The following is a 115,343-nucleotide window of genomic DNA, read 5'->3' on the forward strand; positions in this document are numbered from 1 at the left end:
TTCAGCATCATTCTGCCCATGGGACTGTTTAATTTGGTGGGCAGTTTACAAAACCTGGAAAGTGCGGCGGCGGCGGGGGACGATTATCCCACAGCACCTTGCTTAGCAGTGAATGGTCTGGGCACCATTGTGGCGGCCCTATTTGGCTCCTGTTTTCCCACCACCATTTACATTGGCCATCCTGGTTGCAAAGATATGGGCGCAAGGATTGGTTACTCCTGGCTCAACGGTTTGGTAATGGCGATTTTATGTCTCACTGGCAGCCTTAGTTTATTGGTTTATCTCATTCCCATCGATAGTGCCATGGCGATCGTGCTCTGGATTGGCATCATCATTGTCAGCCAGAGTTTCAGTGCTACCCCGGTCAATCATTATCCCGCTGTAGTGGTCGGCCTATTGCCCGGCATTGCCGCCTGGGGTGCCTTAGTGGCCAAAAATTCTCTCCGGGTCGCAGGTCTAGGCACTCCGGATAACCCCATTACTCCCGAGTTAGTGCCCGCTTTTCAACAGGCAGATTTGTTTATTACCGGAGCCTTTGCTTTGGAACAGGGAGTAATTTTCTCGGCCATGATCCTCGCTGCTATGACCGTTTACATCATTGAACAAAAATTTGGTTTAGCCGCCCTTTGGGCGATCGCCGCTGGGGTCTTATCCTGGTTGGGATTAATGCATAGTTACCGATGGACTGGGGCCGACACAGTCATGGCCCTGGGTTGGGGCGCTGGAGCCAGTTGGGCAGTGAGCTACTTTTTGCTCGCTCTCTTATTGGTTTATGTGCAATGGACTAACCCTAAAGGGCAAAATTGATTTTCACTAAAGCCAAGGAAATTTCCTTTATTTATGAAACCATCTACCCCATAATCATGAAAGTGATTAGCCCTAATCCAATTTTATAAATCGCACAACATAAATTGCGACTTTTTTCCTGGGAAATTTTCATACAATTACGTTCCTAAATGTGATAGAAATTCGTCGATCACGGGGACGCTTTTGAGCATTCCATAGATCACTTTTTCGGCTAGGAATACCATGTTTCCATTTATATCTAGCGTCATCTTTTAAAACAATTAGACTTCGTGGAGTCAGTAAAACTGATTGGTTTTCTCCACTACTAATTGATTGAAAATTCATCATACAACTTGAATTCAAGCTAAGGGAAACAATTGTGTTTTCAAAGCATGACTGGCAATCAATGTGAGGTGTTATACCTTGCCCAGGGAGATATTCATTAACAATTGCTTGATTAGGTGCATGCTCTATGATTTTGTTGAAGATCAGTCTTTCAACAACAAAATCCATCCAATCTGGTAGTTCACCAAGATACATTGAATGATTTATCCTCCTAGATTTATAGTTATATTTATATCCATAGTGTTGGACTCGGCGTTTTAAGTCTTGCAGCCATTCATTCTTATCTATTACATGAACGAGAGACTTTTCTTCTTCAGGATTAATAAAATTTTTGATGTATTGAAATCCAGTTAGGTTAATACATGTTGCATTGGAGTCTGAAAATAAGCTTAATTGTTGGGATTCTTTTGTCAAATTCATATAATGTGTTTTGTGCTTTCTAACACCTAACTTTGATGTCAAATTGCGATTATTTCATAATACAAATTAATGTGCTTAGTCTTGTCAGGCTTGCTTTGCTCAAAAAATTGGTATTCATAGTAGGGTAATTGGATTTGGTGTCCGACAACATCAAAATCATAAGCCAAATTCTTTTTGAAATCAAACCATTTTCGATTGAGGCAAGAAAGTGGAGGATTTTGAAATAGAATAATAAAGTTTTTTTTATCGAAATATTCTAATGTATTGTTGACAACTTTAGCAAGCTGAAGTTGTTCAAGACTATCACTGGCAAATAGATAAGAGAAATTCAGAAATATGGGTGTTTTTTGATAACAAGCCTCTACTGATTTGATATATTTAATAAGCGTTTGAGGGTTATTACATTCAGTCAAAAACTGAAAATTAGAATTCCGTGAAAATAATTGCTGATTTTGGCTAAAGTTTTTAGCTAGCCGAAGCATAGCCGGGGCATGATCGATACCAATATAGTTAATATCAAGTTTTTTGTTATGTAGTTCTTTTGCGTGCCATGCTAGAGCTAAACCAGATGTCATGGGGCCACAGCCAAAGTCAATCATCGTTATTTGCTCAGGATTTAGAGGTGACTTTTGGCTGAATTGACTATCCGCATAAACATCAAAAAGATGCCGACTACTGGCTAAATGCATTTGAAGGTAATGGCGGCAGTATAGAAGCGCAGTTTGATCAGGGGTTAAGTCAGACTCACCAGTTATAAAATTAGCCTTCCCTCGGCGCAAAATAGATTTGCGTTGAAAGGATTCATCCTTTTGGACAACATTTTGTTTCCAGCGGGTGCAGTGTTTCTGTTGAAAGTAGGGCTTAGCAACAACTTCGTCAATAACAGCTTTCATTTCGTGGTTCAATTTCATGTTATTCACTTCTTCTAAATTCCGGACTCTTTAGACTATAAGAGCATCGAAAAGAAAAAAAGGGAATTTTATGCGAACGACAAAAGAGTTTTGGCCATTACTACTTTTTACGGACTTTGGGAGTAAACATAAGCAATCCGCTCTCCATGGGATCTGACAACTTCCATTAGTTGCTTGGGGCGAATTACTTTGGCCTGATCCCCGAAACCAATGAGCCAACGCCGAAAATCAACGTCGTTCAACATCCACTTGGGCAGAGTGACTTGAAAGCGATTCGGGAATCCTTCATCGCCTGTTTTGGGTAAGTTATATGGGACGGCAGTTCTGCGGTGTTGGCCTTGGTGTAATTTGGGAGACATCCGCATTTGTTTGAGAGGAAAGCGTTTGTTGCCTTCACTGACGAAGCGAAACATATAATCTGAAAACCATAGCTCAATCTCAATTTCAACAGATTTTTTGTGGGAGACTTTGTGGCTTAAGTAGTTTTTTTGGTCGGTGACGTTGTTTCCAAAAAAGATGCCACCACAGGAGTGACAAAGGGTTTCGAGTTTTTGCAGGGCTAGGTTTTGTTCTTCTGGTGATCGTGCGACGGGAATAACTTTGCTTAAAAATAATCGATCAATGCGCTCAAACTTCAATAGGCCAGATTGCTCAGCATTAACCATTTCAAAGCCTAAGTACCAGCCAATGTTATGAAAGACTAACTGAATTGGATAAATTATAAAAAAGTTATCAGACTCCTTGGTGAAACGTCCTACTCCCTTAAAATATTTAACTTCTAGTTGATAGGCGTTTTCAATGGCTTGCTCTACTTCATGGATTCTGCCAGCAAGGGAACTACGGGGTAAGCTATCTAAATCAACAATGTTGCGATTATAAATGGCACGGACGGGATAGGTGGATTTATCAAGTTTATAAGAATGGCTTAATCTTTCTTTAAATCGTTCATAAACTCCTAATGCAAGGGGATCATCTAGTCCATTTGCTTGGGCTTCTAGTAGTTTGAACACCCGCAATAAATCTGATTCAGAGAGAATGCTAGTTCCGGCAAAGTAGCCCCGTCGGAGGGCAATATTGGGGAGAATTTGGTAAGGTTTTAGAATTTTTTCAATATCCTTTCTGATACTGTTGCCACTGTTAAATTCGACAATATTTTGGGACTCTATTTCATTGATAAAGGTTTCCTGGGCAGTGGCTTCTGGATTGTGTAATTGTAATAAAGGATTGTGAAGAATGAAACGAATGGTTTTTATTAATCGACAGAAAGCATCTTTTTCTGAATAGGGATGGGTAATTAAATCAGGATCTTCTAGGGGACTTAATGTGATTTCTTTGGGGTTTTGGTTGATGCCAATAAGATTGTTAGTTTTCAGCCAGTCTAAATCACGCTTGATAGCGTCTTTATTTGCATAAATAGGATGGTAAATTTTGCTGATAATGGCACAGATTTCATCAATTTCAGTCTCAAATTTTTGTTCTGTTCCTAGAATTGCTTCTAATTGTTTTGGGTCAGTATATTGTAAGTTGCCAATGCCGGGATAGTGAATGAGCAGGCTAATCAGGTGCATTAGGCGATCAAAATCTAGTAACCTAGAATATTGATGGAGTTCAACTTTGCGATTCTGGGTGCGATTCCGACGGTTGATTTGACTACGGGATACTTTAGCTAGTTGATTTTCTAGTTTACTGAGGTCGAGACTACCATCTTTAAAGGGAATATCAATAACAGCAGTAAAGCCTTCAGCGGGAATGGGGGGAAATTGTTTTAAGGCTTGGAAATAGTCATCAATAACAAAGTCTGGGACTTGGCGATCGCGCTGTTGGTTCCATTGCTTACAAACCTCTAGCGGCGTTTTGAGATTAAGACCAATAATGTCAATCTCACCAAATTGTTTAAGTTTTTGGATTAGTTCCATCCGCCATGGTCTTTTGGCATTGGTGGCATCATAAATGATTGAATGACCTGAATTAAGGTGTTCTTTTAGCTGTCTAAATATTTGACTTTCGAGTTTTTGCCAGTTGCCCTGAATGGATTCATCTCCAAATAGTTGGGCACGGGCTTTGTCGGTAGAGACAATTTGATAATTAGAATTTTGTTTGACGAGGTTATCTGCAAGAGTAGATTTACCACTAGATGGACAACCAATCAAAATCAGAAGTTTATAAAACTCATTCATAGTAATATTTTTATTTATTTAGACAAGAATAAGCTATGTCATTCACAAACCATTCTAAAAAATTTTTTAGTTTTTGAATTTCAAATCTTTCGATATTAATTTGTTGTTCTGAATCATGTCCAGATTCACGACTCGCATTTCTATATCTATTGATTTCTATAAAATATAGATAATGTTCTTTCATGTCATTTCTTCTATCATAAAAATCACAGACAATATATTCGAGAATCAGGTAAAGATAAAAGGGGACATTATTTCTTTTGTACTGCTGTTTGTTGAGATAGTAGCCATTACAAAATTCACTGTATCCTTTTGCGCTATTTAAATTCCCTTGGCTTTTTAGAAGTATCAATGGGTAATCATCAAATTGTTTTGAGTCATAATATTCTTTTGTTTTAATAAAAGCACCTATTATTTTTTCATCTTTATCAGATAGTATTTTATCTAAAATTAATCTATTGGTTTTTTCTATTGTCAACCTACAATATTGACACACTAAAACTATATTGGTTTGATCGTAAGCGGACTTAATATCCATATTGTCTTTATTTATTTTTTCAAGCCAATTGTTATAATTAAATTTAATCATTTCACATGATTGAACTTTTGCATAATCACAAAGGGTATTATTTATGTTTCCTCTTGGGCGAGTTGGCCGCCTTAATTTTACTGAAGTTTGAGTTAATTGGTTATTTGTTGTTATCTTCTTTTTTTCAATATTTTGAATTGATTGACTGAGGGGAGTATCTTGTATTTTAAATTTCTCTAGCTCTTTCTCTACATCGGAGCTTAAGGAAAAATCATTGTAAGTCTTCAAATAATCAACGATTTCCTTGATGCTAAGAAAAATTGTTTTTACAATCAAATTAAAGTTGTCCGGAGACTCATCAGTCATTATGCAATCGAGGGTTAGTTTGTTACTGGTGCAGATTTTTTTAATTTCAAGTAAGATTTCAGCATTTTTTGATACAAATCATCATCTTTTCCTTTGATCATTCCTAGAAATTCAATTTTCCCTTTGACAACTTGAGAAAAACTTGCTTTTTTCTTAAGCGAAAATTTAACCTTTTCTTCGTATTTTTGATAATACTCTTTTTCCGCCGCCTCTAAGCCAAACTTAGCCCAAGCATGGAGCATCGCCCGAATTTGCCGCACATAGGTTCGTTTAACGTTAGGAAATTCATTGGTGGTTAAGCCCGTCACCTCCTGATGATTGCCTCTTACTTGAAGCCTTACCTTCTTCTCATTAATCTTAAATCCATTTTCCGTAATAATTCCCAAAAGGCGATCGCCAAGTAACAATTTGTCACCATCTTCTGTTTCAATGGCGTAGGCCAACGCTTCAGGAAACTCCTTAAGAGTTGTGGAAAACGTAATATCGTCCGCATAGCGGGTATAGGTTGCTCGACACTCCTTTGCCAAACGCTGTAACTGGCTATCCATCTTGGCACAGAGCATATTGGTGATGATCGGAGAAGTCGGTGCTCCCTGCGGTAACTTATCCTCATGACAACAAATTTGCGCCAACACCGTCGCGACCTTAGCAGGCAAATTATAGGGAGTCGCCATAAACAAACCCCGGACTCTCCCAAAATTAACTGACCCAAAAAAGTCTGCCAAATCCAAATTCAGCACAAAACGTTTACCCGCATGGGCTTTAGCATTGGTGACAATATTTTTACCCGGTACAAAACCGTGGGCAGATGGTTTTACCTCATAGACTGCCGTAAGTATCTGATTCAGCTTCCACTGAATAATCTTCAAAGCACTAATCGGTGTTGAAATTGTTCGTTCTCCCCCCATTTTTTTAGGCAGAGTAAATGTTTTATACTTTTTATCACTCGGTACACGATAAATGTGATGAGCTAAACGTGGATAAGTCAGATTTAATAGACTGGCCAAATCATCTGGAGTTTGCAGAGCCAAAAACTTTTGGCGTAACTCTTCTGGGGAACCTGGCAGAGTAAATCTTTCCTTGATCTGGGCTTGATGATCTAACGGATGAATATTTATTTTTTCTTGAACAGCACTATTTAACATCTTTTTCTTCCTTGCAAAAAACAAAAAAAATTGCTTGCGGCGTTATACCAACTTATTCCCTTTGTCTCGAAAACGATGTTTCCGACGGATTCATTAAGAATCTTGGGGTAAAGCTAACCGGGCAATACACCGTCGCAGGATCAACAACGGAAATCTATACTTATGCCGCAAGCTATGGGAGTTAAGAGTTTCACAATGGCTTTTTACGCCTGTGACTTAACTAAATTTCATCATACCTTAAGCAATCCTTTCTACAATAGATTTAGTTCGATTGACAAATCATCAGGAATCATTGCTCGTAACCCATAGGCGATCGCCTCATAAATAAAACAAAAAACACTCGCAGATGTACTCCAACTTTACTTTCATTTTCTTTTTCTCTGTTGTTGCTTCCGGTAGGAAGCATACTAGCCTCAGAATGGCTAACAGCGGATAAGGCAAGGAACATTTATAAAGCCGTCGCAGGATCAACAACGGAAATCAATACTTTATCTGCAAGTGATCTTTGTCATCGGAAGCATGGAATCACCGTAAACGAGACCCCATTTCCCTGACATTGCTATGGTAAGCCAGTTCAAGAGAGTTTTGATATATCTCATGCGAACGAGGAAAGAAGAAGGATCTGCTATGGTGGGCAAGGCAAAAATTGGCATAATTGAGTCTCATTCCCTATTAATTTCCGTTGTGCTTATCCTTTCTCCCCTTCCCTTTGAGGTTGCCAGATAACCTATGGCTGAACGTATTCAAAAATTGCTTTCCCAGTGGGGCATTGCCTCCCGTCGCCATGCGGAAGAAATGATTCTGGCGGGGCGGGTCAGCGTCAATGGCAAAGTGGCTAGCTTGGGAGACAAGGCCGATCCCCAGCGGGATTTTCTCTCGGTGGATGGGAAACAAATTAAGGCTGATAATCGGCCTCGGGACATTTATTTATTGGTTAATAAACCGAGGGATGTGCTCTCCACCTGTGAAGACCCCAGGGGCCGGAAAACAGTGCTAGATCTACTTCCCCAGGATTTGCAACGGGACAAAGGACTGCATCCCGTTGGTCGGTTAGACCGTAATTCCACCGGCGCTCTTCTGCTCACCAATGACGGTGAGTTGACCCTCCGTCTGACCCATCCCCGTTACCATTTGCCCAAAACCTATGATGTTTGGCTGGTTGGCAATCCCAGCGATGAAGATCTGGAAAAATGGCGATCGGGCATGATGTTAGATGGCAAAAAAACCCTACCGGCTACCCTAGAGGTAATTTCCGAAACTAAAGACCAAATTCACCTGTTAGTTACCCTGACGGAGGGGCGTAATCGTCAAATTCGTCGTTTGGCCGAAGAATTGGGATTGACAGTGTTAAAACTCCATCGCCGCACCATTGGCCCCCTCCAGTTGCACACCAGGGGAAAAGTGCTGGGTAGTGGCCAATTTCGCTTTCTTTCCCCAGCGGAAATTCGGCTGCTGAAAAAACAGGTTAATCTGCCATAGTGTTCGCACAATCGTATTATTGTTGTTGTTAAATTCCCTTATCTTCTTGCCCCACCATGACCCGCGCCAAATTACTGCAACCGGATTTAGTTTTGGGTAAAACCATTGTGGAGTTGTCCCCTGCCATTCTCGATCGCCATGGGGTTAGGGGTTTAGTGCTGGATGTGGACGAAACCCTGGTACCTTTTCGAGGGGATCAGGTGTCGGAGGAACTGCGGGAGTGGATTGATCCCGTCAAGGCCAAACTGCCCATTTGGTTGGTGAGCAACAATATGAGCGAGTCCCGCATCAGGGGAGTGGCCCAAACCCTAGATTTACCCTTCCTCTATGGAGCCGCCAAACCGTCCCGCCGTAAACTGCGCCAGGCCATTGCGGAAATGCAGTTGCCGGTGGAAGCCGTTGCCATGGTGGGCGATCGCCTCTTTACCGATGTGCTGGCGGGGAACCGTTTGGGGATGTTTACCATTTTGGTGGAGCCCATGGTATTACCAGGCAAGCCCCTCTATCCCTGGTCGATCAGAAACATGGAGGTTTGGCTTTCCCAAAAACTGGGGGTTACTCTCCAGGGGGCGCTTGAGTGATGTTCCCCCAAGTGACGACAACAGATTTAAATCCCCGGTCAGGGCCAAAGTCAATCCCCTTCGGTTATAATTTTGTTACAAAACTTAATAAGAAATGATTATGAGAATTATAAAGAGAATCTTAAAAAAAACGGCGATCGCCTGGGGATCAGCCATAATTGATCCAACGAAATAACACGGGGTCACCTTTATAAAGACCCTTAACATAATAAAAAACCCGGGGATCAGGTCATTTTGGCTTGATCCCTTTAAAATTGCGCGAATTTTTCCCCGTCCATAAGCCGAGAATTGAATGGTGTCCTCCGCTACAAAAATGTCAGCAAAAGCAGACATAAATTTGGGAACATGGGAACAATTGTCAGCCCCAGCCTATGTTGAGTTTCAACGGACGACCCCTTGGGTAACGGGGCGGATATCACTGCCATCAAAGGTGCCCGGGTTACCACTCCAGTTGAAATCGCTGATGCGTAGATTGATTGACCCTACCTGGAGTTGGGGGTTGTAGCGCAGTTGAATGTTGTAGGTGCGGCGGCTATATTCCAAAACGTAGTCTGTACTAATTTCTTCGTTAGCCGTGAGACTGTAGGCTCCCTGCACCCCAAGCCGCACTGGACCATAAATTTGTTGGGTCAAGCCAAAGCTGACCACTTGGGTATCGGCAAAACGATCAAAAAAGAACGGCGACGCATCCCCCCGAATGCCTTGGGAATAGGCAATATTAAAACCGGTGTAGTCAAAATAAGGTTTGGAAAAGTTACCGAACTGTCCAGAAAAACCGACGGTGCCAGTCAGGGACGGTTGGGTACTACCATCGCCGTAATAACTACCAACCCCAGTGACTCCAGTATTGAACACCACATAGGGCACAACTACGTTGGGGGTATAACGCAATCCTTCCTCGGCGGTGGGGGGCAGGGCTTCCCCAACCCAGAGCAAAAAATATTTGTTTAAAGTAGCGGCCCCTTGCAAGCGCATCAGAGTAACTAAGTTGTCGCCGGTGCTTGGGTTAATTAATTCCTGGCGATCGGTGGCGGCTTCCACACTTTGTAAAGAAGCTTGGTAGTTAAAGGACAAACTGGGATCATCATCCAACGGATAAATGGTTGGAGAAACAATGATCGCCCCCACACTACTTTGCACAGTTTGGAAACCTAAGGAACCGTTAAATAAACGTTCCCGGTAATTGTATTCAAACCTGAGATCGTAGGGATTATCTAAATCCCCCAGTCTATTCTGCAAAGCCAGTTTGGCCCGGAGGGAATCTTCAATAGCATCCAGATTGAGATTAGAAAAATTGAGGGTGTTGAGCAAATTCATCCGCTCGGTGAAATCAACATTTAGCTCTGTGATTAAACCGAAGGCCGCCGGACAAATGGCACAAACTTCCGCATCGCTCTGGTTAGCGGCGGGAAAAGCATCGGGGAAAGCTACTTTTTGGAGTAGATATTGGGGTTTGACTTGGAAACTGACTTTATCGGTGTCAATCGGGGTGAAATTTCCCTGGACATATAGTCCCCCCCGGTCTTCGCCGTCATAGCCAATGCTAATTAGTCCCGGTTGGCGATCGCGGCGATCAATGGTGAGACGGTCTTGAAAGGGCAAAGATGTTTTTTGATCTAACAATACCCTAGACCCGGTTAATTTCAACTCATCTACGTCTGGGCCAACGTTGTAGTAATCGGCAGTTTCTGCTTGTACTTCCAATTCCGGAGGGTTAAAGGGATCGTTGGTGATGCGGACTTTCTTGGCCCGCCAGCCGTCGGCGTCGAAGTCTACCTGCTCTGCTTGGAAACGGAGGCGATTGACTTGGCCACCGCTGTCTGTTTGGCTGGCGCTCTGGGCCCCTGGGGTACTGGCCCCAATGCCCGCCCGAAAACCTTCTTGCCCCACAACGTTGGTGACGGGCTGATTGATAGCTAGGCGATCGTTCAAACTTTGGTTGGACACAATGGGGTTGCCAAAGTCGGTGGGCACAGTTTGGGCAAAATCCCGGGCAGTGCTGGGCTGGTAAATTTCTCCGTTGGCATCGTAAATTACCCCCTGGTTGAGTACAAAAAAGTATTCAAATCTTTGCCCCTGGAGAATCTGTTCCCCCCGTTTGAGGGTGACGTTACCTTCAGCCACCGCAAACCGATCTGGCAAATTAACCCGTAGGCGATCGGCTAGCAGTAGCCCATTGGCAAAGCGCATGGTGACGTTACCGGTGGCGGTGACCACTTCCCGGTTGCTGTCAAATTCTTGGTGGTCGGAAATTAGTTCGATTACTTCCGGAGGAATGGCGACTTCATCTGCCTCCGTGGCCGGAATAGGGGAGCTATCAAGAAATTGGCTCGGCTCTGGGTTATTTTCTGTTTCTGTTTGGGAGGCTCCGGGGTCGATTTCCAAGACTTCACCGATCGCCTCTTGGCCTTTTTCTTCAACTGTGGGCTCAGCTTCCCTCGTGGGCCCTGTGATTACTTCTAGCTCCGACTCGCTCGGGACTGTGATCAAATATTCCTGAATTTCCCCGTCCCGGGATTGACTGATAATTTTCTTGGCCGTAGGAATGGGTACCTGTACGGGCCGATCGCCGATTTTAGAGTTTGGGGCAACGGGGGCACCCCCCAGGGATAAACCAGAGTTGGGGTTAAGGTACAGATCCTTGGCCGAAGCCTGGGCGACCGCCGGGTCCGCCGATGGAGGAGTGGACGAGGAAAGTGTTGCCCCGTCAGTTGCCAGCAGTTCTTCAGTCTCCCTCGGACTGATTACTTCAATGGGAACCGGAGGAGGGGGAGGGGAAACAATAGGGGGCATTTAAATCGACGAACTAAACGCCAACGCTAACATTTGCTTTGTTTGGACTGAAATATAAAGCTAAGGCTAACTGGGCTTGGTTAACAAGGGGGACGATCAATTGCCAGAAATCGTTTCGTCTGTGGCCCCAGCGACAAAAAACTCTCCGGTGGAGGAGAGCAATCAGGTTCTAATCTACTCTCCGCACAAAAATTAGTCTAGGGAGAGAGGGAAATTTTTTTGGCTAAATTTGGCTAAAGCTTATTCAAAGTCCTTGCGGCCAGGGTTCCGGGTGGGGTCACTGGAAAGGAAGCCGAAGATAAACAGGGAAATAAACAGGCCAACAACGATATAAACGGCGATTTTAAGGGTTAACATAAATTCTCCTTATTAAATTCAAAGACGTAGCCAAGCTGAATTGAGTAAAAATCCGGGCGCAGAAACCATTCTACCTTGCCTACTTTACCCCATTTCGGTCTAGGCTTTGGGGAGATGGCCGGGGAATTTCCACCGCCAAGGGAGGCACACCATGGGCTTAAACAATCTCGACCACTTACTGGGCCATCTCCGGCGATCGCCGGGGTGGGAACAACTGCGCCGTTACCAATTAGTCAAAGAAGCTTGGCAGAAGGTGATCGATCCCCGTTTACAGGACTGTACCAAACCCCTGGGCATTCAACGGAGTGTACTGACGGTGGCGGTCATTTCCCCGGCCCTGGCCCAAAATCTTCAACTGCAGCGCATTAATCTTTTGGCCAAACTAAATCGGGAGTTGACGGAGCCTTTGGAGGATCTACGCTTTTCTCCCCTCCACTGGCACCAACAGCATTCGGGTAAACTGCCGGAGGCCTCTGCCCCCATGCCCCGGCCTGCCCCTCCCCCCCCAGGCGATCGCCGTGAAAAAGTCACCAGTGCAGCAGAAGCCTTGGAAAAGTGGCTCACCACCCTGAAAGAACGGGCCCAAGTTTTCCAACCCTGTCCCCAATGCGGCAGTGCGGTTAATCCGGGGGAAATCGAGCGTTGGGGCCGCTGTAGTGTCTGTGCCACCAAGCCCTGGCGGGAAATTTTTTCCCAATCCCGGCCGGAAAAAGATGGATATCGCTAGTTGTCAGTAGAATGCCCGGTCTAAGTGTGATTACGAATTTATTGCCTCCAGCCCTCGGATATTGCTGGAGGGTTAGTTTTTTACCGGTAGTCGGGGAAACCCCATAACCCGACAAATTTGTATGGCAACCGTGAATACTTTTACGTTTTTTTGGGTAGGATGGTAGAAAATATCAGTAAACACGGAGAAAATTTGGGATGTTTTTTCATCTGTCCCCATTAATCAGGGAATTACGGCAATGTTAGAATCCTTTTCCCTAGATGTTTTCCCGTGTTGAATAGCCCTGTTGTTTCAACTTAAGTTAAACCGCCTACCTGAATCCTCTTGGTGTTAAAACCCCTCAGCAAATCTCCACTGTGTACACCGCCGCTTGAATCCTAAATAATTTTTCAACTTTTTCGAGTCTTTTAATCCTGAATATGCATAACTCGACCTTGTTTGTCCTCGACTCCCGGGTATTCCATGGGGGCCTGCTTCAGTCGGCTGTTCTGCCCAATGTTGCAGCAATAACCCTAGACCCTGACCAGGACGGTCTCCGGCAGATTACTGAAGCCCTGGGGAGACAAGGTGCTGTTCGTTCTCTGCATATTCTTTGCCATGGTTCCCCTGGTTGTCTGCACCTAGGTAATGGTCATCTGGGCCTGGATAATTTGGCCCTTCGCAGTCAGGAGTTAAAAGGCTGGTTTGCCGGAGTTGATTCCCCCCAACTATTTCTCTACGGTTGCAATGTGGCCGCCGGTGATGCCGGTGCGGAATTTGTCGAAAAGTTAGCTGGGTTAACTGAGGCTGGGGTCTCCGCTTCTACCACGGCGATCGGACATCAATCCCTAGGTGGTAATTGGGTTTTAGATTTTCAAACGGGTGATATTGTCGTGGAAAATATTTTTTCTGCTCCTGAATTAGCGGCCTATCCCGGCGTCTTGGATGGCAACGGAGAATGGTTTTTGTTCGACCTAGTAGATTCATCTGGTATCTACACCGAGCGGCTCGATGCCCTGCAATTGTTAGTACAGGAGCAACTTTCCGACTTTTTTGCCCAATCTGACTATCTCACTCAGTTAGCCATCCCTTTCAGCGCCACCGCTGGTACGGCTGGCTGGACAGGGAATGCCGAATCTTTGCGGTCTTCCATTTTGGATGGTAATTACCAAATCCGTTTGGAAGTACGTTCTAGCGCTGAATTACAGGGAGCTTTGGGGGCCTACAGTGCGACCGGAACCACTGGTACCCCGACTATTTATCTGAATGTCGATTGGTTTGCCACCGCTAGCCAAGAGCAAATTGTTGCTGTCTTGCTCGAAGAAATTGGCCATGATTTTGACCAAATCCTAAATGACGGGGCCGATAGCCAAGGCGACGAAGGAGAAATATTTGCGAATGTAGTTCGAGGTGGCGACTACAATCTGGATGCCCTAAAATCCCAAAATGATCACCAAGTCCTAGATATTGGAAATTATTCTGTAGCAGTCGAAAAAGCAGACTTAAATACTGGTTTTCAGTCATTTGATTTTACTTTTACCAATGGAAGCAATGGTGACACCGAGATAATCGACTCTGCCACCTCAACAACTCGTCGATACAGTAACGTTATTACTGTTAATGGAATTCAAGTAGATGCAATTGTAACGGCAACTCGTACAAATATAAGTAGCTTTACTTTTGATGCAAACGATAACCCTACAAGACTTGAACCGGGCATTGATCCGACTACTAATGGAAGGGCAACCTTTGTTATAAATTTCGTGGAGGGAGGTACCAGCACCCCTATCAGTCTTTTCAACTTTTCCCTTAGCGCAGTTGATATTGACGGAGGGGTTGAATTTTATGAGATACAAGGATACTCTTTTTATGAGGTTGATATTACCACTGGTCTTACGGTTACAGAGCCCTCACCAGGAATAATAAGAGTTGCTTCTATCTCTGGTAACTTGGATGGTCGTGATTTTGACAATTCAGCTTCCATCATTGCAGATTACCTGGTTCCAGTTTCTACGGTTACAGTCGTAGCCGAAGTTAGTAGTTCAGGCAATGAAAGGCTTTTTTCCTTTACTTTAGGCAATCGCCTAGGGGAATTCACCAATGCCCTGAGGTTCACAAGCCCTGGCCAACTTGCTGTCCCGCCATTACTAGATTTAAATTTTTCTGACGGAAGCCCTCAATCCCAAGTTACCAGAGTCACCTTTAGTCCTAGCTATGACGTTGGCGACATTGTCTCCATCACTGTTGATGGATTTACCTATAGCCATACGGTGGTATCTGGAAACACATCGGCGGAAGCTGTCTACGATGCGCTCAAAGCTGTAACCGTCGGGGGAATTACCCTAGCAAATCGTTTGATTTCCAAAGGCGTTAGCTGGCCAGCTAATTTAACTTCTAATGCGGTTATCCTAACTAGTAATCCCGGCGCCGCTAATGCCTTTACCCTGACAACGGCTATTACGAGCGGGCCAGCTCTGCCCTGGATTTATACTGTTGATTTTGCCGATGATATTACTGATTTTGCCAATTCTCCTAATGAGAACATAACCATTGTAATCAATGGAGTTTCCTATGTTGGGACGCAATCTACTAATGCTGGCAACAGCAATGGCCGCTTCGACAGGGCCGCTGATGATGTCGTCGCTGACATAGACGCCGCTTTAGGAGTAGGGACGGCTTCTTATGACTCCGGAAATAATACATTTACCATCACTTTAAGTGCCTCCGCTGCCATCACTGCAACTTCCACTGGGGTTAACGACGATAACGATCAAGTCGCCAACGGAACCGTAAATAATACACAGGCTGGCACTTCTCCAACTTCTCAACCAGCACCATCAGTTAATACGACCAGCACTGCTGCAAATGGCAACACTGGTTATCAAACAACCTTTTCCCTGGGTGGTGCCCCTGTGGCGATAGGAGATACTGATGTCAGTGTCACTGATGCCGATAGCCCGAACATGAACTCGGCCACAATCACCTTAACCAACGCCCAAGTAGGTGATTTATTAACTGTCGGTTCTTTGCCCAGTGGTGTCACTAGCACCATTAATACCAGCATCCCTGGCCAAATCATCGTCACCCTCAGCGGTAACTCCACCAGAGCTAACTATGAAACGGCGATCGAAGCCATTACCTTTAGCACAACAAGCACGAATACTACCGCCCGAACAATTAATGTCATTGTTAACGATGGGATAAATACCAGCAACACGGCGATCGCTATCGTCAATGTAATTTCCGCCGTCAACAATGCGCCAGTAAACACGCTACCGGCAACGTTCAGCGTCAATGAGGACACGAACTTAACCTTGAGTGGGCTATCCATCAGCGATGTAGATGCTGGGACGGGCAATGTAACTGTAACGCTTTCGGTCAATTCAGGAACTTTATCTGCATCATCAGGGGGAAATGTCACAGTAACTGACTCTGGCACTGGCTCTATCACCCTGACTGGTACAGTTGCCAACATCAATACATTCCTGGGTGGTGGCTCTGCCCCTGTTTTTTCTCCCAGCGCTAACTTCAACGGTGCTGTTACCCTCACCATGGTCACCAATGATGGTGGCAATACCGGTTCAGGGGGCCCACTATCCGATACTGATACTTCGACTATTACCGTATTAGATACCACAGCACCGATTATCAGCATCACCTTGGATGATGTGACCGCTGATAATGTGGTCAATGCCGCCGAAGCCGGAGGCAATGTCGCCATCACCGGCACCGTGGGTGGAGAGTTCAACACAGGGGATACCGTCACCCTAGTAATCAACAGCAATAACTACACCGGCACTGTAGATGGCAGTGGTAATTTCAGCATTGATGTGCCTGGGAGTGATTTAGTTGCGGATGGAGACCTGACCATTGATGCCAGTGTGGCGACCACTGATGCAGCAGGGAATCCTGGTAGTGCCAATGACACCCAGACCTATAGCGTTGATACCACAGCACCGATTATCAGCATCAATACCATTGCAAGTGATGACATCATCAACGCAGCAGAAGCCGGCAGTCCGGTGGCAGTGAGTGGAACGACCACGGGTGTAGAAAATGGTCAGACAGTAACGGTCACCATTGATGGCAACACGTACACCACAACGGTAAGTAACAACATCTGGACATTGAATGTGCCAGTGGCAGACATTGCCAACTTTGAAGGAAGTGAAACCGTCACCGCCGATGTGAGCAACTTAGCTGGTAATGCCGCTACTCAGGCTACCCGGAATATCACCATCGATACCACAGCGCCGATTATCAGCATCACCTTGGATGATGTGACCGCTGATAACGTGGTCAATGCCGCCGAAGCCGGAGGCAATGTCGCCATCACCGGCACCGTGGGTGGAGAGTTCAACACAGGGGATACCGTCACCCTAGTAATCAACAGCAATAACTACACCGGCACTGTAGATGGCAGTGGTAATTTCAGCATTGATGTGCCTGGGAGTGATTTAGTTGCGGATGGAGACCTGACCATTGATGCCAGTGTGGCGACCACTGATGCAGCAGGGAATCCTGGTAGTGCCAATGACACCCAGACCTATAGCGTTGATACCACAGCACCGATTATCAGCATCAATACCATTGCAAGTGATGACATCATCAACGCAGCAGAAGCCGGCAGTCCGGTGGCAGTGAGTGGAACGACCACGGGTGTAGAAAATGGTCAGACAGTAACGGTCACCATTGATGGCAACACGTACACCACAACGGTAAGTAACAACACCTGGACATTGAATGTACCAGTGGCAGACATTGCCAACTTTGAAGGAAGTGAAACCGTCACCGCCGATGTGAGCAACTTAGCTGGTAATGCCGCTACTCAGGCTACCCGGAATATCACCATCGATACCACAGCGCCGATTATCAGCATCACCTTGGATGATGTGACCGCTGATAATGTGGTCAATGCCGCCGAAGCCGGAGGCAATGTCGCCATCACCGGCACCGTGGGTGGAGAGTTCAACACAGGGGATACCGTCACCCTAGTAATCAACAGCAATAACTACACCGGCACTGTAGATGGCAGTGGTAATTTCAGCATTGATGTGCCTGGGAGTGATTTAGTTGCGGATGGAGACCTGACCATTGATGCCAGTGTGGCGACCACTGATGCAGCAGGGAATCCTGGTAGTGCCAATGACACCCAGACCTATAGCGTTGATACCACAGCACCGATTATCAGCATCAATACCATTGCAAGTGATGACATCATCAACGCAGCAGAAGCCGGCAGTCCGGTGGCAGTGAGTGGAACGACCACGGGTGTAGAAAATGGTCAGACAGTAACGGTCACCATTGATGGCAACACGTACACCACAACGGTAAGTAACAACACCTGGACATTGAATGTGCCAGTGGCAGACATTGCCAACTTTGAAGGAAGTGAAACCGTCACCGCCGATGTGAGCAACTTAGCTGGTAATGCCGCTACTCAGGCTACCCGGAATATCACCATCGATACCACAGCGCCGATTATCAGCATCACCTTGGATGATGTGACCGCTGATAATGTGGTCAATGCCGCCGAAGCCGGAGGCAATGTCGCCATCACCGGCACCGTGGGTGGAGAGTTCAACACAGGGGATACCGTCACCCTAGTAATCAACAGCAATAACTACACCGGCACTGTAGATGGCAGTGGTAATTTCAGCATTGATGTGCCTGGGAGTGATTTAGTTGCGGATGGAGACCTGACCATTGATGCCAGTGTGGCGACCACTGATGCAGCAGGGAATCCTGGTAGTGCCAATGACACCCAGACCTATAGCGTTGATACCACAGCACCGATTATCAGCATCAATACCATTGCAAGTGATGACATCATCAACGCAGCAGAAGCCGGCAGTCCGGTGGCAGTGAGTGGAACGACCACGGGTGTAGAAAATGGTCAGACAGTAACGGTCACCATTGATGGCAACACGTACACCACAACGGTAAGTAACAACACCTGGACATTGAATGTGCCAGTGGCAGACATTGCCAACTTTGAAGGAAGTGAAACCGTCACCGCCGATGTGAGCAACTTAGCTGGTAATGCCGCTACTCAGGCTACCCGGAATATCACCATCGATACCACAGCGCCGATTATCAGCATCACCTTGGATGATGTGACCGCTGATAATGTGGTCAATGCCGCCGAAGCCGGAGGCAATGTCGCCATCACCGGCACCGTGGGTGGAGAGTTCAACACAGGGGATACCGTCACCCTAGTAATCAACAGCAATAACTACACCGGCACTGTAGATGGCAGTGGTAATTTCAGCATTGATGTGCCTGGGAGTGATTTAGTTGCGGATGGAGACCTGACCATTGATGCCAGTGTGGCGACCACTGATGCAGCAGGGAATCCTGGTAGTGCCAATGACACCCAGACCTATAGCGTTGATACCACAGCACCGATTATCAGCATCACCTTGGATGATGTGACCGCTGATAACGTGGTCAATGCCGCCGAAGCCGGAGGCAATGTCGCCATCACCGGCACCGTGGGTGGAGAGTTCAACACAGGGGATACCGTCACCCTAGTAATCAACAGCAATAACTACACCGGCACTGTAGATGGCAGTGGTAATTTCAGCATTGATGTGCCTGGGAGTGATTTAGTTGCGGATGGAGACCTGACCATTGATGCCAGTGTGGCGACCACTGATGCAGCAGGGAATCCTGGTAGTGCCAATGACACCCAGACCTATAGCGTTGATACCACAGCACCGATTATCAGCATCACCTTGGATGATGTGACCGCTGATAACGTGGTCAATGCCGCCGAAGCCGGAGGCAATGTCGCCATCACCGGCACCGTGGGTGGAGAGTTCAACACAGGGGATACCGTTACCCTAGTAATCAACAGCAATAACTACACCGGCACTGTAGATGGCAGTGGTAATTTCAGCATTGATGTGCCTGGGAGTGATTTAGTTGCGGATGGAGACCTGACCATTGATGCCAGTGTGGCGACCACTGATGCAGCAGGGAATCCTGGTAGTGCCAATGACACCCAGACCTATAGCGTTGATACCACAGCACCGATTATCAGCATCAATACCATTGCAAGTGATGACATCATCAACGCAGCAGAAGCCGGCAGTCCGGTGGCAGTGAGTGGAACGACCACGGGTGTAGAAAATGGTCAGACAGTAACGGTCACCATTGATGGCAACACGTACACCACAACGGTAAGTAACAACATCTGGACATTGAATGTGCCAGTGGCAGACATTGCCAACTTTGAAGGAAGTGAAACCGTCACCGCCGATGTGAGCAACTTAGCTGGTAATGCCGCTACTCAGGCTACCCGGAATATCACCATCGATACCACAGCGCCGATTATCAGCATCACCTTGGATGATGTGACCGCTGATAACGTGGTCAATGCCGCCGAAGCCGGAGGCAATGTCGCCATCACCGGCACCGTGGGTGGAGAGTTCAACACAGGGGATACCGTCACCCTAGTAATCAACAGCAATAACTACACCGGCACTGTAGATGGCAGTGGTAATTTCAGCATTGATGTGCCTGGGAGTGATTTAGTTGCGGATGGAGACCTGACCATTGATGCCAGTGTGGCGACCACTGATGCAGCAGGGAATCCTGGTAGTGCCAATGACACCCAGACCTATAGCGTTGATACCACAGCACCGATTATCAGCATCAATACCATTGCAAGTGATGACATCATCAACGCAGCAGAAGCCGGCAGTCCGGTGGCAGTGAGTGGAACGACCACGGGTGTAGAAAATGGTCAGACAGTAACGGTCACCATTGATGGCAACACGTACACCACAACGGTAAGTAACAACACCTGGACATTGAATGTACCAGTGGCAGACATTGCCAACTTTGAAGGAAGTGAAACCGTCACCGCCGATGTGAGCAACTTAGCTGGTAATGCCGCTACTCAGGCTACCCGGAATATCACCATCGATACCACAGCGCCGATTATCAGCATCACCTTGGATGATGTGACCGCTGATAATGTGGTCAATGCCGCCGAAGCCGGAGGCAATGTCGCCATCACCGGCACCGTGGGTGGAGAGTTCAACACAGGGGATACCGTCACCCTAGTAATCAACAGCAATAACTACACCGGCACTGTAGATGGCAGTGGTAATTTCAGCATTGATGTGCCTGGGAGTGATTTAGTTGCGGATGGAGACCTGACCATTGATGCCAGTGTGGCGACCACTGATGCAGCAGGGAATCCTGGTAGTGCCAATGACACCCAGACCTATAGCGTTGATACCACAGCACCGATTATCAGCATCAATACCATTGCAAGTGATGACATCATCAACGCAGCAGAAGCCGGCAGTCCGGTGGCAGTGAGTGGAACGACCACGGGTGTAGAAAATGGTCAGACAGTAACGGTCACCATTGATGGCAACACGTACACCACAACGGTAAGTAACAACACCTGGACATTGAATGTGCCAGTGGCAGACATTGCCAACTTTGAAGGAAGTGAAACCGTCACCGCCGATGTGAGCAACTTAGCTGGTAATGCCGCTACTCAGGCTACCCGGAATATCACCATCGATACCACAGCGCCGATTATCAGCATCACCTTGGATGATGTGACCGCTGATAATGTGGTCAATGCCGCCGAAGCCGGAGGCAATGTCGCCATCACCGGCACCGTGGGTGGAGAGTTCAACACAGGGGATACCGTCACCCTAGTAATCAACAGCAATAACTACACCGGCACTGTAGATGGCAGTGGTAATTTCAGCATTGATGTGCCTGGGAGTGATTTAGTTGCGGATGGAGACCTGACCATTGATGCCAGTGTGGCGACCACTGATGCAGCAGGGAATCCTGGTAGTGCCAATGACACCCAGACCTATAGCGTTGATACCACAGCACCGATTATCAGCATCAATACCATTGCAAGTGATGACATCATCAACGCAGCAGAAGCCGGCAGTCCGGTGGCAGTGAGTGGAACGACCACGGGTGTAGAAAATGGTCAGACAGTAACGGTCACCATTGATGGCAACACGTACACCACAACGGTAAGTAACAACATCTGGACATTGAATGTGCCAGTGGCAGACATTGCCAACTTTGAAGGAAGTGAAACCGTCACCGCCGATGTGAGCAACTTAGCTGGTAATGCCGCTACTCAGGCTACCCGGAATATCACCATCGATACCACAGCGCCGATTATCAGCATCACCTTGGATGATGTGACCGCTGATAACGTGGTCAATGCCGCCGAAGCCGGAGGCAATGTCGCCATCACCGGCACCGTGGGTGGAGAGTTCAACACAGGGGATACCGTCACCCTAGTAATCAACAGCAATAACTACACCGGCACTGTAGATGGCAGTGGTAATTTCAGCATTGATGTGCCTGGGAGTGATTTAGTTGCGGATGGAGACCTGACCATTGATGCCAGTGTGGCGACCACTGATGCAGCAGGGAATCCTGGTAGTGCCAATGACACCCAGACCTATAGCGTTGATACCACAGCACCGATTATCAGCATCAATACCATTGCAAGTGATGACATCATCAACGCAGCAGAAGCCGGCAGTCCGGTGGCAGTGAGTGGAACGACCACGGGTGTAGAAAATGGTCAGACAGTAACGGTCACCATTGATGGCAACACGTACACCACAACGGTAAGTAACAACACCTGGACATTGAATGTGCCAGTGGCAGACATTGCCAACTTTGAAGGAAGTGAAACCGTCACCGCCGATGTGAGCAACTTAGCTGGTAATGCCGCTACTCAGGCTACCCGGAATATCACCATCGATACCACAGCGCCGATTATCAGCATCACCTTGGATGATGTGACCGCTGATAATGTGGTCAATGCCGCCGAAGCCGGAGGCAATGTCGCCATCACCGGCACCGTGGGTGGAGAGTTCAACACAGGGGATACCGTCACCCTAGTAATCAACAGCAATAACTACACCGGCACTGTAGATGGCAGTGGTAATTTCAGCATTGATGTGCCTGGGAGTGATTTAGTTGCGGATGGAGACCTGACCATTGATGCCAGTGTGGCGACCACTGATGCAGCAGGGAATCCTGGTAGTGCCAATGACACCCAGACCTATAGCGTTGATACCACAGCACCGATTATCAGCATCAATACCATTGCAAGTGATGACATCATCAACGCAGCAGAAGCCGGCAGTCCGGTGGCAGTGAGTGGAACGACCACGGGTGTAGAAAATGGTCAGACAGTAACGGTCACCATTGATGGCAACACGTACACCACAACGGTAAGTAACAACATCTGGACATTGAATGTGCCAGTGGCAGACATTGCCAACTTTGAAGGAAGTGAAACCGTCACCGCCGATGTGAGCAACTTAGCTGGTAATGCCGCTACTCAGGCTACCCGGAATATCACCATCGATACCACAGCGCCGATTATCAGCATCACCTTGGATGATGTGACCGCTGATAATGTGGTCAATGCCGCCGAAGCCGGAGGCAATGTCGCCATCACCGGCACCGTGGGTGGAGAGTTCAACACAGGGGATACCGTCACCCTAGTAATCAACAGCAATAACTACACCGGCACTGTAGATGGCAGTGGTAATTTCAGCATTGATGTGCCTGGGAGTGATTTAGTTGCGGATGGAGACCTGACCATTGATGCCAGTGTGGCGACCACTGATGCAGCAGGGAATCCTGGTAGTGCCAATGACACCCAGACCTATAGCGTTGATACCACAGCACCGATTATCAGCATCAATACCATTGCAAGTGATGACATCATCAACGCAGCAGAAGCCGGCAGTCCGGTGGCAGTGAGTGGAACGACCACGGGTGTAGAAAATGGTCAGACAGTAACGGTCACCATTGATGGCAACACGTACACCACAACGGTAAGTAACAACACCTGGACATTGAATGTGCCAGTGGCAGACATTGCCAACTTTGAAGGAAGTGAAACCGTCACCGCCGATGTGAGCAACTTAGCTGGTAATGCCGCTACTCAGGCTACCCGGAATATCACCATCGATACCACAGCGCCGATTATCAGCATCACCTTGGATGATGTGACCGCTGATAATGTGGTCAATGCCGCCGAAGCCGGAGGCAATGTCGCCATCACCGGCACCGTGGGTGGAGAGTTCAACACAGGGGATACCGTCACCCTAGTAATCAACAGCAATAACTACACCGGCACTGTAGATGGCAGTGGTAATTTCAGCATTGATGTGCCTGGGAGTGATTTAGTTGCGGATGGAGACCTGACCATTGATGCCAGTGTGGCGACCACTGATGCAGCAGGGAATCCTGGTAGTGCCAATGACACCCAGACCTATAGCGTTGATACCACAGCACCGATTATCAGCATCAATACCATTGCAAGTGATGACATCATCAACGCAGCAGAAGCCGGCAGTCCGGTGGCAGTGAGTGGAACGACCACGGGTGTAGAAAATGGTCAGACAGTAACGGTCACCATTGATGGCAACACGTACACCACAACGGTAAGTAACAACATCTGGACATTGAATGTGCCAGTGGCAGACATTGCCAACTTTGAAGGAAGTGAAACCGTCACCGCCGATGTGAGCAACTTAGCTGGTAATGCCGCTACTCAGGCTACCCGGAATATCACCATCGATACCACAGCGCCGATTATCAGCATCACCTTGGATGATGTGACCGCTGATAATGTGGTCAATGCCGCCGAAGCCGGAGGCAATGTCGCCATCACCGGCACCGTGGGTGGAGAGTTCAACACAGGGGATACCGTCACCCTAGTAATCAACAGCAATAACTACACCGGCACTGTAGATGGCAGTGGTAATTTCAGCATTGATGTGCCTGGGAGTGATTTAGTTGCGGATGGAGACCTGACCATTGATGCCAGTGTGGCGACCACTGATGCAGCAGGGAATCCTGGTAGTGCCAATGACACCCAGACCTATAGCGTTGATACCACAGCACCGATTATCAGCATCAATACCATTGCAAGTGATGACATCATCAACGCAGCAGAAGCCGGCAGTCCGGTGGCAGTGAGTGGAACGACCACGGGTGTAGAAAATGGTCAGACAGTAACGGTCACCATTGATGGCAACACGTACACCACAACGGTAAGTAACAACATCTGGACATTGAATGTGCCAGTGGCAGACATTGCCAACTTTGAAGGAAGTGAAACCGTCACCGCCGATGTGAGCAACTTAGCTGGTAATGCCGCTACTCAGGCTACCCGGAATATCACCATCGATACCACAGCGCCGATTATCAGCATCACCTTGGATGATGTGACCGCTGATAATGTGGTCAATGCCGCCGAAGCCGGAGGCAATGTCGCCATCACCGGCACCGTGGGTGGAGAGTTCAACACAGGGGATACCGTCACCCTAGTAATCAACAGCAATAACTACACCGGCACTGTAGATGGCAGTGGTAATTTCAGCATTGATGTGCCTGGGAGTGATTTAGTTGCGGATGGAGACCTGACCATTGATGCCAGTGTGGCGACCACTGATGCAGCAGGGAATCCTGGTAGTGCCAATGACACCCAGACCTATAGCGTTGATACCACAGCACCGATTATCAGCATCACCTTGGATGATGTGACCGCTGATAATGTGGTCAATGCCGCCGAAGCCGGAGGCAATGTCGCCATCACCGGCACCGTGGGTGGAGAGTTCAACACAGGGGATACCGTCACCCTAGTAATCAACAGCAATAACTACACCGGCACTGTAGATGGCAGTGGTAATTTCAGCATTGATGTGCCTGGGAGTGATTTAGTTGCGGATGGAGACCTGACCATTGATGCCAGTGTGGCGACCACTGATGCAGCAGGGAATCCTGGTAGTGCCAATGACACCCAGACCTATAGCGTTGATACCACAGCACCGATTATCAGCATCAATACCATTGCAAGTGATGACATCATCAACGCAGCAGAAGCCGGCAGTCCGGTGGCAGTGAGTGGAACGACCACGGGCGTAGAAAATGGTCAGACAGTAACGGTCACCATTGATGGCAACACGTACACCACAACGGTAAGTAATAACACCTGGACATTGAATGTGCCAGTGGCAGACATTGCCAACTTTGAAGGAAGTGAAACCGTCACCGCCGATGTGAGCAACTTAGCTGGTAATGCCGCTACTCAGGCTACCCGGAATATCACCATCGATACCACAGCACCGATTATCAGCATCACGAGTATTAGCAATGACACTGGAATCGTAGGAGACTTCATTACCAGTGACCAAACACTGGTCTATGGCGGTACTGCCGATACAGGTGCAACGGTGACAGTTACCCTAAGGGACAACAATAATAATGTTGTTTTCAGCACTACTACTAATGCGGACGGCAACGGCGACTGGAATCTTGACCGTACCACTAATGAAATCCTGGCCGGAGGTAACTACACCTTAACAGTTAGCACAACGGATTTGGCAGGTAATACCGCCACAGATACCCAGGCCATTACCATCGACACCAACGCACCAGGCATTACGATTACCGCCATTAGCATTGATAGTGGGACAGCCGGTGATTTTGCTACCAACGATCAAACCTTAGTCATCACTGGGACTTGGACTAATCTGCCTACGAATACCCTGGCGGTTATTTTCAATGGCACTACCTATACGCTGGGCATAGACTCTGAATTAATCGTTAATGGTAACAATTGGACTTTAGACCTCAGTGCTATAACCACACCTCCAGGCGACTACACTTTAACTGCCACAGCAACTGATCTTGCCAATAACATTGCCCAGGCTAATCAGAATATTACAATCGATACCACGGCCCCTGGAGCACCGGTGGTCACAATTACGGAAGATGCCAATAACGATGGAACTATCAGTGCGGGAGAATTGAATGGCTTAGTGGATGTATTGATCGCCTTGCCCACTGGGTTGGTTGCTGGAGACACCCTGACCATTAGCGATGGCAACACTCCCCAGGCCATTGTCCTCACCACCGCCCAAATCAATGCCGGAGTGGTAACCACCCAGGTAGCAGTACCTGCCCCAAGTACCACCCTGACCGTCACCGCTTTTGTCACAGATAGTGCGGGTAACCAAAGTACCAGTGGCAGTGATAGTGCCGTATTAGATACCATCGTGCCGCCCCCACCGCCCGATCTTGGAGTCCCGGTGGTCACGATCACGGAAGATGCCAATAACGATGGAACTATCAGTGCGGGGGAATTGAATGGCTTAGTGGATGTATCGATCGCCTTGCCCACTGGGTTGGTTGCTGGAGACACCCTGACCATTAGCGATGGCAACACTCCCCAGGCCATTGTCCTCACCACCGCCCAAATCAATGCCGGAGTGGTAACCACCCAGGTAGCAGTACCCAACCCAGGTGCCAGTTTAACAGTGAGTGCATTCATAACGGATAATGCTGGGAACCAAGGTCCTGATGGCAGCGATAGTGCCGTATTAAACACCACAGCGCCTAATGTTGGCCCCCTGGACATCAGTGACGCAACCGATACCGGCGCCGATGACTTGTTGAGCAGTGATGGCAACCCCGAACTAACTTTTACTGGTGAGCCAGGATTAGAGATTGGATTGCTTGGACCTGACGGCAACCCGGTTGACGCCGATGCCTACGAAGTAGTGGAAACCCCCGGTGCCAACCCCGGTGAACCTTCCACCTACACAATCAAATTAATTGACGCTGACCCATCTGACCCAGATAGCGATCCGTTTGGAGACTTCTTCAATGGAGTTGTCACAGGTAATGGAGCCAATACCGGCGATGGCATTTACATCATTACAGCAACGGATAATGCAGGCAATACCAACGATGTAGGTCAATTTGAGATTGATACGACTTCTCCCGGTACTCCCAACAATGGCAATTCTCCTTTCAGCCCCCTAGACATCAGTGACGCAACCGATACCGGCGCCGATGACTTGTTGAGCAGTGATGGCAACCCCGAACTAACTTTCACTGGTGAGCCAGGATTAGAGATTGGTTTGCTTGGGCCTGACGGTAACCCCGTTGACCCCGGTGCTTATGAAGTGGTAGAAACCCCCGGTGCTAACCCTGGTGACCCTTCCACCTACACAATTAAATTAATTGACGCTGACCCATCTGACCCGGATAGCGATCCGTTTGGAGACTTCTTCAATGGAGTTGTCACAGGTAATGGAGCCAATACCGGCGATGGCATTTACATCATTACAGCAACGGATAATGCAGGCAATACCAACGATGTAGGTCAATTTGAGATTGATACGACTTCTCCCGGTACTCCCAACAATGGCAATTCTCCTTTCAGCCCCCTAGACATCAGTGACGCAACCGATACCGGCGCCGATGACTTGTTGAGCAGTGATGGCAACCCCGAACTAACTTTCACTGGTGAGCCAGGATTAGAGATTGGTTTGCTTGGGCCTGACGGTAACCCCGTTGACCCCGGTGCTTATGAAGTGGTAGAAACCCCCGGTGCTAACCCTGGTGAACCTTCCACCTACACAATTAAATTAATTGACGCTGACCCATCTGACCCGGATAGCGATCCGTTTGGAGACTTCTTCAATGGAGTTGTCACAGGTAATGGAGCCAATACCGGCGATGGCATTTACATCATTACAGCAACGGATAATGCAGGCAATACCAACGATGTAGGTCAATTTGAGATTGATACGACTTCTCCCGGTACTCCCAACAATGGCAATTCTCCTTTCAGCCCCCTAGACATCAGTGACTCAACCGATACCGGTGCTGATGACTTGTTGAGCAGTAATGGTAACCCCGAACTGACTTTCACTGGTGAGCCAGGATTAGAGATTGGGTTGCTTGGGCCTGACGGTAACCCCGTTGACCCCGGTGCTTATAAAGTGGTGGAAACCCCCGGTGCTAACCCTGGTGACCCTTCCACCTACACAATTAAATTAATTGACGCTGACCCATCTGACCCGGATAGCGATCCGCTTGGAGACTTCTTCAATGGAGTTGTCACAGGGAACCCTGCCAACACTGGGGATGGAACCTACACCATCACAGCAACAGATAATGCAGGCAATACCAACGATGTAGGCCAATTTGAAATTAAGACTAGTTCTCTAATTTCTATCAACGATGATCGAGGTACCGTAGTCATTGGCGATCTGGGCTTTGGCTCCGTCAATGTCGATGTCTTAGCCAACGATCAGGGCTTGGGCATTCAGATCGCCAGCCTGACCCAACCCTTTAAAGGCACGGCGGTGCTGCGGGATAACGACACCCCCAACAACTTCAGTGATGATTTTTTGACCTATCACATCCATGAAGAGCTATTGGATTTACGCCCAGCCACTGGTCTCGTCCGCGTAGATCTCAGTAATATCACCAGCCGTGCCAGTTACAACAACTCCGTTGGGTTCTATCAAGTGCTGGATCATTTTGGCACCATCATTGACCCGACATCTGGACGACTTTTAACCCCAGCGGATCCGGAATACAGGAATATCGCGTTAGCCAGTGCGATTGCTGGGTTACAAATCAGTGTCAATAATCCTGTTCAGTCCATTGAACTACCCGGAGGCGGCATCTATGCTCCGTTCCTAACGTCTGACCAGGGTAACGGGCAAGTGAATCACTTCTTCGCCCTCATTGACGCCAATCCAGGTCAAGTGGACTATGTTCGTTTTGCTAATAACGTCTATAGCTTTGAAGACACGACCTTTGGCGATCGGGATTTCAATGATCTGCGATTTGGCATTAATATTTTGCCCCAGGGAGATTTCGTTCCCCAAGCCATTGGTCTCACCACTAACACGGGAGTTTTCACTGCCAATGGGCTAGTCGATCAGTTTACCTACACGATTACCGATGTTAATGGGGATAATCGGACGGCTACCGTTGCCATTGATAATCAGGAACATCTCAAATTCACCATAGTGGAAGTAGACGGAGATTTCAAAAATGAGGTGGCAATTTTCAGGGTGGATGATACCCAGGGAACTATCAATGGCATTGCCCCAGGACAGGCAGGCTACCTGGAAGCAGCCTTAAGCAATAGCCAGGTGATATTTACTGGCATCAGTGGCCAGACCCAGCTTTTCGGTGAGTCCCTAACTCGGACTATGGATCAATTCCAAGGTGGTGATAGTTTTGGCTTTTTGTTAATCCAAAATAATTCCCTGGATATGGTACTCAGGGAGCAAGCCTCCGGGGGCATATCTACTCCGATTTTCTTCAGCCAGGCGATCGCCAATGGTAATCAAATCCAGCAAATTTCGAATGGTGATGACGAGGGAATGGTAGTTGCTTGGGAGGATATTGCCCAGGGAGGGGACGGAGACTTTAATGACTTTGTCTTCCGGGTGGCAATGACAAGTCAACCAGCCCCCTTGGGGACGTTCTACCAGGGGCAAGCTCAACAGGAAATCTTTGCTAATACGAGCAATCAAAACGCCCAAATTGGGATTCAGATTACCACTAATTCTTTCTATGACAATACCGTTGGTTTCTACCTAGTTGAGAATGCGGGGGGCACTGTGCTGGATTATACCAGCGGCCAACTGGTCAACCCCGGCGATGCCAACTATGCCGAAGTGGCGGTGCGGCAACGTCTTTCCCTCGGCTCCAACGGCCAACCCATTGGAGGGGAACTTAGCCCAGGGCAAATCATTGCTCCGTTCCTAATTTCCAATGGCACCGAAAATCAATTCCTGACGGTTAACCCTGCCAACCAGGCGATCGCCGTTGGCCCTGTGGCCTTCTTTAATTATGTAGAAGCTAACCCGGACAAAATTGACCATTTCCGGTTAATTGCAGACAACACTTTTGCGATAGAAGATACCCTCGGCGGCGGAGACTTTTCTTTTGATGACATCATCGTGAAATTGATTCAAACTGCCGTTAACCCGGAATTGTTGGATCTCCGCTCCCTCGATGGCCCAGTAAATCTTGGTATAAACGAAATTACCAGTGATGCTTCCTTTGGGCTCTCCGTTGGTTTTTACCGAGTGGAAAATCAGTTTGGTGCCATTACGGATCCGCTGACAGGTCAAATCCTAAATCCTGGCCATGGTAACTATCAAAGCGTGGCGCTGCAAAATACCGCCGCCCAATTTACCGTTAATGCTGGGACCAGCTCCCAGGTATTGCAACTGGCCGGGGGGAGCTTGTTTGCCCCTTACCTCACCGTTAGTCAGTCCGATGGCAGTGTCTTTAACTACTTCTCCTATCTGGGGGCTAACCCTGATCAGGCAGATCACATTCGGGTTTGGGGGGATACCTTCCAATTTGAGGATGGCTTCTGGGGGGAGATATGGACTTCAATGACCTCCAGTTCCGGATTAACATCCAATAGGGGCGCTGATCAGGGTAAGAAATGGCTCTGGATTTCCCCGGCCGGCGGGTCTAGGGCCGGGCAAATTTAAAGAAACTCTGGGGATTGGCTACATTCTCCAGAAAAACCTTTAAGATGGGTGGGATCTTTGCGCTCTGGACGTGCCCATCTCCGGCGATCGCCATGGGTGGGGGAAGCTTTTTCCCCCTTTTGCCGTCAATGGATTCCGTGAGTCCGGTTTGCCCTTCCGTCGTCCCCCAGGTTTATGTTGCTGAGTATCTCCAACGTTTTCATTAAAAACCCCGTGCTGACTACGGTGTGTACCATCGTTATCATCCTGCTCGGGGCGATCGCCTTACCCCTACTGCCTCTGGCCAAATTACCAGACATGGCCCCCAAACAGGTGCAGGTGACCACCAACTATGTGGGTTCCGATGCCCAAACGGCGGTGGATAACGTCACCACCGTGCTAGAGCGGCAGATTAACGGTACGGAGCAAATGATTTACATGAACTCCTACACCGATAACACCGGCACTAGCACCATCAACGTCTATTTTCCGGTGGAAATGGACCGCAACATTGCCCAGGTATTGGTGCAAAATAACGTGGCGATCGCCTCCTCCAGCTTGCCGGAAGCCGTTAACCGCCAAGGGGTAACCACCCAGACCCAGTCCCCCTCCGTTACCATCGCCTATGGGGTTTATTCAGAAAACAATGACCAGGGCAAACCCATCTATGACGACGTTTTTGTCAGTAACTTCGTTGACCGGATTCTACTGGATGAAATTAAAAGGATTGATGGGGTAGGTTCCGCCGCCATCATTGGGGCATCCCAATACGCCATGAGGTTTTGGTTAGACCCCGATGCCCTCGCCGCCAGGGATTTAAGCGCCTCCGATGTGCTCGATGCCATCCGCACTCAGAACGTCCAAGTGGGGGTAGGGGGAGTTAACCTGCCGCCGGTAACCGATCAACAGCGTTTCCAAATTAACGCCCGGGCCCTGAGTCGTTTTACCACCCCGGAGGAAGCCGAACAAATTGTTGTCAAAGTAGGGGAAGACGGTAGTCTAATCCGTATTAAGGATGTGGGGCGGGCCGCCATTGGCACCCAAAACTATATTCAAACGGCCCTTTTTAACAATGCGCCGGCTGTGGCATTTGTGATCTATCAGTTGCCTGGCACCAATGCTTTGGACACGGCCAACATGGTCAAGGAAAAAATGGCCGAGTTGAAACCCATGTTTCCGCCGGGGCTAAACGCAGAAGTGGCGCTGGATAATACTTTGTTTGTAACTGCGTCCCTAGAAGAGGCAGTGATGACCCTGGTGGAGGCGATTTTACTGGTAATTCTAGTAATCTTTATCTTTTTGCAGAATTGGCGCACCACCCTCATTCCAGCCCTGGCCATTCCAGTCTCCCTCATTGGGGCCATGGCTTTTGCCCTTGCCTTTGGTTTTAGCTTGAATCAATTAACCCTGTTTGGAGTCATCCTGGCCACCGGTCTGGTGGTGGACGATGGCATTCTAGTGGTGGAGGCAATCGAGGTTAAATTAGACCAGGGCATGAAACCGTTTCAAGCAGCCCTGGACGCCATGGGGGAGCTGACAGGGGCGGTAATTTCCACTTCTTTGGTGTTGATGGCGGTGTTTATTCCAGTTACCTTTTTCCCTGGCACCACCGGCATTGTTTACAAGCAATTTGCGGTAATTATGGCTTCAGCGGTGGCCGTTTCCACCTTTAATGCCATTAGCTTCTCCCCCAGTATGTCGGCCATTCTAATGCGCCGTACCCAGCAGACCCATGGGCCGTTAGCTTGGTTTTTTGGATTGTTTAACCGTAGTTTTGATTGGATCAAGGAACGGTACGGCAATATTATTACCATGCTACTGAAGGTGAGATTGCTGGCTATCCCCGTCTACATTGCCAGCATTGCCCTCACTGCCTTTGTCTATAACATGACTCCCACTGGTTTTATTCCAGAGGAAGACCAGGGCTATTTCTTCATGCTGGGCAACTCCCCCGCCGGGGTTTCCATTGAATACACCAAAGACATTATTTCCCAAGCCACAGAAATCGTCGCCGCCCGGGAGGAAGTGGAGCACGTCTTGGGCATGGGGGGATTCAGCTTTTTGGGTAATGACAGCAGCAAATCCCTCTTTTTCGTCAAGCTGAAAAACTGGGACGAACGCCCCGGACAAAAAGGGTCAGTGTTCGGTCTGTTGGCGCAAATTAACCGAGAGTTGGCTCAAAAAATTCCCGATGCCCAGGTTTTTGCCGTCAATGCTCCCCCAGTGGATGGACTGAGTAGTACTGGGGGACTGGATTTTTACGTACAAAATCGTGGTGGTATTCCCCTGGATAGTTTTTTAAATTACGTCCAAGAATTTATGGGGAAATTACGGCAGGAGCCAGCCCTAGACCCCCGCACCGTTTTTACCCAGTTCACGTTTAATGCTCCCCTGTTGGAAATTAGTGTGGACCGAGAAAAGGCCAATGCCCAAAATGTTGATATTTCTGAAGTATTCAGCACCATTGGCACCTATATGGGCTCCAACTATATCAACCAGTTTGTTTTAGAAGGACGACTCTATCAGGTTTATGCCATGGCCGACGGAGAATTTCGTTCCAATCCCCGGGATATTGGCCGACTCTATGTCCGTTCCCGCACGGGGGCTTTAGTGCAGTTAAGCAATCTGGTGGAGGTGAAACAAACTACCCACCCACCGATTTTGACCCACTTTAATATTTACCCCGCTGTGGACGTCCAAGCATCCCCCGCCGCTGGTTATAGTACTGGTCAAGCCATGGAGGCAATGGAGAGGCTGTCGAAGGAATTATTCCCTGAATCCATTGGCTATGCCTGGTATGGTACTGGCTATGAAGAATTGCAATCCGCCGGGGCGGCACCGATCATTTTTGGTTTGGCTTTCATCATGGTTTTCTTAGTGCTGTCTGCCCAATATGAAAGCTATGTGGACCCGGCCATCATTATGATGACTGTGCCCCTAGCAATTTTGGGCGCTATGGGGGCGATTCTTTTGCGGGCCAATTTCATGGTGGCCACCAATATGGTTTGGCCAGCGGTGAACAATAACGTCTATGCCCAGGTGGCGTTGGTGATGTTGATCGGTCTAGCTAGTAAAAACGCCATTTTGATTGTGGAGTTTGGTAACCAGGCCATGGATTTGGGCATGAAGATTCCCCAAGCGGCGGCCTTTGCGGCCAAAGAAAGGATGCGGCCAATTTTAATGACGGCTATTTCCGGTTTGGTGGGCTTCTGGCCCTTGGTGATTGCTTCCGGGGCGGGGGCCATGAGCCGTTGGTCTTTGGGGACAGCTATTTTTGGTGGTTATCTAATTTCCACCGTTCTTAGTTTGTTCTTGGTGCCGGTGCTTTACACCATTGTCAAAGAAGCTGAAGCTCGCTTTTTGAAGGGGGAGAAAGGGGAAGATGGCTCCAATCCCCCTCCTCCACCGGAGGAAGACAACGGAGATCCTCTCACCAACCCAAGCTAGCGGGATCCACTGGGGGCAACCTAGACTGGTAAGTAAAGCCCATGGCTTTTGAGGGAACTTAAACTGCGGGAGGGATTAACCCATGGCGATCGCCACTATCAATCCGGCCAATGGCCAAACAGTGCAAACTTTCACCCCCCACAGTGCGGCGGCGGTGGATGCCAAACTGGATTTGGCCCAGGAAACATTCCGAAGTTTTCGAGCTTTACCGTTTACTCAACGGGGACAATGGTTGCGACGGGCAGCGGATATTCTGGAACAACGGCGGGAGGAATGGGCCCACCTCATGACCCTGGAAATGGGTAAACCGATCCAACAGGCGATCGCCGAAGTTAATAAATGTGCGCTGGTTTGTCGTTTTTATGCCGATCAGGCCGAGGAATTTCTGGCCGATGAAATGGTGGCCACCGATGCCAGCCAGAGTTTTATTGCCTACCAACCCCTGGGGGTGATTTTGGCGGTGATGCCCTGGAATTTTCCTTTTTGGCAGGTGTTTCGTTTTGCGGCCCCGGCCTTGATGGCGGGTAATGTGGGCCTGCTCAAGCATGCTTCCAACGTACCCCAATGTGCCCTGGCGATCGCCGAAATTTTCCACACAGCCGGGTTTCCCGAGGGCGCTTTTCAAACCCTATTGATTGGGGGCAAAGCGGCCAGCGACTTAATGACCGACGACCGTATCCAAGCAGGAACCTTGACGGGCAGTGAACCCGCTGGGGCTAGTTTCGCCAGCGCCGCCGCCCAACAAATTAAAAAAACCGTGTTGGAATTGGGCGGTTCTGACCCCTTCATCGTTTTGGAAGATGCGGACTTAGACCAAGCCATCCAAACAGCGGTGCCGGCCCGGATGCAAAACAACGGCCAATCCTGCATTGCTGCCAAAAGATTTATTGTCCAAGCCAGCATTGCCGAGGAATTTTTCCAACGTTTAACCAAAGAATTCCAAGCCCTTAAAGTAGGGGATCCCAGTGAACCGGATACGAACATTGGCCCCCTGGCCACCCCCGATATTTTGGCCGATATTGTTGACCAAGTGGAGCAAACTATTGCCGCTGGGGCCCAGTGTCGTTGTGGTGGCAAAGCCTTAGACCAACCGGGCAACTACTACCCCCCCACCCTGCTCACTGATGTGCCCCCCACTGCCCCCACCTATCGCCAGGAATTTTTTGGCCCCGTTGCCCTGGGATTTACCGTCAATAATTTAGAGGAGGCGATCGCCCTAGCCAATGACATTCCCTTTGGTTTGGGGGCCAGTGCGTGGACAAGTAACCGGGAAAATCAACAAAAACTAATCCGGGGCATAGAAGCCGGGGCCGTATTCATCAATGGCATGACCAAATCCGATCCCCGCATTCCCTTTGGGGGCATTAAACGATCCGGCTTTGGGCGGGAACTAGGACGCATGGGCATTCTAGAATTTGTCAATGCTAAAACCGTTTGGATTGGTTGATTCTTATCCTTTCTCATTCCCACTGAAAAGCTGCCATGGATAATGTGCCATAGGTAAATCCGTGGTGAATTCTTTTCCCCGGGGATTGGGTAGCGGCTCCCATCGCTACAAATAGGGGCAACAGATGTTCCGCAGTGGGGTGATTGCGTTGGGCTTCCGGAGCAGTTTGTTTGTAATTAAGCAGAGCTTGGTGATTGCCGTTTTCAATGGCATCCACTAACCATTGGTCAAAACTGAGAGCATAATCCAAGGGGTCTGCATCCTTGGGGTAATGGCGAAATCCCTGTAAATCGTGGGTGGCACTACCACTGGCCAGGATGAGAATACCTTTTTGTCTTAAATCTTGCAGAGCCTGGCCCATTTTCCAGTGATACTCTGCATTTTGATTGGGTTGAAGCGATAACTGAATCACCGGAATATTAGCTTCTGGATACATTAACTTTAGGGGAACCCAAACTCCATGATCAAAACCTCGAAGGGGATGTAATTTGGCCGCAAAGCCAGCAAATTTTAAAGCGGCGATCGCCTGATTAGCAAAAACCTCAGAGCCAGTGGCAGAATATTGAAGCTGATAAAGAGCTTCAGGAAACCCCAAGAAATCATGAATTGTCTGACATTGGGGATTAAAGGCCACCAAAGGCTCCGGACTTTCCCAGTGGGCGGAGATACAGATAATACCCTCAGGTTGGGAAATTTTCCTGCCCAATTCAGCAAAAAACTCTGTGGTCTGATCTTTTTCTAGAATCAAACTTGGTGCCCCATGGGAGATGAATATAGTTGGCAGATGAATATAGTTGGCAGTCGAGTCATAAAAACATCTGGAGATCTGGGACAAACTACGGACAAGGTTATGGAGACAGTGGGGGAAAATCTTGTTCTCCTTTCCAACATTTTACTGCCGGCATCCTGGGCCGTAGGAGACAATCTCCCCAGGGTAAAAAATTTTTGTATAATTCCCGGAACGGTATTATTCCCTTGCCTTGCCTGAATGGTTAAGTCCGCCCCTCCTCCTCTCCTCTCCATTGCAATTCGTGTGGCCACCGTGGAAGATATTCCGCCCCTGGCCAACCTTTTGCTCAAAAGTTTCCACCCTCCCCAAAACTGGCTGATGTGGAGCTATCCCTTTTTGCGCTTAGGTATCACAGAAGACCTACGGCTACGTATGCGCCATGGCGACAACGCCTACCATTGTCTCATTGCTGTTAATTCAGACGATGGAGAAATTCTTGGCACCGCTGAAGTTTCCCTCAAACACTGGTTCACTCGCCCCAAGACCACTGCCTACATTTCAAACTTGGCCGTGAGCCCTCAACATCGCCGCCTGGGGATCGCCAAGCAATTAATCCAAAAATGTGAAGCCATTGCCGATCAGTGGCAGTGCCGTCGCCTTAGCCTCCATGTGATGGAAAATAATCTGGGGGCCCAAAACCTCTACCAAGCCCTAGGATTTATTTATCAAGAAGCGGAATGGAGTTGGCGGGCGTGGCTATGGCAAAAACCCCGACGGTTACTATGGGAGAAGATCCTGACCACGGAAATTCTTTGTTCCACCCCAGCCCACCAAAGCCCCTAATGACCTGCGCCGAAGCCCTATTGGAGCATCTCCAAAATAAACAATCCCTAGTGATCAACCCCCGCCGCCGCAATGGGGTGATTTTAGTTAAGCCCTATCACGCCGAATTTGCCGGGCCAGGCGCGTTTGTGGGGGGAGATTTAGACCAGGATGTGACCCTTTGTTATGCGGTGGGTAATCTTGATTGGTTAACGCCCCCGTCCTCCGCAGAACAAATTAAAGCTTATTTAATTCGTCGACAGTGGACAGTGTTAATCAAACAAATTGTTGATAATCCCATTGCCATGGAAAGGGCCCAGGTGATTTTAAATCAGTTAGAAAATTGGTTTGATGATGCCACAGTGGCGCTTTTGCCAGATTCCGCCGTGGCAACTTTAGTGGGGGTTTTGCCTTCTACTGTACGGAGTGCCCGCACCAATACGACGGTGTTTTAGTTTTAGTTGCCTTTCAGCCTAAGTTAGTTTATTTGATTGTCTGGCAATGGAAATGATTATTGTTATCTCAGATGATAGGATTAAGCTTCTCCCTAGCGTCCAGTCAGTTAGCAAAACCCTTGATCTATAAATCTTAATCAATCAATTGGGTAACTTTTTCCGAAAAGAAAATATAGTTTGCTAACAAATACTTTTTGGTTAACGACTAAAAGTTAAGTAGAGGTTAAGGCTCCATTAAGCCAAGTTTAATGAGCTGGAGCACTTATAAAAATATTTTATTAATAATGCTATGGCAGATATGGCATCGCCCAACTTGGGGCAGAAGTCTACGTAAGGCAATGGGCCCAAATCAGGTAGATTGAGCAGCCAAAGGCTCTCTCTATGGAGGTTATACGTTTTTTGCATAACTTTCAGCCGGTGCCCTTGGAATTGTTCAAAATAGATGCTAGAATCCCTATCGAGGAATTTCTTGGTCTTCGCTGATCAAGAATCAGGTCAATAAACCAAGTTTCAACTGCTATTCAATATGTCGGTTGTGCCTGGCTTGATTAATGTAATCGGTGTGAGGATCCCCTTGTTATGAATAAGTTGACCAGTAATTTACTGAAGTTATTTCCGTTGGCTCTGGGTAGTTCTTTGGCAGTGGCCCCTGGCGCGATGGCGGAACCCGTAGCTCAGTTAGCCACCCCCGCAGATTTTCCCCAAATTAACTACCGGGGTGACAGTCTAGAACTGATGCGTCGTCGTCAGAATGCCGGCACCTTCAATGCGACCACCCCAGATATCACTGATATGTCCCAGGTGACCAGTGTGTCTGAGTTACGGGACGTGCAGCCTACTGCCTGGGCTTATGAGGCACTAAAAAGTTTAGTTGAGCGCTACGGTTGTATTGTTGGTTACCCTGACCGGACTTTTCGCGGCGATCGGGCCTTGTCCCGTTGGGAATTTGCCGCCGGTTTAAACGCCTGTATGAACGTGATGGAGCGTTTAATTCAGGAGAACGTAGCGGTTTTGCGGGAAGATATTGATAAGCTCAAACGTTTAATGCAAGAGTTTGAAGCAGAATTGGCAGCTCTAGGAGCTCGCATTGATAATCTAGAAGTCCGCACTTCTTTCCTGGAAGACCATCAATTCTCCACCACCACCAAACTGAACGGGATTGCTGTTTTTGCCCTGGTTGACCAGTGGGGCGGTGATAAGGCGGTGGATTGGCGGCAACAGGACAACATTGATAACTTCGGCGCGGCTGCTCCAGCTCCGGTAGAGGAGAATGCTACACTCTCCAGTCGGGTTCGTTTAAACTTTGATACTAGCTTTACCGGTAAAGACTTACTACGTACTCGTTTGCAGGCTGGCAGTGTACCCAACTTGTCTGGCCCCACCGGCACCAACATGGCTCGCCTTGCCTTTGATGGTTCTAGCCCTGATAACAACGTTGACGTTAATAAGTTGTTCTACCGTTTCCCGATGGGTAACTTGACCACCTGGGTTGGGGCTAAGGGACTTGCATTGGATGATGTATTTGAAACCTATAATCCTTACCTGGCTAGTGGCGACAACGGTGCCCTTAGTCGCTTTAGCCGTTACAGTCCCTTCGTGAATCGTGGTCCTGAAGGCACAGGTGCCGCCGTTCGTTACAAGTTCAACGATATGTTTTCCTTGGCCGCCACCTATTTGGCTAGTGACAGCCAGGCGAACGATCCTTCTAACGACGTATTTACCAGTGGAGGCAATACTTTCGTAAGTGGAAACGGCCTCTTTAATGGTAGCTACAGCACAGGTGCTCAGTTCAACATTAAGCCGACTAAAGACTTCAGCTTTGGTATTTCCTATCTGCATAAGTACTTCAGCCAAGGGGATGTTAACTTGACCGGTAGCACTGGTAGCCGCATCGCCAGTAACCCCTTCTACCAAGCGGCCACGACCATGGATACCTACAACATCCAAACGTCTTGGCAAATTACCGAGAAGTTTAATCTCTCCGGTTGGTTTGGTTATGCCAATGCCACTGCCCAGGGCTTCAACACCGGCAGTAATCCCCAAAATCGTAATGGTTTGGGGGCTGACCTATGGACCTGGAATGCGGCTTTGTCCGTCATTGATGTGTTCAAAGAGGGAGCGGTATTGTCCTTGAGTGGTGGTTTGATGCCCTATGCTCCCTATGTTGCCAGTCTGAATGGCGATCGGATCAGCAATGACCGCAACTCTCCCTACATCATTGAGGCTCAGTACCAGTTCCCCGTGAACAAAAACATCCAGATTACCCCTGGTGCTTACGTAATTCTTAACCCGGAAGCCAACAGCAATAACAGTGCTATCTGGGTTGGGGTACTCCGCACCACCTTCAAGTTCTAGAAACTTTGTTGGGGTAAAACCAACACTCACACCAAAACTTCCAGATATTTAGCCCCCACTTCATTGCTGGGGGTTTTTTATCAACTTTGGTGCGATTGAGTCTCCCTCAGCCATATCTAGACTTTCCAGACTTGGGCAATCAAAACTATTCTAGGGATTGTGTTTAATTTTGCTTTCACTTGACCAATGTTGGCGATAGCCGTAGAAACCAGAGAAAGCCCATATCTGGCAAAACTATTTTGACGGTACGGTTAGTCGGTTAGGATTATTTAGGGATGATGCTAATCGGAAAAATTCTTAGATAAGCCCTAGTTTTGCCCCCGATCGCCAAGGTCACCCTGGTTAACCTGCAAGAATTAATCGCCATGAGCCAATCCAAGGAAAATTACCATCTATTGTTGGTGGACGACGATCCCAACTTACTCCTTTTGGTCAAGGATTATTTGGAATATCAGGGTTACCAAGTCACCACCGCCGGTAACGGTCGTGAAGCCCTGGCTGCGTTGGCAAACATGGTGCCCGATATGATTATTTGTGACATTATGATGCCGGAAATGGATGGCTACGCATTCATCGAGCAGGTGCGCCAAAATCCCAGTATTAGTTGGATTCCGGTGATGTTTCTTTCTGCCAAGGGCCAAAGCCACAATCGGGTGAAGGGACTCAATTTGGGGGCGGATATTTATATGGCCAAACCCTTTGAACCGGAAGAACTGGCCGCCCAAGTACAATCTTGTCTTCGTCAAGCCGATCGCCTATTGCAACACAATAACCATCCCCTGGAGGAAAACTCCCGGGTGCAGGTAGCGAGGGATGTGGAACTCACCCCCACGGAAACTAAGGTAATTCAATTGGTGGCCCAGGGATTGGCCAATCGAGAAATTGCCGACCACTTAAAAGTCAGTCAGCGCACCGTCGAAAGTCATGTCTCGAATATGTTAAACAAGACAGGACTACATAATCGCACCGAGTTAGCCCGTTGGGCCATCCAAAAAAGTATTGCTTGAGGCTTTTCACCACTGGTTTTTTAGTGAGCCAGCACCAATCAGAAAAATAACATATTCATGAACTATTTTTCCTGTTCCCTGCGAAAAAGTCTGGGCCTAATTTGTGCCAGCCTGCTGAGCTTACCGACCCTGGCCCCACCGGTCTGGGCTGGCTCTTTGGAATATTGGAAATTTGACCTGCGGGATAGTCGCCTCGACATCATTACGGATCAAGATGTCAGACCACAGGTAAACGTACTGCGAAATCCCACCAGAGTGGTAGTGGATTTACCGGGCATTGAACACCGGGGTCCCACCATTTATAAACCCCTGACCCAGTACGTTAAAGAGGCGAGGGTTGGTCGGTGGAATAATAATTCAACTCGCATTGTCTTGGAATTGACGGAACCTTTTACTGTCAAGCCCTGGGAAGTGCAGGTGCGGGGGTTAGCGCCCAATCGATGGTATGCCCGCCTACCCACCATTCTCCAGCCTGCGGAATATAGCTTGCCCCAGGAAACGGTGGCGGTTAATGTGCCGGCCCCAGCCCCCAGACCCCTGCGACGCTTTACGGTGGTTTTGGATGCAGGGCATGGCGGTAGGGACCCAGGGGCGATCGGGCAACGGGGCATGCGGGAAAAGGATGTGGTGTTGGCCATTACTAGGGGGGTAGCCAGGGAGTTAGAACAACAAGGCATTGGGGTGGTAATGACTCGCAACAGTGATGTGTTTATTTCCCTGCAGGGTCGGGTGCAAAGGGCGGCGGCAGCCCGGGCGGATATCTTTGTGAGCATCCATGCCAACTCCATCGGTTTGGGACGACCGGAAGTTAACGGGGTGGAAACCTATTATTTCCAAACGGGGCGTTCCTTGGCTCAAACCATCCATCGCAGTATTTTACAGCGGCTTAATGTGCGTGATCGCCGGGTAAAGCAAGCTAGATTTTATGTTTTGCGCCGTACTTCCATGCCTTCCACTTTAGTGGAGGTGGGTTTTGTCACGGGTAGTCAAGACAGTCGCAACCTCAGTAATCCCCGCTTTCAACAGCAAATGGCCGAGGCGATCGCCGCTGGTATCGTACAGTATTTGAAGTAAGTTCACCCACGACTGCAGTCGAATGTTTTCCCCCGACCCCGTGCTCCCCGACGATGGCCAACATCCCTGGCGTTACCGACTAGACCAATTCACCAAAGAAGAACAGACCGCCCTAGCGGCCCTAGCCTGGGCCTTTTACCAGCAATGGCCGGCTAAAGAACAGTATTTGGGGTTAGACCTCCATCCCCAAGCCCATTTCATTAGCTGTGCCCCCCAGGCGATCGCCAAACTAAATGACCAGGTAAACGGGCGCATCCAGGAAATGGTGGGTATTTTGCACGGCTATGATCCGGTAACGGAAGTGGCCATTTTTGTCATTGGCCCCACCCAGTTCAAACTGCTCTTTTTCCAGCCCACCCCTGATCCCGCTGGCTGTTTTGCTGAATTGGGGCTGACCATCGAAGAACTCAAGCACAGGCTGGAACAGATCCTCCAGGAAAAACTGACCTAGCGACTAGGGGACTTAATGAGCTCTGGATTAGCGCCTGGGTTAATAAATATTTGATTATTGCCCCCAGCATTGCGGCACACAGAACCACTGTCCGATTGGAATACGGTGAAACGGTCATTAACTTGGCATAGTTTGATGGACTCACTGCCCGCCATCTCAGCAATGGCTTTGCGGTTCGGTGCCACCCCATCGCTAATTTTGAAGTAGGTAAAAGCATTGTCGGAGTAGACCACGCACTCCCCCGGTTCCACCACCCACCAACCTTCACTCACCCAGATCCCATTGGGATTTTCGTAGCCCTGGGCCATGGATAGATTAGTGTTGAGATAGTTGCAACTTTTTCCGGCGATCGCCGGGGCTGGGGCCAAAACACTCCCCACCAGAGCGGATCCCAGTACCATCACTGCCGCAGACCATAACCCTTTATTAACCATAAAAACTCCTCAAACCACAGAAATTGTTAACGCCAATCTTACTAGAACTAGGCTGGCTTTGCCCACGGCCATGGACGGGGCTTTCCAGGGATAAATAGTTTTTCGGTATTAAATTGAACAGGGCGTAACGGACAATACGGAAATTGTCGCCCCCAAAACACAAAATGGTCAGCACATCGACATAATTGACGGCGATCGCCTAAATTACTAGAGTTGGGGCCGGTTTTGCCGTTGCCGTTTTTTCTTTTGTGTGAGGAGTCAGGATTATGCCATTTAACCCCCAGGTTGTGACGAGGGATATTTTCTATCCTCAGGGCACCTTGAGTGCCGCCGTCACCCAAGCTTTTCAAGCTGATTTAGCCAGTTGGTTAGTCACTACCTCCAGTCCGGCGGTGGTGATTGACTTTAGTCAGGTGGATTTCCTCGATAGCGCTATTTTGATGGTGCTGGTTAACGCCTACAAAGAACTCCAAAGTCAAAAGAGAACATTGCTCTTAAGTGGAGTTTCCCCGGAACTGAAAATCATTTTTGAGTTGACCCAACTAAATCGGGTTTTTCCCATTTATAGCAATCCAGAAGCGGCCTTGGCTAATGGGGAAAAGCCCGCCATGGCTGCTTAGAACTTAAGAACTAGCAAGGGAAGCCAAATTCACCTCCCTGGTCAATTTTTATCAGGAGTCGATGGGGTTGAATGGACTTTGGGGACTAAAATCTAGGTAATCTGCCCGGTTCATCGTTATTTTTTGCCATCGTGTCTTCCCCGAAAAGCAAAGCCATCACTGTTCGTCCCACTCCCCCCCTGTCCCCTAGATTGGCCGCAGAGGAAAAGTTCAAGCAAGAAAAACTCCACGATACGGAGCTACTGTTGCAGGATATGTTTATCCGAGAGGAGGCCACCGTTAAATTGATTTTTGATTCCCTCTACGACATTGGCGTCATCAATATAATCAATAAAAAGTTTCCCTTTCCCCCCCTAAATCGCCTGCTCAAATCTATTGTCGGAGTGCCAAAGCCCATTGCCAAAATATTGTTATTTCGCTGGTTTGTGGCCAATTGCCCTGGCTTGCTCACCAATTGGCTCCATAGTAAAGTCCGCTTCAAGTAGGGGGTCAGTCTAGTTATGGCGGCTTCAGGTCGATGTAAACAACCGAGGAATCAATGGCAACCAAGGCATTGGGCTCCTTGGTTTGGTTTGTGGACTGCCAGCCTCACTATTTTGCCCCTGGCCCCCAGTTTGGCCCAGTCTCCGGCCCTACCTCCCCCGGATGACATTCCCGAAGAAATTTTACGCACAGAAATTATCCTCGAAGGGCGATCGCCGGTGGATGGGGAACCGTTAACGGCAACGGAATACGCAGAGTTAATGGAAGCCCTAGCCGAAAATCCTAACCCCCCCCAACTCAGTCCCCGAATTCGCCATCTGGTCTTTTTGTTAAGGGTGAGGAAATTTTTTCGGACTTTCCTACCGTTTCTTTGATGGTTCTCCCCATAGCACAAGTATAGCTAATTCAATTAATAATGAAGTCATATAGCCAGCCAAAATGTTCTTAATAGAAGTTTTTCAGAAAATACCCCTATCATAATTTTGTATTTCATTTCGGGTAACTATACCACTACTCCAAAATCAAAGTATCTTTGGTTTTTTGTCGACGTTGCCTCTCCTTATCTTGATATTCTTGGATGCAACCATCCTGTTCCACCATTACACAACTGAGGTAATCGGTAATCTCGACTAATCCAGCCCTTAAGGCCTTGCCCACGGGAGCCCTGGTGGTGCTTTGGTTATCCTGTCCCGTATTAACAATGCCTAAAATACTGACGTTATTGGCAGAGTTGGCGGCGGTATCCGCGGCACGGCCTTCCACTGTTCTGGCATAAACCACTTCCCCTGTACTGCTATCAACCACCCGCAAATCTATGGCAACATAGGCTTCCTGTTTAGCCTGCCGCTCACTGTTGCCAATGCTAAAAAGGCCTAGGTTAAGTCCAAAATTGTTACCTCCAGATTCCGAGCTCACCCCTTCCTCATAGGCGGTAATTCTACCCAAAACAATATACTGGGCCCCCGTCAACTGTCCCCTTTGGGCAGAGGTTTCTGGTCTAGTTAATCCTAGTTCTGCCAATTCCTGTTCGGACAGAACACTACCAAGATTTTGTCTTTCTACTACCTGAAAGTTACCGGTGGAAGTAAGTTCATTACTGAGGGCATCGGCTAGTTCCCGAGAAGTATTACCACTCCACCACCACCAACTCATATTAGTGTCATTTTTAAACTCCGGCACGGAAATAGTGGGTTTGCCTTGGGCTTCGACCGCGAGACTTCCCGAGAACATTCCCGCCAATACCAGGAAGAATGGTAGGGCCTTCGACGTCAAGGAAGAAGCGACTCTGTCTAGGTTCTGAGTGGCCATGGTATTTCCAGCAATTTTTTTAACCAAGGCTACAGTAGTGATGAGACAACAGTCAATAGATATTTGATTTTCGATTAACTTTGACTTCGCAGGCTCAACGAGATAGGTATTTTGCTGCGATATTTAACCTAACAATTGCCGCCGTTTTTGTTCAAACTCGTATTCTGTTAGCAGTCCCTCTAGGCGTAACTGTTCTAACTCTCGCATGGCTTCGGCCATGGTAATGACCTGTTGGGATGGCTCCAGGCGATCGCCATTCTGGTACCAGTCCCCCTCAATGTTGTTGAACTGACGGTTAAAATCCTCTTCCCCCTGGACAAAATACCACACCGCATCAATGGCGCAGGCAATTCTGGGTATGGGAGTGTTCCACAGTAACCAATAGACTCCCGCCCACACCGGTTGCCCCAAGTAAAGTTTATGGAGACCTGCTATGGGCCAGGGCAGCACCGCCGATGTCATCGCCAAGGCGATCGCCCAGTAGCGACGTTTTGGCAGAGATAACAGGGGACTTAAAAAAGACATAATTTCAATGCTGAACAAGTTCTAAATCAGTAGTAATTTTAGCCTTAGCTAGGAGGGATGGAAGTGGGTAAACACTATTCCATGGCGTTGTTTCAAGGCTAGTCTGACCACCATAACCCTGGCGATCGCCGTCAAATTCGGGAAACCGTATTTTACTAAGCAAAAATAAGCTTTTACAATGGGAAAGACTCCATGGTACGGGAGCCCCCGTAAATACAGAGGGTCTTTGCTCTCCTTTGGTTCCCCTGTGGGTTAAGCATGACTTCCTTCAGAAACTCACTTAAATTCCCAAGAAACTTCAATTTCTAATTCATTTTTTGCCCTTATTATTTTAGATTTTTACATAGATTTTTACAAATTTTAACTAAATTTTATTGCTGATCGAGTTAAATTTTATTAAATTTTTATTGATTGTTGAACTGGTCTAAACATGGCCCATTTATCCATCTAATCACTTTAATCACATTGCACTCGATTGCACCATTTACCCTAGAGGCCATAACTATGAGCTTTTTTGATTCAGATATCATTCAACAAGAAGCCAAACAATTGTTTGAAGACTATCAATCCCTGACCAAACTGGGGGGGGACTATGGCAAATTTGATCGGGATGGCAAAGTGATTTTCATCGAGCAGATGGAAGCTTTGATGGAACGGTATAAAATCTTTATGAAGCGTTTCGAGCTTTCCGATGACTTTATGGCCAAAATGACCGTCGAGCAAATGAAAACCCAACTAGGCCAGTTTGGTATGTCTCCTCAACAAATGTTCGACCAGATGAATCTCACCTTGGAAAGAATGAAAGCCGAAATTAAGTAAATTCCCTGATGTCAAAATTGCCTAGCCAGACGTTCCCCCCAATGTCAGAATGGTGAAAGTAGGTTCCCCGTAGCAACCGCGAGAACTATGCCCACCCTGGATCTTTTGGGTTTTCCTCATCACTATCAACAGTCTGGCCCTAGTCAAGAGGGGCCTGCCCCCAGCTTGATTTTTGTCCATGGTTGGCTCCTTAGTCACCACTATTGGTTGCCCTTGATGGAACTTTTATCCGGGCAATATTCCTGTGTGGGCTATGACCTGAGGGGGTTTGGTGAGTCCCAGAGTCTAGATCATGCCCCTTCAAACTATGACCTAGAAGCCTACGGTCGAGATTTGGTTACTCTGCTGGAAAAATTGAATATTGAACAAGCTTGGTTAGTGGGCCACTCCTTAGGGGGAAGTGTGGCCATCTGGGCAGCTCACCTGTGTCCGGAGCGAGTTAAGGGGGTAATTTGTGTTAATGCTGGCGGCGGAATTTATCTCAAGGAAGAATTTGAAAAGTTTCGTTCCGCTGGGGAAAAATTATTAAATTTTCGTCCCCTTTGGTTGGAAAAATTACCGTTGCTGGATTTGGCCTTCAGTCGGCTAATGGTGCAAAAACCCTTGGCTAGAAAGTGGGGCAGGCAAAGGTTGCTGGATTTTTTGCGAGCGGACCAGCAGGCCGCCCGGGGGTCTTTGCTGGAAAGTACGACGGAAGCGGCGGTGCATTTACTGCCCAAATTGGTGGCAGAACTCCCCCAGCCGATGTATTTTCTGGCAGGACAAAATGACCGGGTAATGGAATTGCAATATGTTAAATATTTAGCCAGCTTCCATAGTTTATTTGCCCAGTTGGGGACAAATGTGGTGGAAATAGAGGACTGCGGCCATTTTGCCATGCTGGAACAGTTGCCGGTGGTGGCAGATAAACTCCAACAAATTCTCGCCACCGATCACTGAGTAGGGACAATTGTTGGTCGTTGACAATGCTTTTATCGGAAAATTCGGTCACCATAGAAATCAATGCTTCACCCTTGATTCAGCCTCGCTATGGTATCCCTAGAATCTTCCCTCCCAGCCCTGTCTCCCCACACGCCTCCCCTATTTTGGCAATGGCGTGACCAGGCGATCGCCTATCAACACAGGGGCGATCGGGGACCAGCGGTGTTGTTAATCCACGGCTTTGGGGCCTCCTGGGGCCATTGGCGCAAAAATATCCCTGTTCTGGGGGAACATTGTCGTTGCTACGCCATCGATCTGTTGGGATTTGGTGCTTCGGCCAAACCTATCCCTAGTCAGACATTGGGTTACACTTTCACAACCTGGGCGGCCCTGGTGGCGGACTTTTGCCGGGAAGTAATTGGTGGCCCAGCTGTGCTCATTGGTAATTCCATCGGCTGTGTGGTGGCCATGCAAACTGCCACAGATCATCCAGAATTGGTTACTGGTTTAATTGCCCTTAACTGTTCTCTGCGGTTACTCCATGACCGCAAACGGTCAGCTTTGCCCTGGTATCGTCGGGTGGGGGCGGGGGTATTGCAAGCGATGCTGGGCTATCCCCAGATTGGCAAACTGTTCTTCCGACAGGTGGCCCGGGCTAAAACCGTTCGTCAGGCCCTCTGTCAAGCCTACGGGGATAAAAATGCTGTCACCGATGAGTTGGTGGCTATGCTTCTGCGCCCAGCCCAGGATAAAGGGGCGGCGGAGGTGTTTTTAGCTTTCACCGGCTATTCCCAGGGGCCTTTGCCGGAGGATTTGTTACCCAGCATCCATTGCCCAACGGTGCTGATCTGGGGGGAGGCCGATCCCTGGGAACCGATCTCCTTGGGGAGAGCGTTACAAAACTACGACTGTGTGGAGCAATTCATCAGTTTGTCGGGGTTGGGCCACTGCCCCCAGGATGAAGCTCCGGAGGTAATTAATCCAATTTTGCGACAATGGATCATGGAGTGGAGTTAAACCGACCATGGTCATCATTGATCGGGGACGGGCAACGGCTTTTCTAACTAGGGAGGCGAGGATGTCAATGGTAAGATCTTTGGGCATACTGGATGTCAGCACTCCCAATCAAGCACTCAAGGAAATTCAACCAGAGGAGGTTTAGGACAATGGGTGAACAAACTCCCTATCAGACGTTGGGCATATCAGAGGAGGCTACTTTTGAAGATATCCAAGCCGTCAAAACTCGCCTGTTTCGGGAACATGAGGGGAACACCCAGTTGTTGGAGGAGGTGGAGGCCGCCTACGACGCCATTATTATGGAACGACTGCGTCTACGCCAGGAAGGAAAAATTAAGGTGCCGGAAAAAATTCGCTTCCCTGAACGCCAGGCAGAAAGCGCCGGCAATGGCTTCCCCTCCCTTGCAGCCCCCACGGCCCCCAGTTGGCTGGCCAATTCCCTGGATACTCCTTCCCAAAACGATATTCTTTGGCCCGCTGGCTTTTTCGCTGGCTTGATCTTGATCAGTTGGTTTACCCAAGGAGCGGGGGGATCAATCCAATCGTTGCTGTTGGTAGTGGGAGTGTTTGGCAATATTTTCTTCCTCAATCGCAAACAACGCAAATTTGGTAAAGCCCTACTGCTCAGTTTGGGAGCTCTGTTGGTAGGAATCATTTTGGGCACCGTCTTGGGTCAGTTGCTGTTGGGGGCCAATGTGGCGATCGGCACCAACTTAGAACAAATTTCCGCCACCATCACCTTTGTCATCCTCTGGCTGATTAGCAGTTTTGTCCGCTAACAGACGGCCCCATTGATCCCCGGTGTCCCTGGGGTAACTCCGTCGGAGCTAAATTATTGCGGTTGGGAGGGGGGAATGCCCTTGATGGCAATCAGGGCCTCCATGACATTTTTAACTACCGGGGCGGCCACGGTGCCCCCGTACGCGTTAGCTCCCTTAGGTTCATCGATAATGGCTACCACCACATAGCGGGGATTATCCACTGGCAAAATCGACACAAAGCTAGTAATTTTGGCGTTGGCTAAATAACCTCCCCTGGGGCCAGCTTTTTGGGCTGTGCCGGTTTTTCCCCCCACCCGATAGCCGGGAATCTGGGCCGCCTTGCCGGTGCCTCCATCGCCGCTGACCACTGATTCCATCATTTGCACCACGGAATGGGCCACTTCCGGCTTTACTACTTGTTTAACGGGGTGATCTGGTTGCCAGTGGAGATGATTGCGAGCATCCACCAGACCCTTGACCACATGGGGAGTAACTAATTTGCCACCGTTGGCCAACATGGCGTTGAGTTGGAGTAGTTTGATGGGGGTAAGGGACAAACCCTGGCCAAAGGAAGTGGTGGCCTGTTCAATGGGATCATCCATAAAACTTTGTCTGGGTTTGAGATAGCTGGCCGCTTCTCCGGGTAAGTCAATGCCTGTACGACTGTCTAGCCCTACCCCCTGCAGTAATTCATAGTAGCGTTCCGGTTTAAGGCGACGGGCGATCGCCACCATGACCACGTTACTGGAATAGCGAATGGCCTGAGTAACAGTAATCAAACCGGCGCCGCTTTTACTGGCATTGGAAATAGTCCAAGGCCCTACTCGTATCGAACCACTATCGTTGAGCCGATCTTCTGGTTTGATCACCCCTTCACTCATGGCCAAAGCCACAATCACCGGCTTAAAGGTTGATCCTGGTTCGTACAGATCGCTTACGGACCAGTTTTTGAAATACTCCACCTTGGCTTTGTAGTATTCGTTGGGGTTGAAGGTGGGCTCATTGACCATGGCCAGAATGGCACCGTCCTGGGCATCCATCACCAAAACAGTACCCCGCTTAGCCTTTTGCTGGGCGACCTGGGCCTTGAGTAATTCGCGGGCAGCCCGTTGCAAACGCATATCAATGGTTAACTGCATTTGCCAATCGTTGGATTGCAACAGGTTGTCCGGCAAGGAATCCGGTAAGACAATGCCCTTACCAGTGCGACGAATGGCGTAGGTTTCCACATCCCGCTCGAGGATTTCCCTCTGGCTCAGTTCTAATCCCGCTTGCCCTTGGTGCTCCCCGTCCACATAGCCAACGATGTCGGCGGCCATTTCATCTTGGGGATAGTAGCGACTGTATTGTTTTTCTAGATCCACCCCTCCCATTCTCAAGGAACCAATGCGGACAGCCTGGGACTCGTTGAGGCCGGTGGCCAGTTTTATGCCCGATTCCTTGGCTTTGAATTTCTCTTTTAGTTGGGCCGGGGTAATATCCCCCAAAATCGCCGACAGTTCCCGGGCAATGTAGTCGGTCGGATCGGTAATTTCCTTGGTGGCTTCAAAGTAACGGGGATGGACAAATAGGGTGTAAGTAAGGTGATCGGTGGCTAAAACATTACCCTGGCTGTCCACAATGGAGCGACGGGGCACATAGGGCTGCATACTAGTGCTCTGTTGAGCCTTGGCCATACGTTGCAGTTGATTAGCTTCCACCACCTGGAGCCGATAAAGACGATAGCCCAGTCCCCCCATGGCTAGCAATAAAAATCCCCAGACTAACAGCAAACGCACCACCGGCACCCCCTGTTGTTGGGCCTTTTGTCTTTGCCTTTCCTGACGGGAAATATGCTTATTGAAGGGGGATGAATTGGCAGTTGAGGAATTTAGTTTGGGGTGGGAGGAGTCCATGGCTCGAATTATTTAGTAGGCAACGGGCCTAGTAGTGATGTTGAAATTGGTGGCCGAGGCAACGGTGGCATTATCGGCGGAGGCAGGGGGAGCACTAGCTTGGGCAGGCAGAAAAATATTCTGGTTGGGGTTAGCTTTGACCAAACCAGAGCTTGGTTGATCCGCTTCCCGGGCCAGTTGATGTTTGATAGCTTCAGTGTTAGTGATCAGTTGACGTTCCGTTTGTTGGAGCGCTTTAAGCTGTTGATATTCCTTGCTCCAGAGAGTAGGGGTGTACACAGTCCAACCATAAACTCCTAAAACCGTCGCCACTACACCTAAGGTAAGGCAAGAAGTAGCCTGTTGAAACCGCAACAAGACCTGCAGAGAAGTGGGCAAAGATTCCCGGGGAGAGGTGATGAGGGGCGTAGGTTGGGAAGCAGCTACGGTGGTACGGCGGGAAGAAAAAGCCGGTTTAGGTAAGGCAGACATATAAAAGTTAATTAGGACTACAAACGTGTGGTTGGTGAATTGTCTTCACTTTAACGGCAATGGGACAGAATTGGTGCTTTGGGGGGAAACTTTTAGAAGAATGTCGATAAAAACGACTTTTTGGTTTCCATGCCCTGTTAGTTAATTGCTTTGCATGGGGTTGGAGATGGACAGTTTTGCTAGTGCAAATTTCACAGCACAAGTGAACGTTTGGGGAACAACAAATTGGGGATCACTTACTATGACTAGATTTCGTCCCAGTGTTTCCACGGTTGACCCTATCTTGCTGTGGTGGTAGCGATGCCTATCCGCGCCCCCAAGAGTGGGTTCGCTCAGGCATTTCGATCCCTCCATTTTTTGGTAAACTCCCCTGCCCAGGCCATTGTTAGACCCTGAAAAACCAGGATTAGGCCGCGGTCAACCAGCTCTGGTCACTAAAATCAGAGATTGGTTAACTTTTCTCCCCGCAGAGATAAGTCCAGCAATTGAATGGGATGGATGACCCCGAGGCTTTGGCCTTGTTTCTGCAAGTGTTTTTGGATTTGTAATGAGCAACCAGGGTTGGCGGAAATGATTAATTTGGCGCCAGTTTGACAGAGATTGCTGACTTTTTGCTGTCCCAACTCTTCGGCGATCGCCGGTTGGAGCATGTTATAGACCCCGGCACTGCCACAACAGAGGGCCGCATCCAAAGGTTCTCGCAATTGTAAATGGGGAATTTGGGCAATTAACTGTCGGGGTTGGAGACTAATTTTTTGACCATGGATCAGATGGCAGGCATCTTGATAAACCACAGGGGTTAATTCCTCGGTGACGGGGTGGAGGGTTTGGCTTAACCCTATCTGCATCAGGAACTCATTAATGTCTCGTACTTTACTAACAAAGGCTTGGGCTTTGGTTAAATATTCCGGGTCGTCGGCCAGGATATGGTGGTATTCCTTCAGCGTGTGACCACAACCGGCGGCATTAATAATAATGTAATCCACCTCTGTGTCGGCAAAGCTGTCGATCATCTGCCTGGCGATCGCCTGGGCTTGGGCGGTTTGGCCTTGGTGGGCGGGGAGGGCAGCGCAACACCCCTGGGATTTCGGGATCACTACTTCACAACCATTGGCAGTTAGAACCCGGACAGTGGCTTCATTAACAGGGGAAAAAAATAATCTTTGTACACAACCAAGAATTACGCCCACTCGGTAGCGCTTTTCCCTCTGAGCGGGAATTTCAGTTGGATAATTATCCCGTAATGAAGCGGCAGTGACCCGGGGCAAAATGCTTTCCATGGCCGCTAAACGGGGAAAGAATCTGGTCAATAGTCCCGTTACTTGCACTAATTTTTGCAACCCACAATTTTGATAAATCCAGAGCAGGGGCAGTAACAACCGCAACCGCCAGGGATAGGGAAACAAATTAAAAATCATCCCCCGCAAAAGGCGATCGCCAAAGGGACGGTCATAGTTACGTTCCACCTGGGGCCTGGTGGCGGAGATCAACTGGTCATACTGCACCCCAGAAGGACAGGCACTGACACAGGCTAAACAACCTAAACAACTGTCAAAATGCTGGATGGTGGTGGCGTCTAAACTGGCTTGCCCCTGGTTAATGCCATTCATTAAATAGATGCGGCCCCGGGGAGAATCGGTTTCCTTGCCAATGACCCGGTAGCTGGGGCAGGTATTCAAACAAAAGCCGCAGTGGACACAACTATCCAACACGGCCTGGGGCGGGGGATTTTGGGAATCAAAACCAATTTCGGGATTGTTGACGGCCTGGGCCAAGGCGGTGAAGGAGGGAGGAGCCGACATAGGAACAAGGGGAAAAACACTGTCCCCTATGATCACACTTTTTCCCAGTCTGAAACCGTCAACCTCCCCCTAACTTAATCAATGGCATCAGTAGCGTAAAACCAAAGCAATGCGTTGATGTTGGGTTAGACTACCATCTTCGACTAAAGCTACTTCTCCACCATTTGCCAGCACTACCTCGATGATTTCGTCCACGGCATCGTCCATTATTTCCGTGCCGCCGGGTTTCGCCACTAATTCAATGCCTCCGTTAGCGGAGAGAATGGCGGGCTCGTGATAGCCCTTTTCAACTACCAGCAATTTACCCCGACCTTCCTGGGCTAAACGCCAAGCTTCCCCCACAGTGGAAACGAATTTTTGGGCACTAACTGCTTCATCCAACGCAGTCAAAGCTTCATTTTGCTTGGCGTCCCTAACCGTTTGCATAATTTCCCAAACTTGGGGAGTAAGTTCGCTGATGCTGGCCCGGTCAAAATTGCCCAGTAACGTACCGGCGATCGCCGTTGTATGGGAAGAAACTTCCTGGAAAAAGGACACTAAACGATCCACCCCGCTCACCACTAAAGGTAAATTTTCCCCAGCGTTATAGTTGCTAAAAGCCCGGTCCACTTCCTGAATAAAACGACGTTGGCGATCGTCCCGATAACTGGAATCAGTGTCTGCCGGTAAAGCTTCTGTTCCCCCAGGCCCCGTCATGGCGAAGGTGAAGTAATCATCTTCCACTTCCTCCAAAATGTCCCCGGTGCCGGCCAGTAAACGACTTGATCCTCGGCTTAATAACAGTACCCAATATTGCAATTGCCGATGCAAACCATAGACTAAATCCCTGGTAGCAAAGGTTTTATCAATCACCACCCTAGGCTGAACCGGAAAAGGCAAGTAGTACAATTTGGCGAAATCATGGCTCACATACAAAGCCAAACCACAAAGACCATAGCTGTAATCAATGGTCTCCACCAAACTATCTAAATTCTTTAGCAGAGGCTCTAATTCGCGCTGGGAATACTCTTCCCCCAGCCTTGTCTTGGCTTCGCTGACCAAATTCTTCACCACAATGGGGTCTTGCTTATTATCCGGGGAAGTGCGATGGGTGGATAACAGAATCGAGAGAGCAGGAACCGGAGTTAGGGACTGCAAATGCTTCAGGTCTTGGCGGTTTATCATTATTTGAATTGGTAGTGCCGATTTCCTAAGGCTACTATCAGGAAAAGCAATGCTAACATTAAGAAAAATGTCGCAGTTTTTACATTTCTTAAGTTTCCCCTAATTGAAGATTTTAGTTCGAAGTCCATAAATCTCCGTCCCCATCCCGTGCCTAATCCCAAACCCCTGCCCCCCCAATCGGAACTCGATAATATTCGTCGCTACGACGTTAAGGCGATCGCCAATTATTACCGTCGTCGTCCCTGGAAAGTGTTATGGCGGGCTTTGGAAGTAGTCTGGTCTTTCGGTTTTTTCCTCACCTGTTTGCTCTGGGATCAATGGACTGGGCAAGTGGAATACTACAAACGGCGACGGGCAGAGGATTTAAGGGAATTACTGACCAAATTGGGTCCGACTTTCATCAAAGTTGGCCAGGCCCTCTCCACCCGCCCCGATCTGGTGCGGCGAGACTTTTTAGAAGAATTAATCAAACTGCAGGATCAATTACCTCCCTTCGACAATGACCTTGCCTTTCAACTCATGGAAGAGCAATTGGGCATGAAAGTAGACGAAGCTTACCGGGAAATTTCTGCCCATCCCGTGGCCGCCGCCAGCTTAGGACAAGTGTACCGTGCCATGCTTTTCAGCGGTGAAGAAGTGGCAGTGAAAGTGCAACGGCCGAACCTGCGCCCTCGGCTTAGCTTAGATCTATACCTGATGCGTTTGGGAGCGGAAAAGTTTGGGAGATTTCTACCCCTCAACCTTGGCCACGACTTAACTTTGATTGTGGATGAGTTTGGTATTAAGCTGTTTGAAGAAATTGATTATTTAAACGAAGGTCGCAACGCCGAAAAATTTGCCGAAAATTTCCATGGTGATGCCGAAGTTAAAGTGCCGTGTATTTATTGGCAATACAGCAATCAAAAAGTCCTTACCCTCGAATGGATTCAGGGCTTTAAATTAACCGACATAGATAAAATTCGAGCGGCAGGCCTCGATCCCAGCAACATCATCAAAATTGGGGTTACTTCCGGGCTCCGGCAACTCCTAGAACATGGCTTTTTCCATGCCGACCCCCACCCCGGTAACCTATTTGCCACCTTAGACGGTCGCATGGCCTACATCGACTTTGGCATGATGGATCAACTAGAACCAGGCACCAAGGAAACCATCGCCAGCTCCATTGTCCAGTTAATTAATAAGGATTACCTAGCCCTCACCGAAGACTTTATTGCCCTCGGTTTTCTCGCTCCTAACACTGACATTACCCCGATTATTCCTGCCCTAGAAAATGTTTTTGGCAGTGCCATTGGCCAAAGCGTCCAAGACTTTAATTTTAAAACCATCACCGACGATTTTTCTGAGTTGATGTATGACTACCCTTTCCGAGTACCGGCCAAGTTTGCTCTGATTATTCGTTCCTTGGTGACCCAAGAGGGTTTAGCTTTGAGTTTGGATCCCAATTTTAAAATTGTCGAAGTGGCCTATCCTTACGTAGCCCGTCGTTTATTAACCGGGGAATCTCCCCAACTGCGCCGCCAACTCATTGATGTGTTGTTTAAAAATGGCAAATTCCAATGGCAACGGTTGGAAAATATGCTCAGCATTGCCCGTTCTGATACCAAGTTTGACCTTTTGCCCACAGCCCAATTGGGTTTACAGTTTCTCTTTTCCGAGGAAGGTCTATATCTACGGCGGCAAATTCTCCTGGCTTTAACCGAGGATGATCGCCTGCATACCGATGAAGTGCAAAGAATTTGGGGTCTGGTGAAGGATGACTTCAGGCCCCAGGAGTTGGTCAATGTAGCTTGGAATGCAGTGCGGGAATTTTCTCTTGCCGGGGTGAGCACCATTCTGCCCCAACGGTAAATTTTGCCCAATCTACCAGTTTAAACAATTAATCCCAATCGTAACCGGAATCAAGTTCTTTGCCTTGGGGTCGGTTGACCTTGACCTATCTAAGTTTAGGTAACCGAATCGATTTCAATGCTCCCTTTGCCGTCCTTGCCATCCCCTTGGCGATCGCCGTTATTGTTGCTGTAGGGATTAGCGAATAACCTTTCTGGGTCGAGGGCATCAGGGTGGGTGGAAAATTGGGGCAATATTTCCCTAATGAAAGCGGCGGAAGCCTTGGAACGGTAACGGTTAGGGTTAATGATCACCGAAAGAACCCGGCGAATTTCCACATTTTTAATTGGAGCGATGTGGAGCACATTCATCTCCAACTCCTTTTCGATCGCCGTGGTGGACACAAAGGCCGCCCCCAAACCGGACTGCACCGCATTTTTAATCGCTTCGATGGAATTGAGTTCCATTTCAACTTTGAGGCGCTTAGGGTCAATTTCCCCCTGGCTCAACACCTTATCAATTACTTTGCGGATAGTGGATTGGGAATCAAGACTAATAAATTTAAGCTTGTATAGATCTTCTTTTTGGATTGTCTCTGCCTGGGCCAAGGGATGGAACACTGGCAAGATCAGAGCCAATTCATCCTCCGCGTAAGGTAATACTGTCAAAGTTTCCTGCAATTCCGCCGGTACCTCGCCGCCAATAATGGCCAAATCCACCTGCCCATTGGCCACGCCCCAGGCCGTCCTGCGGGTGGAATGGACCTGTAATTGCACCGTTACATCGGGATACTTCTGCCGGAACATACCAATCATCCTGGGCAGGAGGTAGGTACCTGTGGTTTGAGAAGCCCCCACAATTAGGGTTCCCCCCTGTAAATTCTGTAAATCCTCGATCGCCCGACAGGTTTCTTGACAGAGGGTAATAATTTTTTCGCCGTAATTGAGCAGTAAATGCCCCGCCTCCGTCAACTGGGCCTTGCGCCCTCCCCGGTCAAATAAAGGTACACTCAACTGCTTTTCCAGGTTTTGCACCTGCAAACTAACTGCCGGTTGGGAAACGTACAATGTATCTGCCGCCCGTTTAAAACTGCCTTCCGAGGCGATCGCCTTGAGGATGCGAAGTTGATCCAACGTGAACGGGATATCCGACATAGATCCAGCCAAACGATGAACAAGACAGGGACAGCCCTATTGCACTGACAGTACCACAATTAGAGCCTTTACAACGCCATAGCCCAGGGTCTAATTCCCCGATGGGAGCCTATTTACCATCAAGACCAATCCCACTCAAAAAAATTAATTTACTATGAACGACGCAAAAAAGAGGGCAGTTAATTTACTCCCCCCCTTTGCAAAATCCACAAAATGGTGGTTATGAGCTTATCTTTGCTACTCCGCTGACCCAAATCCGGTGCTAAAGCATTCCACATTGAATACCTTAGTCACCTCCAAACTAACTCAGGGAAGCATTGCTACGGTCATAAGTTGTGCGGAAACTGGATTGGGGTTTGCCCTGTACAGTGGTCCAAAAATCTTTTTCGGCTTCCACACCAATCTCAGCGGCAGCCCTGGACAACATGGACTGTTGGCGGTTTTTAATAAATTGGTGGTGGCGCATCATGAGAGCGCGGGCCTGTTGTTGAGTAGACATAGTGAATACCTCTTGACGATTGCTGAAAAAAGTTTTGGTTAATTACCCTCTTTAATACTTATAACACACAATTCTGTAACATTTTATACAGAAACAAAAATTTACATCCCTTTTTTCGGTTCTCAATTCCCCGATTAGTTCTATGCGCTATCGCTTTTATACCCTTGACGTGTTCACCGACCAGCTTTTTGGCGGTAATCCCCTGGCGGTTTTTCCCGATGCCCAGGCTTTGACCGATGGGCAAATGCAGAAAATTGCCACGGAAATCAATTATTCCGAAACGGTGTTTGTTTTGCCTCCAGCGACGGCAACGGGGAATTTTCGCTTGAGAATTTTTACCCCCAAAACAGAATTGGATTTTGCGGGGCATCCCACCATTGGGGCCGCCTATCTGTTGGGTTTACTCCAGCCTCCCAGCCCTTTAGTCACGACCACTTGGCAGTTGGAAGAGCCAGTGGGTCTAGTGCCTGTCACCCTCTACTACGATCAAGGACAGTTGATCCAAACAGAATTAACCGTGGCCCAGCTTCCCCAAACCCAGCGTTCGACTCCATCTGGGCAGGATTTGGCCCTTCTTTTAGGACTATCTATGGATCAACTACAGCAAGGGGAGTATGAAGCAAAAGCCTATTCCTGTGGGTTGCCCTTTTTATTTATTCCCTTAGTGAATGAGGCGGCGTTAAACGAGATTAGTTTTAGTCCATCGGTTTGGCAAGACCTATTGGCGGATCAATGGGCCCATTGTGTTTATTGTCTGGCCCCAGCGGATACTGCCCTAGGTTTATTAGATAACAAGTTGATCCACGGGCGGATGTTTGCCCCCGGTTTGGGCATTGCCGAAGATCCGGCCACGGGCTCCGGGGTGGCGGCGTTAGGTGGTTACTTAGGCGATCGCCTGGGAGCGTCAGGCCAATACCACTGGCAAATTGAACAGGGCCAAGCTTTAGGAAGACCCAGCCAATTACAGTTAACCGTGGTAAAGGAAAATCAGGCGATTACGGGGGTGAAAGTGGCCGGGCGATCAGTTTTAGTATCGGAAGGTTTGATGAACTTAGGGAATTAGAAAGGAATTAGGGAAGTGTCACGTCTGGGGACAGAAATTTTTCTTCTTCCCTGGCCCCAACCCAACTCTAGTGAAGACAGGATTTACCCATTACTTGTCTGGACAACTGGGAAAAAATCGAGGGGATTGTGATAGGATGGTTGGCCGGACGCGGACGTGGCGGAATTGGTAGACGCGCTAGATTTAGGTTCTAGTGTCTTTGGCGTGGGAGTTCGAGTCTCCCCGTCCGCATTAAAAAAATGAAGTTAATGTTCCACCCTAGGAGTGAACATCAAGTGAACCTATCTAGGGTGCGGTATTGGATTGCTTCCGCCAGATGGGATGCTTGGATATGCTCCGATTGGCCCAGATCAGCAATGGTGCGGGATACCTTTAAAATTCGGTCCATGGCCCGGGCAGAGAGTCCCAGCTTTTTAATCGCTCCTTCCAGTAATTGACGGCAGTTTTCATCTAACTGGCAAAATTGACGCAATTGTCCCGCCTGCATTTCGGCATTACAGCTAAGTTTTGCATCTTTGCTAAATCTGGCGATCGCCATTGCCCTGGCCCTGGCCACCCTTTGTCGCACTGGTTCTGAACTTTCTCCCTGGCCTTGGCTGGTCATTTCCTCTGGCTTAAGACGATTAACTGCCACCTGTAAATCAATGCGGTCCATCAGGGGGCCAGAAAGCTTGGACCAATACATTTCCCTCTGGCGGGGAGAACAGGAACAGGCTTGAATTGGATCGCCAAAATAACCGCAGGGACAGGGATTGGTGCTGGCAATGAGGGTAAATTGGGCGGGAAACATGATGGTTTGCTTCGTGCGGGAAATGGTAACTTGCCCGTCCTCCAAGGGTTGCCGCAAAAATTCCAACACATTGCGTTTAAATTCTGTTAATTCATCTAAAAACAAGACCCCCCGATGGGCCAAGGAAATTTCTCCCGGCCGAGGAAAACTCCCACCTCCTACCAGGGAAGGGCCAGAAGCGGAATGGTGGGGACTGCGAAAAGGGCGCTGACGAATTAACTGTCCCCGTTCCTTCAGTAACCCTGCTACAGAATGGATTTGGGACACTTCCAAGGCTTCTTCAAAATGGAGTGGCGGCAGAATGCCCGGTAAACGCCTAGCCAACATGGTTTTTCCACTGCCCGGTGGCCCAACAAAAATCAAGTTATGGCCCCCCGCGGCAGCAATTTCCAATGCTCTCCGGCCATGGGATTGCCCTTTTACATCTTTTAAATCCAGGCAAGGTAAAGGCATGCTCCACTGTTGTTTGGCATCCTGGGCATTAACTGGGACGAATTTTTCTGGTGCCCCAAGAAAGTCCACCACGTCTTTAATGTGGTCGAAGCCGTAGACTTTTAAGCCCTGCACCACGGAAGCTTCCAATGCATTACCGGACGGTACCACTATGCCCGCTAGCCCCATTTTTTGCGCTGTGGCCGCAATGGGAAGAACACCGGCGATCGCCCGTAAACTCCCGTCCAGGGACATTTCTCCTAAAAACAAATAATCCCCCAACAGTTGGGCATCCACCTGTTCCGATGCGGCGAGGATGCCAATGCTAATGGGGAGGTCAAAACTGGGGCCTTCTTTACGTAAATCCGCCGGGGTGAGGTTAATGACAATACGCCTTACCGGAAAAGCAAAGCCTGCATTTTTTAAGGCCGCCTTAACCCGTTCCCTCGATTCCTGCACTGCCGTATCTGGTAGTCCCACCACGGCGATCGCCGGTAGCCCAGCAGAAACGTCCACTTCCACCCCGACTTTAATGGCATCAATGCCCAACAGGGAAGCACTCCAAACCCTTGCTAACATAGTCGACCCACAAACTCAGTTCACTTAGCCTGATTTTATCTATTAAGATAGCATGGGAAAATTTTCACTAAAGCTCCCTCACCCTGGAGGGCGGCAATGGTTTAATGGGTTCTAAGTCTAGCCAGCCAGGGAGATAACTACTCTGCTTAAAGGCAACCTAAAATTACTTAGCGCCATAGAAAAAAGCAATTTCCTTCTCCTTGAGGGGGGCAAAGCCAGCGTCAATTAATTTCTGATCCAGTTCTGCCTGGGCAATGTGCTTGGCTCCAATACGGACAATGCGGGAGCGCATGGTATTGCTGACTCCACTGCGTTGCCGCCCCGCTTCCAAGCCCATCACTTGATGATAGAGTTCCAGTTTGAGTGGGGGAATGGCACTGCCATCAAAATCAATGCCAGCGGCGATCGCCTGGTCAATGGCATCGGCTCCTTTGGTTGTATTAGCCATAATCAATATTACCCTCGAGTTATTTTACTTTAATTATCCTAGCGAAAAAAGGTCACTAAAATCACCAATGTCCACCGGATAACTACCGCGATTAAATTAAATTAGAGCCATTAATTAACGTTATTAATCTCCACCTGGTTAGATGATTAATAATCTAGTAACTGTGGTGATGGGAGCAATAAACCCATGCGGCCGGATGATTGAGATAATGCTCCTTTTTCCAAATCGGTAATCTCAGTTTAATTTGGTCAATAACATACTGAGTGCCTTGAAAAGCGGCTTGGCGATGGCTAGCCACTGTCCCCACCCACACCGCAGTTTCCCCTATTTTTAAATGGCCACTCCGATGGACGGCGATCGCCTGGTGAAGATCATATTTTTCCTTAGCTTCAGTAATAATTTTAAAGCCCTCGTTAATGGCTAACTCCTGATAAACCTGGTATTCCAAAGAGTTAACTTGTTTGCCGTCATTGTGATTTCTGACCCAACCGGCAAAAGTTACCAAGGCTCCAGCCTGATCACATTCTAAACCCGCAATTAAAGGTTGGGTATTGATCGATTGGTCACTAATGTCAAATAAAGCTAAAGCCATGGAAATCAACCCCCAGCAACGGGGGGAATAAAAACGATAGTGGACTGGTCTAAAATTATATTTTCCATGGTAGTAAATTCATCATTAACTGCAACTTTTACCTGGGTAGAAGACAAATTAAAGCCATGACGCTCCGACAATAAATCATAAAGTTCTCGGTAGGTATTTAGATCAGTTATTAAATTTTCCTCCGCAACTTTGGCCTGTTCCTGGAGAGAAGCAAAATACCTTAACTTAATTGATTTGGACATAATCTTCTGGGCTATTAACGTTGGCAATATCAAGTAAATTGTCAGGCTTGATCAATTGGTAATTCGCCATTTGTAAAATTTTAACTGGACAATGTAAGCCGACATTTTTTGCTTTATTAAATAATTTGAGGGCAAGGGGAGTGTAAATACCACACAACGCTTCGGGAAAACCTTGATCAGCATTTTCGTAGCAAGTTGCCACCAAATCTTGGCGGGTATGGGCAATTAACTTCTCCACCATTGTACTATTGATATAGGCCAAATCACAGGCAATAATTAGCCAATTAACCTGGGAATAACTCTGCAACGCCGTTAAAATTCCCGACATTGGACCCATACTATCTCCCCCATCCACTAAGGTAGGTAAATTTTCCAATGGAGTTCCATGCCACTGACCGGGGCGGGCGGAGAGGAAAACTTGTTCACAATATTTTGATAATAAATTATAGATATATTGCCCATGGGGTTGTCCTTGATAATTAATTAACGCCTTGTCTTTACCCATACGTTTACTTTTTCCGCCGGTCAACACCAAACCGTAGAGAGGAGTTTGCTTAACATCGGCTTTACCACCAGTTTTTTCTATTAATTGAGTATTTTTGATAATAATTTCTGAGCTGATGGATTTACACATATCATAAATTGTTAATGCCGCTACGGAGACTCCACAAAGGGCTTCCATTTCTACTCCAGTTTTGTAATTAGTATTAACAGCACATTGCAAAATTATCTCCAAATAATCTTGTCCTTGATCAATAATATTGACATCAAATTTACAGCCATGGATTGGTAAGGTGTGGCAAAAGGGAATCAGATCCGCTGTTTTTTTTGCTGCCATGGTGCCAGCAATAATGGCTGTTTGAATAACCGGCCCCTTCTTAAGAACAATTTCTTGCCCTGTTAGATAATCTTTGACAGCCTTGGGTAATTGAACTATACACTGGGCCACTGCCCGGCGATCGCCAGCTACTTTTTGACTAATATCCACCATACGAGGCTGTTGATTTTCGTCAAGATGGGTAAACATTTATCCTCCAATTTGATGCATGGCGTGGCTAACTTCAGGGGGGCGTAAATAGGGTTTCATTCCCAACAATTGCTGATAAGTGTGTTGACGTTCCGACGGTAGAAAATGACGAATATTAATTCCCTCATTTTTAAGCAAACAGGCCCGCAGAGTGCCATCTACCGACAATCGCCAACGGGAACAATGTCCGCAAAATGGCTGGGATTCGGAAGCAATAAAGCCGATTATCCCTCCACAGCTAGTGCTATAGCGAAAAGCCGTAGCATCTAAGGCCGATTGGACTGGTTTTAAACTATATTTTTGTTGAATTCTTGTCAATAATTCTTGGGCAGCAATAAATGTTTTTTCCTGTTGTTTACAGGCATATCCAATGCGCATAATTTCCAAAAATCTAATCTCCATCGCCCACTGCTTTGCATATTCAATCAAGTCAAAAATTTCTTGGTCATTAATCCCTCTCATTACCACCGTATTGAGTTTGATTCTGAATCCTTGATGATGGGCTAATTCGAGATTACGAAGAATTGTTTTAAGGTAATTGCCATGGGTAATTGCTCGGAAAGTTTTAGCATTTAAACTATCGAGACTAACGTTTAAATCCAGAATATTATTTTCCTTTAAGGTATCCAAATGCCGGTCTAAAATAATACCATTAGTGGTCAAACCAATTTTTTTAAGTTTTAATTGAGCAATGGCTCGGACAATTTCAGCGAAGTTACTTCTCAGCAAAGGTTCTCCCCCGGTTAGGCGGACTTCCTCCAAGCCAAATTCAATTAATTCTCCAACAATTTCCCCATATTCTTGACAAGATAAATAAGTCGATTGATTAAGAAATGTTGCGTCCACTGGCATACAATAATGGCAACGCAAATTACACTGATCCGTGAGGGAAACTCTCAATTTACGAATGCGGCGGCCATAACTATCAACTAAGGTCTGGGACATGGGCAATGCTAATTCTACCAGGCATAAAAAGGAAAACATTCTCCAGCCTGAAAATATGCTTGGTGCTGAGGTAGTTCCAAAAAGCCATCACTGTTAGCTAGGGCAATAAATTCCCCGGAGTTTTTGACGGGCAGCGGCTCAGCTGTAATCACCGCCTGGGGAGTATAACTTCGCTTAACAGGTAAAAAATAGGTCAAATCTTTTTTAAAAGTAAAATCCCTAGTTAACTGGGCGTAGATTGGAGGATTATCCAAAAAGTAGCGATGTAAACAAACAAGGCTAGAAATAGGATTTCCAGGCAGACCAATAATAACAGTTTTAGCCTGATGATCAACACCAAAATACATCGGCTTACCGGGCTTTTGGGCCACGCCATGGATATATTTAGTTACGCCTAGCTCAGACCAGACCTTTGGTAAATAGTCAAATTTACCTTTAGAAATGCCACCGGAATAAATTAGAATGTCATACTCCAGTTTAGCCCGTTGATAATGGCTAATAATTACCTCTTGATCATCAGCTAAGTGATTCAAGTTTAGATTCTGAAACCCTCGACTTTGTAGGGATACTTGGAGTCCATAAAGATTAGAACGACGTAGCTGATGAGCTTCTGGTTTTTGAGTAACTTCCACCAATTCATCCCCGGTGGAAATAATTTGGATGCGGGGCGTTTGCTTAACTTTGACTTTAGTTTTCCCAAAGGAAGTGATGATGTTCCAAGCAGGGCCGTTTAACTTTGAGGCAGATTCTAAAATAACTGTTCCTGATCGGCAATCACTAGCTTTTGAGTGAATAAATTCCCCTGGTTTTCTTGACCGAGGATCAATGATTTCTACCTGATAATCGGCGATCGCCACTTCTTCGTAGGGAATAACCAAATCACAATTCTGGGGTAGTAGGGCCCCCGTCATTACCTCTAAGCAACCGGTCTGGTCTGGCAAATCGCATTGGTGATCGCCCGCCGCCACCGTCCCTAAAAGCTTGAACTGACGACGGCCCTGGTTATACTCTGACCAAGCTAAAGCAATACCATCCATCATTACCCGATCGCCAGGGGGATAATCCCGGTCGGCCTCAATGGATTCCGCGAGAACAGCGCCATAGCTATCATCAACATCCATGACAGTGTCACCAAAATTCGGCCAATGGGCTTGGATAATTTCAACAGCGGCAGCAACGGAAATCATTTCGGGTGCCCCCCATTACCATTTCTTGTAGGGTAGGAACTTACCATTCATCGTCACCTTAACCCGATCGCCCTTGGGATCTAATTCTTTCTCAACATCTAGGGTAAAGTCAATGGCACTCATGATACCATCCCCAAACTTTTCATGGATCACCTCCTTCATGGGCATGCCATAGACCTGCATAATCTCATAAAAGCGATAAATGAGAGGATCCGTGGGCACAACTGGCCCCAGCCCCTTAACCGAAGGAGCAGTAAGTTCTGGCACAAGATCATCATTTAAACCCAGGCATTGAAGGAGTTTCTTGGCCTCATCAACGGAAGCACTGGCCTGTCGATAAATCACAGCAGCAATCCAGACCTCATCCCGTCCGAGCAATTGCTCTAAATTGGCGAAGGTAACTCCCTTGGCTTTTTTTGCTTCCAGAAGTTTTGTCGTGATAGCAGAAATTTCAGTGCTCGACATGGATTTCTCCTTATTCATTAAATAATTTCAGTAATTTCAATTTAACGAGATTAATTTTTAGACTACAGATTGACCCACCTATCCAAGGACCATTGCCGTCCAAGAAAATTTACCGCCATGGGGTTCTGACGGGAAAATCCCAAAGAGTACTACTACAGATAAATCTGGAGATGTTACCGATGGAAGAGTTGACCAGAACGAAAGCTCTAAAATCAACGCCGCACTGCGCCAAATTGTTCAATTAAAATCTGGGCCAGCAAAGGCTGAAGCTCATCACAGGGAATGCTCTTATGAACACAGATCCCCAAATGGGCATCTTTACCCACTTTCCCCCCTAGATAAACGTCCACCCCATCCACCGTTTTGCCATCTTTACGCACCTTTGTGCCCATCAAGCCAATGTCCGCCACCTGGGGTTGGCCACAGGAATTGGGACATCCAGTCCAATGGATTCGCACTGGACTCCGCACAGTAAGTTCCTTTTCTAACGCCTCTACCATGGCCAAAGCTCGATTTTTTGTTTCAATCAGAGCAAACTTGCAAAATTGTGCCCCCGTACAGGAAACTACCGACCGTTGTAGATTATGGGGATCAACCTTGAACTTGGTTAACAGGGGTTCTGCCAACAGAGCTTCCAACTTATCATCGGGGACATTGACCAAAATTAAATTTTGTTCCACGGTCAGTCGCACTTCCCCATTGCCATAGCTATCTGCCAAACGGGAGAGTTCAAAAAAGTCATTGGCATAGAGACGGCCCACCGGCACATGGAGACCCACATAATTCAAACCCGCCTGTTTCTGGGGATGAACTCCCAAATGATCCCGCTTATCCCAGTCCAACTCATCCTTGGGAGCCGCTGTCAACAAAGGAAAAGGTAACTTGGCGGCCACTTCCTCCCGAAATTTGGTCACCCCCCACTCATCAATTAGCCACATTAGGCGGGACTTTTGGCGGTTAGCCCGCAGGCCATGATCCCGATAGACTTCCAGAATAGAGCGGCACAAATCCACCACCTGCTGATCCGGTTGCACCCAAGCATCCAAGGGAATAGCCGCCTCACAACGACGGGAGGAGAAAAAGCCCCCCACCACTACGTTAAAACCTAAAATTCCTTCCCGATAGGCCGGCACAAAGGCCACGTCGTTAATTTCTGCGTGGACAGAATTGTCCCGACTCCCTTCAATGGCAATGTTAAACTTCCTGGGCAAGTTGGTAAATTCGGGATTACCCTGACCACTATTGGTGATCATGTCCTGTACCCGTTGCACCAGGTCTCTGGTATCAATCAATTCATCCTTTTCCAACCCTGCCACCGGGGAACCGGTAATGTTACGCACATTATCCATACCGGACTGGACGGAGGTCAGGCCACAGCTTTCTAGCTTGCTAAAAATATCGGGAATATCTTCGATTTTGATGCCCCGAATTTGCAAGTTTTGCCTGGTGGTGATGTCCCCATTGCCCCGATCGCCGTAGCGGTCAATAATGTCGCCGATAACCTGCAACTGCTGACTGGTGAGCAGGCCGTGGGGAATACGAAAACGGAGCATGAACTCCCCGGGGGTGACAGGGCGAAAAAAAATGCCTAACCACTTCAAGCGTAGATCCCGGTCCTCTTCGGGGATGTTTTCCCAACCAATCTGGGCAAAATGCTCCAACTCAGCCCGGACAGCCAAACCATCTTTGGTTGCCTTAACGGTCTCAAATTTATTAGCCACAACGCTTCAAGCCAGATAACAGTAGATATCACTATAGGGTTCCCATTTCGTTAAATTTTGTAACGTAAATTACACTCAGCCCACCTATATGCGGTTTGCGCATTTAGCTTATGCGTTAAATTTTATGGGAATATCGGGTCGATAATTGGGGATTGAGGTGGCTCCCTAGAAACTGGGCCAGAAATGAAGAGACGAAAGCTCTGTGGACAAATTGACATGGCTGGAGGGCTTGAATTTCAATACTTTGAGCTTAACCTTCAGTCTTTTTTCCCGCACTTCTTTCCTCTAGAACTCAGATTTGATTAACTTGACCAACCTCAAAATCTGGTGGTGGAAGGGCTAGTTACCTGTACATCCAACGCTGCCTTGGGATAGGCAATCCTTTGGTGGTGGAACTGTTGCCACACCCGCACAAACACGTCGGCAATAATAGGCAATTCTTCGTATTTCAAGCCGCTATCCTGCAGTTGGTTGTCCCGCCAGCGGGCCTTAAAAATACGGTTAACCATAGCCATAGCGGTTTCTGGATTAGCTTCCCTGAGGGAACGCAATGCCGCCTCACAACTGTCCGCCAGCATGACAATGCCCGTCTCCCTCGACTGGGGAATGGGCCCCGGATAGCGAAATTCTTCCTCATTGATTGGCAGTTCACCGGCCTTTTCCGCCGCTTCTTTGGCTTGAATATAAAAATAAGAAATCAACATTTGTCCCTGATGTTCCGGAATAAAGTCCCGCACCACCTGGGGTAAACCGTAGCGGCGGGCCATAACTAAGCCTTCGGAAACATGTTTTTTGATAATGTCCACACTGATGTAGGGATCATTGATTTCATCGTGTTTATTGGGACCCCCCATTTGATTTTCGATAAATCCCAGGGGGTCGTGCATTTTACCGATGTCATGGTACAAAGTTCCGGTTCTGACCAGCTCCACATTACAGCGCAATTCCCTCGCTGCCGATTCCGCCAAACAAGCCACAAATAGGGTGTGTTGGAAAGTACCGGGGGCCTCCTTGGCCAACCTTTGCAGTAGAGGGCAGTTGGGATTGCTCAATTCCACCAGCCTTGTGGGGGTCACTACGTCGAACAATCTTTCTAGGTAAGGGGAAACGCCGATCGCCATGGCGCTCCAGGCCAAACCAAGCAGGCCGTAGACAATAGCACTGGGCAGGGCCGTGTACCAAATAATGGTGACTGCTGAAGCGTTAATGATTAAATATGTGAATAAATAAACTATGCCCTGGGTGGCACCTACCCCCACCCCCAACAGGGCCAACTCATCCCGAGAACGAAGCTTGCTGGCAATCATCCCCGCTAGCAAAGCGGCCGCTCCGCTGCCCAGCAAATATTCCCAAACAATCGATTCCATCGCAAAGGCGGACAATCCCCCCACTAATACCACTTGGGTGATGGCTAAGGTAGGGCCGTAAAAGCTGCTAGCGAGTAAACTAATGGCCGGTAGGTTGTTGTAAATCGGATCCAGTAAAAATAAAACTGGTGTGCTAATGCTGAGCAGACAAAGAAGAATGTGATCCCGCCGTCGTAGGGGCCGATGGATGCGCCGACTCACCCCACAAAAAATGATTAAGGCTCCCCCCACTAACCCCGCTGTCAGCAATAGGCCTTGCCAATTGATCTGTCGTTGACTCAGACCGTAGCCATCCAGCAAAACAAATTGCTCCTGGCTAATGGCTTCCCCAGCCCGCACAATTACACTGTTTTTCTCGGCGGATACCTTGACAGTTTCCATGGCCAATACGGCTTTTTCTGCTAGGTTTTTGGTGGCTTCCTTGTCAACGGTGAGATTATATTTATCCCTGAGTAAATTATTTAAGCTGCCTTCCGCTACTTGGTGGGCTTGGGGGGGCAAAATGTTGCGCAAATGGAGTTGTACCGTTTCCCCCAACAGAGGGGCTGTGATACCCGCCGGAAGCCCTTGGGTAAGAATTCGGTCATGGACTTGGATAATAGTCTGTTGGGTAGTTTGCCAGGTGGGGGCGTCTAACTTCAACGCCCCTATTTGGTTATTTGTAATCTGGCGATCGGCTTTAACCTCCGCTAAACGGGCTGTCACCCGACTGTATCTATCTTGGGCTTCTCTGATGCTGGTGAGCAAACCGGCCATGGTCTCGGGGGAAGTGGTGGCTTTTTGTTGGTCAAATAACTGTTGCAGTTTGGCCAACTGGGGAGACGCCATGGGCAGAGGCTGGCCATTGTTAAGATAATTTTCTAACTGCTGCCATTCCCTTGGCCCCAGACTGCGGAGTAAATGTTGCTGCTCCAGGGTAAAAATATTGGTGTCTATGTAGGGAAAAGTGCCGGCCAGATAACGGAGCTGATTGATGGCATCTAGATATTGGCTTCTTTGCTGCTTCAGTTGGGCGGTTAGCTCATTGTCCCGTTGTAAGCGGGGGATAGTTCCAGCCCGCACTTCTTTCCGCTTTTCTTCTGTGGTTCTTTCGTCCACAAAACTGCCATCTTCCGGCGCGTAGATGGTGTAGGGAGATTCGGTACCAACACTGAGCTGGGGTTGGTTATAAAAACGGTAACCCACTACCCCTGTGAGGGAAACCACGGTAATCCCCAACATAACTGGTGGGTGGGCAATGCGGACAAACTTAGAGCGATGGATTTTTTGCCAAATGGTTTCGTCCTGGGACGGGGGCACCGTTGTCCTGGGGGAGGGGGGGCTGGGCGAAGTGGACTTTTTTAGTTGGGAAACCACTGCTTGGCGGAGGGCAAAGATTGCTTTCATAGCACCAATGGGTGGGCAACAGCTGGAAAATGTTGGGCTATCCAGTTAGTTGCCGTGGGTGGGGAGGATTTGTCCATATTCCTGTTGAGAGACTAATTTTAGACTAGATCGACGTTGCATTCCCAACGGGGGGCCACGGCCAAGGGAAGGTGTTCCTGGCCGGAACCAGCACGAAGCCGACCAGACCATCTTTGCCAAAGCCGTTGCCCCAAGGGCAAAAAGTTGGCGCGCACTGCGGAGCGATGGTCTTTTGTTAAGGCTTGTTGGCTAATCTCCATACCATTATAAGCTCCCACTAGGGCGAGGGTTAAGGGGGGTAAAATTCCGGGGTCAGGATTCAGGTCGGGGTCATTCGCTTGATTTTCGTTGGGAAGTGAGTCGGCGATCGCCTTGGGGTGGGGTTGGTTCATGCTCTGCAATTGGCGAATAATCAAGCGGGGTTGGGCAGGGTTTTTACCCCAGAGATAAATGGCGGTACCCACTACATCGATCCAGGGGTCTGGGCTTTGGCCGATGGTCTGGGGGGCATAATTTTGCAAACATTCGGCGATCGCCGTTAGCTGATTGAGGAAAATCGGGGAGAATGCTGGGGCCGGGCCAACGGGCCACCATCTCTCCGGTTGCCTCAGCAGGGCGGGCAACTGGGGGACAGTAAATCTCTCCGACAGGATGAGGGTCAATAGCCTTTGCCACAGCAATAGTGCTGGCTGGGACTGATCGCCACCGTTCCATTCAGGGCAATGATTCTGACAAAGATGGCACCAGTGGGATAAATCCTGCCTAAAGCCCAGGGGATTTTCGTGGTGGTACAGGGCCAAAACAATTAACCAATTCACCAACTGGGGCGGAGTCAAGGCCGGTTGGCGAGACAAGACCTTTTGCCAAAATGTTTGCGGTAAAGGGGTTTGGTAGGGGGCGGCCAAAACATGGCCCCAGGCTTCGTGCCATGGATACCCACTGGCTTGGTTTGATTGACACTGCCTTTGGTCTTTTCCTCCCAGGGCTAGGAGTAAACAAGCTTGGAAACGGGAAAGGTAAGAAAGGGCCATGGTGGAGCGGTAATCTAAGACAGTGTTAAGTGTGGGAAGTTTGTAGTTTGTCCATTGTTGATGATTTTGCCCATCCCCAAAGGGCCGCCATCTCTGCTCTGCGATCGCCATGGTTGAAAATGTTGCGACAGTACCGGGCGATCGCCGTTATTCGTACCGATTCCCTCAACCTAAGTGTGCAATTGGCCAAGGTGGCCATCGAAGCGGGTATGGGGTTAGTGGAAATTACCTGGAACAGTGACCGACCAGGGGACACCATTGCCCATCTGCGCCATCAATTTCCCCATTGTGCCATTGGTACGGGTACGGTGCTCCGTCAGGAAGATTTGCTCCAAGCCATTGCCAGTGGGGCCCAATTCTGTTTTACCCCCCACAGTGAGCCGGAGTTAATTACCAGCGCCGTTGCCCATGGCATACCGATTATTCCCGGTGCTTTTTCCCCCACAGAGATTGTCCAAGCCTGGCAGAGGGGCGCCACCGCCGTCAAAGTTTTCCCCATTAAAACCTTGGGGGGAGTGGACTACATTCAAGCTCTCCAGGGGCCCCTCGGCCAAATCCCCCTCATTCCCACTGGAGGGGTAACCTTGGAAAATGCTCAAGCTTTCCTGGCCTGCGGGGCGATCGCTGTGGGTCTATCCGGCCAGCTATTCCCTCCCCATTTAGTAAAAACCAAAGCCTGGACAGAAATTGGCGATCGGATCCGCACCTTGCTGGAGCAAATCCAGACCGCAAGGGTTTAATAGTACAAAAAGACGATTGACCCCATGGCAAAAAGCAGCCCAGTCGTCAAAGTCCGCAGGTTTACACCGAATTTTCCATTTGAAAAGTAGTAAATCATACAGAAAACAATCATGTAAAAATTGAATACTCTAATGGTTTGATGTCCGAAAAAGTCTAGTTTCTTCTATTCTTCGACCAAATCTATGGCAAAGCACTATCACAGAGCTGGCTTAATAATTTGGGAGAAATGAGTGGCGGAGGACTTTCGTAGAACAATGTAGATTAAAGTACAAAATGTCTAATTCGATATTGTCTAAACTAAATGTGGGTGAGAGGAGTCCTGTTAATCGGACACATTCCTCGCGTGCTGGGGCAGAAGAATCCTCTCTTTTTCGCTTTGTACGTCGTAAAATTAATTCCCCTTGGCTAGCCTGTATTCCCCTTACCGCTCTGATTGTGGTGCTGTGGAACGCTGCGGCGATCGCCCAAGATGTGCAGATACTCGACATCACGGTGGTTAACGAAAATGTTGCTACCCTCCAGGGTTACCTGAACACCATCTGGATTTTGATAGCCGCCATTTTGGTTATCTTCATGAATGCTGGTTTCGGTATGTTGGAAACCGGCCTTTGTCGCCAAAAAAATGCCGTTAACATTCTGACCAAAAACCTGATCGTTTTTGCCCTGGCTACCTTAGCCTACTGGGCGCTCGGGTTTTCTTTTATGTTTGGTAGCACCGAAAATTCCTTCATCGGTTTTGGAGGATTTTTCCTGAGCGGCGACCACTCCAACTACGGTTTAGACCCCTTTCCTGGGGGCCTGCCGGTGACAGTGTTTTTCCTTTTCCAGGTTGCGTTCTCCGCCACCGCTGCCACCATTGTTTCCGGTGCTGTTGCTGAACGGATCAAATTTAACGAGTTTCTGATTTTCAGCGTTCTGCTAGTGGGCGTCGCCTACCCCATCACCGGTCACTGGACCTGGGGCGGAGGCTGGCTAAGCTCTATTTCCATCATGGGGGCAGAAGGCTTTTCCGATTTTGCCGGTTCCACAGTGGTGCACTCCGTTGGAGGCTGGGCTGCTCTGGTGGGGGCTTGGATGTTGGGTCCGCGGCTGGGCAAATTTGTTGATGGCCGACCCGGTGCTATTCCTGGCCACAACATGGGTTTTGCCATGCTCGGTTGCCTGATTCTCTGGATTGGCTGGTTTGGGTTTAACCCTGGTTCTGAATTGGCCGCTAATGAAAATTGCGCCTACATTGCCGTAACCACTAACCTCGCCGCCTCGGCTGGGGGAGTCACCGCCACCTTCACCTCTTGGATTAAGGATGGTAAACCCGATTTAACCATGGTAATTAACGGTGTATTGGCCGGTCTGGTGGGCATCACTGCCGGTTGTGCTGGGGTTTCTTTCTGGGGCGCCGTTATTATCGGCGGCATTGCCGGTATTTTGGTTGTTTACTCCGTTGCCTTCTTCGACAAAATTAAAATTGATGACCCTGTAGGTGCCATTTCCGTTCACTTGGTCAACGGTATGTGGGGCACCCTCGCAGTGGGCTTTTTTGCCAAAGAAGGTGGATTGCTTTATGGCGGCGGCATTGGTCAACTGATTATCCAAATCATTGGTATTGCTGCCACCGGTGCTTTCACCGTCATCTTCAGCTTTGTAGTCTGGACGATCCTGAAGCAAACCATGGGTATCCGAGTCTCCGGCGAAGAAGAAATGATTGGTTTGGACATCGGCGAACACGGCATGGAGGCCTACACTGGCTTTGTTAAAGAAACCGACTCCTTTGGGGGCGCTGTTTCCAGTGCCGCTGTGTCTGAATAGTTGACTTTGGGTGGAAGGATAAATTTTATCCCTTCACCTACCGAAGACAAATTAATTTTCATCAAACTGGCAAAAAATAATAACTATCTCCAAGGGGGTCGGGTTTTTACCGCTCCCTTTTTACTATTTTTTGCGAGTAATGGATAATTAGTGAAAAAATCTCACCATCCAATTCTGCCAAGGCTACCAACAGACAGCACAACAAGGAATCTTCATAAAGGAATCTTCATAGTCAATTCAAGTGACAAAGAGTTACCGAATGCGCCTGGCGCAAACCCGAAGTTAAATCCCGTCTTTCAAGTGTAAATTCTTTGTCGATAACAGGTGAGAATTGCCATTAGCTGAGGGCTGGGTATCATCAAAAACCACAAATAGATCCCCGTTGCGCTTGGCTTCATACATGGCAGTATCGGCATAATCGATTAAACGCTCATAATCGAAGTGGTCGTAATTGCTGATTACAATACCGATACTAGTGCTAACAAGTAATTGAATCCCCTCCACCGTTAACGGACGGGAGAATAATCGGTGAATGCGGTCTGCACATTTTTTCGCATCGTCACCTGACTGGGTTGACTTCAACACAATTATAAATTCATCTCCACTCAGTCGAGCAACCTGGTCACCTTCTCGCACACACTCCAGGAGGACTTCTGCTACCCGTTGTAGCACTTTATCTCCAAACAAATGCCCGAATCGATCATTAATGCTCTTAAATTTATTCAAGTCCAGCATCAGCAGTGCAAACACCTGGTCGTCATAGTTCCCCCCCACATGGACATTCTGGTGTAGGTTTTCTAAAAAAAGAGCCAGGGAACGACGGTTAGGTAAACAAGTCAGGCTGTCATGGTGAGATTCATAATAAAGTTGGTCGTTAATGTTTGCGAGGGACGTTATGTCATTTAATAGCCAATAAAAACCATTGATTTCACCATTGTCATTTCTTTTTTGAGTGGCTTGAATATCCACACTGATGGAAATACTACTTAGGGATTGGAGTTGCATTGACCAACAATAGGGCACCTGCCATTCACTTTGATCTTTAACTATATTTTCCAGATGGTTTTCGAGTAACGAAATTTGTTGTTGCGGTGCATAGTAAATAAAAGGTTTTCCCATTAGGGATTCTCTATCGGTTTTAAGTAAACGACAGGCATTTTGGTTCGAATCTTGAATTTTTCCATTGCAATCAACAATTAAGTAATTTCCAGGTAACAATTCTAATAGATTGTGGTATGATTTTTCGAGAGTTGACTTTTGTCGATAAATTTTTTTATAAATTTTCCATAATCGTTGCTGATCCTGTTTCAGATCCGCTGGTGAATCAACAACGGTTAAGTTACGGGGGCAGTCCTGTTTAATATCAGCGAAAATACCGATGGCCTTTTCTGCCCTCAAATCTTCGAGATAACCAGGATAAGCTGTGCTAGCTTCTTTCTGATCAGTAAAAGGGCCAAAGTAATAGGTTACACAGGGAATAATTGTGTGCACCCTCACCCACCAATCCGTATCCAGACAGGGTGAATTTATTTGGGTATATTGGTCAATAATTTCCCCCGAATCTTCTTGATGTACACGATATCTTAAGTCATCAATCATGGCTGGCATTGCCCGAAGAATGCTTTCTTCAATGACTAATTTTTCTTCAATTAGGCCGGTGTAGTCATGGACAGAAGTAAATTCTAAATCTTCGTCTGTCCTAACTTTGTAACGGTTAGGAATTGTACTCAAAATCTTAGCTTTGAGTTGTTGGCGGAAAGAAGGCAGTGACAGGGCCATAACATAGGGGTGATCACGGGGAAAGTCTATCAGAAACTGAGCAATCTCCTGTTCCACCACCGCTAGAGTTTCGTTGACAAGATAGGAGGACATTGCATTGCACCTGTTGAACTGGCAATAGTTGTATAGTCGAATGACGGGAAGTTCTGGGAAAATCGACGATTATGGTCAGATCTACTTCTCCGAGATGCTTGAAGATTTGGCGTCGGCGCAAGGCTTCTAGGCAGTTAGGCAATTGCTGAAAATATTGAATCCAGAATTAATCCAGAATTCTTCACCCGGTAATGGTGTGCCTATGGGTTAGAAACCTCTGCTTTTTACTTATTATTCCCCACATCCAATCTAGAAAAAATATTGCTTTTTGTCTGTACGATCATGCTCTTATCTTTAGCTTAACCCCGACGAAAACCAAGCAAACGAATATATTCATTTTGTACTAATTGATAGCATTCACAGCTAGTTTTTTTAAGGGCATCGTAGTCTAACAGAGTTATTCTTCCCCGACGATAAGTGATCATGCCGGACTGTTGTAGAGAGTTGGCAGCAATGGTTACCCCCGATCGCCGGACCCCGAGCATATTAGCGACAAATTCTTGGGTAAGGGGGATTTCGTCCACTTGAAGACAGTCATGGACAGACATTAACCAGCGGGCCAGACGTTCTTCAATTTTATGTTGACGATTACAGGCCGCACTCTGGGAAACCTGGGTGAGTCTGGCTTGGGTATAGAGCAACAAAATTTTCTGCAGTTGGGGAGACTGCTCAAACTCGCGTAAAAGTATATGGGCACTTAGTTTCCAAGCTTCCCCTGGCACCTGAACGATGACCTGGCTTGTGGTTTGTCTTCCCCCCAGAATAATGGGCAATCCCACCATTCCTTCATTGCCAATTAAACCAATTTCTGTGGTGGAGCCATCATCCATAATTGAAACAACGGAAATCATGACTGTATTGGGAAAATAGGCAAATTCCATCACCTCATTGGGCTCGTATAGTACTGTGCCGGTCTTGTAGACAACTTTTTTGAGATGGGGCGCTAAACGTTTATAAACTTCGACGGGGAGGAGCCCTAATAACTGATTTAATTTTATGGGGGGATTATTGGTCATTGGCAATGCAATTAATTAAAAATGCCATCTCAATTCACTAATAATCATAAGGGTTGTATGTTAAAATCCCTTAGATTCATTTGAATTAAAATACTTATGGCTCCTTGTCTCCCAAAGCTTGGAAAAATTTACTCTGCACGATAAGCTGATTTCTGTATAGAGTAAGGATTGCGCGCAAACGGGACGCCGGACAGGCCCAAACCAAGAGTCTATCTTCAGAACTACATTCTTATCTGTACGAAACAGGACTTTAGGAGAATTTATTAATAGAAAACTTTCCGGCCATAGTCAATATCAAGATAATTTAGTCTCGACTTCAATTTTTTTACTCTGTAATTCATAAATCCTCTAATCCGATTTAGTGAAAACAATCAATTGTCTATGGCCTTGATGATGGCGATCGCCAAAAGTTGATGGGTTATACCGCTTTTATTTTTTCGGTAAATAAGTATCTCTATTAGACTTGACACACAACAAAATTCTACAGTGAGAAATATTGAATTTATTAACGTTTTTTCTGTCTGTGTTGTGTCCGATTTCACTGTGGGGGTGGCGTTTTTAGTACGGGCTTAGACCGGCGATCGGTTGCTTAAAAATAACAGGGTGACGGAGTTCTTCCGCTGGATATGTTTACCGTAGGAGGACAATTGCTCAGAGTAGTTGACGCCACCACTGCAAAACCTTAATTAGGTAATTAGATTTTAAAATCGCATAAACTCATAATTTCTATTTGATCGTACCTGCGCCAATGATCATAGTGTTAATGCATCACAAAAATGATTGAGGAATTAATGTAGTTTTGCCCTGGTCAAGACGGAGAGCGGTATAGGTTTGTCATCCCTTCTTCGTGCCTTTGCCTCCATCCGTCTGATCTTGTTCGGTTTTACGCCTAAGGGAGAAAGGAAAATGGGCTTACCATCAGGGAGAGAGGCCACGCCAAGACTGCTGAGTCTGTTAAATTGCAGTGGCAAAAAGTTTGGTATTTCCTATTCCCTTTCAGAACATCGTCCCCCGTTGTTACCGCTGTTAACTTTCCCACCCTAAAAATCTGGTTCCCGTGAATGAAGTTTGCCTAAAGTTGAGTGATTTGTTTGTGTCTTCCGGTTGGGGAGGATATGACCGGGGGCGGGCTCCCCAATGGGCCCATCCGAAGGCCCAGCAACAATGGTTTGGGGCGATCGCCGCTTTGGAGCCATTTTTAAGGCAGGCTTTACCCAATGTGGGGGGGGAATTACCGGGAATCTGTTTGGCCGGCCCTGCTCCAGTGCTCAAAGATGCAGTGCTGGTGCGAAATTTTTACCAAGGCATTGCCACTTCCTGGGATGAATTTTCCCCCTGGCCTTGTTTAACTGGTGGGGAATCTGAATGGAGTCCAATCCCCCCCATGCGGGAAATTCCCCTATTTCCCCAGGATCCCTTGGCGGAAGAGCAATTTTGCTGGCTGATGACCCCCCAATTTGGCTTGCTATTGCTGTTGGGTAAAAATGAGCAGGGTTTAGCCCAGTTTTACTGGAGTTTTGACCCGGAGATTTTGCAACAAGCTTGGTTTAGTCTCCAGACCCGTCTCAAGTACGGCCTAGGTTCTGACCTGCCCCTGTTGCAAAAAACCATAGCGGCTTTTAATTTTCCCCAGCCCGATTTCCGTTTGGTGACCTACTTCGGGCAGTTAATGTTGGACTATCAGCCCAATCTCCATAATCTTCCCCCACTGCAGGAACAGGAATCTGCGGAACCATCCCCAGACGTGGAACTGCTCCAAGCTTTGACCCATGAGGTGCGGACTCCCCTGACTAGCATTCGCACCCTGACCAAGTTGTTGTTGCGTCGCAAAGACCTTTCCCCGGAAGTGCTCAAACGGATTGAATCCATTGACCGGGAGTGTAGTGATCAAATCAGCCGCATGGATCTGATTTTCCGAGCCACGGAATTGGAATCCACCCCCCTGCCGGAATTGGTGGTGCCCCTGACAGTCACGTCCCTAGAAGCGGTATTTCAAGCCGGGATTCCCCGCTGGCAAAAACAGGCCCAACGCTACAACGTCAATTTACAAGCGCAGATTCCCCATTCTTTGCCCCAGGTGTGGAGTAACCCCAGTTTGTTGGACCAGGTGTTGGGGGGCATGATTGAAAAATTTGTGCGAAATTTTAACGGAGGTGGAGAAATTCATTTAAAAATCACTACCGCCGGGGATCAATTAAAGGTGCAGTTCCATACCCAGTCGGTGCACCAAGCTAATCCCGTCAAGGCCCTCGGGGAATTGCTCATGTTCCAGCCGGAAACGGGTTGTCTGAGTTTAAATTGGGACGTGACCAAAAACCTCTTTCAACTACTGGGGGGTAAGTTGACCGTGCGACGGCGATCGCCATCGGAGGAGGTGCTAACCATCTACCTTAAATGTGAACAAAGGACTGTGCCTGTGGCCAATTATGATAAGCGGTTCACCATGGTATAACTCCTAAACTTAGAGTTTCAATGCTCTGAAATTCGTCGGCGTAAACCCTGGGAAATAAAGGTCAAAATGCCAATGGCGATCGCCCCGGCCCCAACCGCTATCAATGCTGGTACAAAACGGGATTGCCAAAATCGTTCCCTGCCCGCCATCGTCAACTTACCTGTTTCCCAATAAACCCAATCATCTCCTAGATAACTAGCTAGATTACGGTTCCCCGATAGCAGCAGCACAATGCCATTACCTGTTTCTGGATTGACCCGCAAAGTGTGGTTCAGGGCTGGCATATTGCCACCGTCATGGCCGATCACATGACCCCCATTAGTGGTGGTTTGATACAGCATCATGCCTAAACCCCAGGTGCTATCGGTGCCCGGTTGGGCAGTTGCCATGCTATGCAAGGTATCAGCTCTCAAAACTGGGTTCGGTCGAAGCTGGGCCTGGGCAAATTTAACCATGTCATCCAAGCTGGCATAGAGAGACGCCGCCCCGGTGGCAGTGAAATGACGAGGAGGACTGGGTTGTAAATCTTCCGTAAAACTGGTGGCTAAATCGTCTGCCCTTCCCTGGTCAACAATGGTTTGCCAATCAAAATTGGCCCCGGTCATACCCAGCGGGTTAAGAATTTGCTCCCGCATAAATTCGGCAAAGGATTGTCCTGCTACTTCCTCCACCAACAGTTGCAGAACGGTATAGCCTCCCCCAGAATAACGCCATTCCTGCCCCGGTGGATAAACTGCCTCCACCCCCCTTGGTTCCCCAAAGGCCACATCTTTCGTCAGGGTTAAGGACTGTTCTAGGGTTTGCAATGGTTGCCCCGGCAAAAATCCCCCATAGCCAAAATGGTCATTCTGTCCACCGGTATGGCTCAACAGTTGGGCAATGGTTACCTCTCTTCGGTAAGGGCTATCAGCAGGAAACTGCCAACGCCGGAGATGGGACAAAACTGGATCGTCCAAATTAATCTGTCCCATTTCCACCAATTTCATTACCCCCCAGGCGGTGACCAGTTTACTTACGGAAGCCATTTGGTAGAGGGTATTTTCTGGATCAACGGGAGAACCGGAATCAACATTCTCCACTCTCACCGTATGTACAGTTTCCACTTTGCCATTCTGGATTAGGGCTAGGGCCGCACTGCCTAATTCCTTACCCTTCCCTTGGTTAAGGCGATCAATCAAATATTGGTTGAGGGAGGCTCGATCACCAGGGCGTAGGGGAGGATGGGAAAACCAAATACTTTCCCCCCATAACACTGTCCCCACTAATAAACCCCAGATTAGGAGGGCAATAATGCCAGTTAAAACCTTTTTCAAGCTTTTGTTTCGCCCAGGTTATCTTTGTGGTCAGTTTTGAATTTTAGCGGAAAATTCCTGGGGTTTTGCTAAGATCCAATCAGGGTTCCCTTTCTCTAGCCCCATACATTAGCCCAATCAACCATGACGACCCATTTCATCACTGCGGAAATTGACCTCCAGGAAAATCCTCTAGAACTGCAACGGGAAATTGAAGCAGAGTTGGCCAAACGGGGTGATCCCCTGCGGTGGGCGGTGACAGCAGTAGATAAGGAGCAACAAAAAGCCCAGGTGGAGGCGGTGGTAACAGTGACGGCGGTGCAGGAAGTCTAGCAGTTTGAATTTCACCGGTTAGTTCCAGTTTTTTACAGTCACTTTGAGTTATAACGTCGCTTTAATTATCCCCACCGGGGTGGGGGCGGCCATTGGTGGTTACGCTGGGGACGCCTTGCCGATCGCCAGGGCCATGGCCCAAGGGTGCGATCGCCTCATTACCCATCCCAATGTGTTAAACGGGGCCCAGCTTTATTACCCCATACCTAACGCTCTCTACGTGGAAGGTTATGCCCTAGACCGCTTTGCTCAGGGGGATTGGGGTCTCACACCAGTGCGTCAGAATGCCATTGGACTAATTTTGGACCAGGGCATTGAAGGAGATTTGCGCTGGCGACATTTGCAGGTAGCGGACGGGGCCAGGGCAACCCTTGGTTTAACCCTAACGGATTACGTTGTTACCGATGAACCCCTGGGGGTGGAGTTGCGGCTGTCGGCTTCCGGGACTAGTTGGGGCACCATTGCCAACCCAGAAAGTTTGTTGCGGGCGGCGGATAAGTTATTGACCCAGACCAAAGCCCAGGCGATCGCCGTTGTGGCCCGCTTTCCCGATGACGTGGGTAGTCAGGTGCTAGAAAATTACCGCCATGGTTGCGGAGTGGATCCCTTGGCAGGAGCCGAAGCAGTCATTTCCCATTTGGTGGTGCGCCAGTTTCAGGTACCCTGTGCCCATGCCCCAGCGTTGAGTCCTTTGCCCCTAGACCCAAATATTTCTCCCCGGTCGGCGGCGGAGGAATTGGGTTACACATTTTTACCCTGTGTGTTGATGGGGCTGAGTCGGGCTCCCCACTACCAAAGATTTCCCAGCACCGATGGCCAAACCCTCTGGAGTCGGGACGTAAATGCGGTGGTTGTGCCCGCCAGTGCCTGCGGTGGTTCGGCCCTGATGAGTTTTAGTCACACTTCTACCCGCATCATTGCAGTGGAAAATAACTCCACCCAGCTAGAAGTCTATGCCGAAGACCTAGGCATTTCTGTGGTTAGGGTAAACTCTTATTTAGAGGCGATCGGTGTGCTGTGTGCAGACCGTGCAGGCATTAACCTTGATTGTTTCCAACCGGATTTACCCCTTCTTCACCGCCTACCCTGAGTATCTGTGTCTTCATCTAATAGTCCTTCCGAAATGGAACCCCTGAACCGTACCCAAATTCTCGGGGTGATGGGATTCACAGCGGTGCTACTGCTGATCATTGCTAAACTCTGGCAATGGTGGGGGGATGTCACCCTGCTGAGGATAAGTTTAAATGCTCCGGATGCCTTGATAGGGGTCGGTTTAGCGGCGGCAATTATCTTGGCCAGTGGATTAATTTACCGACTTTGGCCTGCCTATCGAGCCAGTGCCGATGTCTATCTCGCCTTTGTGATTAAACCCTTGGTGTGGGCTGACCTACTCTGGTTAGGACTATTACCCGGTCTAAGCGAAGAACTACTATTCCGGGGAGTCATGTTATCAGCCCTGGGGGCTGGGGGCCTGGCAGTGGTGGTTTCCAGTTTAGTTTTTGGCGTATTGCACCTGAGCAGTGTTGAGCAGTGGCCCTATGTGGTTTGGGCGACAGTGGTGGGTTTGGTGCTGGGCTACGGGGCGATCGCCAGCGGTAATTTACTGGTGCCCATTGTGGCTCACATTCTCACCAACTGGGTTTCCAGTGCCCTCTGGAAATTTAACCACCGCCAAGGGTAATTTATCTGGCCCAGGTTGATTCCATGGGTTTGATCCGAGTCCCCCAATGAACAGGATTGCTACCCTGATTGAACGTCCCTGGTCGGACGCCAGTCCCATTCCCGATCGCCGAGGGATTAGGGTTATAATGACAGGGAAGTAACTACCGCGTTGGTGACTGCCAACAACGTTTTTTGATCTATGCTTGAAAAATAAGGGTGTCTCTGTGCATTCTGCGTTGCAGTAGACCGGGCTCGTACCCGGAAACGAAAACGGGAATTGATGACTCCCCCCTGGTTACACCAGGTCATAAACTGAGGTAAAACGGCGTGGTGGTACTTCTTTCTCAGCTTTTCAGGTTTTGCTCTCTCTTACATCGGGTTTAACTCGGTTGTCTTAGTTTTTTTGTACCCCACATAGGTTCTCCCGCCACCCTAAGCAAGGGATTCTGGCATTGTCTCTGGCGGCTCCTGGGGCTCAGGCTGACTGAGATCAGTTTTTCCAGACCGCACATCATCAACCACTTTCTTGATCACACTGGCGATCGGGACTGCGAGCAGCACTCCCAGCAAACCGGCTATTTCTGCCCCGACAAAGATTGAAATCAAGATCCATACCGGATTTAAGCCAATTTTATCCCCCATTAATTTGGGTGCCACACCGTTGTCGGTGATTTGATCAATGACAATGGCACTGACGAAAAATTTCACTGCCACCACCCAACCATTTAAAACTAAAACCACAGTGCCAATAAAGGTTACTACCGCCCCAGCAAAGGGAATCAAACTGGCCAAACCCAAACTAAAGGCGAAAAGAATACTGTAGGGAATGCCTAAAGCGGCAAAAACCACCAAGCGAGCTAGACTAGACCCCGACGCCAGAATTAGACGACTAATAAAATAATCCCGGAAAATTTCACTGGCATATTGGGGAATTTTTTTCTCCCAGGGAGAGGGTAACCAACTCAGAATTCCTTGCCAAAAACCATCCCCCCCCACTAATAAAAAAATAGTTAACACCAAGATCACTAGGGTATCCACCACACCCCCAATGGTTTCAGTCAATACTTTCAGACTAATTTGCCCAATGCGGTCCAATTCTTTACTCAAAGCAACGTAGGTCTTTTGCAATAGGTCATCAATATTGATCCCCATGCCATCAAGGGTTAAGGCGAAAGTAGAGTTTCGTAAATCATTTAAATGGTCTTTACTGCCACTGAGCCAACGGGGGATATCCTGGGAAAGATTACTCAATTGACTAGCCATCAAGGGAATTATGGTAATTCCCCCCAGGGCGATCAGGGCAAAACTGATGGTAATGACCGCAAAAATTGCCAACCTTTTACCGATGCCCTTACTAACTAAAAAACCAATGGTTAACTTGAGCAAGAAAGTCACTAGGGTCGCAATAATGATGTAGTCAAAGAGGTCACGGAAACGATCAATGATCAGAGTTAACAAAACCCCATTCAAAAAGAGGATGGGGAAAATGATCGTAATCTTGAGCCAACTTGGTAAGGATTTAATTAACTCTGTCATTATCAGAAATCAACAAGGGGAAAGATTAGGATAACAATTACACAACAGCAATAGTCGAACAAAATTAATTAATCAAACTTAACTATCTGGTTAAAAATGCTGTTCCGCTTCGGCCCTGTTTTTGCACTATTTTTCACCTATTTACATTTCCATGGCTTGATAGGTATAAAACTGTTTCATTACCCCAATGGTTTGAAACTCGTAGGTGGGGAAAGGATCCGGCAGAGCTAGAGTGGTTTCATAAATGCTAAACAACAGAAAATTTTGCTGATTAGTGGTTTGGGCGATGACTTGCTTAATTTGCGGTTGCCCCGCATCAACTAAGGTTTTGCAATAATTCTGCACGAAGCCACCAAAATCCGAGGGCGCTTTAGGACAAATCTCGGTTTTCAGATAGGTGCTGAGGGTCTCTACGGCGTAGTCCTCGTAGTCCGGCTTACCCGGATTACCGATCGCCATCAGGGCTCCACCAGCTAATACCATCACCCCCCCGATTAACCCAAAAACCGAAAACACTCTCATTAGGGATGCACGCTCCCATCCGGCATAATTGTTTTCGCTAAGTTTATACTGCTGATGTGACTATTTTGAAAACTGACATTACGCAAATCGGCCCCCTGCAAACAGGCATCGACTAGATTGGCTCCCCGCAGTATTGCCCCCGCTAACAGAGTCTTGCGCAGGGAAGCATAGTCAAAATTGGCATTTTGGAAATTAGTCCCTTGAAAAACAGCGCTCCGCAGAGCACACCCCGTAAAGTTAATCTGATCACCGGCCAAGTTAGCTTTGAGACTGATTTCCGATAGGTTAATTAAACTAAGGTTAACTTCCTTCATCAATGCCCTCGCCAAATTTGCTCCCTTCAAGTTAGCTTGACTAAGGTCGGCTCTCTGCAAAAAAGCTTCCTCCACTTTACCGTGACGTAATTGGGCTTGACTTAGATCTGCTTTATAGAAGCTGGCGTGGTCAAAGTTGGCTTTGCGAAAATCTCCCCCTTCTAAATCTGCCCGGCTAAAATTTGCCTGCGCTAAGTCGACACGGCTGAGATCCGCCCCACTCAAATCCGCCCTTGCAAAGTTCACCCCCTCAAGGACCGCCCCCTGGAAATTAGTTTCCACTAGGTTAGCCCCCTCCAAGTTAGTGCGAATCAGTTTAGCTTGTTTGAGTTTGGCATAGGCTAAATTGGCCCCCCTGAGGTTGCAGTCGGTGAAGTCTACCCAACTGAGGTCTGAGTGGCTCAAATCTATGCCCGTTAAGTCTGCTCGACAGAATTTCACCCCCATCAGGCGGGCATGACTGAGGTCCGTGCGGCGCAGTTGGGCTCGGGAAAAGTTACTACCACTTAAATTGCCGTACTCCAACAGGGCCTGGTTGAGAATGATATCGGGTAAATCGGACTGGATTAGGTCGGCGTGGTGTAGGGTAATGCAACTAAAGTCCCTGGTGCCTTGGCCATATTGCCAAAGAAGTTGCTCGGTTTCCATTGTTTCCTAGCGTGTGGTGGGAGTTGTCAACCCGTTCTAGGCGGCACCGGTGGTCCACTGGAGATAGGGGAGTTTCTGGCTGGTGGCGACAATTTGATTGCGATTTTGCACCAGTTGTCCACAGGTGTCCCATTGGCCATCCAGTAGCATTTGCTGAGCTCCGTCGGAAAGAACTACGGCAAAACTTTGATCGCCGTAAGCAACGGAGGAACTGGTTAAGTCGAGATCAACCATTAAATTCGGATCTTCAGCAATGGCCCCTTGTAAGGCTTGTACTTGATCATGGGAAGCCGTCACACAGGGCACCCCATTGGCCAAACAATTCCCTAAAAAGATTTCGGCAAAACTCTCTCCGATAATGGCTTTGATGCCCCATTTGATGATCGCTTGGGGGGCGTGTTCCCGGCTAGATCCACAACCAAAGTTACGGTTCACTACCAAAATGGTTGCCTGTTGATATTGCGGCAGGTCAAAGGGATGATTTCCCCCCTGCTGTTGGCGATCATCGGCAAAGACATGTTCCCCCAGGCCGTCGAAGGTGACGCACCTTAAAAAACGGGCGGGGATAATGCGGTCGGTATCGATGTCGTTCCCCACTAGGGGCAAAGCTTGGCCTTGGATTCCTTTAACTTGGCTCATGGTCTTCGGTAACGGTGTGGCAATTAAACGCTATCTTAGCAGGGGCATTACGATGTTTTAAGACGGCATTAATAAAGCCACCAAAAAGGGGATGGGCTTGGTTGGGACGGGAATGAAATTCGGGGTGAAATTGACAGGCAATGAAAAAGGAATGGTGGGGATATTCGATAATCTCCACTAGGCGGCCGTCGGGGGAGGTGCCACTCACCACAAAGCCAGTATCAATGAATTGATTACGGTAGGAGTTATTAAATTCATAACGGTGGCGGTGGCGTTCATACACCACTTCCCTTTGGTAGAGGGAAAAGGCGAGGGTGTCTGGGGCAATGCGACAGGGGTAAAGACCTAAACGCATGGTTCCCCCCAAGTCCACCACGTCCTGTTGTTCGGGCAAGAGGTTAATGACCGGATTGGGGGTTTCCGTTTCAAATTCAGCGCTGTTGGCTTCCGGCAATTTAGCCACGTTCCTAGCCCACTCGATGACGGAGCACTGCATACCCAAACATAGTCCTAAAAAGGGTAGTTGATTTTCCCGGGCATACTCGATCGCCTGAACTTTGCCATCCACGCCTCGAATGCCAAAACCGCCGGGCACCAATACTCCGTCGACTTCTTTCAGGAAGGTGGCTGCTCCCTGGGCTTCAATTTCCTCCGCACTAACCCAGCGTAAATGGAGTTTGCTGTCACTGGCGATCGCCGCATGGCCCAGGGCTTCCACTACAGATAGATAAGCATCGCTGAGTTGAACATACTTACCCACCAACGCCACAGTAATTTCATGGTGAGGGGACTGCATTTTTTCCACCAGGGATTGCCATTGGGAAAGATCGGGCGATCGATTTTCCATTTTCAGCAACTCTAGGGTCTGGTGGGCTAATCCTTCTTTTTCCAGGATTAACGGCACCTCATAGATACTGCTGGCATCTTGACAAGTGATTACAGACTCCACCGGCACATCACAGAATTCCGATAACTTTTCCTTCATGCCCGGATGTAAGGGGCGATCGCAACGGCACACGAGGATATCCGGCTGAATCCCAATGGAGCGTAACTCCTTAACCGAGTGTTGGGTGGGCTTGGTTTTCATTTCCTTGGCGGCAGGAATCCAGGGAATGAGCGTAACGTGCATATAGATAACGTTATGGCGACCCACCTCCTTGCGGAACTGACGGATAGCTTCTAAAAAGGGGAGGGATTCAATGTCCCCCACGGTGCCGCCAATTTCCGTGATCACCACATCGGGGTTCGTGTTCTGGGCTACCCGGAGAATTCTTTCTTTAATCTCATTGGTAATATGGGGAATAACCTGCACCGTGCCCCCCATGTAGGCTCCCCGCCGTTCCTTGTTGATCACCGCCTGGTAAATAGAACCGGTGGTAACACTATTGAGGCGAGACATGGAAGTATCGGTAAAACGCTCGTAATGTCCCAGGTCTAAATCCGTTTCTGCCCCGTCTTCGGTGACGAACACCTCCCCGTGTTGAAAGGGACTCATGGTGCCGGGGTCAACGTTGATGTAAGGGTCAAGCTTGAGGATGGAAACGGAATAATGGCGGGACTTGAGTAACCGTCCCAGACTAGCGGCCACAATGCCTTTACCAATGCTGGAGACCACTCCCCCAGTCACAAAAACAAACTTCGACATTGGCCAAACTCCCTCAAATTGCGCTTAAATCCCCGCCCATTTTACCGGAGATACCAGCCAATAACTAAACCTAACGTCCAATTGAGTACCGCTTAACTTGCTAGCAAGATTGGTTGATCGTGTAAAGCCATTAATTTTTCTCTGGGAACCGCTAACATGGCGTAAGCCTGACCATCTCCATCGGCAAACTCGACTTCAAAAGCTTCTCCTTCCCCCAGAATTTCAATAATTGTCCCAACTTGTCCTTGACGCAATAGAATTGGCTGGTTTGTCAGAAAAAGCTTGGAAGTAATATCTTCTCTTAACGCCACAAGATTATGTAGTTGAAGATTGTCCATAAGTGTAATTTCCTTAGTACTAATTGCGGATGGGATAAACGCTGGTTAGTCGAGAATAGGTCTCTCCGGGGCGGATTATCCAAGCACTAAGTATTTGCGCTGTTCCGGTGGTGGTAGTCATGAAAAAGACAGCTACATAACGCTCTCCGTACTGATCAGAATTTTTCAATTCAAAACTTTGGTAATAAGAAAATCTTGGTTATTTATTGTTATACCCAATTTAGCTCGGAAAAGTCTAGCTTTATGTTTGCCATTAGGATGGCTCAGACTGAGGGAATATGTCTGTAGTTTATCAGTTATTTGCTTCACATCAGTTTGGTCTCCGTAGGGCAATTTCATAACTTAGATTAAAAATATTCCAGAACTTGACTCAGGATAGAGGTTACAGCATCGATTAGTATGATCATAGGGTTTTCCTCGGAGATTTTGCCATGACCGATCGCCTTTCCCATTTGCTTTCCTGGCTCCGACAACGGACGGAATTAGGCCAGCTTGCCCCGGAGATTCTGGAGGCGATCGCCAGCCAATTAATTGAATTTTCCTTAACCAAAGGGGAAAGTCTACCGAAGGATAGGGATAAGGGAACGGATTTGTACATTCTTGGCCAAGGACAGTTGGAGTCCGGTGCCAGAAAATTTTGTTTATTACCGGGGGCAATCATTAATCTAGAGGCATTCATGATTGATACTCCCCTAGAACAGGATTTAGTTGCCCTTACTGACTGTCAATTATGGTATTTACCGGGGCAAAAAATGCGGCAATTGCTCCAGGATTATCCCCAGATAACCCAGGCGTTTTCCCAGCAGTTAGTGCAAGAACTCAGGGAACTGAATGCCCAATTATTCTTTGAGCAGGAAAAACAGAAGATTTTGCGCCCCTACCTCGTCCCCGCCGCTAAGCGGGCCATTATGGGCAAAAGTCGCTACGCCCAAAAGCTCCGGGAGCAAATTAAAACAGTATCAACAGATCAAAAGCCAGTGTTGCTATTCGGGGAGCCAGGGCTGGAAAAGGATAACACCGCCGCCCTCATTCATTTTGGCTCAGCCCAAGCCCAACGGTCAGCAATGGTGAAAGTCAACTGTGCCTTGCTATCCGCCAGTGGCCAAGAGCTTTTTGGCACTAATCAGGGTAAATCTGGAATTTTAGAAGCCTTGGGTCAGGGCACCTTGCTGTTGAACAATATCCAGGAATTGCACCCCCAACTTTTACCGGCGATCGCCAATTTAATTTGTGAAGGTATTTACCAGCCTGTGGCCACCGTGGGGGAAGCAGAACCAACTTTTCGCCATAGTCAAGCCAAGGTAATAGCCATTGCTGAAAACATTATTCCTAAGCTTACGCCCCTCTTTGCCAACACCATTAAAATCCCTCCTTTACGGGTAAGAAAAGCAGATATTGAAGATTATGTTGACTATTATCTAAGTATAATTTGTCGCTCCAAAGGCATCAAAGTTCCCACCTTAGCACCAGAGGCTCTGCGCCGCCTACAGGCCTATGATTTTCCTAATAATGTTCGGGAATTAAATAATCTGGTGGAGCGGGCGGTGACTCAGTTACAAGGGGAAAAAGTAATTACCGAAGAAATTATTTGGCCCTCCCAAAGTAAGAAGCAATTATTTCGCCTTAATTTACTCAATCGTTACCCTAAGTTTAGACAATTTTTACGTAGTGCTTGGTGGCCAGATCGCCTTAATTATGGATTTACCATCTTTGCTTTTCCCCTTATTGTTGCCATTTTATTTCTAGGGCCCCAAACGAGGGATCAAAATTTTGCTTTGAATTTATTTTGGGCTTGGTGGTGGCCTCTGGTGTTATTGGGATTTCTCTTTGTCGGTAGGCTTTGGTGTGCTGTTTGTCCCTTTATGATTTATGGAGAAATTACCCAAAAATTATCCCTGTGGCTCTGGCCTAGAAAACTAAAAAAATGGCCAAGACAGACGGCGGAAAATTGGGGTGGTTGGTTTCTTTTTGCCCTTTTTGCCCTAATTTTACTCTGGGAAGAACTTTGGGATTTGGAAAATACTGCTTACCTTTCTGCTTGGTTATTGCTTTTAATTACCGGAGGGGCCATGGTTTGCTCCGTGATTTTTGAGCAAAGATTTTGGTGTCGTTACCTCTGTCCCATTGGCGGCATGAACGGCATGTTTGCCAAATTGGCTATTACGGAATTGCGAGCCCAACAGGGAACTTGCTCGGCGGAATGTACTACCTACCAATGCTATAAAGGAGGCCCTGCCAAAGGAGAAGGGCAAGCTACTGAAGGCTGTCCCTTGGGCACCCACCCGGCCCAACTAACGGACAATCGGGATTGTGTACTATGTATGACTTGCTTAAAAGCCTGCCCCCATCGTTCAGTGGAATTTAATTTACGTCCTCCGGCGATCGCCATTGTTACAACCCATACTGTGCGTCCCTACGAAGTTGCATTGTTGTTATTACTGCTTAATAGCGTTTTACTGAGGAGATTACCAGAATTTATCCAGGTATGGAATTTGCCACCAGTGGGTACATTTATCAACCACGGTTTGCTCTCCCTCGGCTTGCTATTTTTACCAGCTTTACTGCCACTGATAGCTTACTTTTTGATTCCCACTCCTAAAGTTGGGCAAAAAATTCCCTTCATTAACTTAGCCTACGGTTTATTGCCCCTCACTTTAACGGCCAACTTAGCCCATTATCTCAACCTGGGTTTGGGAGAAGCAGGGCAGGTGTTGACCCTAGTACCAAAAACTTTCCACTGGTCTTTGCCCTTTGACTTACCAATGTTGGTAGCGGATCCGGCGGCGATCGCCTTTTTGCAAGGTATGCTTCTTTTAGCGGGGGTGCTTTGGTCAATTTTTCTCAGTCAACAATTGAGCAAACAATCCTTTTTTAGCCTTCTTCCCCACCACGGCACCGTTGTCGGTTTAATGCTGATCTTTTGGACTGTTATTGTTTGAATAGTTTAAAAGTTTTTGAACTTGATACGCATCGTTAATGGGGTGATCGGGGGAAATAATACCATCTGATATTGCTTTCCCTACCGATGTCAGTTTTATTCAATTAGGATTTTTTTTGATATCCTCCATTCGATGGCGATTGGTAATAAACCCCTGAACCTTGATTGGGCACAAAATGACAGGCCCAATAGGATTTAAAAAAGGCTTTCCAGATTGATTCATTGGAATAGCGATAATACTCCCCTAAAATGGGCTTGATGGCTTCAGTCGCCCGGCGTAATTTGTAGTGGGGCATGTTCAAGAAAATATGGTGGGCAACGTGGGTGCCGATGTCATGGTGAATGGAGTTAATGAAACCGTAGTCCCGGTCAATGGTGGAGAGGGCACCTTTGAGAAAATACCAATCATCACCACGATACCAGGGGATATCGTCTTCGGTGTGATGCAAAAATGTGACCAGATCTAGCCACACCACAAATACGATGTACGGGGCAACATAAAATTTCAGCAAAAATAGCCAGCCAAATTGGAAGGTTAAAAAGCCGAGGAAGCCGACAAAAGTTGCGAGCAAAAGACTACTGGTGAGAACAGCCCATTTTTCTCCGGGACGGAATAGGGGACTGTTGGGCATGAAATGGGAGCCTTCCCGATCTGGCGATCGCCGAAATAGGTAGATGGGATAGGCAATCAAGGGCAAGTAGAAACGTAACAGCTTTTCATACCAGGCCATTTGGTTATACTTTTGCTCCGACACTGGATACCAACTTTCGTCGGTGTCTACGTTCCCAGTGTTGGCATGATGAGTACGATGACTAATGCGCCAGCCGTGGTAAGGCACCAAAATTGGCGTGTGGCTGAGGTGGCCAATCCAACTATTGAGGGTTTTGGATTTGGAAAAGGAACCATGGCCACAATCATGACCCACCACAAACAGAGACCAGAAAAGGGTCCCCTGGATCAGCCAAAAAATGGGATAGAAGAACCAGGAATCAAGATAGGCCGCTAGGGCATAAAATCCGACAATTAAACCAACATCCAAAAAAAAGTAGCCCAGGGAGCGGACCACTGATGGCTCGAAACAATCCACTGGGATGGCGCTTCTGAGCTCTTGGAGGGTGAAGGGTAATTCTTCAGTTTTGAGGAAAGGAAGTTTTGTTTGAGGCGAGGTAATTTCTAGACGCACGTATTTATCTTAAGGGCCGTGATGGCAAAACAATCCTATGATTCTAGCCTAAATGTTAAAAAATGTTAAAAAATGCTCCCCCACTAGAGACGCAGATTTAGGGGCGAGATCAATCTTGACCACCACAAAAGGCAAAGTAAGGAAAACATCCGACTCAAATTTGCGTAGGGATAAGGAGGCTAAAGCATCTAAACGTACACAAATACGTAAGCTCGATAATTTTTATTAACCACAGTGTCGAAGTTTTAAGTCAGCGGTGGCATGGGAGCAGGACTAACTTCTACGGCGCTAATCTCTCTTTTTGCCATTGGCCATCAACTAAATTAAATTGCAAGCGGTCATGGAGGCGACTAGGACGACCTTGCCAAAATTCGATGCGATGGGGAATGACACGAAATCCTCCCCAGTGCGGTGGTCGGGGGATGGATTGGCCAGCATAATGCTTTTCCCAGCGGGCTAAATTGTCTTCCAAAACCTGGCGATCGCCGACGATTTGACTTTGGGGAGAAGCCCAGGCCCCCAATTGGGACGACCGGGGACGAGACTGGAAATAGGTATCGGATTCCGCTGGATCAATTTTTTCCACCCGGCCATCCACCCGCACCTGTCTCTCCAGGGCCGCCCACCAAAATACTAATCCGGCCCAGGGATGGGCTGTTAATTGTTGCCCCTTCGCACTCTGATAGTTGGTGTAAAAAACGAAACCCCGTTCATCCAAACCCTTGAGCAACACCATACGTCCCACCGGATGGCATTCCTCGGACAGGGTACTCAGGGACATAGCATTGGGTTCTGGCAACTCAGCGGCGATCGCCTGTTGCAGCCAGGTATGGAATTGGGTAAAGGGATGGTCTGCTACCTCGGCCTCCGTTAAACCTCCCTGGGTATAGTTCAAGCGCAAATCCGCGAGGGAAACACCATCCATAAAGCCTGCGTCCTCCAACTGGTGATCTTCACAGCGGGCAGTTAACATAGGGAATTATGACACCATCTGCGGCGAGTCATGCCATTGATACCCTGATCGAAATGGCCCACCAAGGGGAGATTAATCCCTGGGATGTGTCAGTGATCGACGTAATTGATCGCTTTTTGCAGGATCTAGGCATTCTCAACAGCCTCGACCTAAGTTTTCAACAGCAAAATTTGCCCCGTTCTGGCCAGGCCTTTCTTTGGGCCTCCATGTTAGTGCGCTACAAGGCCGATAGCCTCCACAACTTGGAGCAGGAACCGGAAGAAGTTATACCCGAAGCAGATCTAGAAGAATGGAGCGAGGAGCAAATAGCTCGGTTACCAAGGGATTTAGAAAATCGTCTGCGTCGGCGCACTGCTGTCCCCCCTCTGCAACGTCGTCGAGTTACCTTAGCGGAATTAATTGATCAAATTGAGGCGATCGCCGTCGAGATCGAAAAAAGTGAACAAAAACCTAAACGGGTTAAACGAGCCCGACCCCAATCCCGGCGGGAAGCCCTACAAATTATCACCGAATTAGCCCACCAGGAAAATTTAACGGAGTTAGCTAGTCAATTGGAACAATTTTTGCAAACTCGTCTGCCAGAAATTTTGCCCGATTTACCCCATCGTTCCTGGGTAGATTTAGACACACTACTCCGTTGTTGGCATCACCATCTAGATCCAGATAAATTACCAGACAAAAAAGATAAAGTTGGCGTATTTTGGGCTTTACTACTATTAAGTTCCCAGTCGAAAGTATCTTTGACTCAGGAAGAATTTTACCAAGATTTACAAGTTCAAATTATTGATCCTGAAGAAAATATACAGTTAACTTTAGATCGAGAAAATGAAACAGTAAATTTAGCTTAGTGTATAAATAATTGCTCTTAAATGCTAAATATTTCTTAGTTGCAAGTCTAAAGATTCATATGAAGAGTTAGATGTCAATCGAGTTGCATATAGGTTCATTAAATCTTGGATGGAAATCAATTTAACTTCTATGGAATTAATTACTTGAATTTTTCGAGAGCATTGACGACTGATTATCCAAACTTGCTTATGATCTTCGTGAAATTCTTCAACTATTTTATCTGAAAACTCTATTCTGCCTTGCTTCAATTGACTACAGTAATTAACAATTTGTTGATTTTTAAGACTTTCAATGTCTCCCTTCGCCAAGGTACAGTCATAAATGACTGAAAGATTAGTAGTGCGAAAAAATCCATCCGCCTTACCAGCTTGTTTTTCTCCAAGAAAACTTTTGATAGTTACAATTCCTAGTGATTTTAATAATAAAAAGGTATATTTTTCAAACTCTTGCCAGTCATTAGTGGTAGCTAATATTCGAAAAAAGCTAGGGCAGATATCTGAATTATTTTCCCACGAGAGGTCTTTGAAGTCTACTTCTATAGGGCTTGCTTGAGACAAGTTATCGGTAGAAATATGCATTTGTCCAGAGGCAATACCTATAAGTTGATGTAATACACGCTCAAACTCCAACATCTCATCTTCAAAAATTCTTATTTTTGATCCTACAAACTTTTCTCCAACCTTCTTGCGTTGATCAATAACAATATACTTTGACCCGTTTTTGGCTACCTTTAACTCAAAAAAATAATTATGGGAACCTGAGAAATAGCGAGCTTTATGCAATAGCTCTCTTTCTTCTCTTGTGTACCATTGCTCTGAATTATCCATTTTTTAACAATGATTAAGGATAACTTGATTATAATCAACACCATGATTAATGTTAATGACAATTAAAACTTCCTACATAGATTAGTTTGATGTCTAAAAACGTAGAAAGATTAATTGGGTGACAAACCACGTAGGAAATCTAGCACAGAACAGAAATCTTGATAAGATGTTAACTTAAGATCAATTGAGCTTTGCAGATCTTTAAACTGGAGTCAGAATCCTAACCATGGCTAGGCAAAGTGAAGAGTAGGGTTATCTGTCCAGGGCAACCCTTTGCTACAGTTGAATTGGTTACAAATCGTAAAAGTTCCGTCCCGCCGTTAAAAGTCTATGTTTGATGCCTTAGCCGATCGCCTTGAAGATGCCTGGAAAAAACTCCGGGGCCAGGACAAAATTAGTGAGAGCAACATTAAAGAGGCGCTCCAGGAAGTCAGAAGGGCCCTGTTGGCGGCGGATGTCAATCTCCAGGTGGTCAAGGGCTTCATCAAAGACGTGGAGCAGAAAGCCCTTGGGGCGGACGTAATCACCGGCGTTAATCCAGGGCAACAGTTTATCAAAATCGTTTACGACGAATTGGTCAACCTGATGGGGGAAAGCAACGTGCCCCTCGCCCAGGCCGATCAAGCTCCCACCGTCATCCTCATGGCTGGATTACAGGGGACCGGGAAAACCACCGCCACAGCGAAATTAGCCCTCTATCTCCGCAAAGAAAACCGCAGTGCCCTGATGGTGGCTACAGACGTTTATCGTCCCGCCGCCATTGACCAGCTCAAAACCCTGGGGCAACAAATTGATGTGCCCGTATTTGACCTTGGCAGTGATGCCAACCCGGTGGAAATTGCTCGCCAAGGGGTGGAAAAAGCGAAAGAACTGGGAGTAGATACGGTTCTGATCGATACCGCCGGTCGTTTGCAGATCGATCCCCAAATGATGGCGGAATTAGTCCAGATTAAACAGGTGGTTAAGCCCGACGATACCCTGCTGGTGGTGGATGCCATGACCGGGCAGGAAGCGGCGAACCTAACCCACACCTTCCACGAACAAATTGGCATTACGGGGGCAATTCTCACCAAACTAGATGGGGATACCAGGGGCGGGGCGGCCCTATCAGTGCGGCAAATTTCCGGCCAGCCGATCAAGTTTGTCGGGGTGGGGGAAAAGGTGGAGGCTCTACAACCCTTCTACCCCGATCGCCTAGCTAGTAGGATTCTAAACATGGGGGATGTGCTCACCCTGGTGGAAAAAGCCCAAGAGGCGATCGATGTGGGGGACGTGGAAAAGCTCCAGAACAAGATTCTGGAAGCCACCTTCGACTTCGACGATTTTCTTAAGCAAATGCGCTTCATGAAAAATATGGGCTCCCTTGGGGGCCTGCTGAAAATGATTCCTGGCATGAACAAACTCAGCAGTGGCGACATTGAAAAAGGCGAAAAAGAACTCAAGCGTACCGAAGCCATGATTAGTTCCATGACCACGGAGGAAAGGAAAAATCCCGATTTACTAGCCAAATCCCCCGGTCGCCGTCGTCGCATTGCCCAAGGATCGGGCCATAGTGAAACTGATGTGTCTAAATTAATCACCAATTTCACCAAAATGCGGACCATGATGCAACAAATGGGTATGGGGGGAATGCCGGGAATGGGAGCAATGCCAGGGATGGGCGGAGGTATGTTGGGCAGTCAGCCGGGCCCTGGTTTCCGGGGCTACAAAGGCAAAGGCGGCAAAGTTAAAAAGAAAAAGAAGAAAAAAGGTTTTGGTCAGCTTTAACGCTTCATTAGTCAATTCCTCTGCTGTTCCTTAAATTAATCTTTGACTAGGTAATATGGGGCGGTTTTGGCTTGACTTGCGCTCCAAATCAAGGGTGGTTTTAAAATTTATTTCTCCGAGTTTATCTGCAAATACTTTTTTGCAAGTGCTTTCTATTGTTTCAATCCCTTAGTCAAGACATTGATAAAAATCATTAATTGCAATCATTTTGAGCTCAATCTCATTTAGATTTGGATTACTTTACCCTATAAAAAAAGAAATTAAAGCCTCTTCAACGGCGGGCATTGTCTGGAAGTTTTCCCAAAACAAGTAAAATCATTTACACTGAAATTGTTTTATTTAATTTTTTAGGGATTATTCCTGGTGCTCACTGCTCAATCTGAATACGTTAAAAAACTCCGTCCTCTCTTGCCACCGGAAGCCTTCCAAGCCGATCCCCATAAATTAATTGTTTTAGGGTTAAATTTGGGTATTTATGTTGCTGGATTAACCATTGCCCGTAATCTCAATCATTGGCCTTTAGAGTGGCTTTGGCTATTTTTGCCTATGGCGGTCTTGATGGGGAATAGCGTCACTGTATTTTTATTTGGTAGTCACGACTTGATGCACGGCAGTGTGCTGAAAAAACGTTCCCAAATTTCCTACCTGATTAGTTTCCTTGGCCTTGCCCTTTGGTGGATGCCCCCTAGTCAATGGCGATCGCTCCATAACCAAGTCCACCATAACAATACGAATAGCGTGCGAGATCCGGATCGAAACTATTTACATGAACAGCCCAAAACCTGGGGGAAATGGATTCATCACCTATTTGCGCCTTCAGGAGAAGTTAATCCTCTGTGGCTGATTTTTGGCATGGGTACTGCCTGGGGAGTACATAATTTTCGTAATTTAATTTCCGTGCTTTTCTTCACTGGGGGAAGCGCCGACTTTGTCCCCGCCGCTTTTACTGTTAAACCACAGGATCGTCAGAAAATTTTGTTGGAATTGGTCACTATCATAGCAGTGCATTTAAGCATTTTATTTTACTTACAATTTCAGTTAATTCCAGTTATTTTAGGCTATTTTTTGCCAATTTTTCTCGGCCATGCTATGGGAATGTTTTATATTTATACTAACCATTTGGCCTGCCCAATGACGGAGGTTAATGATCCACTAGTTAATAGTGTTTCTTTGCGGATGCCCAGGCTATTTGATTGCTTGCATTTTAATTTTTCTTACCATACAGAGCACCATTTATTTCCCGACGTAAATTCGGATTATTATCCTTTGGTGCAGGATTTATTACAAGCCCACTACCCTGGCCAAATGAATTTATTAACAGCAAAGCAAGCCTGGCAAATGTTACTGGAAACGCCCCGACATTACCAAGGAGAAACAACGCTGGTGGGCTACGACGGCACTGGGGCGATCGCCTGTCCGTTACCCAGACAATCGAGTCAATGCCCTGGCAATGCGGCGACGGAAAAGGTAAAAACTTCAGCGGTGTAAGGTAAAGCTTTGATATTTTGGGGGTTTGATGGTTAATCATTGACCCCCTTTGATAAATTTCCATGAACATTGACACGTTACTAGAACCCTATAGAACTTCTGGGGTTAACTTAGGTCTAGACCGTATTCACAATTTGCTACAAAAACTAGGCAATCCCCAAGCAAAAGTGCCCTATGTCCATGTAGGAGGTACCAATGGCAAGGGATCGGTGTGTGCCTATCTGTCCAGTGTGTTGGCGGAAGCAGGCTATAAAGTGGGTCGCCACACTTCTCCCCATTTAATTGATTGGACAGAAAGGGTCTGCGTCAATAACGTTGCCATTGATAACGATACTTTGACAGATGTGTTGCAACAGGTAACGACGATCGCCAAAGCTGATAGTACTGACCAACCCACTTTGTTTGAGGTGTTTACAGCGGCAGTCTGGCTCTATTTTGCCCAGGCAGAGGTGGACATTGCGGTGATGGAAGTGGGTTTGGGGGGAAGGTTGGATGCCACCAACGTCCCAGAACCTTGTTTGCTCAGCATTATCACTTCCCTCAGTCGAGAACATTGGCAGGTGTTGGGACCCACCGTAGTACATATTGCACGGGAAAAAGCTGGCATTCTCAAAGCCCAGAGGCCGGTATTTTTGGGCAACATTCCCGTGGAGGCCCAAGGGGTTTTTCAAGAACGCATTGCCGAATTACATTGCCCTGACTATTGGATTGCCCCCGCCATTGCCACGGAAAAAAATGGTCAGCCCTGGGCTAGTTGGCAAGGTTTTGAGTATCTCCTGGCCCTATTGGGAGATTTTCAGTTACAAAATTCGGCTTTGGCGATCGCCGCTTTACAAGAATTACAGCAACAGGGTTGGGACAAATTAACGCCGGAAATTATCCAACAGGGTATGGCTAAAGCAGTCTGGCCTGGTCGATTGCAATGGGTGGATTACAACAGGCAAAAAATCCTTTTAGATGGGGCTCACAATCCAGCGGCGGCGGCGGCTTTAGCAGATTACACCCACTATTTAGTTGATCATTCAGATCACTATTTACCAACTATTACCTGGGTAATGGGCATGCTCAGCACCAAAGAACATGACCAAATTTTCCGTCATCTGCTCCGTCCCGGCGACCGCCTGTTATTGGTACCAGTGCCCGACCATGACAGTGGGGATTTGCCAGGGTTGGAGCGGTTAGCATGGCAGATCATGCCGGAGTTAAGGGAGGTTAAAGTGTTTGATGATTGTTTTACAGCCCTGGAAAATTCAGAAAAAATTGACGAACATTCTCAAAAATTGACTGTTCTCTGCGGCTCCCTTTATTTAGTAGGTCATTTCTTAAAACAATTGCAATTTTCTCAGTAGTTATTTCTAGAAATTCTGCCCGGACTTAATTTTGATTGATATGATTGTTAGCATCGGCTCGTTTCTCCTAGTTTTACTATAGCTATTCCACCAAACCGTGTTCAACGCTAACATTTGGGGCAATGCAGAAAAACTAATTCTAACCAGACTTTCATTAATTTGTAGGATAAATAAATTGATTAAACTACTTATTTATTTTGTTATTCTTCCCATCATTATTTTTCTCCTGGGCAACTCACCCACCATGGCAGTCTCAAATTCTACCTCCCAGGAGCAAAACCCTGCGATTTTAGTTTGTTTTTCCGGGGGACAAGAAATTTTTCGTAAAAATGTAGTTGATGGTCCCTTTGCTGATGAGTATAAATTCGCCCATGAAATAAAAGTTATCGACAGCGAAGGAGAACACTGGGTTAATTTTGGTGGAGGCATGTGCCTGATTGATCAAGGGGAAGCTTTCAACAGAAGACAGCTAGAACTAACAGATAATTTAAGTTGTTATTCAGGGGCAAAAAAAGTAGTCACCTTTGATGTTTATGGAGAAGAAACAACCATTGATGAATATGTTGAAGGTAGAACATTTCTAGCCAACGCTAATGGTAGTGGACTTTCTTCCGAAGCAATTCATCGATATCTATTGTTTGGTAGTGGAACGTGTATTGGCGAAGAAATAGGGGAAGATTGATAAAAGTTTTAATCAAATAAATTTCACAAGTAAGACATAGAAAATGATTCAAGAAATGAACCTAGCCTATTTTTAGCGAACCTTAAATTTGCCAGAGTTGATAGTTGACTTTGGATATAGTGGCGATCGCCTATTGTTAGTGCCGGTGCCCAAACTCTGACAGTGTTTTTTGTTTTCTCTACCTAGCGGGGTATTTTTTATGGAGTAATTTTGATTCTTTTTGGTTCAGTTGATACCATAGGGGCGTTTCACTCTACCGCCAAATGAGTATGGATTTCCCCGCCCTAAGTTCTTACCTCCATCACCATCGACCAGGGGAAGACATTCTCGCAGATTTGCGGACAGATCAAGGTTTAGGGCTAACAGCGGAGGCCGTAGCCCAGCGTTACGAACAATATGGCCGCAACGAACTGAAATTTAAACCAGGTAAACCGGCTTGGTTGCGTTTTCTTTTGCAATTTCACCAGCCCCTGCTCTACATTCTTCTCATTGCCGGTACAGTTAAAGCCGTTCTCGGTTCTTGGACCAATGCTTGGGTGATTTGGGGAGTCACCCTAGTCAACGCCATCATTGGTTACATTCAAGAAGCGAAAGCGGAAGGGGCGATCGCCTCTTTGGCCAAGGCCGTGACCACGGAAGCCACGGTGCTGAGGGAAGGACAAACCCTCCGTATTCCCTCCCAAGAATTGGTCATCGGTGACATTGTTTCCCTGGCTTCGGGGGATAAGGTGCCAGCGGATCTGAGATTGTTAAAAGTGCGGAATCTCCAAGTGGATGAATCGGCCTTAACGGGGGAAGCGGTGCCGGTGGAAAAAGCTGTGGAAGTGTTACCAGAGGAAACGCCCCTCGCCGAAAGGTTAAATATGGCCTATGCAGGCAGTTTCGTCACCTTTGGCCAGGGCACCGGGGTAGTGGTGGCCACAGCTAATGCTACGGAAATGGGACAAATTTCCCAGTCCATGGAAAAGCAAGTCAGCCTCATGACTCCTTTGACCCGCAAGTTTGCCAAATTCAGCCATACATTGCTCTATGTAATTGTTACCCTGGCAGCCTTTACCTTTGCGGTGGGTTGGGGGCGGGGGGGCACTCCCCTGGAAATGTTTGAAGCGGCGGTGGCCCTGGCAGTGAGTGCTATTCCCGAAGGTCTGCCCGCTGTGGTTACCGTTACCCTGGCGATCGGGGTCAATCGCATGGCCAAACGCAATGCCATTATCCGTAAACTTCCCGCAGTGGAAGCCCTGGGCAGTGCCACTGTAGTGTGTTCCGACAAAACCGGCACCCTGACGGAAAATCAAATGACTGTGCAGGCTGTGTATGCTGGGGGAAAACACTACGAAGTCAGCGGCGGTGGTTACAGCCCCAAAGGAGAATTTTGGCAGGTAATGGGAGGGGAAGTGGACAATGTTTTGTTGGATGGTTTACCTCCAGTGCTGGAAGAATGTTTGCTGACGGGCATTCTTTGTAACGATTCTCAACTGGAACATCGGGGGGAAGATTGGGCGGTGGTGGGGGATCCCACGGAGGGGGCATTGCTAGCCTCGGCGGCTAAAGCTGGCTTCAGTCAAGCTGGTTTAGCTAGCCAAAGACCCCGTTTGGACTCCATTCCCTTTGAATCGGATTATCAATACATGGCTACGCTCCACGATGGGGATGGGCGAACAATTTACGTCAAAGGTTCGGTGGAATCCCTGCTACAAGGATGTAATTCCATGCTGTTAGATGATGGCCAAACGGTGCCAGTTAATCGGTCGGAGGTGGAAAAGAATGTTGAAAATATGGCTAAGCAAGGCCTAAGGGTGTTGGCCTTTGCCAAAAAAACGGTGGAACCCCATCATCACGCCATTGACCACGGGGATATTGAAACCGGACTAATCTTTTTAGGTTTACAGGGCATGATCGACCCACCTCGACCGGAAGCCATTGCCGCAGTCCACGCCTGTCATAGCGCTGGCATCGAAGTGAAAATGATTACCGGAGATCACATTAGTACCGCCCAGGCGATCGCCAAACGGATGGGCATTGCCGCTGATGGGGATGGCATTGCTTTTGAAGGACGACAGCTAACAACCATGGGTCCGGAGGAATTGGCTCAGGCGGCCACAGAAAGTTGTGTATTTGCTAGGGTAGCCCCGGCTCAGAAATTGCAACTGGTGGAAGCTTTACAGCAAAAAGGTCACATTGTCGCTATGACCGGGGATGGGGTGAACGATGCTCCGGCTTTAAAGCGGGCTGATATTGGCATTGCCATGGGTAAGGGGGGAACAGAAGTGGCTCGGGAATCCTCCGATATGTTGCTCACCGACGATAATTTTGCCTCCATTGAAGCGGCGGTGGAGGAAGGACGTACCGTTTACCAAAATCTCCGCAAGGCGATCGCCTTTTTGTTACCGGTCAATGGCGGCGAGTCCATGACCATTTTAATCAGCGTGTTTCTGGCTCGGGCGTTACCCATTCTTTCTTTGCAGGTGCTGTGGTTAAACATGATCAACTCCATCACCATGACGGTGCCCCTAGCCTTTGAGGCCAAGTCACCGGGCATTATGCAAAAGCCTCCCCGCAACCCCAATGAACCCCTAATTACGAGGAAGTTACTGCACCGTATTTTATTGGTCTCCCTGTTTAACTGGATTCTAATTTTTGGGATGTTTGAATGGGTCAATCGCACCACTGGCAACATCGATTTAGCGAGAACCATGGCCATTCAAGCCCTTGTGGCCGCTAGGGTGATTTACCTGCTCAGCATCAGTCAATTAGGTCGTAGTTTTCTCAGCTATGTGATGGGTAAGCGTCAAACCATTACCAAAGCCCCCATACTGTTAGTGGGCATTGCGGTGGCGATCGCCCTGCAAATAGGTTTCAGTCAACTGCCGTTTATGAATGTATTGTTCAAAACTGCTCCCATGGACTGGCAACAATGGGCAATCTGTTTACTGCCGATGATTCCCATGGTGCCCGTTGCGATCTTGGCCAATCGTCTTGATCCTTAATCGCTAGTTTAGCCGGCCCCAGGGGTGACAGAAACCTTAAAATTCACCTAAATAACTTCTCAAATCCCCTTTCATCCCACCCAATGCACCTAGAAGATACTATTGCGGCGATCGCCACCGCCATTGTGCCCCAACAGGGCGGTATCGGTGTGGTGCGATTGTCGGGGCCACAATCCCTTACCATTGCCAAAACCCTTTTTGAAGCACCGGGGAGCCAAACCTGGGAAAGTCATCGCATTTTGTACGGCCATGTGCGTCATCCCGATACCAAAGTGGCGATCGATGAAGCATTGCTCTTATTGATGCTAGCGCCCCGTTCCTACACCAAAGAAGATGTGGTGGAATTCCAATGCCACGGGGGAATCATGCCAGTGCAACAGGTTTTACAATTGTGTTTGCAACAGGGGGCCAGGCTGGCCCACCCGGGGGAATTTAGCCTGCGGGCCTTTCTCAATGGCCGGTTAGATTTAACCCAAGCAGAAAGTATCAGTGAACTAGTGGGAGCCCAATCTCCCCAGGCCGCGGCGATCGCCTTAGCGGGATTACAGGGTAAGCTGGCCCAACCGATTCGGGAGCTACGCAACACTTGTCTAGACATTTTGGCGGAAGTGGAAGCCCGCATTGATTTTGAAGACGATCTACCTCCCCTGGATGAAGATTTAATTCGTCAACAATTACAGGATTTGTACCAACAATTGGAGAGGATTTTAAACACCGCCCAGCGGGGAGAACTGCTCCGCACCGGCTTGAAAGTGGCCATAGTGGGGCAACCTAATGTAGGCAAATCCAGCTTACTCAATGCTTGGAGCCGCACAGACCGGGCGATCGTTACTGATCTACCAGGCACCACCAGGGACGTGGTGGAATCCCAACTAGTGGTAGATGGCATTCCCATCCAAGTGTTAGACACTGCGGGCATTCGGGAAACAGCTGACCAAGTGGAGCAAATGGGAGTAGAACGCTCCCGTAAAGCGGCCCAACAGGCGGATTTAGTTTTATTGACGGTGGATGCCCACCAGGGTTGGACAGAGGCAGACCAGTTGATTTACGACCAAGTCAAAGACCGCCCCTTGATTTTGGTAATTAACAAGATTGATTTGGCCCGGGCCGATTTAGTCAACTATCCACCGGAAATTACTAACATAGTTCTAACTGCTGCCGCCGTTAATTTGGGTATTGAAGCTCTAGAAAATGCCATTGTTGAGCAAGTTAATCAAAATAACTTATCACCCCAAAATTTAGATTTTGCCATCAACCAAAGACAAGCGGCTGTTTTAACGGAAGCTCAACTAGCCCTCAAGCAATTACAGAAAACCCTAACGGAACAGTTACCCCTAGACTTTTGGACCATTGACCTGCGTTTGGCCATCAATGCCCTGGGACGAGTGACAGGGGAAACGGTAACGGAGTCGGTGTTAGACCGTATTTTCAGCCGTTTTTGTATTGGAAAATGATGGGTGGGTCAGACTGCATGCCAATGGAGAGGGTGACCGGAAAATTGTGCTGATAGAGCTAAAACCATTGGTTTTTGGTTCTCATGGCCCTAATTTATACAAAATTCTGTTCAGTCTCGTTTCAGCCAGCTTATGGATTATCTAGATTAATTTGGTGCCTCAAACGCCTTAGTTTCGTATTTAAATAGGATTCAATTTCGGCAAGTTGTCGCATCTTTTGAGAAACCCCCTCAAGTTTACGTTCAATAATACTAATTTGTTCACGCTCAGGAATATTAGAATGATCTCCCCAGTCCTGAACAAATTGTTTGATTTCGTTGAGGGTAAACCCTAATGCTTTTGCCTGACCAATGAGCAGTAACCGTTGTAGCATTGCTTCGCTGAACTCTTTGTAGAGCCTTGTTCCCGCTTGCCGATCAGAGGCGGTAATCAACCCCAGTTTTTCGTAAAAGCGAATTGTGTCTTTGGTTAGGCCGGTTTTTTGGGACAGTTCACCAATCAGCATGATGTTGATCCACCACTTTTTCAGTTCCCCTTGACTGTGGAGTATAGTCCATAGTTTATGCTATCGCACAGTAATATTTGGATGTTTGGTGGCTAAAAATGAGGAAAACAGTTCTAATCACGGGGGCTTCGAGTGGAATTGGTAGGGCAACTACCCAGAAGCTGATTGATGATGGCTACTGCGTCTATGCTTCTGCCCGTAGCGTTGCTAAGCTGGAGCCTCTGGCAACCGACGGAGCGAGAATCCTGGAATTGGATGTGACTCAAGACGAATCAATGCAATCGGGGGTTAATCGCATCATTCGCGAATGCGGCAGACTCGATATTTTGATCAACAATGCTGGATATGGTTCCTATGGTGCTCTGGAGGATGTTCCCATTGAAGAAGCAAGATATCAATTTGAGGTCAATGTCTTTGGACTGGGAAGACTCACACAGTTAGTTCTGCCACAGATGCGAAAACAATCATTTGGCAAAATTGTCAATATCACGTCTGTGGGCGGCAAAATCTATGAGCCCCTTGGAAGTTGGTATCACGCCAGTAAATTTGCAGTGGAAGGGCTGAGTGATTGTCTCAGGCTTGAACTTCGGCCGTTTGGCATTGATGTCATTATTGTAGAACCTGGACCGATTAAAACGGAGTGGGGGGCGACTGCGATCTCAAAATTGATGCAAACGTCTGGTCATACTGCCTATGGAGTAGCGGCTCAAACAGGCGCAAAACTATTAGCAATTAGCAATGACAAGAATATTGCCTCTGAACCTGCAGTGATTGCAAACACAATCTCAAAAGCGCTTATGACAAAGCATCCCAGGGCACGATATGCGTCCGGAACCGGAGCGGTGTTTTTAGTTGCATTTCGCAAGTTCGCAAGTGACGAGGCAATGGATTGGTTGATGCGTCTCATAATTAAGCAGACGGCATTGCGACAGTAGAAAGAATATGCGAATGAAAAAGAGAGCGCCAGAATATCGATTACATCTAACCAATCGCACCCGTTTTATCTGGTCTAGTTGATAGAAATTCAAGTCCCATATCTCTTTCAGCTTAAGCTTACCAATACTTTTTTAGTGATGGTAATTAATCCCCTCTAACCCCTCTTAAGAAGGGGGCAACTAGAGTGGACAACTGCTAAGATCCGAATACATTTTAGTTAGGTCAGTGCCGGATTTTCAGACCTTCGTTGCTATTGTCACTACTCTGTTGTTTTTTTTGACTGGAGTAGCATTAAAGTATGACACCATCTACTTCCGAAACTACGAAATCTCCATCCCCCAATGGGCCGGACTTATCTTCTCCGGGCTTACTTTCGTGTTTGTGGTCTTGGATCGACTCCTACGGGGGGTTGTCCGACTTGAGGAAATACAACAAAGAAGCGAGGATTGCGCACGAGCAGTGGCTCGAGAAGCAAAACACGCTCGAGAACGAGAAGAAGATCGCGCACGAGCACAGAATGAAAGAGCTGAGGCAAGAGAACGAGAGGCTCGCCGAATTGGACAGGAAGCTCACAGAATTCGAGTCAAAAATCAATACCGTCTTGCAGTCATCCGCTATCAACTCGACCCCAATCCTACCCATCGACAACAATTAGAAGATATCCTCGCCCTACTGGATGAGTATGGAGAGATGCTTTAAACAAAATGTCTGTTCTCCCGTGGAGGAATTATGATTCAGTCCATTCAGACTTTTCCTACCGTCACTCTCAAAGAATTTTTAACATTACCAGAAACGAAACCAGCCCAAGAATATCAAAACGGTAAAATCGGCCAAAAACCAATGCCCCAGGGGAAACATAGTAAACTGCAAACTACCTTGGTCAGCCAAATTAATCAACGGGCGGAACAAAATAAAATTGTCTATGGTTTCACCGAACTGCGTCATACTTTTGTTGGACGTTCCATAGTATCGTATATCACCGTTTTGCAATGGAGTAATATCCCCCCGATTGGATAATTGAAATTCTTTTTCCAGAACAATCTTCCCTAAAAGTTATCGAGAAAATAGGTTTCACCATTAAAAATGGCTGTCAACTCGGCTGGTTAATTTCTCCTAGTGAAAAAATTGTTATGGTTTTTCAAGGAAATCAATTACAAGAAATCAGAATAGAGCAAGATGAAGATATTTTACCCGTATTATCAGAACTAAAAGAATGGTTAATTACGCCAAAAATAATTTTTGATTGGCTCAGTTTTGGGCAAAAATGAGGTGTCCTCCTCAGGCAACAATGCCCGAATTTCAAGCATTATTTTGCCATATAAGTATAGAGGTATTGCAGTCAAGGGATTCAAAATAAATTTTCCGAAATACAATTAGTCAAATTATGATAGCCTAAATCATTAAAATGGGCGTCGTGTTTATGGTACATGTCTCGGTTCCAAGGGCAGATTTCTAGTAAGGAAATATACTCCAACCCTATTTGTTTGATGTCATCACGGATTTCCAAAGAGTACTTGTTGTTAAAAGTTTCTCCTTTTTCCGGGATGTGGACAACACGAATAACTGTATCGGGAAAACTATTCTTGATTTCTTGTAAAGTAGTTAAGGAATCTTCGTATAGTTCATTTTTGTCATACTCGTTGGTCTGGGCAAACCTAAGATGGGGACAAAGATTTAATGAGGATGATGTCTTTTTTCCCAAACTATACAGGTCACACATTAAATTGTATAGCCTGAACTGCTGCAGAAAATTAGGACTGCTCTGCTCTGACAGGCCCTTCGTTTCATATAATTGCTTTGCCCGATCAATCAATTCGGCTTGGCTTTCATTCTTGTCTGCAGTATAGATAACGGGGGGATATTTTTCTACACAATCCTGGGCAGTTTCTTGGGAACAAAACCAGAGGGCTTGCCCTTGCACCACGGGATACCATAAAGAACGAAAAAAATCATTGCCAATGACCATGATATTAATTTCGTTAAAATAGGCGGTGTCTTTAACACTTGCGAGTAACCGCTGAAAATGTTTAATGCCAGTGCCGGTTACGCCAAAGTTGTAGAGATTGGTATCTGGGCGATCCAAAAGTTGCCGCAGTTGACTAACCCAGGTATGATTGCCCCCATCCCCCGCAGTGAAGGAATCACCAATAAAGGCAATTTTTTTGGTTGATGCTAAATTAAAATCATAATCGACATTATCCACAAAGCCGAGATTATTAGTGCTATAAGTAATGTCATAATCAACCTGGTCTCCGTAGATGGCAACGCTTCTAATATTAGTTTTTGGTTCATATTTAACTGTTTGATCCTTTCCTTCCACTAGAGAAGGTGCGGTGAAAAATAAGGTTCGATCGTAGAGGCTATATTTACCTAAATTTGTTAGTCTTAGGACAATTTCAACCATTACTAGACTAAAGGCGATGGAAGCAAAAATCAAGGCAATATTTTGGGATATTTTAATGATTTTTTTTGAAGGCATGGTTTTATTTAAGTGATGGAAACGATGCAACCTTCACAAAATAGTTTGTCAATTGTTCTTTAATTAACGGCATGACCAAGCTGAAACGATAGCTTTAGCCGTCAAGACCCTATTTTACTTGGTGCGGGAATGATTCAATCAAGCTAGGACTGGCCGTCTGACTATCTAACCATAACCATTCAATTGGGTAGGTCATCGAAACTGAATTAGGACAAGAATAGTTTCCATCAATGGGCTAGGGGACCTTCCAACCAGCGGAATTGACACATCAAGTTTGTTTGATGTATGGTTTTCTCATCAAGTTTTTTTGATGGGTAGCCATGGTTAGTCGCATTAACCCCAAAGCCATTAAGGCTGGGGGAACGCTTAGTTTGTTTGAGAAATACCTTACCCTCTGGGTTGCCCTCTGCATTGTCATCGGCATTGCCCTGGGTAAGCTGTTACCCACTGTGGCCCAGACGTTGGACTCCTGGAGTATTTACAACGTTTCCATTCCGATCGCCATTTGCTTGTTTTTTATGATGTATCCCATCATGGTGAAAATTGACTTTTCCCAAGCACGGCAGGCGGTCAAGGCTCCCAAACCGGTGATTTTGACCCTGGTGGTGAATTGGTTGATCAAGCCCTTTACCATGGTGCTTTTTGCCCAATTTTTCCTGGGTTATCTGTTTGCACCGCTGTTAACTGCCACGGAAATAATTCGGGGGCAGGAAGTAACATTGGCCAATTCCTACATCGCTGGTTGCATTTTGCTGGGCATTGCTCCCTGTACGGCCATGGTGTTGATGTGGGGCTACCTTTCCTATAGCAATCAAGGTCTAACCTTGGTGATGGTGGCGGTCAACTCCCTGGCCATGCTGTTTCTCTATGCACCTTTGGGCAAATGGTTGTTGTCGGCTAGTAATTTGACGGTGCCTTGGCAGACCATTGTTTTGTCGGTGTTAATTTACGTAGGCTTGCCCTTAGCCGCTGGTATTTACAGTCGTTACTGGATTTTGAAACATAAAGGACGACAATGGTTTGAGACTCAGTTTTTGCAATACCTCAGCCCGATCGCCATTGTGGCTTTGTTATTGACGTTAATTTTGCTCTTTGCGTTTAAGGGGGAATTAATTGTTAATAATCCTCTGCATATTCTGTTGATCGCAGTGCCCCTATTTATCCAGACCAATTTCATTTTCCTCATTACTTATGTTCTGGGCCTAAAACTCAAACTCAGCTACGAAGATGCCGCCCCCGCCGCCCTGATCGGTGCCAGTAACCATTTTGAAGTGGCGATCGCCACCGCTGTAATGTTATTTGGTCTGAACTCTGGGGCTGCTTTGGCCACTGTGGTGGGAGTATTAATCGAAGTACCAGTGATGTTGATGCTGGTGGAAATTTGCAAAAAAACCGCCTTTTGGTTCCCCAGGGATCCGGAAAAAGCCACCTTGCTAGACCCCCGTTGTATTAATTCTCAATTAGGTTGTAACTAGTTGCTAAAACAATCGCTCCAATGACCAATTTTGACCACCCTCCCCGCATTCTTTTTCTCTATGGTTCCCTACGGGAGCGTTCCTACAGTCGTTTACTCGCCGAAGAAGCCGCCCGCATTATTACCGCGATGGGAGCAGAAACCAAATTTTTCGACCCGAGGGAATTACCTCTGCGGGGCCAGGTGTCTGACAGCCATCCCAAAGTGCAAGAACTATTGGAACTGAGCCAATGGTCAGAGGGCCAAGTGTGGTCTTCGCCGGAAATGCACGGCAACATTACGGGCATCCTCAAAAATCAAATTGATTGGATTCCCCTAGAAATTGGTTCCATTCGTCCTACCCAGGGCCGCGCCCTTGCGGTGATGCAGGTCAGTGGCGGCTCCCAATCCTTCAACGCCGTCAACACCATGCGGATTCTTGGTCGTTGGATGCGGATGTTTACCATTCCCAATCAATCGTCCGTAGCCAAAGCCTACCAGGAATTCCACGAAGACGGCACCATGAAGGATTCTCCTTACCGGGATCGGGTGGTGGACGTGATGGAAGAACTGTACAAATTCACCCTACTACTGCGGGATAAGGTGGATTATTTGACCGATCGCCATAGTGAAAGAAAAGCCAGGGCCAAAGCCGACGGTTAATGTTTTTTGCCAACGCAACTAACCCGAATCCTTCAAATACCTCGATCAATTAATCAAATTAATTAATTTAACCAAAAGGCTAAAACTATGAAAAAAGTCATGTTCGTTTGCAAACGTAATTCCTGCCGCTCCCAGATGGCAGAGGGCTTTGCTAAAACCCTAGGGGCAGGCAAAATATCCTTCACTAGTTGCGGTCTGGAATCTTCCCGAGTCCATCCCACCGCCATTGAAATGATGACCGAAGTGGGCATAGACATCAGCGACCAAACCTCTGACCCCATCGAAAACTTCAACGCCGACGATTACGACGTGGTCATTTCCCTCTGTGGCTGTGGAGTAAATTTGCCACCGGAGTGGGTGACCCAGGAAATTTTTGAAGATTGGCAACTGGAAGACCCCGACGGCCAATCCTTAGAAGTTTTCCGCACCGTGCGGGGACAAATTAAGGAACGGGTGGAGAACTTGATTACCAAAATTGCCTGATCGATCCCATTCCCACTGATACGGACGATACGAAACCCTCAATTTGGCTATATGCTTAGGGAAATGGCTTTTTGCCACGAAACTTCACTAATCGTTATACAAATTAACCAAAGGAGGGTTGTGGATCTTGGAAACCAATAAAGAAAGAATATTGGTGGTCGATGACGAGGCCAGCATCCGACGCATACTGGAAACTCGTTTATCCATGATTGGCTATGAAGTGGTGACGGCGGCCGACGGCGAAGAGGCGATCGCCACTTTCCATGAGAGCGACCCCGATTTGGTGGTGTTGGATGTGATGATGCCCAAGCTGGACGGCTACGGCGTTTGCCAAGAACTACGTAAAGAATCGGACATTCCCATTATTATGCTGACCGCCCTGGGGGATGTGGCCGATCGCATTACCGGTTTGGAACTGGGGGCCGATGATTATGTGGTGAAGCCCTTTTCCCCCAAGGAATTGGAAGCTAGAATCCGGTCCGTGCTACGGCGGGTGGACAAAAACGGTATGCCGGGCATTCCCAGTTCGGGCGTGTTGCAAATTGCCACCATTCGCATTGATACCAACAAGCGTCAAGTGTATAAAGGGGATGAGCGCATCCGCCTAACAGGGATGGAATTTAGCCTGTTGGAATTGTTGGTGAGTCGCTCCGGAGAGCCCTTTTCCCGTTCGGAAATTCTCCAGGAAGTGTGGGGCTACACCCCCGAACGCCATGTGGATACCAGGGTGGTGGACGTGCATATTTCCCGCCTGCGGGCCAAACTAGAGGAAGACCCCAGCAATCCCGAATTAATTCTTACTGCCCGGGGCACCGGTTACCTATTCCAACGCATTCTGGAACCGGGGGAAGAACCGTAATTCCTAGGGATTTACCGAGGAATATTTTCAGCCCATTGCCAGTTAATTGCCACCATGAGTGCAGATCCCAATCGTATTGTTCGTTTATTACCCCTTGGGGCGGGCAGTCTCGGGGGACTGTTATTGCTAATTAACCGCCTTTCCACCCCCATGTTAAACCCTTCTCAAGCCCGTTCCGATGTGGTGGGGGTAATTTTGGCGGGGATGCTGGTGTGTGTCTGGCTAATTTGGCAACGGATTCAGCCCAAGTCCCCGGAAGCGGTGGTGCTAGAAGGCAAGGAGGGTTTTGATTTACTGGACAGTCTGCCCCAGGATTTGCAAACAGAGTTAGCCTGGGCTTCCCATTTATTACTGACCAATACGGTTACCCAAACCATGGTGGTCTATTATGATCGCCAAGTGCTACTGCGCCGGGGCATTTTAAGTGGACAAAAAGAGGTCAAACCGGGGCCCATTGTGGAACGGGTAATGAAAACCCAAAAGCCAGTTTATTTAGTTAACTTACCCCTCTACCCCGGTCGGGTGGAATTTGATTATTTACCAGCCAATACCCAGGGTTTAATTTGTCAGCCCCTCGGCGATCGGGGCGCAATGATTTTAGGGGCAAATATCCCCCGCAGTTACACTAAGCAGGACGAAAATTGGGTTACAGGTATTGCGGATAAAGTTGCCCATAGCTTAGCAATAGTTTCAGTTTAAGTAATCTGTAAACTCTGAGAACGTATTTGAGAAGGCCACCTGACCCTCCAAATTTTGGGGGAAATCAGATAACAAATAATCTCCCCCTAGGCCAGCCGGAGAGTTTGGCAATGGTGCTAGCAGTGCCCAGTTGCAGTAAATAAGCATCATACAAACCCGTCGCCAACAGATAACCACTTTGGCTCAGGGCAAAAGCTACCATTTACCAGGCGATCGCCTCCGGTTGTACTGTTACTAAACCCAGGCAGCCCAGGCTACACAGTAGGGTCGTCACCACAAATAATTGATGGCGCACTCTCCCTAAATCGGCGATCGCCCCCAATAAAGGTGCTAGTAGTCCTGAAATAACTAGAGTTAGGGAAACTAAAGACCCCCACTGAGCATCACATTCTGGGCCACCACCACACACTGTTTGCCGAAAAAAAATGGCGTAGGCGATGCCAGGTACTAAGAAAATATAGCCCGATGTACCAATATCGTAGAGAATCCAGGCAAAAATAGATTTTTTAGGAACGTTAGTAGCAGTCATTTTTTCAGGGTTTCTGACGGGGATTCCCCGAATAATTTTTTATAGTCCAAGCTAAACCGCCCCGCATGCCAAAAACCAAATTTGTGCATTAATGAGACGATGGTGGTGTCGGGGTCTGCAGATTTTAACACCCGATGGATAGCATGGAGTCTGAGCACTTTTAGATAAGCTAAAGGACTCATGCCGAGCATTTCTTGGAAGGCAGAGGTCAAGGGACTTTTGGTTGTGTAAAACCTGTCACAAAGTTCTTTAAGGGTTATAGGTTGAGCTAAATTATTCAGTAAATAGGACTCCACTTCTTCCACCAACGACCAGCGGCGCAGATATTTTAACGATTGTTGATAATTGTCCTCTGACGATGGTATGGCAGAAATTATCAAAGGAAGATAGTCTTCTAACAGTATTTTGCTAATGGTTACCTGATCGAGGAAACCGTTTTGGTTTTTCACTAGATGATAAAGCTGCAGTAAATAGGACTGCAAAATCCCAAAATTAGCACCAAGTTGGACATAATTCTGACTCAGTAGCCGCTGGTCAATATCAACTCACTCCACGGCATTTAAGCATTCCTCAAAAATTGCTTTTTTGACGATTAATGTGCCCATCAAAGTATTTTTAGGCAGCCTTAAATCGATGCCACGTCCACTATCAAAACCATAAAGAGTACCGCTGGTAATATTAAAACCATGGGAAAGATAGCTGCCATAAATAGGAGAAATTACCAATTCAAAAGTCAAATTTTCTGCCGATTTCTCTCCCCAAACCCTTAGGGGAGTATTAAGATGACGAAACTCAAAAATAGCTTCGTCCAAAATAAGTCGATAAATGTGGCAATCGAATGGCCCTTTTTCCAACTGTACCATCCGAAATCCTGAGAAACTGGAGTACTCAATTTCTAAAGACTCTATGTCAGCAAAATGATTGACAACAATGGAGGGAGAAAAATTAGCCATGGTCGCTGATTATACCAGCAAAAAAAAGACTGTAGTCTTACTTGAAAAACACGACAGTCTTCGATCTATCACTTAACTATGTTTGATGTTTGCTACTGGTAGCTCTAATGCTAGGCTAAAGGGCTCCTTCATCTACTTTGGAATAGGGCGTATTTTTGACAAAGTTAACCACGACAGTATCAGCCCGGTTAAAGGAACACTGGAAGGTATTAATCATGGTCGATGTTTCGTAGGTTCCATTGACAGCATGGGTTCCATCAGAGCGCTGACCTTCATATTTCACCTGGACATTCTTTTGTTGGGTACCGTATTCCTTAGAGGCTAAATTCTTGCAAGTATAGAGCATTTTGGATTGATTGGCGGCATCTGCAGGCAACGTCATCGATAAAGTCGAACCGACAACTAAAACCGCCACAGCCATTAATTTACGCATTTTTTAATTTCCTTGCTTGAAAAGATAAATGAAAAAAGTTGAGGTGAAGAGACAACTTTACTTAATTGACAATGGTTTCAAGGCGATATTTGCCAGTTTCATTCCTGCGGGCAGCATTCCGCATTAAATAGACTCGGATTTTGTAATTACCACTTTTCTTAAGCACCTGTTCAAATTGATTGCCAGAGGTGGAGCCAACAAAAATCGCTTCATTTTCCTGACCAGGCTCCAAAATATTGAAATAATTAGAGCTATTGTTACTGGTCATGCTGACATTCATCGTCTGTCCTTTTTTGACATTGATGACATAATCCACTGTTTCG

At 47.6% G+C, this 115,343-nt stretch carries 94 protein-coding genes, 1 tRNA gene, 1 other RNA gene and 1 pseudogene (2 of these 97 running past the window's edge); 47 read left to right on the forward strand and 50 right to left on the reverse strand.

Annotation, left to right across the window (positions count from 1 at the left end; genetic code table 11):
• On the forward strand, positions 1 to 807 hold the 3' portion of the coding sequence (locus tag IQE94_RS02930) for an NCS2 family permease (protein WP_223342678.1). Its footprint begins 792 nt before the window's first position; only the last 807 of its 1,599 coding nucleotides appear in the window; the start codon falls outside the window, past its left edge; it ends in the stop codon at positions 805 to 807.
• A gap of 129 nt (positions 808 to 936) precedes the next feature.
• Here IQE94_RS02930 and IQE94_RS02935 read toward each other — a convergent pair whose 3' ends face one another.
• From IQE94_RS02935 to IQE94_RS02955, 5 genes are all read right to left on the reverse strand, one after another.
• The gene (locus IQE94_RS02935) at positions 937 to 1,551 is read right to left on the reverse strand and encodes an alpha-ketoglutarate-dependent dioxygenase AlkB (RefSeq protein ID WP_223342679.1); all 615 of its coding nucleotides are present in this window, start codon (positions 1,549 to 1,551) and stop codon (positions 937 to 939) included.
• Between the two features lie 38 nt (positions 1,552 to 1,589).
• The gene (locus IQE94_RS02940; RefSeq protein WP_223342680.1) at positions 1,590 to 2,444 is read right to left on the reverse strand and encodes an SAM-dependent methyltransferase; all 855 of its coding nucleotides are present in this window, start codon (positions 2,442 to 2,444) and stop codon (positions 1,590 to 1,592) included.
• 125 nt (positions 2,445 to 2,569) lie between these two features.
• On the reverse strand, positions 2,570 to 4,639 hold the full coding sequence (locus IQE94_RS02945; RefSeq protein WP_223342681.1) for an AAA family ATPase: 2,070 nt from the start codon (positions 4,637 to 4,639) through the stop codon (positions 2,570 to 2,572).
• Between the two features lie 10 nt (positions 4,640 to 4,649).
• Complete coding sequence (locus IQE94_RS02950) at positions 4,650 to 5,534, reverse strand: hypothetical protein (RefSeq protein WP_223342682.1); 885 nt, start codon at positions 5,532 to 5,534, stop codon at positions 4,650 to 4,652.
• Between the two features lie 14 nt (positions 5,535 to 5,548).
• Positions 5,549 to 6,679, reverse strand: a complete 1,131-nt coding sequence (locus IQE94_RS02955) for a reverse transcriptase domain-containing protein (RefSeq protein WP_223342683.1) — start codon at positions 6,677 to 6,679, stop codon at positions 5,549 to 5,551.
• Positions 6,680 to 7,408: 729 nt separating this feature from the next.
• On the opposite strand from IQE94_RS02955, the gene IQE94_RS02960 reads away from it, so the two are divergent.
• Together IQE94_RS02960 and IQE94_RS02965 are read left to right on the forward strand one after the other, a co-directional pair.
• Positions 7,409 to 8,158, forward strand: a complete 750-nt coding sequence (locus IQE94_RS02960) for a pseudouridine synthase (protein ID WP_223342684.1) — start codon at positions 7,409 to 7,411, stop codon at positions 8,156 to 8,158.
• Positions 8,159 to 8,214: 56 nt separating this feature from the next.
• Entirely contained in the window at positions 8,215 to 8,739 is a 525-nt protein-coding gene (locus IQE94_RS02965; RefSeq protein WP_212716043.1) for a YqeG family HAD IIIA-type phosphatase, read from the forward strand.
• Between the two features lie 381 nt (positions 8,740 to 9,120).
• Here IQE94_RS02965 and IQE94_RS02970 read toward each other — a convergent pair whose 3' ends face one another.
• Positions 9,121 to 11,532: a DUF3769 domain-containing protein gene (locus IQE94_RS02970; RefSeq protein WP_223342685.1), complete on the reverse strand. Its 2,412-nt coding sequence runs from the start codon at positions 11,530 to 11,532 to the stop codon at positions 9,121 to 9,123.
• A 240-nt stretch (positions 11,533 to 11,772) separates the two neighbouring features.
• Positions 11,773 to 11,889, reverse strand: coding sequence for a photosystem II reaction center protein I (locus tag IQE94_RS02975; protein ID WP_010873313.1), 117 nt, complete (start codon positions 11,887 to 11,889; stop codon positions 11,773 to 11,775).
• Between the two features lie 151 nt (positions 11,890 to 12,040).
• Between IQE94_RS02975 and IQE94_RS02980 the strand changes: the two genes are divergently transcribed.
• The 4 genes from IQE94_RS02980 (at position 12,041) to IQE94_RS02995 (ending at position 35,818) form a co-directional block, all read left to right on the forward strand.
• The gene (locus IQE94_RS02980) at positions 12,041 to 12,616 is read left to right on the forward strand and encodes a DUF721 domain-containing protein (protein ID WP_223342686.1); all 576 of its coding nucleotides are present in this window, start codon (positions 12,041 to 12,043) and stop codon (positions 12,614 to 12,616) included.
• Between the two features lie 419 nt (positions 12,617 to 13,035).
• Positions 13,036 to 30,945, forward strand: coding sequence for an Ig-like domain-containing protein (locus IQE94_RS02985; RefSeq protein ID WP_223342687.1), 17,910 nt, complete (start codon positions 13,036 to 13,038; stop codon positions 30,943 to 30,945).
• A 174-nt stretch (positions 30,946 to 31,119) separates the two neighbouring features.
• The gene (locus IQE94_RS02990) at positions 31,120 to 34,371 is read left to right on the forward strand and encodes an efflux RND transporter permease subunit (protein WP_223342688.1); all 3,252 of its coding nucleotides are present in this window, start codon (positions 31,120 to 31,122) and stop codon (positions 34,369 to 34,371) included.
• A gap of 82 nt (positions 34,372 to 34,453) precedes the next feature.
• Positions 34,454 to 35,818 (forward strand): NAD-dependent succinate-semialdehyde dehydrogenase, encoded by a 1,365-nt coding sequence (locus IQE94_RS02995; protein WP_223342689.1) that lies wholly within the window; start codon positions 34,454 to 34,456, stop codon positions 35,816 to 35,818.
• A gap of 13 nt (positions 35,819 to 35,831) precedes the next feature.
• Here IQE94_RS02995 and IQE94_RS03000 read toward each other — a convergent pair whose 3' ends face one another.
• Complete coding sequence (locus tag IQE94_RS03000) at positions 35,832 to 36,653, reverse strand: class III extradiol ring-cleavage dioxygenase (protein ID WP_223342690.1); 822 nt, start codon at positions 36,651 to 36,653, stop codon at positions 35,832 to 35,834.
• Between the two features lie 153 nt (positions 36,654 to 36,806).
• Here IQE94_RS03000 and IQE94_RS03005 point away from each other — a divergent pair, with 153 nt between their 5' ends.
• The 6 genes from IQE94_RS03005 (at position 36,807) to IQE94_RS03030 (ending at position 42,712) form a co-directional block, all read left to right on the forward strand.
• Complete coding sequence (locus tag IQE94_RS03005) at positions 36,807 to 37,391, forward strand: GNAT family N-acetyltransferase (RefSeq protein ID WP_212716052.1); 585 nt, start codon at positions 36,807 to 36,809, stop codon at positions 37,389 to 37,391.
• The gene (locus tag IQE94_RS03010; protein WP_223342691.1) at positions 37,391 to 37,825 is read left to right on the forward strand and encodes a hypothetical protein; all 435 of its coding nucleotides are present in this window, start codon (positions 37,391 to 37,393) and stop codon (positions 37,823 to 37,825) included. The genes IQE94_RS03005 and IQE94_RS03010 overlap by 1 nt, the downstream gene beginning before the upstream one ends.
• A 579-nt stretch (positions 37,826 to 38,404) precedes the next feature.
• Positions 38,405 to 40,180: an iron uptake porin gene (locus IQE94_RS03015; protein WP_223342692.1), complete on the forward strand. Its 1,776-nt coding sequence runs from the start codon at positions 38,405 to 38,407 to the stop codon at positions 40,178 to 40,180.
• A 365-nt stretch (positions 40,181 to 40,545) separates the two neighbouring features.
• The gene (locus IQE94_RS03020; RefSeq protein WP_194017344.1) at positions 40,546 to 41,187 is read left to right on the forward strand and encodes a response regulator transcription factor; all 642 of its coding nucleotides are present in this window, start codon (positions 40,546 to 40,548) and stop codon (positions 41,185 to 41,187) included.
• 57 nt (positions 41,188 to 41,244) lie between these two features.
• A complete protein-coding gene (locus tag IQE94_RS03025) occupies positions 41,245 to 42,261 on the forward strand; it encodes an N-acetylmuramoyl-L-alanine amidase (RefSeq protein ID WP_223342693.1) in 1,017 nt (338 codons plus the stop codon).
• A 22-nt stretch (positions 42,262 to 42,283) separates the two neighbouring features.
• A complete protein-coding gene (locus IQE94_RS03030; protein WP_212716058.1) occupies positions 42,284 to 42,712 on the forward strand; it encodes a hypothetical protein in 429 nt (142 codons plus the stop codon).
• Here the strand turns inward: IQE94_RS03030 and IQE94_RS03035 are convergent.
• Positions 42,709 to 43,146, reverse strand: coding sequence for a DUF1036 domain-containing protein (locus tag IQE94_RS03035; protein ID WP_212716059.1), 438 nt, complete (start codon positions 43,144 to 43,146; stop codon positions 42,709 to 42,711). The two genes, IQE94_RS03030 and IQE94_RS03035, sit on opposite strands and share 4 nt — an antisense overlap.
• Before the next feature lie 266 nt (positions 43,147 to 43,412).
• Between IQE94_RS03035 and IQE94_RS03040 the strand changes: the two genes are divergently transcribed.
• The 3 genes from IQE94_RS03040 (at position 43,413) to IQE94_RS03050 (ending at position 44,623) form a co-directional block, all read left to right on the forward strand.
• Positions 43,413 to 43,766, forward strand: coding sequence for an STAS domain-containing protein (locus IQE94_RS03040; RefSeq protein ID WP_223342694.1), 354 nt, complete (start codon positions 43,413 to 43,415; stop codon positions 43,764 to 43,766).
• Between the two features lie 131 nt (positions 43,767 to 43,897).
• Complete coding sequence (locus IQE94_RS03045) at positions 43,898 to 44,251, forward strand: hypothetical protein (RefSeq protein WP_212716061.1); 354 nt, start codon at positions 43,898 to 43,900, stop codon at positions 44,249 to 44,251.
• A 15-nt stretch (positions 44,252 to 44,266) separates the two neighbouring features.
• On the forward strand, positions 44,267 to 44,623 hold the full coding sequence (locus tag IQE94_RS03050; RefSeq protein ID WP_212716063.1) for a hypothetical protein: 357 nt from the start codon (positions 44,267 to 44,269) through the stop codon (positions 44,621 to 44,623).
• A 136-nt stretch (positions 44,624 to 44,759) separates the two neighbouring features.
• On the opposite strand, the gene IQE94_RS03055 is transcribed toward IQE94_RS03050, so the two are convergent.
• The 3 genes from IQE94_RS03055 to IQE94_RS03065 all read right to left on the reverse strand — a co-directional run bounded on the left by IQE94_RS03055 (position 44,760) and on the right by IQE94_RS03065 (position 46,245).
• Positions 44,760 to 45,557 (reverse strand): CsgG/HfaB family protein, encoded by a 798-nt coding sequence (locus IQE94_RS03055; protein WP_212716065.1) that lies wholly within the window; start codon positions 45,555 to 45,557, stop codon positions 44,760 to 44,762.
• 123 nt (positions 45,558 to 45,680) lie between these two features.
• Positions 45,681 to 46,082 carry a hypothetical protein gene (locus tag IQE94_RS03060; RefSeq protein WP_370630500.1) on the reverse strand — a complete coding sequence of 134 codons (402 nt, stop codon included), beginning with the start codon at positions 46,080 to 46,082 and terminating at the stop codon, positions 45,681 to 45,683.
• A 4-nt stretch (positions 46,083 to 46,086) separates the two neighbouring features.
• Positions 46,087 to 46,245 (reverse strand): hypothetical protein, encoded by a 159-nt coding sequence (locus tag IQE94_RS03065; RefSeq protein WP_212722385.1) that lies wholly within the window; start codon positions 46,243 to 46,245, stop codon positions 46,087 to 46,089.
• A 341-nt stretch (positions 46,246 to 46,586) separates the two neighbouring features.
• Between IQE94_RS03065 and IQE94_RS03070 the strand changes: the two genes are divergently transcribed.
• From IQE94_RS03070 to IQE94_RS03090, 5 genes are all read left to right on the forward strand, one after another.
• Positions 46,587 to 46,901 carry a DUF1825 family protein gene (locus IQE94_RS03070; RefSeq protein ID WP_194017330.1) on the forward strand — a complete coding sequence of 105 codons (315 nt, stop codon included), beginning with the start codon at positions 46,587 to 46,589 and terminating at the stop codon, positions 46,899 to 46,901.
• Positions 46,902 to 46,988: 87 nt separating this feature from the next.
• Positions 46,989 to 47,840 (forward strand): alpha/beta fold hydrolase, encoded by an 852-nt coding sequence (locus tag IQE94_RS03075; protein WP_212716067.1) that lies wholly within the window; start codon positions 46,989 to 46,991, stop codon positions 47,838 to 47,840.
• 90 nt (positions 47,841 to 47,930) lie between these two features.
• Positions 47,931 to 48,839, forward strand: coding sequence for an alpha/beta fold hydrolase (locus IQE94_RS03080; protein ID WP_212716069.1), 909 nt, complete (start codon positions 47,931 to 47,933; stop codon positions 48,837 to 48,839).
• 7 nt (positions 48,840 to 48,846) lie between these two features.
• The gene (locus tag IQE94_RS03085; protein WP_212722387.1) at positions 48,847 to 48,984 is read left to right on the forward strand and encodes a hypothetical protein; all 138 of its coding nucleotides are present in this window, start codon (positions 48,847 to 48,849) and stop codon (positions 48,982 to 48,984) included.
• Positions 48,985 to 48,988: 4 nt separating this feature from the next.
• Positions 48,989 to 49,618 carry a CPP1-like family protein gene (locus tag IQE94_RS03090; RefSeq protein ID WP_223342695.1) on the forward strand — a complete coding sequence of 210 codons (630 nt, stop codon included), beginning with the start codon at positions 48,989 to 48,991 and terminating at the stop codon, positions 49,616 to 49,618.
• Between the two features lie 53 nt (positions 49,619 to 49,671).
• Here the strand turns inward: IQE94_RS03090 and IQE94_RS03095 are convergent, their stop codons facing one another.
• From IQE94_RS03095 to IQE94_RS03110, 4 genes are all read right to left on the reverse strand, one after another.
• The gene (locus tag IQE94_RS03095; RefSeq protein ID WP_212716071.1) at positions 49,672 to 51,495 is read right to left on the reverse strand and encodes a penicillin-binding protein 2; all 1,824 of its coding nucleotides are present in this window, start codon (positions 51,493 to 51,495) and stop codon (positions 49,672 to 49,674) included.
• A 12-nt stretch (positions 51,496 to 51,507) separates the two neighbouring features.
• Positions 51,508 to 51,966: a hypothetical protein gene (locus tag IQE94_RS03100; RefSeq protein ID WP_212716073.1), complete on the reverse strand. Its 459-nt coding sequence runs from the start codon at positions 51,964 to 51,966 to the stop codon at positions 51,508 to 51,510.
• A gap of 440 nt (positions 51,967 to 52,406) precedes the next feature.
• The gene (locus IQE94_RS03105; RefSeq protein WP_212716075.1) at positions 52,407 to 53,768 is read right to left on the reverse strand and encodes a (Fe-S)-binding protein; all 1,362 of its coding nucleotides are present in this window, start codon (positions 53,766 to 53,768) and stop codon (positions 52,407 to 52,409) included.
• Between the two features lie 87 nt (positions 53,769 to 53,855).
• A complete protein-coding gene (locus tag IQE94_RS03110; RefSeq protein ID WP_212716077.1) occupies positions 53,856 to 54,932 on the reverse strand; it encodes a hypothetical protein in 1,077 nt (358 codons plus the stop codon).
• Positions 54,933 to 55,079: 147 nt separating this feature from the next.
• Here IQE94_RS03110 and IQE94_RS03115 point away from each other — a divergent pair, with 147 nt between their 5' ends.
• On the forward strand, positions 55,080 to 56,780 hold the full coding sequence (locus IQE94_RS03115) for an AarF/ABC1/UbiB kinase family protein (protein WP_212716079.1): 1,701 nt from the start codon (positions 55,080 to 55,082) through the stop codon (positions 56,778 to 56,780).
• Positions 56,781 to 56,875: 95 nt separating this feature from the next.
• On the opposite strand, the gene IQE94_RS03120 is transcribed toward IQE94_RS03115, so the two are convergent.
• Complete coding sequence (locus IQE94_RS03120) at positions 56,876 to 57,913, reverse strand: LysR family transcriptional regulator (protein WP_212716081.1); 1,038 nt, start codon at positions 57,911 to 57,913, stop codon at positions 56,876 to 56,878.
• Positions 57,914 to 58,214: 301 nt separating this feature from the next.
• The gene (locus IQE94_RS03125; RefSeq protein ID WP_010871779.1) at positions 58,215 to 58,412 is read right to left on the reverse strand and encodes a hypothetical protein; all 198 of its coding nucleotides are present in this window, start codon (positions 58,410 to 58,412) and stop codon (positions 58,215 to 58,217) included.
• A 142-nt stretch (positions 58,413 to 58,554) separates the two neighbouring features.
• On the opposite strand from IQE94_RS03125, the gene IQE94_RS03130 reads away from it, so the two are divergent.
• Positions 58,555 to 59,475 carry a PhzF family phenazine biosynthesis isomerase gene (locus tag IQE94_RS03130; RefSeq protein WP_212716083.1) on the forward strand — a complete coding sequence of 307 codons (921 nt, stop codon included), beginning with the start codon at positions 58,555 to 58,557 and terminating at the stop codon, positions 59,473 to 59,475.
• A 150-nt stretch (positions 59,476 to 59,625) separates the two neighbouring features.
• Positions 59,626 to 59,706: transfer RNA gene (locus IQE94_RS03135), tRNA-Leu, on the forward strand.
• 40 nt (positions 59,707 to 59,746) lie between these two features.
• Here the strand turns inward: IQE94_RS03135 and IQE94_RS03140 are convergent.
• From IQE94_RS03140 to IQE94_RS03190, 11 genes are all read right to left on the reverse strand, one after another.
• Positions 59,747 to 61,276, reverse strand: coding sequence for a YifB family Mg chelatase-like AAA ATPase (locus IQE94_RS03140; protein ID WP_212716085.1), 1,530 nt, complete (start codon positions 61,274 to 61,276; stop codon positions 59,747 to 59,749).
• A 163-nt stretch (positions 61,277 to 61,439) separates the two neighbouring features.
• Positions 61,440 to 61,724, reverse strand: coding sequence for a DUF4090 family protein (locus IQE94_RS03145; protein ID WP_212716086.1), 285 nt, complete (start codon positions 61,722 to 61,724; stop codon positions 61,440 to 61,442).
• Between the two features lie 154 nt (positions 61,725 to 61,878).
• Entirely contained in the window at positions 61,879 to 62,316 is a 438-nt protein-coding gene (locus IQE94_RS03150) for a molybdenum cofactor biosynthesis protein MoaE (protein WP_212716088.1), read from the reverse strand.
• A gap of 5 nt (positions 62,317 to 62,321) precedes the next feature.
• Positions 62,322 to 62,567, reverse strand: coding sequence for a molybdopterin converting factor subunit 1 (gene moaD / locus IQE94_RS03155; protein ID WP_212716090.1), 246 nt, complete (start codon positions 62,565 to 62,567; stop codon positions 62,322 to 62,324).
• On the reverse strand, positions 62,551 to 63,594 hold the full coding sequence (gene moaC / locus IQE94_RS03160) for a cyclic pyranopterin monophosphate synthase MoaC (protein WP_223342696.1): 1,044 nt from the start codon (positions 63,592 to 63,594) through the stop codon (positions 62,551 to 62,553). Before moaC ends, moaD begins: the two co-directional genes overlap by 17 nt.
• Complete coding sequence (gene moaA / locus IQE94_RS03165) at positions 63,595 to 64,578, reverse strand: GTP 3',8-cyclase MoaA (protein ID WP_212716094.1); 984 nt, start codon at positions 64,576 to 64,578, stop codon at positions 63,595 to 63,597.
• Positions 64,554 to 65,726 (reverse strand): molybdopterin molybdotransferase MoeA, encoded by a 1,173-nt coding sequence (locus tag IQE94_RS03170; RefSeq protein WP_223342697.1) that lies wholly within the window; start codon positions 65,724 to 65,726, stop codon positions 64,554 to 64,556. The genes moaA and IQE94_RS03170 overlap by 25 nt, the downstream gene beginning before the upstream one ends.
• Positions 65,727 to 65,741: 15 nt before the next feature.
• Positions 65,742 to 66,191 (reverse strand): cyanase, encoded by a 450-nt coding sequence (cynS, locus tag IQE94_RS03175; protein ID WP_212716098.1) that lies wholly within the window; start codon positions 66,189 to 66,191, stop codon positions 65,742 to 65,744.
• Positions 66,192 to 66,403: 212 nt separating this feature from the next.
• Positions 66,404 to 67,912, reverse strand: a complete 1,509-nt coding sequence (locus IQE94_RS03180) for a ferredoxin--nitrite reductase (RefSeq protein ID WP_223342698.1) — start codon at positions 67,910 to 67,912, stop codon at positions 66,404 to 66,406.
• A 317-nt stretch (positions 67,913 to 68,229) separates the two neighbouring features.
• Positions 68,230 to 70,665, reverse strand: coding sequence for an HD family phosphohydrolase (locus IQE94_RS03185; RefSeq protein WP_223342699.1), 2,436 nt, complete (start codon positions 70,663 to 70,665; stop codon positions 68,230 to 68,232).
• Between the two features lie 98 nt (positions 70,666 to 70,763).
• Positions 70,764 to 71,714, reverse strand: a complete 951-nt coding sequence (locus IQE94_RS03190; RefSeq protein WP_223342700.1) for a hypothetical protein — start codon at positions 71,712 to 71,714, stop codon at positions 70,764 to 70,766.
• Between the two features lie 89 nt (positions 71,715 to 71,803).
• Here IQE94_RS03190 and IQE94_RS03195 point away from each other — a divergent pair, with 89 nt between their 5' ends.
• Positions 71,804 to 72,454: a bifunctional 4-hydroxy-2-oxoglutarate aldolase/2-dehydro-3-deoxy-phosphogluconate aldolase gene (locus IQE94_RS03195; RefSeq protein WP_370630534.1), complete on the forward strand. Its 651-nt coding sequence runs from the start codon at positions 71,804 to 71,806 to the stop codon at positions 72,452 to 72,454.
• A 274-nt stretch (positions 72,455 to 72,728) separates the two neighbouring features.
• Positions 72,729 to 74,261 (forward strand): ammonium transporter, encoded by a 1,533-nt coding sequence (locus IQE94_RS03200; RefSeq protein WP_212716106.1) that lies wholly within the window; start codon positions 72,729 to 72,731, stop codon positions 74,259 to 74,261.
• Between the two features lie 282 nt (positions 74,262 to 74,543).
• Here IQE94_RS03200 and IQE94_RS03205 read toward each other — a convergent pair whose 3' ends face one another.
• A complete protein-coding gene (locus tag IQE94_RS03205; protein ID WP_223342701.1) occupies positions 74,544 to 76,133 on the reverse strand; it encodes a diguanylate cyclase domain-containing protein in 1,590 nt (529 codons plus the stop codon).
• 299 nt (positions 76,134 to 76,432) lie between these two features.
• Positions 76,433 to 77,149 (reverse strand): Crp/Fnr family transcriptional regulator, encoded by a 717-nt coding sequence (locus IQE94_RS03210; RefSeq protein ID WP_223342702.1) that lies wholly within the window; start codon positions 77,147 to 77,149, stop codon positions 76,433 to 76,435.
• A gap of 1,057 nt (positions 77,150 to 78,206) precedes the next feature.
• On the opposite strand from IQE94_RS03210, the gene hik34 reads away from it, so the two are divergent.
• A complete protein-coding gene (gene hik34, locus IQE94_RS03215; RefSeq protein WP_223342703.1) occupies positions 78,207 to 79,601 on the forward strand; it encodes a two-component system sensor histidine kinase Hik34 in 1,395 nt (464 codons plus the stop codon).
• 17 nt (positions 79,602 to 79,618) lie between these two features.
• Here hik34 and IQE94_RS03220 read toward each other — a convergent pair whose 3' ends face one another.
• Complete coding sequence (locus IQE94_RS03220) at positions 79,619 to 80,914, reverse strand: serine hydrolase (protein ID WP_223342704.1); 1,296 nt, start codon at positions 80,912 to 80,914, stop codon at positions 79,619 to 79,621.
• Between the two features lie 123 nt (positions 80,915 to 81,037).
• Here IQE94_RS03220 and IQE94_RS03225 point away from each other — a divergent pair, with 123 nt between their 5' ends.
• From IQE94_RS03225 to ssrS, 4 genes are all read left to right on the forward strand, one after another.
• Positions 81,038 to 81,226 carry a hypothetical protein gene (locus tag IQE94_RS03225; RefSeq protein ID WP_194015796.1) on the forward strand — a complete coding sequence of 63 codons (189 nt, stop codon included), beginning with the start codon at positions 81,038 to 81,040 and terminating at the stop codon, positions 81,224 to 81,226.
• A 43-nt stretch (positions 81,227 to 81,269) separates the two neighbouring features.
• The gene (locus IQE94_RS03230; protein ID WP_212716114.1) at positions 81,270 to 82,316 is read left to right on the forward strand and encodes a DUF3326 domain-containing protein; all 1,047 of its coding nucleotides are present in this window, start codon (positions 81,270 to 81,272) and stop codon (positions 82,314 to 82,316) included.
• 6 nt (positions 82,317 to 82,322) lie between these two features.
• Positions 82,323 to 82,907: a CPBP family intramembrane glutamic endopeptidase gene (locus IQE94_RS03235; RefSeq protein WP_212716117.1), complete on the forward strand. Its 585-nt coding sequence runs from the start codon at positions 82,323 to 82,325 to the stop codon at positions 82,905 to 82,907.
• Positions 82,908 to 83,043: 136 nt separating this feature from the next.
• Positions 83,044 to 83,229, forward strand: a non-coding RNA gene (gene ssrS / locus IQE94_RS03240) — 6S RNA.
• 91 nt (positions 83,230 to 83,320) lie between these two features.
• Here ssrS and IQE94_RS03245 read toward each other — a convergent pair.
• The 7 genes from IQE94_RS03245 to IQE94_RS18800 all read right to left on the reverse strand — a co-directional run bounded on the left by IQE94_RS03245 (position 83,321) and on the right by IQE94_RS18800 (position 88,869).
• On the reverse strand, positions 83,321 to 84,424 hold the full coding sequence (locus IQE94_RS03245) for an AI-2E family transporter (RefSeq protein ID WP_223342705.1): 1,104 nt from the start codon (positions 84,422 to 84,424) through the stop codon (positions 83,321 to 83,323).
• 141 nt (positions 84,425 to 84,565) lie between these two features.
• The gene (locus IQE94_RS03250) at positions 84,566 to 84,907 is read right to left on the reverse strand and encodes a DUF4359 domain-containing protein (RefSeq protein ID WP_223342706.1); all 342 of its coding nucleotides are present in this window, start codon (positions 84,905 to 84,907) and stop codon (positions 84,566 to 84,568) included.
• 38 nt (positions 84,908 to 84,945) lie between these two features.
• Positions 84,946 to 85,908 carry a pentapeptide repeat-containing protein gene (locus tag IQE94_RS03255; RefSeq protein ID WP_212716123.1) on the reverse strand — a complete coding sequence of 321 codons (963 nt, stop codon included), beginning with the start codon at positions 85,906 to 85,908 and terminating at the stop codon, positions 84,946 to 84,948.
• A 36-nt stretch (positions 85,909 to 85,944) separates the two neighbouring features.
• Complete coding sequence (gene leuD / locus IQE94_RS03260) at positions 85,945 to 86,547, reverse strand: 3-isopropylmalate dehydratase small subunit (protein WP_223342707.1); 603 nt, start codon at positions 86,545 to 86,547, stop codon at positions 85,945 to 85,947.
• Positions 86,534 to 88,192 (reverse strand): glutamine hydrolyzing CTP synthase, encoded by a 1,659-nt coding sequence (gene pyrG, locus IQE94_RS03265; RefSeq protein ID WP_223342708.1) that lies wholly within the window; start codon positions 88,190 to 88,192, stop codon positions 86,534 to 86,536. The genes leuD and pyrG overlap by 14 nt, the downstream gene beginning before the upstream one ends.
• 92 nt (positions 88,193 to 88,284) lie before the next feature.
• The gene (locus IQE94_RS03270; RefSeq protein WP_212716128.1) at positions 88,285 to 88,530 is read right to left on the reverse strand and encodes a DUF4926 domain-containing protein; all 246 of its coding nucleotides are present in this window, start codon (positions 88,528 to 88,530) and stop codon (positions 88,285 to 88,287) included.
• Between the two features lie 165 nt (positions 88,531 to 88,695).
• Positions 88,696 to 88,869, reverse strand: coding sequence for a DUF6883 domain-containing protein (locus IQE94_RS18800; protein ID WP_370630501.1), 174 nt, complete (start codon positions 88,867 to 88,869; stop codon positions 88,696 to 88,698).
• Positions 88,870 to 88,961: 92 nt separating this feature from the next.
• On the opposite strand from IQE94_RS18800, the gene IQE94_RS03275 reads away from it, so the two are divergent.
• Entirely contained in the window at positions 88,962 to 91,469 is a 2,508-nt protein-coding gene (locus IQE94_RS03275) for a sigma 54-interacting transcriptional regulator (RefSeq protein WP_223342709.1), read from the forward strand.
• Between the two features lie 103 nt (positions 91,470 to 91,572).
• Here the strand turns inward: IQE94_RS03275 and IQE94_RS03280 are convergent, their stop codons facing one another.
• On the reverse strand, positions 91,573 to 92,535 hold the full coding sequence (locus IQE94_RS03280; RefSeq protein WP_370630502.1) for a fatty acid desaturase: 963 nt from the start codon (positions 92,533 to 92,535) through the stop codon (positions 91,573 to 91,575).
• 397 nt (positions 92,536 to 92,932) lie between these two features.
• On the reverse strand, positions 92,933 to 93,577 hold the full coding sequence (gene pdxH, locus IQE94_RS03285) for a pyridoxamine 5'-phosphate oxidase (protein ID WP_223343189.1): 645 nt from the start codon (positions 93,575 to 93,577) through the stop codon (positions 92,933 to 92,935).
• A gap of 56 nt (positions 93,578 to 93,633) precedes the next feature.
• Here pdxH and IQE94_RS03290 point away from each other — a divergent pair, with 56 nt between their 5' ends.
• Positions 93,634 to 94,473, forward strand: a complete 840-nt coding sequence (locus IQE94_RS03290; protein ID WP_223342711.1) for a segregation/condensation protein A — start codon at positions 93,634 to 93,636, stop codon at positions 94,471 to 94,473.
• A gap of 24 nt (positions 94,474 to 94,497) precedes the next feature.
• On the opposite strand, the gene IQE94_RS03295 is transcribed toward IQE94_RS03290, so the two are convergent.
• Positions 94,498 to 95,301 (reverse strand): hypothetical protein, encoded by an 804-nt coding sequence (locus IQE94_RS03295; protein WP_223342712.1) that lies wholly within the window; start codon positions 95,299 to 95,301, stop codon positions 94,498 to 94,500.
• A gap of 330 nt (positions 95,302 to 95,631) precedes the next feature.
• On the opposite strand from IQE94_RS03295, the gene ffh reads away from it, so the two are divergent.
• The 6 genes from ffh (at position 95,632) to mnmE (ending at position 105,028) form a co-directional block, all read left to right on the forward strand.
• Positions 95,632 to 97,068 carry a signal recognition particle protein gene (gene ffh / locus IQE94_RS03300; RefSeq protein WP_223342713.1) on the forward strand — a complete coding sequence of 479 codons (1,437 nt, stop codon included), beginning with the start codon at positions 95,632 to 95,634 and terminating at the stop codon, positions 97,066 to 97,068.
• Between the two features lie 363 nt (positions 97,069 to 97,431).
• Positions 97,432 to 98,556 carry a fatty acid desaturase gene (locus IQE94_RS03305; RefSeq protein ID WP_223342714.1) on the forward strand — a complete coding sequence of 375 codons (1,125 nt, stop codon included), beginning with the start codon at positions 97,432 to 97,434 and terminating at the stop codon, positions 98,554 to 98,556.
• Positions 98,557 to 98,618: 62 nt separating this feature from the next.
• A complete protein-coding gene (locus tag IQE94_RS03310; protein WP_223342715.1) occupies positions 98,619 to 99,905 on the forward strand; it encodes a folylpolyglutamate synthase/dihydrofolate synthase family protein in 1,287 nt (428 codons plus the stop codon).
• Positions 99,906 to 100,149: 244 nt separating this feature from the next.
• The gene (locus IQE94_RS03315) at positions 100,150 to 100,587 is read left to right on the forward strand and encodes a hypothetical protein (RefSeq protein ID WP_212722190.1); all 438 of its coding nucleotides are present in this window, start codon (positions 100,150 to 100,152) and stop codon (positions 100,585 to 100,587) included.
• A gap of 269 nt (positions 100,588 to 100,856) precedes the next feature.
• The gene (locus IQE94_RS03320; protein WP_223342716.1) at positions 100,857 to 103,574 is read left to right on the forward strand and encodes a cation-transporting P-type ATPase; all 2,718 of its coding nucleotides are present in this window, start codon (positions 100,857 to 100,859) and stop codon (positions 103,572 to 103,574) included.
• An 83-nt stretch (positions 103,575 to 103,657) separates the two neighbouring features.
• A complete protein-coding gene (gene mnmE, locus IQE94_RS03325) occupies positions 103,658 to 105,028 on the forward strand; it encodes a tRNA uridine-5-carboxymethylaminomethyl(34) synthesis GTPase MnmE (RefSeq protein WP_223342717.1) in 1,371 nt (456 codons plus the stop codon).
• 130 nt (positions 105,029 to 105,158) lie between these two features.
• On the opposite strand, the gene IQE94_RS03330 is transcribed toward mnmE, so the two are convergent.
• Positions 105,159 to 105,533, reverse strand: coding sequence for a MerR family transcriptional regulator (locus IQE94_RS03330; protein ID WP_212716143.1), 375 nt, complete (start codon positions 105,531 to 105,533; stop codon positions 105,159 to 105,161).
• Between the two features lie 77 nt (positions 105,534 to 105,610).
• Between IQE94_RS03330 and IQE94_RS03335 the strand changes: the two genes are divergently transcribed.
• The 3 genes and pseudogenes from IQE94_RS03335 (at position 105,611) to IQE94_RS03345 (ending at position 107,737) form a co-directional block, all read left to right on the forward strand.
• A complete protein-coding gene (locus IQE94_RS03335; protein WP_223342718.1) occupies positions 105,611 to 106,468 on the forward strand; it encodes an oxidoreductase in 858 nt (285 codons plus the stop codon).
• Positions 106,469 to 106,694: 226 nt separating this feature from the next.
• Entirely contained in the window at positions 106,695 to 107,168 is a 474-nt protein-coding gene (locus IQE94_RS03340) for a hypothetical protein (protein WP_223342719.1), read from the forward strand.
• Positions 107,169 to 107,198: 30 nt separating this feature from the next.
• A pseudogene (locus IQE94_RS03345) lies at positions 107,199 to 107,737 on the forward strand (Uma2 family endonuclease).
• 80 nt (positions 107,738 to 107,817) lie between these two features.
• Here the strand turns inward: IQE94_RS03345 and IQE94_RS03350 are convergent.
• On the reverse strand, positions 107,818 to 108,948 hold the full coding sequence (locus IQE94_RS03350; RefSeq protein WP_223342720.1) for an SGNH/GDSL hydrolase family protein: 1,131 nt from the start codon (positions 108,946 to 108,948) through the stop codon (positions 107,818 to 107,820).
• A gap of 320 nt (positions 108,949 to 109,268) precedes the next feature.
• Here IQE94_RS03350 and acr3 point away from each other — a divergent pair, with 320 nt between their 5' ends.
• From acr3 to IQE94_RS03375, 5 genes are all read left to right on the forward strand, one after another.
• On the forward strand, positions 109,269 to 110,423 hold the full coding sequence (gene acr3, locus IQE94_RS03355) for an arsenite efflux transporter Acr3 (RefSeq protein ID WP_212716145.1): 1,155 nt from the start codon (positions 109,269 to 109,271) through the stop codon (positions 110,421 to 110,423).
• Between the two features lie 20 nt (positions 110,424 to 110,443).
• Positions 110,444 to 111,064 carry an arsenical resistance protein ArsH gene (gene arsH / locus IQE94_RS03360; protein ID WP_223342721.1) on the forward strand — a complete coding sequence of 207 codons (621 nt, stop codon included), beginning with the start codon at positions 110,444 to 110,446 and terminating at the stop codon, positions 111,062 to 111,064.
• Positions 111,065 to 111,151: 87 nt separating this feature from the next.
• The gene (arsC, locus tag IQE94_RS03365; RefSeq protein WP_223342722.1) at positions 111,152 to 111,547 is read left to right on the forward strand and encodes an arsenate reductase, glutathione/glutaredoxin type; all 396 of its coding nucleotides are present in this window, start codon (positions 111,152 to 111,154) and stop codon (positions 111,545 to 111,547) included.
• 127 nt (positions 111,548 to 111,674) lie between these two features.
• Positions 111,675 to 112,406, forward strand: coding sequence for a response regulator transcription factor RpaB (gene rpaB, locus IQE94_RS03370; RefSeq protein ID WP_010873029.1), 732 nt, complete (start codon positions 111,675 to 111,677; stop codon positions 112,404 to 112,406).
• A gap of 54 nt (positions 112,407 to 112,460) precedes the next feature.
• The gene (locus tag IQE94_RS03375) at positions 112,461 to 113,105 is read left to right on the forward strand and encodes a cofactor assembly of complex C subunit B (RefSeq protein WP_212716150.1); all 645 of its coding nucleotides are present in this window, start codon (positions 112,461 to 112,463) and stop codon (positions 113,103 to 113,105) included.
• A 64-nt stretch (positions 113,106 to 113,169) separates the two neighbouring features.
• On the opposite strand, the gene IQE94_RS03380 is transcribed toward IQE94_RS03375, so the two are convergent.
• From IQE94_RS03380 to IQE94_RS03405, 6 genes are all read right to left on the reverse strand, one after another.
• The gene (locus IQE94_RS03380; protein ID WP_212716152.1) at positions 113,170 to 113,307 is read right to left on the reverse strand and encodes a hypothetical protein; all 138 of its coding nucleotides are present in this window, start codon (positions 113,305 to 113,307) and stop codon (positions 113,170 to 113,172) included.
• Positions 113,308 to 113,634 (reverse strand): hypothetical protein, encoded by a 327-nt coding sequence (locus IQE94_RS03385; RefSeq protein ID WP_223342723.1) that lies wholly within the window; start codon positions 113,632 to 113,634, stop codon positions 113,308 to 113,310. It abuts the gene before it with no gap.
• Entirely contained in the window at positions 113,631 to 114,083 is a 453-nt protein-coding gene (locus tag IQE94_RS03390) for a helix-turn-helix domain-containing protein (protein ID WP_223342724.1), read from the reverse strand. Before IQE94_RS03390 ends, IQE94_RS03385 begins: the two co-directional genes overlap by 4 nt.
• Positions 114,084 to 114,179: 96 nt before the next feature.
• A complete protein-coding gene (locus IQE94_RS03395; protein ID WP_223342725.1) occupies positions 114,180 to 114,587 on the reverse strand; it encodes a hypothetical protein in 408 nt (135 codons plus the stop codon).
• A 115-nt stretch (positions 114,588 to 114,702) separates the two neighbouring features.
• On the reverse strand, positions 114,703 to 115,020 hold the full coding sequence (locus IQE94_RS03400; RefSeq protein WP_223342726.1) for a hypothetical protein: 318 nt from the start codon (positions 115,018 to 115,020) through the stop codon (positions 114,703 to 114,705).
• A 61-nt stretch (positions 115,021 to 115,081) separates the two neighbouring features.
• Positions 115,082 to 115,343: the 3' portion of a hypothetical protein gene (locus IQE94_RS03405; RefSeq protein ID WP_223342727.1), read on the reverse strand. The gene runs 164 nt beyond the window's last position; the window shows 262 of its 426 coding nt (coding positions 165–426); the start codon falls outside the window, past its right edge; the stop codon is at positions 115,082 to 115,084.

Origin of the sequence: Synechocystis sp. PCC 7339, from assembly GCF_019924095.1 — a bacterium.
Taxonomy (GTDB): Bacteria; Cyanobacteriota; Cyanobacteriia; order Cyanobacteriales; family Microcystaceae; genus Synechocystis.

Coding starts and splice junctions, on each gene's coding strand:
- IQE94_RS02935 (WP_223342679.1), bottom strand. CDS start 1,551: ATGAATTTGACAAAAGAATCCCAACAATTAAGCTTATTTTCAGACTCC.
- IQE94_RS02940 (WP_223342680.1), bottom strand. CDS start 2,444: ATGAAAGCTGTTATTGACGAAGTTGTTGCTAAGCCCTACTTTCAACAG.
- IQE94_RS02945 (WP_223342681.1), bottom strand. CDS start 4,639: ATGAATGAGTTTTATAAACTTCTGATTTTGATTGGTTGTCCATCTAGT.
- IQE94_RS02950 (WP_223342682.1), bottom strand. CDS start 5,534: ATGACTGATGAGTCTCCGGACAACTTTAATTTGATTGTAAAAACAATT.
- IQE94_RS02955 (WP_223342683.1), bottom strand. CDS start 6,679: ATGTTAAATAGTGCTGTTCAAGAAAAAATAAATATTCATCCGTTAGAT.
- IQE94_RS02960 (WP_223342684.1), top strand. CDS start 7,409: ATGGCTGAACGTATTCAAAAATTGCTTTCCCAGTGGGGCATTGCCTCC.
- IQE94_RS02965 (WP_212716043.1), top strand. CDS start 8,215: ATGACCCGCGCCAAATTACTGCAACCGGATTTAGTTTTGGGTAAAACC.
- IQE94_RS02970 (WP_223342685.1), bottom strand. CDS start 11,532: ATGCCCCCTATTGTTTCCCCTCCCCCTCCTCCGGTTCCCATTGAAGTA.
- IQE94_RS02975 (WP_010873313.1), bottom strand. CDS start 11,889: ATGTTAACCCTTAAAATCGCCGTTTATATCGTTGTTGGCCTGTTTATT.
- IQE94_RS02980 (WP_223342686.1), top strand. CDS start 12,041: ATGGGCTTAAACAATCTCGACCACTTACTGGGCCATCTCCGGCGATCG.
- IQE94_RS02985 (WP_223342687.1), top strand. CDS start 13,036: ATGCATAACTCGACCTTGTTTGTCCTCGACTCCCGGGTATTCCATGGG.
- IQE94_RS02990 (WP_223342688.1), top strand. CDS start 31,120: ATGTTGCTGAGTATCTCCAACGTTTTCATTAAAAACCCCGTGCTGACT.
- IQE94_RS02995 (WP_223342689.1), top strand. CDS start 34,454: ATGGCGATCGCCACTATCAATCCGGCCAATGGCCAAACAGTGCAAACT.
- IQE94_RS03005 (WP_212716052.1), top strand. CDS start 36,807: ATGGTTAAGTCCGCCCCTCCTCCTCTCCTCTCCATTGCAATTCGTGTG.
- IQE94_RS03010 (WP_223342691.1), top strand. CDS start 37,391: ATGACCTGCGCCGAAGCCCTATTGGAGCATCTCCAAAATAAACAATCC.
- IQE94_RS03015 (WP_223342692.1), top strand. CDS start 38,405: ATGAATAAGTTGACCAGTAATTTACTGAAGTTATTTCCGTTGGCTCTG.
- IQE94_RS03020 (WP_194017344.1), top strand. CDS start 40,546: ATGAGCCAATCCAAGGAAAATTACCATCTATTGTTGGTGGACGACGAT.
- IQE94_RS03025 (WP_223342693.1), top strand. CDS start 41,245: ATGAACTATTTTTCCTGTTCCCTGCGAAAAAGTCTGGGCCTAATTTGT.
- IQE94_RS03030 (WP_212716058.1), top strand. CDS start 42,284: ATGTTTTCCCCCGACCCCGTGCTCCCCGACGATGGCCAACATCCCTGG.
- IQE94_RS03035 (WP_212716059.1), bottom strand. CDS start 43,146: ATGGTTAATAAAGGGTTATGGTCTGCGGCAGTGATGGTACTGGGATCC.
- IQE94_RS03040 (WP_223342694.1), top strand. CDS start 43,413: ATGCCATTTAACCCCCAGGTTGTGACGAGGGATATTTTCTATCCTCAG.
- IQE94_RS03050 (WP_212716063.1), top strand. CDS start 44,267: ATGGCGGCTTCAGGTCGATGTAAACAACCGAGGAATCAATGGCAACCA.
- IQE94_RS03055 (WP_212716065.1), bottom strand. CDS start 45,557: ATGGCCACTCAGAACCTAGACAGAGTCGCTTCTTCCTTGACGTCGAAG.
- IQE94_RS03060 (WP_370630500.1), bottom strand. CDS start 46,082: ATGTCTTTTTTAAGTCCCCTGTTATCTCTGCCAAAACGTCGCTACTGG.
- IQE94_RS03070 (WP_194017330.1), top strand. CDS start 46,587: ATGAGCTTTTTTGATTCAGATATCATTCAACAAGAAGCCAAACAATTG.
- IQE94_RS03075 (WP_212716067.1), top strand. CDS start 46,989: ATGCCCACCCTGGATCTTTTGGGTTTTCCTCATCACTATCAACAGTCT.
- IQE94_RS03080 (WP_212716069.1), top strand. CDS start 47,931: ATGGTATCCCTAGAATCTTCCCTCCCAGCCCTGTCTCCCCACACGCCT.
- IQE94_RS03085 (WP_212722387.1), top strand. CDS start 48,847: ATGGTCATCATTGATCGGGGACGGGCAACGGCTTTTCTAACTAGGGAG.
- IQE94_RS03090 (WP_223342695.1), top strand. CDS start 48,989: ATGGGTGAACAAACTCCCTATCAGACGTTGGGCATATCAGAGGAGGCT.
- IQE94_RS03095 (WP_212716071.1), bottom strand. CDS start 51,495: ATGGACTCCTCCCACCCCAAACTAAATTCCTCAACTGCCAATTCATCC.
- IQE94_RS03100 (WP_212716073.1), bottom strand. CDS start 51,966: ATGTCTGCCTTACCTAAACCGGCTTTTTCTTCCCGCCGTACCACCGTA.
- IQE94_RS03105 (WP_212716075.1), bottom strand. CDS start 53,768: ATGTCGGCTCCTCCCTCCTTCACCGCCTTGGCCCAGGCCGTCAACAAT.
- IQE94_RS03110 (WP_212716077.1), bottom strand. CDS start 54,932: ATGATAAACCGCCAAGACCTGAAGCATTTGCAGTCCCTAACTCCGGTT.
- IQE94_RS03120 (WP_212716081.1), bottom strand. CDS start 57,913: ATGTCGGATATCCCGTTCACGTTGGATCAACTTCGCATCCTCAAGGCG.
- IQE94_RS03125 (WP_010871779.1), bottom strand. CDS start 58,412: ATGTCTACTCAACAACAGGCCCGCGCTCTCATGATGCGCCACCACCAA.
- IQE94_RS03130 (WP_212716083.1), top strand. CDS start 58,555: ATGCGCTATCGCTTTTATACCCTTGACGTGTTCACCGACCAGCTTTTT.
- IQE94_RS03140 (WP_212716085.1), bottom strand. CDS start 61,276: ATGTTAGCAAGGGTTTGGAGTGCTTCCCTGTTGGGCATTGATGCCATT.
- IQE94_RS03145 (WP_212716086.1), bottom strand. CDS start 61,724: ATGGCTAATACAACCAAAGGAGCCGATGCCATTGACCAGGCGATCGCC.
- IQE94_RS03150 (WP_212716088.1), bottom strand. CDS start 62,316: ATGGCTTTAGCTTTATTTGACATTAGTGACCAATCGATCAATACCCAA.
- moaD (WP_212716090.1), bottom strand. CDS start 62,567: ATGTCCAAATCAATTAAGTTAAGGTATTTTGCTTCTCTCCAGGAACAG.
- moaC (WP_223342696.1), bottom strand. CDS start 63,594: ATGTTTACCCATCTTGACGAAAATCAACAGCCTCGTATGGTGGATATT.
- moaA (WP_212716094.1), bottom strand. CDS start 64,578: ATGTTTTCCTTTTTATGCCTGGTAGAATTAGCATTGCCCATGTCCCAG.
- IQE94_RS03170 (WP_223342697.1), bottom strand. CDS start 65,726: ATGATTTCCGTTGCTGCCGCTGTTGAAATTATCCAAGCCCATTGGCCG.
- cynS (WP_212716098.1), bottom strand. CDS start 66,191: ATGTCGAGCACTGAAATTTCTGCTATCACGACAAAACTTCTGGAAGCA.
- IQE94_RS03185 (WP_223342699.1), bottom strand. CDS start 70,665: ATGAAAGCAATCTTTGCCCTCCGCCAAGCAGTGGTTTCCCAACTAAAA.
- IQE94_RS03190 (WP_223342700.1), bottom strand. CDS start 71,714: ATGGCCCTTTCTTACCTTTCCCGTTTCCAAGCTTGTTTACTCCTAGCC.
- IQE94_RS03200 (WP_212716106.1), top strand. CDS start 72,729: ATGTCTAATTCGATATTGTCTAAACTAAATGTGGGTGAGAGGAGTCCT.
- IQE94_RS03205 (WP_223342701.1), bottom strand. CDS start 76,133: ATGTCCTCCTATCTTGTCAACGAAACTCTAGCGGTGGTGGAACAGGAG.
- IQE94_RS03210 (WP_223342702.1), bottom strand. CDS start 77,149: ATGACCAATAATCCCCCCATAAAATTAAATCAGTTATTAGGGCTCCTC.
- IQE94_RS03225 (WP_194015796.1), top strand. CDS start 81,038: ATGACGACCCATTTCATCACTGCGGAAATTGACCTCCAGGAAAATCCT.
- IQE94_RS03245 (WP_223342705.1), bottom strand. CDS start 84,424: ATGACAGAGTTAATTAAATCCTTACCAAGTTGGCTCAAGATTACGATC.
- IQE94_RS03250 (WP_223342706.1), bottom strand. CDS start 84,907: ATGGTATTAGCTGGTGGAGCCCTGATGGCGATCGGTAATCCGGGTAAG.
- IQE94_RS03255 (WP_212716123.1), bottom strand. CDS start 85,908: ATGGAAACCGAGCAACTTCTTTGGCAATATGGCCAAGGCACCAGGGAC.
- leuD (WP_223342707.1), bottom strand. CDS start 86,547: ATGAGCCAAGTTAAAGGAATCCAAGGCCAAGCTTTGCCCCTAGTGGGG.
- pyrG (WP_223342708.1), bottom strand. CDS start 88,192: ATGTCGAAGTTTGTTTTTGTGACTGGGGGAGTGGTCTCCAGCATTGGT.
- IQE94_RS03270 (WP_212716128.1), bottom strand. CDS start 88,530: ATGGACAATCTTCAACTACATAATCTTGTGGCGTTAAGAGAAGATATT.
- IQE94_RS18800 (WP_370630501.1), bottom strand. CDS start 88,869: ATGAAATTGCCCTACGGAGACCAAACTGATGTGAAGCAAATAACTGAT.
- IQE94_RS03275 (WP_223342709.1), top strand. CDS start 88,962: ATGACCGATCGCCTTTCCCATTTGCTTTCCTGGCTCCGACAACGGACG.
- pdxH (WP_223343189.1), bottom strand. CDS start 93,577: ATGGATGGTGTTTCCCTCGCGGATTTGCGCTTGAACTATACCCAGGGA.
- IQE94_RS03290 (WP_223342711.1), top strand. CDS start 93,634: ATGACACCATCTGCGGCGAGTCATGCCATTGATACCCTGATCGAAATG.
- IQE94_RS03295 (WP_223342712.1), bottom strand. CDS start 95,301: ATGGATAATTCAGAGCAATGGTACACAAGAGAAGAAAGAGAGCTATTG.
- ffh (WP_223342713.1), top strand. CDS start 95,632: ATGTTTGATGCCTTAGCCGATCGCCTTGAAGATGCCTGGAAAAAACTC.
- IQE94_RS03310 (WP_223342715.1), top strand. CDS start 98,619: ATGAACATTGACACGTTACTAGAACCCTATAGAACTTCTGGGGTTAAC.
- IQE94_RS03315 (WP_212722190.1), top strand. CDS start 100,150: ATGGCAGTCTCAAATTCTACCTCCCAGGAGCAAAACCCTGCGATTTTA.
- IQE94_RS03320 (WP_223342716.1), top strand. CDS start 100,857: ATGGATTTCCCCGCCCTAAGTTCTTACCTCCATCACCATCGACCAGGG.
- mnmE (WP_223342717.1), top strand. CDS start 103,658: ATGCACCTAGAAGATACTATTGCGGCGATCGCCACCGCCATTGTGCCC.
- IQE94_RS03330 (WP_212716143.1), bottom strand. CDS start 105,533: ATGCTGATTGGTGAACTGTCCCAAAAAACCGGCCTAACCAAAGACACA.
- IQE94_RS03350 (WP_223342720.1), bottom strand. CDS start 108,948: ATGCCTTCAAAAAAAATCATTAAAATATCCCAAAATATTGCCTTGATT.
- acr3 (WP_212716145.1), top strand. CDS start 109,269: ATGGTTAGTCGCATTAACCCCAAAGCCATTAAGGCTGGGGGAACGCTT.
- arsH (WP_223342721.1), top strand. CDS start 110,444: ATGACCAATTTTGACCACCCTCCCCGCATTCTTTTTCTCTATGGTTCC.
- arsC (WP_223342722.1), top strand. CDS start 111,152: ATGAAAAAAGTCATGTTCGTTTGCAAACGTAATTCCTGCCGCTCCCAG.
- IQE94_RS03375 (WP_212716150.1), top strand. CDS start 112,461: ATGAGTGCAGATCCCAATCGTATTGTTCGTTTATTACCCCTTGGGGCG.
- IQE94_RS03380 (WP_212716152.1), bottom strand. CDS start 113,307: ATGGTAGCTTTTGCCCTGAGCCAAAGTGGTTATCTGTTGGCGACGGGT.
- IQE94_RS03385 (WP_223342723.1), bottom strand. CDS start 113,634: ATGACTGCTACTAACGTTCCTAAAAAATCTATTTTTGCCTGGATTCTC.
- IQE94_RS03395 (WP_223342725.1), bottom strand. CDS start 114,587: ATGGCTAATTTTTCTCCCTCCATTGTTGTCAATCATTTTGCTGACATA.
- IQE94_RS03400 (WP_223342726.1), bottom strand. CDS start 115,020: ATGCGTAAATTAATGGCTGTGGCGGTTTTAGTTGTCGGTTCGACTTTA.